Annotated in this window: 79 protein-coding genes and 1 pseudogene; 47 read left to right on the forward strand and 33 right to left on the reverse strand. The window is 75.7% G+C overall.

The genetic code is table 11. The features are described 5' to 3' along the window. Positions 1-157: 157 nt before the first annotated feature. On the reverse strand, positions 158-829 hold the full coding sequence (locus ACI796_RS14880) for a hypothetical protein (RefSeq protein WP_456942004.1): 672 nt from the start codon (positions 827-829) through the stop codon (positions 158-160). A 137-nt stretch (positions 830-966) separates the two neighbouring features. Here ACI796_RS14880 and ACI796_RS14885 point away from each other — a divergent pair, with 137 nt between their 5' ends. The 11 genes from ACI796_RS14885 (at position 967) to ACI796_RS14935 (ending at position 15,903) form a co-directional block, all read left to right on the forward strand. Then, a complete protein-coding gene (locus ACI796_RS14885) occupies positions 967-2,451 on the forward strand; it encodes a S8 family serine peptidase (protein WP_456942005.1) in 1,485 nt (494 codons plus the stop codon). Positions 2,452-2,615: 164 nt separating this feature from the next. Beyond that, positions 2,616-4,397 carry an N-acetylglutaminylglutamine amidotransferase gene (locus tag ACI796_RS14890; protein WP_456942006.1) on the forward strand — a complete coding sequence of 594 codons (1,782 nt, stop codon included), beginning with the start codon at positions 2,616-2,618 and terminating at the stop codon, positions 4,395-4,397. A gap of 11 nt (positions 4,398-4,408) precedes the next feature. Continuing rightward, entirely contained in the window at positions 4,409-6,166 is a 1,758-nt protein-coding gene (gene ngg, locus ACI796_RS14895) for an N-acetylglutaminylglutamine synthetase (protein ID WP_456942007.1), read from the forward strand. Then, positions 6,163-6,546, forward strand: a complete 384-nt coding sequence (gene crcB, locus ACI796_RS14900) for a fluoride efflux transporter CrcB (protein WP_456942008.1) — start codon at positions 6,163-6,165, stop codon at positions 6,544-6,546. Before ngg ends, crcB begins: the two co-directional genes overlap by 4 nt. Beyond that, complete coding sequence (locus ACI796_RS14905; protein ID WP_456942009.1) at positions 6,543-6,893, forward strand: fluoride efflux transporter FluC; 351 nt, start codon at positions 6,543-6,545, stop codon at positions 6,891-6,893. The genes crcB and ACI796_RS14905 overlap by 4 nt, the downstream gene beginning before the upstream one ends. A 74-nt stretch (positions 6,894-6,967) precedes the next feature. Then, complete coding sequence (locus ACI796_RS14910) at positions 6,968-8,359, forward strand: alpha,alpha-trehalose-phosphate synthase (UDP-forming) (protein ID WP_456942010.1); 1,392 nt, start codon at positions 6,968-6,970, stop codon at positions 8,357-8,359. Continuing rightward, the gene (gene otsB / locus ACI796_RS14915) at positions 8,356-9,096 is read left to right on the forward strand and encodes a trehalose-phosphatase (protein ID WP_456942011.1); all 741 of its coding nucleotides are present in this window, start codon (positions 8,356-8,358) and stop codon (positions 9,094-9,096) included. The genes ACI796_RS14910 and otsB overlap by 4 nt, the downstream gene beginning before the upstream one ends. 307 nt (positions 9,097-9,403) lie before the next feature. Continuing rightward, positions 9,404-10,996, forward strand: coding sequence for a methyl-accepting chemotaxis protein (locus ACI796_RS14920; protein WP_456942012.1), 1,593 nt, complete (start codon positions 9,404-9,406; stop codon positions 10,994-10,996). A gap of 401 nt (positions 10,997-11,397) precedes the next feature. Next, positions 11,398-12,999, forward strand: a complete 1,602-nt coding sequence (locus tag ACI796_RS14925) for a methyl-accepting chemotaxis protein (protein WP_456942013.1) — start codon at positions 11,398-11,400, stop codon at positions 12,997-12,999. A gap of 149 nt (positions 13,000-13,148) precedes the next feature. Next, complete coding sequence (locus ACI796_RS14930; RefSeq protein WP_456942014.1) at positions 13,149-15,449, forward strand: chemotaxis protein CheA; 2,301 nt, start codon at positions 13,149-13,151, stop codon at positions 15,447-15,449. A 1-nt stretch (position 15,450) separates the two neighbouring features. Then, positions 15,451-15,903, forward strand: coding sequence for a chemotaxis protein CheW (locus ACI796_RS14935; RefSeq protein WP_456942015.1), 453 nt, complete (start codon positions 15,451-15,453; stop codon positions 15,901-15,903). 15 nt (positions 15,904-15,918) lie between these two features. On the opposite strand, the gene ACI796_RS14940 is transcribed toward ACI796_RS14935, so the two are convergent. Continuing rightward, positions 15,919-18,246: a SpoIIE family protein phosphatase gene (locus ACI796_RS14940; protein WP_456942016.1), complete on the reverse strand. Its 2,328-nt coding sequence runs from the start codon at positions 18,244-18,246 to the stop codon at positions 15,919-15,921. Positions 18,247-18,503: 257 nt separating this feature from the next. On the opposite strand from ACI796_RS14940, the gene ACI796_RS14945 reads away from it, so the two are divergent. The 7 genes from ACI796_RS14945 to ACI796_RS14975 all read left to right on the forward strand — a co-directional run bounded on the left by ACI796_RS14945 (position 18,504) and on the right by ACI796_RS14975 (position 23,596). Continuing rightward, complete coding sequence (locus ACI796_RS14945) at positions 18,504-19,397, forward strand: hypothetical protein (RefSeq protein ID WP_456942017.1); 894 nt, start codon at positions 18,504-18,506, stop codon at positions 19,395-19,397. 427 nt (positions 19,398-19,824) lie between these two features. After that, positions 19,825-20,946 carry a protein-glutamate methylesterase/protein-glutamine glutaminase gene (locus ACI796_RS14950; RefSeq protein WP_456942018.1) on the forward strand — a complete coding sequence of 374 codons (1,122 nt, stop codon included), beginning with the start codon at positions 19,825-19,827 and terminating at the stop codon, positions 20,944-20,946. Beyond that, on the forward strand, positions 20,943-21,767 hold the full coding sequence (locus ACI796_RS14955; protein WP_456942019.1) for a CheR family methyltransferase: 825 nt from the start codon (positions 20,943-20,945) through the stop codon (positions 21,765-21,767). Before ACI796_RS14950 ends, ACI796_RS14955 begins: the two co-directional genes overlap by 4 nt. A gap of 2 nt (positions 21,768-21,769) precedes the next feature. Further along, positions 21,770-22,153 (forward strand): response regulator, encoded by a 384-nt coding sequence (locus tag ACI796_RS14960; RefSeq protein ID WP_456942020.1) that lies wholly within the window; start codon positions 21,770-21,772, stop codon positions 22,151-22,153. Positions 22,154-22,227: 74 nt separating this feature from the next. Further along, positions 22,228-22,746, forward strand: coding sequence for a chemotaxis protein CheX (locus ACI796_RS14965; RefSeq protein WP_456942021.1), 519 nt, complete (start codon positions 22,228-22,230; stop codon positions 22,744-22,746). Further along, on the forward strand, positions 22,743-23,105 hold the full coding sequence (locus tag ACI796_RS14970; RefSeq protein ID WP_456942022.1) for a response regulator: 363 nt from the start codon (positions 22,743-22,745) through the stop codon (positions 23,103-23,105). The genes ACI796_RS14965 and ACI796_RS14970 overlap by 4 nt, the downstream gene beginning before the upstream one ends. Further along, on the forward strand, positions 23,102-23,596 hold the full coding sequence (locus tag ACI796_RS14975; protein ID WP_456942023.1) for a hypothetical protein: 495 nt from the start codon (positions 23,102-23,104) through the stop codon (positions 23,594-23,596). Before ACI796_RS14970 ends, ACI796_RS14975 begins: the two co-directional genes overlap by 4 nt. A gap of 103 nt (positions 23,597-23,699) precedes the next feature. Here the strand turns inward: ACI796_RS14975 and ACI796_RS14980 are convergent, their stop codons facing one another. Beyond that, on the reverse strand, positions 23,700-24,158 hold the full coding sequence (locus tag ACI796_RS14980) for an ATP-binding protein (RefSeq protein ID WP_456942024.1): 459 nt from the start codon (positions 24,156-24,158) through the stop codon (positions 23,700-23,702). 113 nt (positions 24,159-24,271) lie between these two features. Further along, the gene (locus ACI796_RS14985; protein ID WP_456942025.1) at positions 24,272-25,966 is read right to left on the reverse strand and encodes a SpoIIE family protein phosphatase; all 1,695 of its coding nucleotides are present in this window, start codon (positions 25,964-25,966) and stop codon (positions 24,272-24,274) included. Between the two features lie 172 nt (positions 25,967-26,138). On the opposite strand from ACI796_RS14985, the gene ACI796_RS14990 reads away from it, so the two are divergent. After that, on the forward strand, positions 26,139-27,911 hold the full coding sequence (locus ACI796_RS14990; RefSeq protein WP_456942026.1) for a SpoIIE family protein phosphatase: 1,773 nt from the start codon (positions 26,139-26,141) through the stop codon (positions 27,909-27,911). On the opposite strand, the gene ACI796_RS14995 is transcribed toward ACI796_RS14990, so the two are convergent. Next, positions 27,908-28,831: an alpha/beta fold hydrolase gene (locus ACI796_RS14995; protein ID WP_456942027.1), complete on the reverse strand. Its 924-nt coding sequence runs from the start codon at positions 28,829-28,831 to the stop codon at positions 27,908-27,910. The genes ACI796_RS14990 and ACI796_RS14995 overlap by 4 nt on opposite strands. Before the next feature lie 17 nt (positions 28,832-28,848). Continuing rightward, positions 28,849-29,616: a ZIP family metal transporter gene (locus tag ACI796_RS15000; protein ID WP_456942028.1), complete on the reverse strand. Its 768-nt coding sequence runs from the start codon at positions 29,614-29,616 to the stop codon at positions 28,849-28,851. Positions 29,617-29,756: 140 nt separating this feature from the next. On the opposite strand from ACI796_RS15000, the gene ACI796_RS15005 reads away from it, so the two are divergent. Continuing rightward, positions 29,757-30,569, forward strand: coding sequence for an alpha/beta fold hydrolase (locus ACI796_RS15005; RefSeq protein ID WP_456942029.1), 813 nt, complete (start codon positions 29,757-29,759; stop codon positions 30,567-30,569). A gap of 67 nt (positions 30,570-30,636) precedes the next feature. On the opposite strand, the gene ACI796_RS15010 is transcribed toward ACI796_RS15005, so the two are convergent. Beyond that, a complete protein-coding gene (locus ACI796_RS15010; protein WP_456942030.1) occupies positions 30,637-31,824 on the reverse strand; it encodes an AAA family ATPase in 1,188 nt (395 codons plus the stop codon). 110 nt (positions 31,825-31,934) lie between these two features. Here ACI796_RS15010 and ACI796_RS15015 point away from each other — a divergent pair, with 110 nt between their 5' ends. Next, positions 31,935-32,330, forward strand: coding sequence for a nuclear transport factor 2 family protein (locus ACI796_RS15015; RefSeq protein WP_456942031.1), 396 nt, complete (start codon positions 31,935-31,937; stop codon positions 32,328-32,330). Positions 32,331-32,337: 7 nt separating this feature from the next. On the opposite strand, the gene ACI796_RS15020 is transcribed toward ACI796_RS15015, so the two are convergent. Continuing rightward, positions 32,338-33,291, reverse strand: a complete 954-nt coding sequence (locus ACI796_RS15020) for a chemotaxis protein CheB (RefSeq protein WP_456942032.1) — start codon at positions 33,289-33,291, stop codon at positions 32,338-32,340. A 148-nt stretch (positions 33,292-33,439) separates the two neighbouring features. On the opposite strand from ACI796_RS15020, the gene ACI796_RS15025 reads away from it, so the two are divergent. The 4 genes from ACI796_RS15025 to ppk2 all read left to right on the forward strand — a co-directional run bounded on the left by ACI796_RS15025 (position 33,440) and on the right by ppk2 (position 40,796). After that, a complete protein-coding gene (locus ACI796_RS15025; protein ID WP_456942033.1) occupies positions 33,440-33,805 on the forward strand; it encodes a phage holin family protein in 366 nt (121 codons plus the stop codon). A 135-nt stretch (positions 33,806-33,940) separates the two neighbouring features. Next, entirely contained in the window at positions 33,941-38,830 is a 4,890-nt protein-coding gene (locus ACI796_RS15030) for an NAD-glutamate dehydrogenase (protein WP_456942034.1), read from the forward strand. 163 nt (positions 38,831-38,993) lie between these two features. Further along, the gene (locus ACI796_RS15035; protein ID WP_456942035.1) at positions 38,994-39,692 is read left to right on the forward strand and encodes a hypothetical protein; all 699 of its coding nucleotides are present in this window, start codon (positions 38,994-38,996) and stop codon (positions 39,690-39,692) included. Positions 39,693-39,713: 21 nt separating this feature from the next. Next, positions 39,714-40,796: a polyphosphate kinase 2 gene (ppk2, locus tag ACI796_RS15040; RefSeq protein ID WP_456942036.1), complete on the forward strand. Its 1,083-nt coding sequence runs from the start codon at positions 39,714-39,716 to the stop codon at positions 40,794-40,796. Between the two features lie 60 nt (positions 40,797-40,856). Here the strand turns inward: ppk2 and ACI796_RS15045 are convergent, their stop codons facing one another. Continuing rightward, a complete protein-coding gene (locus ACI796_RS15045) occupies positions 40,857-42,284 on the reverse strand; it encodes an amidase (protein ID WP_456942037.1) in 1,428 nt (475 codons plus the stop codon). A 64-nt stretch (positions 42,285-42,348) separates the two neighbouring features. On the opposite strand from ACI796_RS15045, the gene ACI796_RS15050 reads away from it, so the two are divergent. Then, positions 42,349-44,058 (forward strand): DEAD/DEAH box helicase, encoded by a 1,710-nt coding sequence (locus ACI796_RS15050; RefSeq protein WP_456942038.1) that lies wholly within the window; start codon positions 42,349-42,351, stop codon positions 44,056-44,058. Between the two features lie 6 nt (positions 44,059-44,064). Here the strand turns inward: ACI796_RS15050 and ACI796_RS15055 are convergent, their stop codons facing one another. From ACI796_RS15055 to yaaA, 3 genes are all read right to left on the reverse strand, one after another. After that, entirely contained in the window at positions 44,065-44,514 is a 450-nt protein-coding gene (locus ACI796_RS15055; protein ID WP_456942039.1) for an iron chaperone, read from the reverse strand. A 101-nt stretch (positions 44,515-44,615) separates the two neighbouring features. Next, positions 44,616-47,228: a SpoIIE family protein phosphatase gene (locus tag ACI796_RS15060; protein ID WP_456942040.1), complete on the reverse strand. Its 2,613-nt coding sequence runs from the start codon at positions 47,226-47,228 to the stop codon at positions 44,616-44,618. 155 nt (positions 47,229-47,383) lie between these two features. Further along, entirely contained in the window at positions 47,384-48,133 is a 750-nt protein-coding gene (gene yaaA / locus ACI796_RS15065) for a peroxide stress protein YaaA (RefSeq protein WP_456942041.1), read from the reverse strand. A gap of 219 nt (positions 48,134-48,352) precedes the next feature. On the opposite strand from yaaA, the gene fdhA reads away from it, so the two are divergent. Then, positions 48,353-49,570, forward strand: a complete 1,218-nt coding sequence (fdhA, locus tag ACI796_RS15070) for a formaldehyde dehydrogenase, glutathione-independent (protein WP_456942042.1) — start codon at positions 48,353-48,355, stop codon at positions 49,568-49,570. 88 nt (positions 49,571-49,658) lie between these two features. Here the strand turns inward: fdhA and ACI796_RS15075 are convergent, their stop codons facing one another. From ACI796_RS15075 to ACI796_RS15085, 3 genes are all read right to left on the reverse strand, one after another. After that, complete coding sequence (locus tag ACI796_RS15075; protein WP_456942043.1) at positions 49,659-50,756, reverse strand: spore photoproduct lyase family protein; 1,098 nt, start codon at positions 50,754-50,756, stop codon at positions 49,659-49,661. Positions 50,757-50,843: 87 nt separating this feature from the next. Further along, positions 50,844-51,224: a nuclear transport factor 2 family protein gene (locus ACI796_RS15080; RefSeq protein WP_456942044.1), complete on the reverse strand. Its 381-nt coding sequence runs from the start codon at positions 51,222-51,224 to the stop codon at positions 50,844-50,846. Positions 51,225-51,278: 54 nt separating this feature from the next. Beyond that, positions 51,279-51,632, reverse strand: a complete 354-nt coding sequence (locus ACI796_RS15085) for an ArsR/SmtB family transcription factor (RefSeq protein ID WP_456937117.1) — start codon at positions 51,630-51,632, stop codon at positions 51,279-51,281. Positions 51,633-51,734: 102 nt separating this feature from the next. Here ACI796_RS15085 and arsM point away from each other — a divergent pair, with 102 nt between their 5' ends. Genes arsM through ACI796_RS15100 form a run of 3 tightly spaced genes read left to right on the forward strand, consistent with a single transcriptional unit; the run spans position 51,735 to position 54,012 of the window. After that, entirely contained in the window at positions 51,735-52,478 is a 744-nt protein-coding gene (arsM, locus tag ACI796_RS15090) for an arsenite methyltransferase (protein WP_456942045.1), read from the forward strand. Further along, the gene (arsB, locus tag ACI796_RS15095) at positions 52,475-53,608 is read left to right on the forward strand and encodes an ACR3 family arsenite efflux transporter (protein WP_456942046.1); all 1,134 of its coding nucleotides are present in this window, start codon (positions 52,475-52,477) and stop codon (positions 53,606-53,608) included. The genes arsM and arsB overlap by 4 nt, the downstream gene beginning before the upstream one ends. Next, on the forward strand, positions 53,605-54,012 hold the full coding sequence (locus tag ACI796_RS15100; RefSeq protein ID WP_456942047.1) for an arsenate reductase ArsC: 408 nt from the start codon (positions 53,605-53,607) through the stop codon (positions 54,010-54,012). The genes arsB and ACI796_RS15100 overlap by 4 nt, the downstream gene beginning before the upstream one ends. A gap of 25 nt (positions 54,013-54,037) precedes the next feature. Here ACI796_RS15100 and ACI796_RS15105 read toward each other — a convergent pair whose 3' ends face one another. Next, positions 54,038-55,510: an aldehyde dehydrogenase family protein gene (locus ACI796_RS15105; protein WP_456942048.1), complete on the reverse strand. Its 1,473-nt coding sequence runs from the start codon at positions 55,508-55,510 to the stop codon at positions 54,038-54,040. A gap of 193 nt (positions 55,511-55,703) precedes the next feature. Between ACI796_RS15105 and ACI796_RS15110 the strand changes: the two genes are divergently transcribed. The 4 genes from ACI796_RS15110 (at position 55,704) to ACI796_RS15125 (ending at position 59,835) form a co-directional block, all read left to right on the forward strand. Next, positions 55,704-56,597, forward strand: a complete 894-nt coding sequence (locus tag ACI796_RS15110; protein ID WP_456942049.1) for a TauD/TfdA dioxygenase family protein — start codon at positions 55,704-55,706, stop codon at positions 56,595-56,597. A gap of 127 nt (positions 56,598-56,724) precedes the next feature. Beyond that, complete coding sequence (locus tag ACI796_RS15115; protein ID WP_456942050.1) at positions 56,725-57,693, forward strand: glycine betaine ABC transporter substrate-binding protein; 969 nt, start codon at positions 56,725-56,727, stop codon at positions 57,691-57,693. A gap of 1 nt (position 57,694) precedes the next feature. Next, a complete protein-coding gene (locus tag ACI796_RS15120; protein ID WP_456942051.1) occupies positions 57,695-58,903 on the forward strand; it encodes a quaternary amine ABC transporter ATP-binding protein in 1,209 nt (402 codons plus the stop codon). After that, complete coding sequence (locus ACI796_RS15125) at positions 58,900-59,835, forward strand: ABC transporter permease (protein ID WP_456942052.1); 936 nt, start codon at positions 58,900-58,902, stop codon at positions 59,833-59,835. The genes ACI796_RS15120 and ACI796_RS15125 overlap by 4 nt, the downstream gene beginning before the upstream one ends. A 21-nt stretch (positions 59,836-59,856) precedes the next feature. On the opposite strand, the gene ACI796_RS15130 is transcribed toward ACI796_RS15125, so the two are convergent. Then, complete coding sequence (locus ACI796_RS15130) at positions 59,857-60,660, reverse strand: exodeoxyribonuclease III (RefSeq protein WP_456942053.1); 804 nt, start codon at positions 60,658-60,660, stop codon at positions 59,857-59,859. Positions 60,661-60,875: 215 nt separating this feature from the next. Between ACI796_RS15130 and ACI796_RS15135 the strand changes: the two genes are divergently transcribed. Continuing rightward, positions 60,876-62,462, forward strand: a complete 1,587-nt coding sequence (locus ACI796_RS15135) for an LCP family protein (RefSeq protein WP_456942054.1) — start codon at positions 60,876-60,878, stop codon at positions 62,460-62,462. Between the two features lie 68 nt (positions 62,463-62,530). Here ACI796_RS15135 and ACI796_RS15140 read toward each other — a convergent pair whose 3' ends face one another. Continuing rightward, positions 62,531-62,920, reverse strand: a complete 390-nt coding sequence (locus tag ACI796_RS15140) for a VOC family protein (protein ID WP_456942055.1) — start codon at positions 62,918-62,920, stop codon at positions 62,531-62,533. Continuing rightward, positions 62,905-63,201, reverse strand: coding sequence for an ArsR/SmtB family transcription factor (locus tag ACI796_RS15145; protein WP_456942056.1), 297 nt, complete (start codon positions 63,199-63,201; stop codon positions 62,905-62,907). Before ACI796_RS15145 ends, ACI796_RS15140 begins: the two co-directional genes overlap by 16 nt. 100 nt (positions 63,202-63,301) lie before the next feature. Between ACI796_RS15145 and ACI796_RS15150 the strand changes: the two genes are divergently transcribed. Together ACI796_RS15150 and ACI796_RS15155 are read left to right on the forward strand one after the other, a co-directional pair. Next, positions 63,302-63,523, forward strand: a complete 222-nt coding sequence (locus tag ACI796_RS15150; protein WP_456942057.1) for a hypothetical protein — start codon at positions 63,302-63,304, stop codon at positions 63,521-63,523. 69 nt (positions 63,524-63,592) lie between these two features. Then, positions 63,593-63,793, forward strand: a complete 201-nt coding sequence (locus ACI796_RS15155) for a hypothetical protein (protein WP_456942058.1) — start codon at positions 63,593-63,595, stop codon at positions 63,791-63,793. 69 nt (positions 63,794-63,862) lie between these two features. Here the strand turns inward: ACI796_RS15155 and ACI796_RS15160 are convergent, their stop codons facing one another. From ACI796_RS15160 to ACI796_RS15185, 6 genes are all read right to left on the reverse strand, one after another. After that, positions 63,863-65,074, reverse strand: coding sequence for an acyl-CoA dehydrogenase family protein (locus tag ACI796_RS15160; RefSeq protein WP_456942059.1), 1,212 nt, complete (start codon positions 65,072-65,074; stop codon positions 63,863-63,865). A gap of 124 nt (positions 65,075-65,198) precedes the next feature. Further along, positions 65,199-65,636, reverse strand: a complete 438-nt coding sequence (locus ACI796_RS15165) for a DUF4383 domain-containing protein (protein WP_456942060.1) — start codon at positions 65,634-65,636, stop codon at positions 65,199-65,201. Positions 65,637-65,790: 154 nt separating this feature from the next. Then, on the reverse strand, positions 65,791-67,437 hold the full coding sequence (locus ACI796_RS15170) for a carbamoyltransferase family protein (RefSeq protein ID WP_456942061.1): 1,647 nt from the start codon (positions 67,435-67,437) through the stop codon (positions 65,791-65,793). A gap of 120 nt (positions 67,438-67,557) precedes the next feature. Then, on the reverse strand, positions 67,558-68,949 hold the full coding sequence (locus ACI796_RS15175; protein WP_456930075.1) for an amidase: 1,392 nt from the start codon (positions 68,947-68,949) through the stop codon (positions 67,558-67,560). 4 nt (positions 68,950-68,953) lie between these two features. After that, positions 68,954-69,154 (reverse strand): hypothetical protein, encoded by a 201-nt coding sequence (locus ACI796_RS15180; protein WP_456942062.1) that lies wholly within the window; start codon positions 69,152-69,154, stop codon positions 68,954-68,956. A gap of 58 nt (positions 69,155-69,212) precedes the next feature. Next, entirely contained in the window at positions 69,213-70,925 is a 1,713-nt protein-coding gene (locus tag ACI796_RS15185) for a RecQ family ATP-dependent DNA helicase (RefSeq protein ID WP_456942063.1), read from the reverse strand. A 145-nt stretch (positions 70,926-71,070) separates the two neighbouring features. Between ACI796_RS15185 and ACI796_RS15190 the strand changes: the two genes are divergently transcribed. The 5 genes and pseudogenes from ACI796_RS15190 to ACI796_RS15210 all read left to right on the forward strand — a co-directional run bounded on the left by ACI796_RS15190 (position 71,071) and on the right by ACI796_RS15210 (position 74,141). After that, a complete protein-coding gene (locus ACI796_RS15190) occupies positions 71,071-71,466 on the forward strand; it encodes a TOBE domain-containing protein (protein WP_073422664.1) in 396 nt (131 codons plus the stop codon). Positions 71,467-71,509: 43 nt separating this feature from the next. Then, positions 71,510-72,298, forward strand: a complete 789-nt coding sequence (gene modA / locus ACI796_RS15195; protein WP_456942064.1) for a molybdate ABC transporter substrate-binding protein — start codon at positions 71,510-71,512, stop codon at positions 72,296-72,298. Continuing rightward, positions 72,295-73,092 carry an ABC transporter permease gene (locus ACI796_RS15200; RefSeq protein WP_456942065.1) on the forward strand — a complete coding sequence of 266 codons (798 nt, stop codon included), beginning with the start codon at positions 72,295-72,297 and terminating at the stop codon, positions 73,090-73,092. Before modA ends, ACI796_RS15200 begins: the two co-directional genes overlap by 4 nt. A 29-nt stretch (positions 73,093-73,121) precedes the next feature. After that, a pseudogene (locus ACI796_RS15205) lies at positions 73,122-73,565 on the forward strand (ATP-binding cassette domain-containing protein); the annotation flags it as partial. A 120-nt stretch (positions 73,566-73,685) separates the two neighbouring features. Further along, positions 73,686-74,141: a TOBE domain-containing protein gene (locus ACI796_RS15210; protein ID WP_456942079.1), complete on the forward strand. Its 456-nt coding sequence runs from the start codon at positions 73,686-73,688 to the stop codon at positions 74,139-74,141. 29 nt (positions 74,142-74,170) lie between these two features. On the opposite strand, the gene ACI796_RS15215 is transcribed toward ACI796_RS15210, so the two are convergent. Further along, entirely contained in the window at positions 74,171-74,788 is a 618-nt protein-coding gene (locus ACI796_RS15215; protein ID WP_456942066.1) for a maleylpyruvate isomerase family mycothiol-dependent enzyme, read from the reverse strand. A 104-nt stretch (positions 74,789-74,892) separates the two neighbouring features. Here ACI796_RS15215 and ACI796_RS15220 point away from each other — a divergent pair, with 104 nt between their 5' ends. From ACI796_RS15220 to ACI796_RS15230, 3 genes are all read left to right on the forward strand, one after another. After that, positions 74,893-75,474, forward strand: coding sequence for a nucleotidyltransferase family protein (locus ACI796_RS15220; RefSeq protein WP_456942067.1), 582 nt, complete (start codon positions 74,893-74,895; stop codon positions 75,472-75,474). Continuing rightward, positions 75,471-75,896, forward strand: a complete 426-nt coding sequence (locus ACI796_RS15225) for a molybdenum cofactor biosynthesis protein MoaE (RefSeq protein WP_456942068.1) — start codon at positions 75,471-75,473, stop codon at positions 75,894-75,896. The genes ACI796_RS15220 and ACI796_RS15225 overlap by 4 nt, the downstream gene beginning before the upstream one ends. Positions 75,897-76,039: 143 nt before the next feature. After that, positions 76,040-77,629: a SpoIIE family protein phosphatase gene (locus ACI796_RS15230; protein WP_456942069.1), complete on the forward strand. Its 1,590-nt coding sequence runs from the start codon at positions 76,040-76,042 to the stop codon at positions 77,627-77,629. Here the strand turns inward: ACI796_RS15230 and ACI796_RS15235 are convergent. The 7 genes from ACI796_RS15235 to ACI796_RS15265 form a co-directional block, all read right to left on the reverse strand. Continuing rightward, positions 77,626-77,847, reverse strand: coding sequence for a hypothetical protein (locus ACI796_RS15235; protein WP_456942070.1), 222 nt, complete (start codon positions 77,845-77,847; stop codon positions 77,626-77,628). The two genes, ACI796_RS15230 and ACI796_RS15235, sit on opposite strands and share 4 nt — an antisense overlap. Continuing rightward, a complete protein-coding gene (locus tag ACI796_RS15240; protein WP_456942071.1) occupies positions 77,844-78,908 on the reverse strand; it encodes a hemolysin family protein in 1,065 nt (354 codons plus the stop codon). Before ACI796_RS15240 ends, ACI796_RS15235 begins: the two co-directional genes overlap by 4 nt. After that, positions 78,901-80,289 (reverse strand): hemolysin family protein, encoded by a 1,389-nt coding sequence (locus tag ACI796_RS15245; RefSeq protein WP_456942072.1) that lies wholly within the window; start codon positions 80,287-80,289, stop codon positions 78,901-78,903. Before ACI796_RS15245 ends, ACI796_RS15240 begins: the two co-directional genes overlap by 8 nt. Before the next feature lie 69 nt (positions 80,290-80,358). Beyond that, entirely contained in the window at positions 80,359-80,607 is a 249-nt protein-coding gene (locus ACI796_RS15250; protein ID WP_456942073.1) for a MoaD/ThiS family protein, read from the reverse strand. A 5-nt stretch (positions 80,608-80,612) separates the two neighbouring features. Beyond that, positions 80,613-81,677: a GTP 3',8-cyclase MoaA gene (gene moaA / locus ACI796_RS15255; protein ID WP_456942074.1), complete on the reverse strand. Its 1,065-nt coding sequence runs from the start codon at positions 81,675-81,677 to the stop codon at positions 80,613-80,615. Positions 81,678-81,824: 147 nt separating this feature from the next. Then, complete coding sequence (locus ACI796_RS15260; protein WP_456942075.1) at positions 81,825-82,184, reverse strand: hypothetical protein; 360 nt, start codon at positions 82,182-82,184, stop codon at positions 81,825-81,827. Between the two features lie 15 nt (positions 82,185-82,199). After that, positions 82,200-82,685: a hypothetical protein gene (locus ACI796_RS15265; protein WP_456942076.1), complete on the reverse strand. Its 486-nt coding sequence runs from the start codon at positions 82,683-82,685 to the stop codon at positions 82,200-82,202. 193 nt (positions 82,686-82,878) lie between these two features. On the opposite strand from ACI796_RS15265, the gene ACI796_RS15270 reads away from it, so the two are divergent. Both ACI796_RS15270 and ACI796_RS15275 read left to right on the forward strand, forming a co-directional pair. Continuing rightward, complete coding sequence (locus ACI796_RS15270; protein WP_456942077.1) at positions 82,879-84,141, forward strand: MFS transporter; 1,263 nt, start codon at positions 82,879-82,881, stop codon at positions 84,139-84,141. 73 nt (positions 84,142-84,214) lie between these two features. After that, complete coding sequence (locus tag ACI796_RS15275; protein ID WP_456942078.1) at positions 84,215-85,054, forward strand: aldo/keto reductase; 840 nt, start codon at positions 84,215-84,217, stop codon at positions 85,052-85,054. The last annotated feature ends 101 nt before the right edge of the window (positions 85,055-85,155 follow it).

Raw genomic sequence — 85,155 nt, forward strand, 5'->3', positions numbered from 1 at the left:
CCCCCCCCCCCCCCCCCCCCCCCCCCCCCCCCCCCCCCCCCCCCCCCCCCCCCCCCCCCCCCCCCCCCCCACCCCACCCCCCCCCCCCCCCCCCCCCCCCCCCCCCCCCCCCCCCCCCCCCCCCCCCCCCCCCCCCCCCCCCCCCCCCCCCCCCCGGCTACGCCCAGCGGGCGAGGGCGGTGCTGGTCCCCGGGTCGACCACGGTGAACCCCGCGTCGACCACCTCGACGTCGGCGTGCGGGCGCAGCGCCCGCCACCGCGCGACGCCGGGGTGCTCGACCACCACGGCGAAGCCGGCGGCCGCCCAGGCGGCGAACCGCCCGTCGGGCATGCGCACCGCCGACAACTGCGCCGCGTGACCGCAGGCCGCCGCCGCCTTGCCCAGCGGCAGGAACGGCTCCGGGCAGACCGAGACGACGAGCGGGCCGCCCGGCACCGGGTCGACCACCGGCCGGGCGCCGGGGTCGTCGAGCTCGCTGCCGGTCAGCTGCAGCTTCGCGACCTCCGGGGGGATGGCGTCGGTCGGACCCGGCACCAGCGCGCGGACCTCGGCCCCGGCCACCGCGGCGGTCACCCCCGGGAGCCCCGCGACCCGCTCCCACGCGACCCCCCGCGCCCGCCGGCAGTGCTTGCGGATCGCCCCGTCGGTCCACCGGCGGACCAGCGGCTCCCACTCCCCACCGGGCAGCGCCCGGTCGTCGGCGAGCAGCCGCACGACCGCCACCGCCGCGGCCTCGCAGACCGCCGTCCGGCCCGGCGGCCCGACCCGCTCCACGCGCGCCACCAGCTGCATCGCCCAGGGGGCCTCGCCCGGCGGGTCGTCGTACACGCCCCCACCCTGACGGACGGGCGCGGCTCCCCCGGTACCCGGAACCCGGCGACACGCCCGGCCGCCGCCGCGGCGTGACCGGCGTCGCAGCGGCTCGTTCGGGCAGGGCACACGTCAGCCCTCAACGAGGAGAGCCCATGACCCGGTCCACCCGTCGCGTGCTCGGAGGAGGGAGCCTGGCCGCGCTGCTCGCGGGCGCCCTGCTGGCCTCCCCCGCCCAGGCGGCTCCCGAGCCGCTCGCGCCCGTCCAGGACTTCCTGGCCGACCAGCTGGCCGACCAGCTGGCCGGCCTGGCCGCCGCCGTCCCGACCACCGTCCTGGTGCACGGGGAGGACGCGCAGGCCGCCCGGGACGCCGTCGCCGCCACCGGGATGCGGACCGTCACCGAGTTCGAGCGGATCGGCGTCGTCGTCGCCCGCGGCACCGCCGCCCAGGTGCAGGCCGCGCGCGGCGAGCCCGGCGTCACCTACCTCGAGGGCAACACCCCGATCGAGTTCGCGCAGGAGACCTCCAACACCGCGACCGGCGGCGCGCGGGCCGTGCAGACGCTCACCGGACCCGACGGCTCCCCGCTCGACGGCAGCAGCGTCTCGGTCGCCGTCATCGACTCCGGCGTCGACCCGACCCACCCCTACCTGCGCGACCCCGACGGCGGCAGCGCCGTGGTGGCCAACCTCAAGAGCCTGTGCCTGCTGGAGACCACGACGACGCCGGACTGCGTCGTCCGGGTGCCGACCGTGGTCGACACCGACACGCTGGCGGTCGGCGGCCACGGCACGCACGTCAGCGGGATCGTGGCCGGCCGGCCGACGACGCTCTCCGACGGCGGCCGGCTGCAGGGCGCGGCCCCCGGCGCGAGCCTGGTCTCCGTCTCCACCGGCGCGGTGCTGCTGATCGTCGGCGCCGACGCGGCGCTGAACTGGGTCCTGGAGAACCACGAGCAGCCGTGCGGGGCCGGCGTCCCCGCCGACGTCTGCCCGCCGATCAAGGTCACCAACAACTCCTACGGCCCCTCCGGCGGCGGCGAGTTCGACCCGGAGAGCGCCACCGTGAAGCTGCAGCGCGCCCTGGCGGAGGAGGGGGTGGTCACCGTGTGGGCGGCCGGCAACGACGGCGGCGACGGCTCGACGTCGCTCACCAACCCGCCCGGCCAGGACCCGACCGGCGGGATCATCAGCGTCGCGTCCTACTCCGACCAGGACACCGGCACCCGCGACGGCACGGTCAGCGAGTTCTCCTCGCGCGGCGCCGCGGCCGACCCCTCCACCTGGCCGGACGTCTCCGCGCCGGGCGAGGCCATCACGTCGTCGTGCCGGCTGTACCTGCCGATCTGCGCCACCGGCCTCGACCCGCGCAACGGCCCCGGCCTGCTCGACCTCGGCACCTTCAACACGATCAGCGGGACCTCGATGGCCGCACCGCACGTCGCGGGCATCGTCGCCCAGCTGTTCGAGGCCGACCCGACGGCGACCCCGGCCGAGGTCGAGGAGGCGATCACCGCGACGGCGTACCGCTACGCCGACGGCGCCGCCTACACCCCCGTCGGCGGCCGGACGACGTCGTTCGACAAGGGCACCGGCCTGGTCGACGTCCCCGCCGCGGTGGCCGCCCTGCTCGCCTGAGGAAGGACCCCCTCGCCCCCCACCCCTCGCACGCCCGGGGCGGGCCCCCGCGAGGGGGCCACCGGCACACGGCCCGGTTCCACGTGGAACCGGGCCGTGTGACGTGTCTGTGAACTCCGCCGACCACGTCGCGGTGATCGACGGGCTGGGGTTGGATCGAACCCATGTGCGGCCTCTCCGGCGAGATCAGGTTCGACGGCTCCCTGGCCGACACCACCGCGGTGGCGCGGATGGTCGAGGCGCTGGTCCCCCGCGGGCCGGACGGCCAGGGTCAGTGGAGCGCCGGCCGGGTGGCGTTCGGCCACCGCCGGCTGTCGGTCATCGACCTCTCCCCCAGCGGCTCCCAGCCGATGGTGGACAGCGAGCTGGGCCTCGAGGCGGTCTTCAACGGCTGCATCTACGACTACAAGGAGCTGCGCGCCGAGCTCGAGGGCCACGGCTACCGCTTCTTCTCCACCAGCGACACCGAGGTCCTGCTCAAGGGCTACCACCACTGGGGCCTGGACTTCGTCGACCACCTGCACGGCATGTTCGTCGTGGTCATCCACGAGCGGGACACCGGCCGCGTCGTCATGGCCCGCGACCGGCTGGGCATCAAGCCGCTGTACCTCGCCGAGACGCCGGGCCGGCTGCGGTTCGCCTCCTCCCTGCCGGCCCTGCTGCGCGCCGGCGACGTCGACACCTCCATCGACCCGGTCGCGCTGCACCACTACCTGACCTGGCACGCCGTCGTCCCGGCGCCGCGCACCCTGCTCAACGGGGTGCGCAAGCTGCCGCCGGCCACCGTCCGCGTCGTCGAGGCCGACGGCACCAGCCGCGAGCACCGCTACTGGGAGCCCACCTACGAGCGGCGCCCCGAGCACTCCGGCTGGTCGAACCGCGACTGGGAGGACGCGATCGAGGAGGCGCTGCGGGTCGCCGTCCGCCGCCGCCTGGTCTCCGACATCCCGGTCGGCGTGCTGCTGTCCGGCGGGCTGGACTCCAGCCTGATCGTCGGCCTGCTCGCGCAGGAGGGGCAGAGCGGCCTGGCCACCTACTCGATCGGCTTCGAGACCGTCGGCGGGCACGCGGGCGACGAGTTCCGCTACTCCGACGTCATCGCCGAGCGGTTCGGGACCAACCACCACCGCATCCGGGTGTCCTCCGACGAGCTCGCCGCCGCGCTCGGCCACGCCATCGGCGCGATGGCCGAGCCGATGGTCAGCCACGACGTCGTCGCCTTCGACCTGCTGTCCGAGCGGGTCAGCCAGTCGATCCGGGTGGTGCAGTCCGGGCAGGGCGCCGACGAGGTCTTCGCCGGCTACCACTGGTACCCGCCGCTGGCCGACGTCGGCCGCGAGGAGGCCGTCGAGCGCTACGCGAAGGCGTTCTTCGACCGCGGCGCGGAGGACGTGCGCGCGCTGGTCGGCGAGCGGTACGCCCTCGACGGCGACCCCAGCCTGGAGTTCGTCCGCGACCACATGTCCCGCGCCGGCGCGCAGACCGCCGTCGACGCCGCCCTGCGGCTGGACAGCGAGGTCATGCTCGTCGACGACCCGGTCAAGCGGGTGGACAACATGTCCATGGCGTGGGGCCTGGAGGCCCGGGTGCCCTTCCTCGACCACGACCTGGTGGAGCTCGCGGCCCAGTGCCCGCCCGAGCTCAAGCTCGCCGACGGCGGCAAGGGCGTGCTCAAGGCGATCGGCCGCCGGATCATCCCGCCGGAGGTCATCGACCGGCCCAAGGGCTACTTCCCGGTGCCGGCGATCACCCACCTCGAGGGCAAGGTGCTCGGCCTGGTGAAGGACGCGCTGTCCAGTGAGGCGGCGCGGGAGCGGGCGCTGTTCCGCCCGGAGTACGTGTCCCGGCTGCTCCAGGACCCCAACGGGGAGCTCACGCCGCTGCGCGGCAACAAGCTCTGGCAGCTGGGGCTGCTGGAGCTGTGGCTGCAGAACCACGGGGTCTGAGGAGGCGCACCGTGGCACCCCGGCTCGCCGGGCACCGCCGCCGCTCCGCGGTGGCCGGCCCCCCCGACCTCACCGGACGCAACTGGACGAGGCCCTCCGAGCACCAGCTCGAGGGCATGGCCACCGACGTCGTGCTGGACCTGGCGTGGGGGCGCCTGGTCTTCGGTCAGACCTTCACCGAGATGCGCGACATCCTCGCCGCGCTGCGCGCCGAGGAGAGCGGGCAGCGTGACATCTGCATCTACGCGCGCGACCCGCACGTCCTCGTCGGCCTCGCGCCCGACGAGCTGTTCATCGACCCCAGCTACACCTACCGGCTGGACCTCTACCGCTACCGGCCCCGGCCCGAGCTCATCCGCGGCGTCTTCGTCCGCACCGTGACCTCGCTGGAGGACATGGTGGCGATCAACGAGATCTACGCCCGCAACGGCATGGTCACCGGCGACCCGGAGACCATGTGGGCCAACCACCGGACCCGCGCCTTCACCTACCTCGTCGCCGAGGACACCCGGACCCACCGGGTCGTCGGCACGGTCACCGGCGTCGACCACGTGCTGGCCTTCGGCGACCCGGAGGGCGGCACCAGCCTGTGGTGCCTCGCCGTCGACGGGCAGAGCGCGCCGCCCGGCACCGGCGAGGCGCTGGTGCGGGTGCTGGCCGAGCGGTACGTCGGCCGCGGCCGCTCCTACGTCGACCTCTCGGTCATGCACGACAACAAGGGCGCGATCGCGCTCTACCGCAAGCTCGGCTTCGTCCGCGCGCCCGCGGTGTGCGTCAAGCGGAAGAACCCGATCAACACGCCGCTGTTCGCCGCCCGCCCACCGGGGCTGGTGGAGCTGAACCCCTACGCGCGGATCATCGCCGACGAGGCGCTGCGGCGCGGGATCCGCGTGCAGGTGACCGACGCCGAGTTCGGCGAGATGCAGCTGTCCCTCGGCGGCCGCCGGGTGCTGACCCGCGAGTCGCTGTCGGAGTTCACCACCGCCGTCGCGATGAGCCGCTGCGACGACAAGCGGGTCACCCGTCGCATCGTCGAGGCCGCCGGGGTGCGCGTGCCCCGCGGCGTGACCGTGCCCGGCGACGACCTCGGCCCCGCCCGCGAGCTGCTGGCCGACCGCGGGGAGCTGGTGGTCAAGCCCGCCCGCGGCGAGCAGGGCAAGGGCATCACCGTGGGCGTGACGAGCGAGGAGGAGCTCGGCCGGGCCGTCGACGCCGCGCGGCTGTTCTGCCCGGACGTGCTGGTCGAGGAGCTGGTCGACGGCGAGGACGTGCGCGTCGTCGTCATCGACCACGAGGTCGTCGCCGCGGCGGTGCGCAAGCCCGCGGAGGTCGTCGGCGACGGCCGCAGCACCGTGGCCCAGCTGGTGCGCGAGACCAGCCGGCGGCGGGAGCGGGCCACCGGCGGGGAGTCGCGGATCCCGCTCGACGACGTCACCACCGAGGTCGTCCGGGCGGCCGGGTACGCGATGGACGACGTCCTGGCCAACGGGCAGCGGCTACGCGTGCGGCGGACGGCGAACCTGCACACCGGCGGCACCATCGAGGACGTCACCGCCCGGCTGCACCCGGCGATCGCGCAGGCGGCGGTGCGGGCCAGCCGGGCGATCGGCATCCCGGTGACCGGCGTCGACTTCCTCGTGCCCGACGTCGAGGGCCCCGACGCGGTGTTCGTCGAGGCCAACGAACGCCCGGGACTGGCCAACCACGAGCCGCAGCCGACCGCGGCCCGCTTCGTCGACCTGCTGTTCCCCGAGACCCGCCGCCGGTGAGAGCGCCGGCGGCGTACTCCCTGGCGGCGGTCGGCGGGGCGCTGGGGGCGCTGGCGCGGTGGGGCGTCGCCGAGGCGCTCCCCTCCCCCGCCGCCGGGTGGCCCTGGGCGACGCTGCTGGTCAACCTCACCGGCTGCCTGCTGATGGGCGTCCTCCTCGGCCTGCTCACCACGGGGCCGGAGCCGCCGTGGGTGCGGCCCCTCCTCGCCGTCGGCGTGCTCGGCGGCTACACGACCTACTCCGCGTTCGCCGTCGAGGTCGCCCTGCTGACCGACGCCGGCCGGGTCCTGCTCGCCGCGGCCTACGTGCTCGCCTCGGTCCTCGGTGGGGTGCTCGCCACGGCCGCGGGCCTGGTCGCGGTGCGGCGGCGGACGCCGTGACGCCACTGCTGGTCGCGGCCGGCGCGCTGGCCGGCGCGCCGCTGCGGCTGCTGGCCGTGCGCCTCGCGGGGCGGGCGGGCCGGGACCCCGCGGTCGGCACGCTGGCGGTCAACGTCGCGGGCTCGGCCGTGCTCGGCGTGCTGCTGGGCCTCGGCGACGCGTCCGCGGCGGTGGTCGCGTTGGTCGGCACGGGCTTCTGCGGGACGCTGACCACCTTCTCCAGCTTCGGCGCCGACGTCGTCCGGCTGGTCGAGGAGCGCGCCGTCGGCCGGGCGGCCGGGTACCTCGCGGCCACGCTGGTGCTCGGCCTCGCGGCCGCGGCCGCCGGGTACCTGCTGGTGCGCTGACCGGCCCTGCGGGTGACGCGGCCGCGGCGTCTCAGTAGGGTCGACGGCGTATGGCCAGGACAGGCGCGGGAGACGTGGGGGCGGACAGTCCCGTCGTCGTGGTGGCCAACCGGCTGCCCGTCGACCAGGTGACCGACCCCGACGGGACGACGCGCTGGCAGCGCAGCCCCGGCGGCCTGGTGACCGCGCTCGAGCCCTTCGTCGCCGGCCGCGGCGGCGCGTGGGTGGGCTGGTCCGGCTCGGCCGGCGAGGCGCCCGAGCCCTTCGAGTCCGGCGGGATGTCGCTGATCCCCGTCGAGCTCTCGGAGGAGGAGGTCGACCGCTACTACGAGGGCATGTCCAACGCCTCGCTGTGGCCGCTGTACCACGACGTGGTCGAGAAGCCGGAGTACCACCGCACCTGGTGGGACACCTACGTGCAGGTCAACAAGCGCTTCGCCGAGCGGACCGCGGAGGTGGCCGCCGAGGACGCGATCGTCTGGGTGCACGACTACCAGCTGCAGCTGGTGCCCGCGATGCTGCGGCAGCGCCGGCCCGACCTCACGATCGGCTTCTTCCTGCACATCCCGTTCCCGCCCTACGAGCTGTTCACCCAGCTGCCGTGGCGGTCGGCGATCGTCGAGGGGCTGCTGGGCGCGGACCTGGTCGGCTTCCAGCGGCCGAGCGCCGCGGTCAACTTCGTCCAGCTGGCCCGCCGGCTGCACGAGCTGCCCACCCGCGGCGCGACGGTCGAGTACGACGGGCGCACGGTGACCGCACGGGCGTTCCCGATCTCCATCGACGTCGCCGCCTTCGACGAGCTGGCCTCCTCGCCGGAGGTGGTCAAGCGGGCCGCGGAGATCCGCGCGGAGCTCGGCGAGCCGGACAAGATCATCCTGGGTGTCGACCGGCTGGACTACACCAAGGGCATCAGCGTCCGGCTCAACGCCTTCCAGGAGCTGCTCGAGGACGGCGCGGTCGAGGCGCCCGGGACGGTCATGGTCCAGGTGGCGACGCCCAGCCGCGAGCGGGTCGAGCACTACGTGCACATGCGGGAGACCATCGAGCAGCAGGTCGGTCACATCAACGGCGTCTTCGGCTCCATCGGCGGCCCGGCGGTGCACTACTTCAACCAGTCGATGCCCCGCGAGGAGCTCGCCGCCCTCTACCGCGCCGCCGACGTCATGCTCGTGACGCCCTACCGCGACGGCATGAACCTGGTGGCCAAGGAGTACGTGGCCGCCCGCGGCGACCTCGGCGGCACGCTCGTCCTGTCCGAGTTCGCCGGCGCCGCCGCCGAGCTCAAGCAGGCGTTCCTGGTCAACCCGCACGACATCGCCGGGGTGAAGAACCAGCTGCTGCGCGCGCTGCGCATCGAGCCCGCCGAGGGCGCCCGCCGGATGCGCGCCATGCGCCGGTACCTGGCCAAGCACGACCTCGACCACTGGGCGTCGTCCTTCTTCGACGCCCTGCGCGCCCAGGCGTGAGCGTCCCGGACGGCACGGCGGCCGCGCTGGCGGCGGTCGCCGCCCGCCGTCCCCTGCTGGTCGCCTCCGACTACGACGGCGTGCTGGCCCCGCTGGTCGGCGACCCGAGCGCGGCGGTCCCCTCCCCCGGCACCGCCGAGGCCCTCGCCCGGATCGCCGCCGCCGACGGCGTGACCGTGGCGCTGGTCAGCGGCCGCGGGCTCGAGGACCTGCGCACGGTCAGCGGCCTCACCGGCCCCTACCGCTGGGTGGGCAGCCACGGCGCCGAGTACGACGGCCCGCTCACCGGCGAGCTGGCCGGCCGCCGGGACGCCCTCGCCGGGCAGCTCGCGCCGCTGGTGGCCGCCGTCCCCGGTGCGCGGCTGGAGGTCAAGCCCGCCAGCGTCGCCGTCCACGTCCGGCAGGTGACCGACCCGGCCGCGGCCACCGCGCTGCTCGCGTCCGCTGATGCGGTCGCGGATCCGTCACTGACGAAGAAGCCGGGCAAGGCGGTGCTCGAGCTCGTCCTCGTGGATGCCGACAAGGGCAGCGCCGTGCGCCGGCTGCGCACCGAGCTCGGCGCCGCCGCGGTCGTCTACCTCGGGGACGACCGCACCGACGAGGACGTCTTCCGCTCCCTCGGCCCGGACGACCTCGGGATCAAGGTCGGCAAGGGTGAGACGGCCGCGACCCGGCGCGTGGCCGACCCGGCCGCCGCCCTCGCCGTCCTCCGGCTGCTCGGCGACCTGCTCGCCTGACCCCCGCCGCGGCGCGTCGCGCCCCGGCCGGGGACGACCGCCGCCCGGCCGAGCGGTCACCGCCCGCGACGGGTCGACACGGCGCCCCTCCCCCGGCTCCGCCCTGCGCGGACGCCCGCGGGCGCGGCCGGTCACCGCCGGGCGCCGTCGACTCGGCGACGGCGCGGCGGGCGGTCACCGCCTCCTCCGCAACGATCCGTCCCGGGGTGTTTCCCGTTCCGGGGCGCGGGCAGCGGCCGCCGCCACCATTCCTGCTGCACGCCCGTCACACCCGTCGCAGCGTGCACAGGAAGCCCAGGAGGCTCTCGTGAACGCCGCACCCCGCCCGCGCGCCGGCTGGTTCGCCGACCGCCCGCTGTCCGTCAAGTTCGGCGCGCTGGTCGCCGTCGGCACGCTGTCGCTCGGAGGGCTGCTCGGCGCGACGGTGCTCGGCAACGCCGCCGTCCGCGACGCCGAGCACCGCTCGGCCGCGCTGCACGAGGCGCGGCAGCTGGTGCTCCAGCTCGACACCCGGGCCAGCGAGCTCAAGGTGGACGGGTTCAAGGCGATCGTCCGCGAGGACCCGGCCGAGCAGCTGGCCGAGCTCGCCGACGATGTCGCCACCCCGCGGGAGCTGCTCGCCGAGCTCGGCGGGATCGAGCTGACCGGCGACAGCGCCACCGCGGTCGCCGCGCTGGAGGACACCTACGGCGAGTACACCGACGCGATCACCGCCTTCGTGGACGGCGCCGTGGCCGACCAGGCCGGCGCGCGCGTGCGGTGGGAGGACATCCAGGCCGCCAACGACCTCACCGACGCCGCCGTCGGCACCGCGAAGGACACGCTGGAGACCGAGGCGGGAGCCGCCCAGGAGGAACTGCAGGACACCGTCACCCGCTTCGAGACGGTCTCGTTCGTCGTCGCCGGGCTGGGCTTCCTGCTGCTGGTCCTGCTCAGCTGGCTGACCGCCCGCTCGGTGATCCGGCCGGTGCGCACGGTGCAGGCCTCCCTCGAGGCGCTGGCGGAGGGCGACCTGACCCGCACCACCGGCATCCGGTCCCGCGACGAGGTCGGCCGGATGGCCGACGCGCTCGACCGCGCCCAGGAGAACCTGCGCGAGGTGCTCGACGCCGTCGCCGCCTCGGCGGACGCGGTCGCGGCTTCCAGCGAGCAGCTGTCGGCGTCCTCGGCGCAGATCTCCGCCTCGGCCGGCGAGACGTCCGCGCAGTCCGGCGTGGTCGCGGCGGCCGCGGAGGAGGTGTCGCGGTCGGTGCAGACGGTCGCCGCGGGCGCGGAGCAGATGGGGGCGTCGATCCGGGAGATCGCGACCAACGCCGCCGAGGCGTCGGCGGTGGCCGCGCGGGCGGTGACCGCGGCGGAGACCACCACGGCGACCGTGGCCAAGCTGGGCGAGTCCTCGGCCGAGATCGGCAACGTCGTCAAGGTGATCACCTCGATCGCGGAGCAGACCAACCTGCTGGCGCTCAACGCCACGATCGAGGCCGCCCGGGCCGGCGAGGCGGGCAAGGGCTTCGCGGTCGTCGCCAACGAGGTCAAGGAGCTGGCCCAGGAGACGGCCAAGGCGACCGAGGACATCGCCCGCCGGGTGCAGGCCATCCAGGGCGACACCACCGCCGCGGTGGCGGCCATCGGCGAGATCAGCCGGATCGTCGCGCAGATCTCCGACCGGCAGACCACCATCGCCTCCGCGGTGGAGGAGCAGACCGCCACCACCAACGAGATGTCGCGCTCGGTGTCCGAGGCCGCGCAGGGCTCCGGTCAGATCGCCGACAACATCTCCGGGGTGTCGACCGCGGCCGACTCCACCACCCAGGCGCTGACCCAGACCCGCACCGCCGTGGACGAGCTGTCCCGGATGGCCACCGAGCTCCGGACGAGCGTCGGCCGCTTCACGCACTGACCTGGGTGATCCGGCCGCCGGGAATGGTCGTCCGTCCCGGTGGCCGGTGATCACGGTCCTCCCCGGGAGCCATTTCCGCGACAATGGCTCCGGGCGCGCTCGTCCACCCCCGCCCCGAGCGGCAGAAATGGCCATTCCTGCCGCTCCGAGGGCCGGCCACCTCGGCGGATGCCCTTGTCGACATGGGCATGTGCGCCGGTCGGCGGGTACGCGCTGCTTGTCGACTTGGTGCCGGGAATGGTCCCGGCGTTGCCTCTGGCCACGCATTACGGCCGTGCTCGGATCGTTACCGACACGCCATTTCCGGACGACCCCAGTTCCTTTTCCGATCCGTCACTCTCCTACCCCGAGAGCGCCCGCTTCACCACCCCGGCCACCCCGAGAAACCAGGAGCAGTCCCCATGAGCACGCAACGCGCCGGCCGCACCGGCGGCTGGTTCGCCGACCGCCCCGTCGGCGTCAAGATCGGCGCCGCCGTCGCCGTCCTCGCGCTGGTCGCCGTCGCGATGACCGTCCTCGCCGTCAACCGGCTGTCGGCGGTCCAGGACGCGGCCGCCCGGATCAACGACAACGTCGTCCGGCTGTCCGACCTGGCGAACATCCAGCGCTCCTGGCAGGGCGACCGGTCGCGGTACAACACGTACCCCATCGCGGACGCGCAGCAGCGCGCCGCCCTGCGGGCCGACCTGACCGAGCGCCGCGAGACCATCGACGGCCAGCTCGACGCCTACGCCGAGGTGACGGTCAACAAGGAGGCCTTCGAGGAGTTCCGCGGCACCGTCGAGGACTACTACACGATCGCCGACACCCAGCTGCTGCCCGCGGCCGACGCCGGGAACCTCGCCGCGGCGGCCGCCGTCATCACCGGCCCGCTGCAGGACCGCTCCGACGTCCTCATGGACCAGTACAACGCCATGCAGGAGCGCCGGGTCGGCGCCGGCCAGGCCGACACCGACGACGCCGTGGGCATCGTCTCCTCGGCCACCACCACCCTCTGGGTCTCCCTGGCCCTGGGCACGCTGGTCGCCGGCGGGCTGACCGTGCTCGTCGTCCGGCGGCTCGTGGGCACCGTCCGCTCGGTGCAGCACTCGGTCGAGGCCCTGGCCGCCGGCGACCTCACCGTCACCCCCGAGGTGCGCGGTCGGGACGAGCTCGGCCGGATGGCCGCCGCCCTCGGCGAGGCCCAGGAGAGCCTGCGCTCGGTGATGGCCTCCGTGGCCGCCTCGGCCGACGCCGTGGCCGCCTCCAGCGAGGAGCTGTCGGCGTCCTCGGCGCAGATCTCGGCCTCGGCGGAGGAGACCTCGGCCCAGTCCGGCGTGGTCGCCGGCGCGGCCGAGGAGGTCAGCCGGAACGTGCAGACCGTCGCGGCCGGCGCGGAGCAGATGGGCGCCTCCATCCGGGAGATCGCCACCAACGCCGCCGAGGCCAGCGCCGTCGCAGCCCGGGCGGTGACGGCCGCGGAGACGACGACGGCGACGGTGGCGAAGCTGGGCGAGTCCTCGGCCGAGATCGGCAACGTGGTCAAGGTGATCACCTCGATCGCCGAGCAGACCAACCTGCTGGCGCTCAACGCCACCATCGAGGCCGCCCGGGCCGGCGAGGCGGGCAAGGGCTTCGCGGTCGTCGCCAACGAGGTCAAGGAGCTGGCCCAGGAGACGGCCAAGGCGACCGAGGACATCGCCCGCCGGGTGCAGGCCATCCAGGGCGACACCACCGCCGCGGTGGCGGCCATCGGCGAGATCAGCCAGATCGTCGCCCAGATCTCCGACCGGCAGACCACCATCGCCTCCGCGGTGGAGGAGCAGACCGCCACCACCAACGAGATGTCGCGCTCGGTGTCCGAGGCCGCGCAGGGCTCCGGTCAGATCGCCGACAACATCTCCGGGGTGTCGACCGCGGCCGACTCCACCACCCAGGCGCTGACCCAGACCCGCACCGCCGTCGACGAGCTGTCCCGGATGGCCACCGACCTGCGCACCAGCGTCGCCCGCTTCACCTACTGAACCGCACTCCCGCGGCCGGCCCCCGGGGCCGGCCGCGGGAGGCGCCCGAGCACCCCGCGGCCGCCCGGGGCTCACCTTGAGTCCGACGGCGGGCCGCCGAAGACCATCCGGGGACGGATCCGTTCCCGTACGCGAGAGAGAAGGCAACGGTGGACGGTCTGGACGACATCGTCGAGGAGTTCCTCGTCGAGAGCCACGAGAACCTCGACCAGCTCGACACGGACCTGGTCGCCCTCGAGCAGGAGCCCGACTCGCGCGAGCGGCTCTCGAGCATCTTCCGCACCATCCACACGATCAAGGGCACCAGCGGCTTCCTCGCCTTCAGCCGGCTCGAGGAGGTCACCCACGTCGGGGAGAACATGCTCTCCCGGCTGCGGGACGGCGTCCTCGCCCTGACTCCCGAGCGCACCAGCGTGCTGCTGCGGATGGTCGACACCGTGCGCTCGCTGCTCGCCTCCATCGAGGCCACCGGCGGCGAGGGCGGCGTGGACGTCTCCGCCGTCGTCGCCGAGATCAGCGCCGCCATGGAGGACCCCCCCGCGTCTGCCGAGGCGCCGGCCGAGGTCGCCGCCGAGGTCGTCGCGGCCGCCGAGGCCGTGGTCGAGGCCGCCGCCGGGACGGCGCCCGAGCCCGAGCCCGCTCCCCTGCTCGACGAGGTGCACGACGAGCACCCCGATGAGGCGCACGACGACCACGCCGACGGCGGCCTGCCGGCCGGCGCCGCCCGCCCCGAGGGTCAGGCCGCGCAGCAGCGCCGCGCCGTCGCCGACTCGACCATCCGCGTCGACGTCGACCTGCTCGACTCCCTGATGCTGCTGGTCGGCGAGCTGGTGCTGACCCGCAACCAGATCGTCCAGTACGTGGGCCGCTCCACCGACACCGACCTGGTGCGCGCCTCGCAGCGGCTCAACCTCATCGCCAGCGAGCTGCAGGAGGGCGTCATGAAGACGCGCATGCAGCCGATCGACCACATCTGGTCCAAGCTGCCGCGCGTCGTCCGCGACCTCGGCATCCAGTGCGGCAAGAACGTCCGCCTGGAGATGGAGGGCCGGGACACCGAGCTGGACAAGACGCTGCTCGAGGCGGTCAAGGACCCGCTGACCCACCTGGTCCGCAACTCCGTCGACCACGGCATCGAGGCCCCCGACCGCCGCCGTGCCGCGGGCAAGCCCGCCGAGGGCGTGCTCACCCTGCGCGCGAGGCACGAGAGCGGGCAGGTCGTCGTCGAGGTCGCCGACGACGGCGCCGGCATCGACCCGGGCAGGATCGGCGCCAAGGCGCTCGAGCGGGGGCTGGTCTCCGCCGACCAGCTCAACCGGATGGGCCCGCAGGACGTCCTGCAGCTGATCTTCCTGCCCGGGTTCTCCACGGCGGCCGCGGTCACCAACGTCTCCGGCCGCGGCGTCGGCATGGACGTCGTCAAGACCAACATCGAGGCCATCGGCGGCACGATCGAGGTCGAGTCCGAGCCCGGCCGCGGCACCGTCTGCCGGCTGCGCATCCCGCTGACCCTGGCGATCGTCCCCGCGCTCACCGTCGAGTGCGCCGGCGACCGCTACGCCATCCCGCAGATCAGCCTGCAGGAGCTGGTCAGCCTCGACGCCGAGAAGGCCGCCAACGCCGTCGAGGAGGTCGGCGGCGCGCCGGTCTACCGGCTGCGCGGCGAGCTGCTCCCCCTCGTGCGGCTCACCGACGTCCTCGGCCTGGCCTCCGACCGCCACGACGGCCACGTCGTCATCGCGGTGCTGCGGTCGGAGGGCCGGCGCTTCGGCCTCGTCGTCGACCGGGTGATCAACACCGAGGAGATCGTCGTCAAGGCCGTCGGCGGCCAGCTCAAGGCGATCGGCCTCTACTCCGGCGCGACCGTCCTCGGCGACGGCGCCGTGGCGCTCATCCTCGACGTCCAGGCCCTGGCCCGCCGCGCGCTGCGCACCGAGAGCGGCGAGCGGCAGGAGGCCCGCGAGGCCGCCGCGGCCGGCACCGGTGGCGGCGAGACCGAGCGCCAGCGGATGCTGCTGGCCGCGATCGGCGAGGGCCGCCGCGTGGCGATCCCGCTGGACACCGTCACCCGCCTGGAGCAGGTGCGGGCCGAGGCCGTCGAGCGGGTCGGCAACCGGGAGGTCGTGCAGTACCGCGGCGCGATCCTGCCGATCGTCCGGCTCGACCGGCACCTGGGCGCCTACGGCACCGCCGAGCGCGAGGTGCTCGAGGTCATCGTCTACAGCGACCACGGCCGCAGCGTCGCGATCGTCGTCGAGGAGATCCTCGACATCGTCGACGGCGGAGCGGCCGTCCGCAGCGACATCGACGACCTGGGCCTGCTCGGCTCCGCCGTCCTCGGCGACAAGGTGACCGAGCTGCTCGACGTCCGCGCCGCCATCCTCGCGGCCGACCCGGCCTTCTACACGACCCCCGACCACTCCCCTGCGTCCGCTCTGCTGGAGGTCTGACGTGACGACCGCGACCGAGACCACCACCCGCGCCACCAGCGGGCAGCTGGCCACCTTCCGGCTCGACGGCGACCTGTACGGCGTCGAGGTCGAGCACGTGCAGGAGGTGCTGCGCAGCCAGAAGCTGACCCGGGTGCCGCTGGCGCCGCCGGCCGTCGCCGGGCTGATCAACCTGCGCGGTCAGGTGGTCACCGCCATCGAGCTGCGCGAGCGGCTGGGCCGCCCGCCGCGGCCGGCCGGCACCGACGCCGTCGTCATCGTGGTGCGGCTGCACGGCGAGGCGGTGAGCCTGCTGGTCGACTCGATCGCCGACGTCGTCGACGTCGACGCCGCCGACTTCGAGGCCCCGCCGGACACCCTCGACGGGCAGGCCCGCGAGCTCATCCGCGGCGCCTACAAGCTCGACGGGAAGCTCCTGCTCGCCCTCGACGTGCAGAAGGCCGTCGGCGCCTGACCCCTTCGCGCCCCGTCACCGGGGGCGCAGGCGGGCGACGAGCAGGGCGGCGTCGTCGTCGGCCGGGCCGGCGCGGAACCGGTCGGTGGCGGCCAGGACGAGGTCGGCGAGGTCGTCGGCGGTGCGCGGAGGGACGGCGGCCGGCCGCGGGCCGGGCGGCCCGGCGAGGGCCGCGACGAGCCGTTCCTCGCCGAACAGGCCGTCGCGTCCCCGGGTCTCGGTGATGCCGTCGGTGTACATCACGAGGGCGTCGCCGGGCCCGAGGACGAGCTCCCGGGTCTCCGCGATCACCTCGGGGAGGACGCCGAGGAGCTGCCCCGCCGGGGCCAGCAGCGTGGCGCTCCCGTCGGCCCGCACCAGCACCGGGGGCTCGTGGCCGGCGCGGGCGAGCTGCACGGCTGCGGTGCCGTCGGGGTGCGGGGTGATCCGGGCGCAGGCGGCGGTGAGGAACCGGTCCGGGGCGGTCTCCGCGAGCAGGGCCTCGTTGAGCCGCACCAGCGCGGCCGCCGGGGGCAGGTCCCGCGCGATGGCCCGCAGGGTGTGCCGGGCCAGCCCGGTGGTGCTCGCGGCGTCGATCCCGCGCCCGCAGACGTCGCCGATCGCGAGCACGAACGCGCCGCCGTCGAGCGGGACGACGTCGTAGAAGTCGCCGCCGACCTCGACCGACTCCTCCGCCGTGGCGTAGCGGGTGGCCAGCTCCACGCCGGGGACCTCGGGCAGGCGGGCCGGCAGGAGGCCGTCCTGCAGGCGGCGGGCGATCCGGGTCTGCCGGCCGTAGAGGTGGGCGTTGTCCAGCGCGACCGCCACGCGTGAGGCGAGGTCGCCGACGAGCTCCTGCTGGTCGGTGAGCGGCCTGCCGCCGGCGGAGGCGCCGACCAGCGACAGCACGCCGGTGCTCCGGCCGCGGACCACCAACGGGGTGAGCAGGCCCGGGCCGGGGCCGAGGAGCCGGGCGAACCGGGCCACCTCGGGCGGGCCGCCGTCCTCGGTCAGGTAGGGCAGCGCGTCCTCCACCACGAGGGGCCGCTGGGTGCGGAAGACCCGCGCGGCCGCGCTGTGTCCGTCGACGCGCAGCGGCCGCGCCGCCAGCAGCTCCTGCGCGGCCGCGTGGACCCGGGGGTCGGCGTGCACCGAACAGCGGGGCACCAGCTGTCCCGGCCGGCCGGCGAGCAGCACGACCAGCCAGTCGGCGTGGTCGGGCACCAGCAGGGCGGCCAGCTCGTCGAGCACGGCCGACTCGTCGAGGGAGCGGCTGAGCGCGTAGCCGGCCCGGGCCAGCAGGTCCAGCCGCTGCTGCGCCGTCTCGGCGCGCCGCCGGGCGTCCTGCTCGGCCCGGTAGAGGCGGGCGCGGTCCATCGCGGTGGCGCACTGGTCGGCCAGCGCGGTGAGCAGCTCCACGTCCTCGTCGGCGAAGGTGCGGGGGTCGTCCCAGCCGAACGCCACGATCCCGGCCGGCCGGCCGTGACTGCACAGCGCCAGGTTGGCCCAGGCCTGCTGTCGCACCCCCGAGCCCGCCATGTCGGGGTACCGCCGGTCGCGCTCGGCGGTGCTGGCCACCAGCACCGGGCCGTCCCCCCGGAGGACGTCGCGCACCAGCGGCGGGAGGGGGGCCGGGATCACCTGGCCCGGTCGGGCCACCTCGGGCGGCAGGCCGCTCACGGCGAGGACGGACAGCCCGGTGCCCGGCTCGTACTCGTTGAGGGTGGCGGCGCTGGCCCCCAGGATCCCGGGCGCGAGGTCCACCATCGTGGCGGCCACGTCGCGCACCGTGGTCGCGCGCGCCAGGGCCGACGTCAGCCGGTGCAGCCGCTCCTGCCGTTGCAGCGCGTGCCGCACCCGGGCCGCCGCCGTCCGTTCGGCCTCCAGCAGCCGGCGGCGCTCCTCCTGCCCCTCGTGCCGGCCGGTCTCGTCGGTGACGACCAGGCCCAGACCCTCGGGCGGCCCCGCCCCCGGTGTCGCCCGCACCGGGTAGTAGCTGACCCGCCAGTGGCGGCGGCGACCGGGCTGGCCCGGGGTCGGTCCGCTGTCCAGTTCCAGGTCGGTGATCGGCTCCCCGGTGGCCAGCACCCGGCGCAGCAGGGGCTCGACCTCCGGGGCCACGTCGGGGAGCACCTCGGCCACCGACCGGCCCAGGTGCTCGGCCACCGGCACGCCGTTGACGGCGGCCAGCGTCTGGTTGATCCGCACGTAGCGCAGCTCGGTGTCGAGCACCGCGTAGCCGACCGGGGCACCGGCGAGCAGCATGCCCACGGCGGCCTCGACGAGGTCCGAGCCGCCGGCGTCCGCCGAGCCGGCCCGCCCGTCCGGTCGCCGTCCTCCTGGAGTGGGGGCATCGGCCTGCATGGCGGGGCCAGTATGGGCACGGTGCCCGTCCCCGGGTAGGGCTCGCGCCGTCCCGGGACCCCGGGCCTCCGGCGGGTGCGCGCAGGCGGCGGGCGGTCACCCGGCGTGATCGTCACGTCGCTCGACAGCCCCCGACACGCGGCCGTTCCCCCGTGCCCCTCCGGCGATCGGGTGACGGCCGCGTGGCGTCACGGGGTGATCACCGCGAGCATGGGGCGGACCGCCTGCTCCACGGCGGTGCCGTCGGAGGGGGAGACGTGCCGTACTCGCTGGTCAGTGCCGCGACGCTCGGGTTCGACCTGGTGCGGCTGCCCGCCGGCCGCGCCGTCGCCGGCGTGCTGCTCACCGGGCTCACCGCCGGCCCCGCCGAGCTCACCGCGCTGGCCGCCGGCGCCCGCTCCCGTGGCGCCGACCACGACCAGCGCACCGTCCTCGCCGTGCGCGCCCGCCGCGCCCGCGAGCTCGCCGCCGCGGTGCCCCAGCTGCGGACGGTGTCGCCGGAGCCGGGGGAGGACCGCGCCGCCGTCCTGGTCGCCCAGCTCGAGCGCGGCACCATCGGCAACGCCGCGGCGCTGGAGCGGCTGCTGCGCGAGGACGTCCTCGGCCCCGAGCACGGCGCCTTCGCCCAGGCCGACGACGACGTCCGCGAGCAGGCCGCCGAGGTCCTCGCCGACGCCGCGGTGGGGGAGTGGGCCGCCGACGTGCTGCCGCGCCTGGTGCGCCGCGAGCTGGTGGCGCCCTTCGACGCCGTCGTCCCGGACGCCGCCACCCGTGGCGCCGACGCCGACCTCGGCCCCGCCACGCCCGAGCTGCACTCGCTGCTGGCCACGTTCGCCGGCCTGGACGCCCGCGGCCGTGAGCGCTGGCGGGCCGCCGTCGACGAGGGCCGGGCCACCCAGCGCCCGTGGGCGGCCGCCATGCACGAGGCCGCGTGGGCTGCGCACGTCTCCGGCCGCACCCGGACCCTCGCCGCCGCCCAGCTGCTCGCCGTCCGCGCGTTCGCCGACGGCGGCCTCGACGCCCACGACGGCGCCACGGGCTCGTGGAACGCCCTCGCCGGCGTCGTCCAGGCGCTCACGATGGGCGACCTGCTCGACTCGAGCGCCCTGGGCGTGCTGCTCGCGCCCTGGCACCGCGCCGCCGGCCGCTGACCTCACGCGGGCGCCCGCCCGCGTCCGCCACGGGTGCCTCCCCGTCGATCATCGGGTCGTTGCCGCCGACACGCGCGGGCGCGCCGGGACGAGCGGCAACGAGACGCATCCCGGGCCTCCGACGTGCACGCATCCGGTGATCGGCCCGCGTCACCGCAGGTCAGTGCGGTGTACCTCCGGGGGGTCACCGCGCGAGCGGGTCGACATGTACCCGCGGTCCCCGTGGTCACCGCATCCCCCGTAACGGTTGCGCCGGACCGGTCAACACCACGGGTGGGGCGGCCGACAACTCCTGGGACAGGCGATGCGGGTGGTGCGCCCGAGGACGTTCCGGAACAGCACCGGGACTGACCTTGAGGCCCCCCGCCGCGCTGCCGAGACCCCGACGACGGCCCCGCCGGCCGTCGCCGCCGGAGCAGGAGGACGTGTGGACCCGATCCGCGTGCTGGTGGTCGACGACTCGGTCGTCGTCCGCAAGATCGTGACCGACGTGCTGTCCTCCGACCCGGCCATCGAGGTCGTCGGCACGGCGGTCAACGGCAAGCTCGCGCTGGCCAAGCTCGACACGCTCGAGCCCGACCTGGTCACGATGGACATCGAGATGCCGGAGATGAACGGCATCGAGGCGGTCCGCGCCGTCCGCGCGCGCCGCAACCGCGTCCCGATCGTCATGTTCAGCACGCTCACCGAGCGCGGCGCCTCGGCGACCCTGGACGCCCTGTCCGCCGGCGCCAACGACTACGTGACCAAGCCGGCCAACGTCGGCAGCGTCGCGCAGTCGATGGAGAGCGTCCGCGAGCAGCTCATCCCGAAGATCAAGGCCCTCACCGGGCGCCCGGTCGGCCTCGGCGCGCCCCGCGCCGCCGCCGCGCCGGTCGCCGCCCGCCCCCCGGCCCCGCGCAGCACGCCGCACAAGGCCCCCGCGGTGCTGGTCATCGGCTCCTCCACCGGCGGCCCCGAGGCGCTGGCCCGGGTCCTCCCCGCGCTGCCGGCCACCCTCCCGGTGCCGGTCCTGCTCGTGCAGCACATGCCGCCGGTCTTCACCCGCCAGTTCGCCCAGCGGCTGGACCGCCTCTCCGCGCTGCGCGTCGTCGAGGCCTCCGACGGCTCGCCGCTGCTGCCGGGCACCGTCCACCTGGCCCCCGGCGACCACCACCTCACCGTGCGCGGCACCGGCCGCGGCGCGACGACGGTGCTGTCGCAGGGCCCGCCGGAGAACTTCTGCCGCCCCGCCGTCGACCCGTTGTTCCGCTCGGCGGTGACCGCCTACGACGGCGCCGTCCTCGCCGTGGTGCTGACCGGCATGGGCTCCGACGGCCGCAGCGGGGCGAGCGCCGTCCGCGACGCCGGCGGCACCGTCGTCGTCCAGGACCAGGCCACCTCGGTCGTGTGGGGCATGCCCGGCGCCGTCGCCTCCGCCGGCCTCGCCGACGAGGTCCTCCCGCTCGACCGCGTCGCCGAGGCGATCACCCGCCACCTCGGCCGCGCCGCCCCCGGCATCCCGCCGCAGCCCGCCCCCCTGATCCACGCGACGGGAGCACCACGATGACCCTCACCGCGACCCGCTTCGACTGGGTGCGCCAGCTGGTGCACCGGGAGAGCGCGATCGTCCTCGCGCCGGGCAAGGAGTACCTCGTCGAGGCCCGGCTGCTGCCCCTGGCCCGCAAGATGGGCATGACCGACGTCGACGCGTTCGTCGACTCGGTCCGCAGCCGCCCGCGGCCGGACGACACCCGCTCGATCGTCGAGGCGCTGACCACCAACGAGACCTCGTGGTTCCGCGACGGCGACCCGTTCACCGCGCTCACCTCGACCGTGCTGCCCTCGTTGCTGTCCGCCCGCGGCCCCGCCGAGCGGCTGCAGATCTGGTCGGCGGCCTGCTCCAGCGGTCAGGAGCCCTACACGGTGGCGATGCTGCTCGAGGACGCGCTGCCCAACGCCTCGACGCGGGTCTCGATCACCGCCACGGACATCTCCCGCGAGATGGTCGAGCGCACCCGGGCGGGCCGGTTCAGCCAGCTCGAGGTCAACCGCGGCCTGCCCGCGCCGATGCTGGTCCGCCACTTCCAGCGGGCCGGCAGCGAGTGGGAGGTCGCCCCGGGCCTCCGCCGCATGGTCACCGCCCGCGAGTGCAACCTGGCCGCCCCGCTGCCGCGGATGGGCCCGTTCGACGTCGTCTACCTGCGCAACGTCCTCATCTACTTCGACCTGCCCACCAAGCAGGCGATCCTCCGCCGGGTGCGGGAGCTCATGCGCCCCGACGGCTGGCTGTTCCTCGGTGCCGCCGAGACCACCCTCGGCGTCGACGACTCCTGGAGCCGCGTCGTGCTCGGCCGCAGCTCCGCCTACCGCCCGCTGAAGGGGGCCTGACCGTGCGCGCTCTGGTGATCGACGACTCCCGCGCCATGCGGCGCATCGTGACCGGCATCCTCGAGGGGATCGGCTACGAGACCCGGCAGGCCGGCCACGGCCAGGAGGCACTCGACGTCCTCCACGAGGGCTGGGTGCCCGACCTGTGCACGATCGACTGGAACATGCCGGTGATGGACGGCCTGCAGTTCGTCAACGCCGTCCGCGCCAACCCGGCCTGGCGCGCGGTGACGCTGGTGATGGTCACCTCCGAGAGCGAGCACGGCCAGATCGTGCGCGCCCTGGCCGCCGGCGCCCACGAGTACGTCATCAAGCCGTTCACCGCCGACGCCATCCGCGACAAGCTCGCGCTGCTCGGCCTGCTCCCGCAGGAGGTCCCGCTGTGACCGAGCTCGCGAGGTCACCAAGGAACACAGCACCCCTGGGCGCGAGCCCGACGAGCGCCAGCGAGGAGAGGCTCGTGACCCGTCCGGACACCGGGCTGCGCCGCCGCGCGTCCGACCGACCGCCCGCCGTGGCCGACCTGGTCGACGAGGCCACGGTCCAGCAGATCACCGAGCAGGCGTGGCTCGCGCTCGTCGGCGAGGACGAGGTGCTCGTCCCGCTGCCGGCGCCGCTGCCCGCGGACACGCTGAGCGCCTGGGTCGAGGTCGTCGGGCCGTGGACCGGCGCCGTCGTGCTCACCTGCGGTCGCGGGACGGCGCTGGAGCTGACCCGGGCCCTGCTCCGCGAGCACGCCCCCGCGGTGCTCGAGGACGAGGACGTCGACGACGCGCTGGGCGAGCTCGCCAACGTCGTCGGCGGGAACGTCAAGGCCGTCCTCCCCGGCCCGTCGGTGCTCGGCCTGCCCGAGACCGGCACCACCCCGCCCGCCGGCCGCGAGGCCGACACCTGCCGCGTCGCCGTCCTGTGGCGCGGCGAGCCGCTGACCGTCTCCGTGCAGTCGCACGCCGAGGAAGAGAACGAGGTGCCCCTGTGAAGATCCTGGTCGCCGACGACAGCCGCGTCATGCGGCAGATCGTCATCCGCACCCTGCGGCAGGCCGGTTACGACGACCACGACATCGTCGAGGCCGAGGACGGCCGCGACGCCTACGACAAGGTGCGGAGCGAGAGCCCGGACCTGGTGCTGTCGGACTGGAACATGCCCAACATGACCGGCCTGGAGTGCCTGCAGGCGCTGCGCGGCTCGGGCTCCACCGTCCCGTTCGGCTTCGTCACCTCGGAGGGCTCGCCGGAGATGCGGGAGAAGGCCGCCGACGCCGGCGCGCTGTTCCTCATCGCCAAGCCGTTCACCGCGGACACCTTCACCGAGCACCTCGACGGGGTGCTCGCGTGACCGCGCCGCTGACCGTCGTCCTGCCCGACGCCAAGGCCGTCAAGGACATGCTGTCCGGCCTCGTCGGCAAGCCCGTCGCGGTGACGCCGGGCGCCCCGGTGACGCCGACCGAGAAGGACCCCGTCTCGGTGGCGGTCTACGTCAGCCCGACGATGGCCGTCAACGCGCTGTGCGTCATGGACCTGCCGCTGTCGGCCTGGACCGGCGGCGCGCTGGCGCTGCTGCCCCCCGGCGGCGTCCAGGACGTCGTCGAGGAGGACGGCGAGCTCACCGCGATGCTCACCGAGGCCCTGCACGAGGTCGTCAACGTCCTCTCGGCGCTGTTCAACGTGCCCGGTGCCCCGCACTCGAAGCTCTACCGGCTGTACGCGCCGGGCGACGACCTGCCGGGCGACGTCGCCGGCATGCTCGCCGCCTTCAACCGGCTCGACCTCGCCGTCGAGGTCCCCGGCTACGGCAAGGGCCGGCTGTCGCTGGTCGTCCCCTCCTGATCCACGGGCGCTCCCGGCCGCAACCCGGCCGGCGAGCCCCGCACCGACCGCCCCGGGGCGGCGCAGGGACCACCGTCCCCGCCGCCCCGGGCGCGCTCACGTCTCAGGACGCGGTGACCGCGCACTCCTCGAAGGTCGTCGGCAGGCAGGCCCACACGTGCTTGCAGCCGTCGTCGACGTACCAGCCGTGGGCCACCGACAGCCGCGCCACCAGGTACAGGCCCAGCCCGCCGTGCGCGGGGTCCCGGCCGACCGCGGGCGCCGGCATCGTGTCGGGGTCGCGGTCGCTCACGTCGAGCAGCCAGCCCCCGGACCCGGCCACCACCGTCGCGACGACCGGCGAGACGCCGTGCCGCAGCGCGTTGGAGGCCAGCTCGTCGAAGGCCAGGATCATCCGGTCGGCCGCGGGGTCGTCGGGGTCGCGCGGGAAGCCGATGGTGCTCAGGTGGTCGCGGAGCCCGGCGCGCGCCGCGGGCAGCTCGGCGAGGCCCCCGAGGTCCCGGCGCCACAGCTCGCCGCGCCCGTTGGGCAGCGGGCGCAGCGGCCAGGTCAGTCGGCCCATGACCTCTTCTCCGTCGTCGTCCTGGTTCTCGGACGGGGATTCCGTGCCCAGTCGGCCAGCGGCCCAATCCTGGCGGTGCCCACCCGCCTCCGCGGGGTGAGCCGGATCGCGGCTCAGCCCGCGACGGTCACCGCGAGCAGCGCGACGTCGTCCTCGGGCGGGCCCGGCACCAGGCGCGCGAGCAGCTCGTCGCACAGCCGGGGCAGGGGCCGGCCGGCGAGCCCGGCCAGCACGCGGTGCAGCCGGGCGGTGTCCGCGTCCAGCGTGCTGCCGCGCCGCTCGACCAGCCCGTCGGTGTGCAGCAGCACCGTCGTCCCCGGCGCGAGGCGGACCGCCGACTCGCGCCGCTCGGCCGTCGCGTCCACGCCCAGCGCCAGGTCGCCGATCGGGTCGCCGTGGTCGAGCGCGACCACCCGGCCGCCGGGCAGGAGCAGCACCGGGGGCGGGTGCCCGGCGTTGGCCCACCGCAGCCGCCGGCCGCCGTCCTCCAGCCGGGCGACGGCGGCCGTGGCCAGCGTGTCCGGGTGCACGTCCGCCATGGCCTCGTCCAGGCCGCGCAGCACCCCGGCGGGGCCGGCGCCACGGGCGTGCGCGATCCCCCGCAGCAGGCCGCGCAGCTGCCCCATCGTCGCCGCGGCCGCGGTGTCGTGGCCGACGACGTCGCCGATCACCAGGACCGGGTCGCCGGTGGGGGAGGAGAAGGCGTCGTACCAGTCCCCGCCCACCCGCGCCGCCTCGGCCGCCGGCACGTACCGCACCGCGACCTCCAGGCCGGGGAACGCGGGCGGGTCGGTGAGCAGGCTGCGCTGCAGCGCCTCGGCCAGCTGGATCTGCCGGCTCTGCCGCCCGACCCGGTCCACCGCGCGGCCGGCCTGCACCGCGACCGCCCGCGCGGTGGCGAGGTCGGCCTCGCCCAGCTCGCGGCCGGCGTCGAGGTAGAGGGTGAGCACCCCGACGGTCCGCGACTCGGCGGGCAGGGGGAGGACCACCACCGACTCCGCGCGCAGGCCGCGCAGCATCTCCCGCGTCGCCTCGTCGGTCATCTCCGCGAGGACGTCGGCGACGGAGGTGGTCAGCGGCGTGCCCGCGCGCAGCGCCCGGGCGACGGGGGAGGACGGCGGCATGCGCTCCAGCCGCACCCGGGTGTAGCGGGCCAGCAGCTCGCGGCGCTCGGGGTCGGCGTGCCAGGAGCCGACGTCGCGGGCGCGGCCCTCCCGGTCGACGACGGTGACCACGCAGCCGTCGGTGAGCACCGGCACCACCAGCCGCGCCAGCCGGCCCAGCGCCGAGACGCCGTCGAGCGCGCCCGAGAGCTCCCCGCTGACCCGCACCAGCAGCGTCGCGCGGGCCGCGGCGCGGTCGGCCCGCTCCTGCACCGCGCGCCGGGCGGAGACGTCGGTGACCGTCACCGCGAGCCCCTCCGGCCCGGGCAGGGCCCGCACCTCGTACCAGCCGTCCCCGCCGGCGGCGACGGTCACCGAGTCGCCGGTGGCGGCGGCCTCCGAGCAGGCCTGGGCCAGGACGTGGCCGGTGCTGCCCGGCGTGCCGTCGTCCAGCGGCCGGCCGGTCAGCGCGGCGGCGGTGCCGCCCAGCAGGCGTGCCGCGGCGGCGTTGAGCCAGGTCAGCCGCCCCGCCGGGTCGAGCGCGAGGACGGCGGCCGGCAGCCGGTCCACCAGGGCGGCGAGGGCCGTGGGATCGGGCACGCGGCGGGCGAGGGGGACGGTCGGCTGGGGACCCGGCAGGGGACCGGCCTCCCGCCGCCACCCCGCTCCCGGACCGGCGGGCGGGTCCGGCAGCGGATCGGCCATGCCCGCACCTCCTCCTCGCCGGCCGCCCGCACCGGCGCACGACGCCGGACGCCACGGGCCCGTCCTGATCGTTCCGCGACCCGGTCGCGCTGCCAACCGGCCCGCTCCGGACCCGTCCCCACGACGGGGGACCGCAGGCGGGCCGGCCCCCCGGATGCGGCAGCATGGGCGCATGACCCCGGACGGCGCCGCCCCGCCGCCCCGTGACCTGCTCGTCCAGGCCGTGGAGGGCATGGACCGGCCGCTGTTCGTCCTCGACGCCGGCTGGCGGTTCCGCTACGTCAACCCCGCCGGGGCCGGGGTGCTCGAGCGCACCGCAGCGGGGCTGCAGGGCCGGGGCATCTGGGAGGAGTTCCCGGAGGCGGTGGGGGGCCCGTTCGAGGAGCTGTACCGGCACGTCCGGGCGACCGGCGAGTCCGGCTCCACCGAGGCCTTCTTCGCCCCGCTGGGCCGGTGGTTCCGCGCCGACGCGTTCCTCACCGAGGCGGGCCTGGTGGTCACCTACGACGACGTGACGCAGCGCCGGCGCGCCGAGGAGGAGCGTGCCGCGGCCGTCGCGGCCCGCGAGACCGCCGCCGCGGAGGCGGCCGCGGCGGCGGCGCGGGCCGAGGTCTCGGCCCGGCACCTGGTGCTGCTCGGCGACATCAGCCAGGCGATGACGTCGACCACCGACGTCGACGAGGCCGTCGCCCGGTTCGCGGACCTGGTCGTGCCGCTGCTGGCCGACTGGTGCCTGGTCAGCGTCGTCGACCCCGACGGCACCCGCCGCGACGTCGGCCGCGCGCACAGCGACCCGGCGATGGTCCCGGCCATGCACCGCTACGCCGACCTGCGGGTGCGCAGCAACCGGCCCACCGCACCGGTGCCCACGGCGCTGGCCAGCGGCCGGCCGGTGGTCATCCCGCACCTCACCGACGACGACGTCCGCGTCATGGTCGCCGACGAGGCCAGCCGCGACGCCCTGGCGCCGCTGCGGGTGTCCGCCGTCGCCACCTTCCCGCTGCTCGCCCGCGGCGAGGTGTTCGGCGCGTTCACGCTGGTCAACGGGTTCGAGCGGGGGCCGCACACCGACGCCGAGCTGCGCACCGCCGAGATCGCCTCCCGGCGGGCCGCCCTGGCGCTGGACAACGCCCGGCTGGCCAGCGCCGCCCAGCAGGTGGCCGAGCGGATGCAGCACAGCCTGCTGTCCCCGCCGGTGCAGCCCGACCACCTCGAGCTCGCCGTCCGCTACCGGCCGGCCACCCGCGGGGTGTCCATCGGCGGCGACTGGTACGACGCCTTCCTGCAGCCCGACGGCGACACCGTGCTGGTGATCGGCGACGTCATGGGCCACGACATCGAGGCCGCCGCGGCCATGGGGCAGGTCAAGACGCTGGTCCGCGCGATCGCCTTCGACCGGCTGGAGGAGCCCGCCGGGGTGCTGCGGCGGGTCGACCACGCCCTGGTCGGCCTCGCCGTGCCCGCGATGGCCACCGCGCTGGTGTGCCGGGTCGAGCAGACCCCGGCCGAGGCGGCCGTGGGGCTGCGCCGGCTGCGCTGGGCCACCGCGGGCCACCCCGAGCCGATGCTGCTGCTGCCCGACGGGACCGTCCGCGACCTGTCCGCGCCGGTCGGCCCGCCGCTGGGGATCGGCTGGCGCGGCCCGCGCGCCGACGGGCACGAGGTCATCCCGCCGGACAGCACGCTGCTGCTGTTCACCGACGGGCTGTTCGAGCGGCGCGGCGTCCCGCTCGACGAGAGCCGCGAGGAGCTCCGCCGGCTGGTCGGGGCCGCGGCCGGCTCCTCGCTCGCCGGCCTGTGCGACGGGCTGCTGGCCAGCATGCTCGGCGAGGGCGCCGAGGACGACGTCGCGGTGCTCGCCGTCCGGGCGCACCCGGTGGGCGGGGAGCGCCCGGACGAGGCCGGGCCCGAGGTGCTGCCGCCGCTGCTCGGCCGCCCGGCCTAGACGCGGGCGGCGGCCGCCCGGACCTCGTCCGCGATCGCCGCGACGCCCTCGTCGGCCCACAGCAGCGAGTAGTGGTTGGTGCCGGGCACCTCGCGCGCGGTGATCCCGGCCGGCTCCAGCCCGAGCGAGGCCAGGCGCACCTCGTCGTAGAGGCCGGGGGTCTGGTCGAGCAGGCCGCGCGTGGCCCACAGCAGCGTGGCGGGCACCGGCAGGGAGGTGGTCGCCTCGAGCACGCGCTCGTTGAGCAGCACGTCCCCGCCGTCGACGCGGACCGCCTCGGGCACGCAGGCGCTGCGCAGCGGCGGCCCGCCGGGGGCGAGGTCGCGGGCGAGGTAGGCGGCCACCGACGGCACGTCCACCCACGGGCCGACGGCGGGGTGCCGCGCCCAGAACGCGCGCACGGCGGCGAGGTCGGGGAACGACGTCGACAGCCGGTCCAGCGACGGGCCGAGGACGGCGGAGAGCATCGCGTCGACGTCGGCGCCCGGGGGCTGGGCGAGGGCCGGCCCGCCGTCGACCAGGACCAGGCCGTGCACCTCGTCGCGGGCCGGGCCCGCCGCGGCCAGCGCGGCGACGAACGCGCCCATCGAGTGGCCGACGAGCACGGTGGCGTCGGCCCCGGCGTCGTCGTCGGCGCCGAACCGGTCGAGCAGGGTGGCGACGTCCCGGGCGTGCCGCTCAAGGCCGTAGGGGCCGGGCAGCCCGGCCGAGCCGGCCCGCCCGCGCAGGTCGGGGGCGACGACCTCGAACTCGCCGGCCAGCGCGGCCGCCACCCGGGCCCAGGCCATCGCGTTGGCGGTGATGCCGTGGACCAGCACGGCGATGGGGGAGCCCGGGGCGTCGGCGGCCCAGTGCAGGGCCGACAGCTCGCCGCCGTCGACGGGGACGCTGATCTGGACGGGGTCGCGTGCCTCTGCCACGGGCCCACCCTGCCCGCTCACGCGCCGAGCCGCTCGATCGCGAAGGCGACCAGGAACCCGGTGGTGGTGATCAGGCCGGTCCACGTGCGGGTCCGCTCGAAGGCCTCCGGGATCATCGTGTCGGCGATCATCGTGAGGATGGCGCCGGCCGCGACGGCGGTGATGACGGCGATCGCCTCGGGCGGGGCGCCGCCCAGGGCCGCGTAGCCGACCAGCGCGGCCAGGCCGCTGGCCACCGCGATGCCGCCCCAGACCCCGAAGACGTAGCCGGCCGGCCGCCCGCTGGCCTTCATGCCGGCGGCGCTGGACAGGCCCTCGGGGACGTTGGAGATGAAGACCGCGGCCAGCACCGGCGCGCTCACCGCGCCGCCGCCGAGCAGGCCGAGCCCGAGGACCACCGACTCCGGGACGCCGTCGAGCAGCGCGCCGACCGCGATCGCCGCTCCGCTGCCGCCCTGCTCGTCCTCCGACGGCTGCTGCTCGGTGCCCGCCCCGCCCGACCGCTTGCGGTGCCGGGCGCCGCGCCGGGCCAGTGCGGCGTTCGCGGCGAGGTAGGCCACCGCGCCGCCGAGGAAGCCGACCGCGGTGGGGCCCAGCCCGCCGGTGTCGGCGGCCTCCTCCATGAGGTCGAAGGCGACGGCGGAGATGAGCACGCCGGAGCCGAAGGCCATGACCGAGGCGATCACCGTCTGCGGCACGCGCACGAACCAGGCGACCAGCGCCCCGAGGACGAGGGCGGCGCCGCCCAGCAGACCCCACAGACCGGCTTCGACGACGTCGGGCACGGGCTGCTCCCTGCCCGCGGTTGCCGCCCGCAACCGTCCCGGTGCGGCGGACACGGCCATTTCCGCCGCACCGGACCGGCCCGCGGGGAGGGCCCCGCCCCTACCGTGGCGGTGCGGGGGGACGGCTCCGGGGAGGCCCCGTGTCCGGGACGACGCAGACCCTCCGCCCGCGCACCGTGACGCTCCCGGGCGGGCTGCGGCTGGAGACCGTGGAGCAGGGGGACCCCGGCGGGCCGGTCGTCGTCCTCGTCCACGGCTGGCCCGACTCCTGGGTCTCCTGGAGCCGCGTCCTCCCGCACCTGGACCCGCGGCTGCGCGTCGTCGCCTACAGCCAGCGCGGGTTCGGCGGGTCCGACCACCCGCGGGCCGGCTACACGATGGACCGGCTCGCCGAGGACCTGGTGGCGCTGTGCGGCGTGCTGGGGATCGGGCGCGCGCACCTGGTGGGCCACTCCCACGGCAGCTTCGTGGTGCGGCGGGTGGCCGAGGAGCACCCCGGGCTGGTCGACCGGATGGTGCTCGTAGACTCGGCCGACCGCGTGGGCGACCGGCTGGCGGCGGAGGTGCGGACGGCGATCGCCGACCTGCCCGACGACGTCCCCGAGGGCTTCGTGCGGGAGTTCGCCGCGAGCGCGGTGTACCGGCCGGTGGAGCCGGCGTTCTTCGACGCGCTGGTCGCGGAGAGCCGCCGGGCGCCGGGGTACGTCTACCGGGACGCCTGGGAGGAGATGGTCGCCGTCGACGACCGCGACCGGCTCGGGGCGGTCCTCGCGCCGACGCTGCTGGTGTGGGGCGACCGCGACGCGCTGTTCGACCGCGGGCAGCAGGACCGGCTCCTGGCCGCGCTCCCCGACGCCCGGCTGCTGGTCCACGAGGGCACCGGCCACTGCCCGAACTGGGAGTGCCCGCAGGCCCTCGCCGCCGACCTGGACGGCTTCCTGCGGCCCGCTTGACGCAGGCGGCCCCCTCGCAGGGTCCCGGGCCGGGCGGGGCGAGGCGTGCGGGGGAGGGGGTCCTCCCTCAGTCGGGCTGGCGCAGCAGGTAGCGGCCGAAGTGGGGGACGGTGAAGGCGATCTGCCCGCGCTCGGCGGAGTAGACCAGCCCCTTCTTGATCAGCGAGTCGCGCGCCGGGGACAGCGACGCCGGCTTGCGGCCCAGGGTCGCGGCCACCTCCGACGTCGCCACCGGGGTGCCGGCGGGACCGCCGAGCCCGGCCATCGCGTGCATGTACTCGCGCTCGGCCGGGGTGGCGCGGTCGTAGCGGGAGCCGAAGAACCCGACGGCCAGCTCGGCCTCGGCGACCGGTGCGGCCATCGCGACGTCGTCGGCGGTGATGGGGGAGGCGGCCGCGACGTCCCAGGTGACCTTGCCGTAGGCCTGCACGAAGTACGGGTAGCCGTCGGCGGCCGCGTAGAGGGCGTCGAGGGCGGCCGGCTCGAAGGTGACCTCCTCGCGCTCGGCGGGCGCCAGCAGCGCGCGGTCGGCGGCGGACCGGTCCAGCCGGTCGATGCGCAGGTAGCGGAACAGCCGCTCGGAGTAGCTCTTCGACGCCGACAGCACCGCCGGCAGGTGGGGGAGCCCGGCACCGACGACGATCAGCGGCGCGCCCTGCTGCGACAGCTCGTGGCAGGCGGCGCAGATGGCCGAGACGTCGGGGGCCTGCACGTCCTGCATCTCGTCGATGAACAGCGCCACGCCCTTGCCGACGTCGGCGGCGAGCCCCGCGGCGTCGCTGAGCAGCTCGACCAGGTCGATCTCCATGTCGCCGGAGTCGGCCCGGCCGGTGGTGGCGGGCACGTCGATGCCCGGCTGCCAGCGGTCGCGCAGCTTGGCGTCGGACGGGGCCAGCCGCTGGGCGAAGGCCTTGAGCGTCCCGAGGACGGCGTCCATCGACTCCTGGTCGGGGTGGCGCAGCTCGCGCAGCGCCATGTGCAGCGCCGAGGAGACCGGCCGGCGCAGCGACTGGTCCGGCCGCGCCTCGATCTTGCCGGTGCCCCAGCCGCGGCCGATCGCCGCCGAGCGGAGCTGGTTGAGCAGCACCGTCTTGCCCACGCCGCGCAGCCCGGTGAGCACCAGCGACCGCTCGGGCCGGCCGCGGGCGATCCGTTCCAGGACGACGTCGAAGGCCGACAGCTCGTCGTCGCGGCCGGCCAGCTCGGGCGGGCGCTGCCCGGCGCCGGGGGCGTAGGGGTTCCGGACGGGGTCCACGTCGAGCACCGTATGGCCTCGTCTAGCCCTCGCCGTAGAGATCGGTAGAACGGTGTAGCGCGTGTCGCGGAGGGTCGACGGCGGACGGCGGCGACGCCAGGGTGGCGCGCATGGACGACCGACTGGACGACCGCGTGCACGACGAGGTGCAGACCGAGCTCCTCACCCTCGAGCGGCGGGGCTGGGACGCCCTGTGCGACGCGACCGGCGGGGACTTCTACGGCGAGGTGATGGCCGACGACGGCCTGATGGTGCTCGCGGACGGGACGGTGATGGACCGCGCCGCCGTCGTCGCCGCCCTGGGTGCCTCCCCGCCGTGGCTGCGCTACGAGCTCGACGACGTCCGGCTGGTGCACGCCGGGGCGGGCGCGGCGGCGCTGGTCTACACCGGCCGGGCCTGGCGGCACGATCAGGAGCCGCCGTTCACGGGGACGATGAGCAGCCTGTACGTCCGCGACGGCGACCGCTGGCGGCTCGCGCTCTACACGCAGACGCCCGCGTCCTGACCGCCGGTCAGCCGCCGTCGGCCTCGCCGCGGACCTGGGCGGCCCGCGCCTCGGCCCGCTCGGCCGCGCGCAGGTGCTCGTCCCGGTCACCGGTCCCGTCGAGCTCGGCCAGCCGGCGGTGCACCGACGCGATCTCCAGCAGCTTCGACGCCGCGTTGTAGACCGCGCCCTCGACGGCCTGGCGCTGCGCCTCGAGCAGGCTCTGCGCCGACCACGCGTGGCCGACGTGGCAGGTCCAGTTCACCGACCCGTCGGCGGTGCTCTCGAACATGCCGCCCTGGCACTCGGGGCAGCCGAGGGCAGCGGGGACCCCCAGGGCGGTGACGGCTGTCGGTCCGCCGGCCATCTGCGGACTCCTCTCGTCGGACGGGGCGCCGGCGGCGGGCGCGAGGGGAAGGGGGGTGCCGACCAGCTCGGCGACCAGCGGCCCCAGCTCGGCGGCGGGGGCCGCGCGGGCGCGGCGCACGACGGCCAGCGTCGCCCGGGGCATGGCGGACACGCGGGCCTCAGCGGGGTCCTGCACCAGCACCCGGCCGTCCTGCGCGGCGACCGCGGCCGCACCGAGTGCGCCGTCGTCGAGCGCGCCGGACAGGACGACGGCGACCACGCCCGCGCCGCGGGAGACGGCGGCGCTGCGGAAGAGCACGTCGACCGCCGGCCGCTGCCGGTTGACCCGCGGTCCCCGCGTGAGGTGCACCCGGCCGTCGCGCACGACCAGGTGCCGGTCGGGGGGTGCGACGACGACCTGCCCCGGCACCAGGGCCCCGCCCTCGGTGGGGTGCCGCGCAGGCAGCGGACCGGCCCGGGACAGCAGCTCCGGCAGCCGGCTGTCCCCGGTGGGGGACAGGTGCAGGACGACGGCCACGGCGGCCGGCAGGCCGGCAGGCAGCGCCGCCAGCAGCCGCCGCAGGGGCTCCATGCCTCCCGCGGACGCGCCCACGACCACCAGCCGGTCCACCACGGCACACCACCTCACCGACATGGGTGCCCGCGCGGGCGCGTCCGCACGCACGTCGAGGCCGGTCTACGACTCTCTAGCGTCGACGCCAGAGACCGGTAGAAGGGTGCAGAGCCAGGGGACTGCCAGGTCCGGCCACTAGCGTGGGTGCGTGATCAGGTTCGCGCTCAAGGTCGTCGTCATGGCCCTGGCCTTCTACGGCCTCACGCGGCTGCTGCCGGGCATCCAGATCGACGGCAACGAGAACGGTGCGCTCGGCGTCAGTGGCACCTTCCTCTGGGTGGCGCTGCTGTTCGCCGTCGTCAACGCGGTGGTCGGGCCGCTCCTGCGGCTGCTGTCCCTCCCGGCGATCCTGCTGACCCTCGGGCTGTTCCTGCTGGTCGTGAACGCCGCGCTGCTCGGCCTCACCGCCGCGCTGTCGGACCGGCTGTCGATCGACGGGTTCGGCACCGCGATCCTCGGCGGGCTGGTCCTCGCCGTCGTCAGCTGGGCCGCCGACCAGCTGCTCGACCGCTGACGGAGGACCCCGCTGCCCCCCACCGCTCGCGACCTCGCGGCGGGCCCCTGCAGCGGGGCCGTTCCAGCACGTCGCCCCGCACGGCGGCCGCGTCGCGCTGACGAGGGGGCCCTGAGCGGGTTAGCGTCGCCGGACATGAGCACCACCGGCGTGGACACCGTCGTCCCCGACCGCCCGGAGGACGAGGTCCCGGCGGGACTGGTCGCCCTCGAGGCCGCCAACGAGGAGAAGCGGGCGCTGCTCGCCGAGGCCGCGCGCGCCGCCGCCGACGCCGACGACGGGCCCGGCCTGCCCGCCGGGTGCGGCCCCGGCGACCTCCCGGCCCTGCTGCAGCGCTACTACTGGAGCGAGCCGGCCGCCGAGGTCCTCGGGCACGAACCGGCGGACCTCGCCGGGCTGGCGCTGCGCCACCTCCGGCTGGCCGGTGTCCGGGCGCAGGGCGCGGCCACCGTCGTCGTCGAGCGGCTGGCCGACGGGCGCGGGCTGCTGCTCGTCGTCACCGACGACATGCCGTTCCTCGTCGACTCGGTGACCGCCGAGGTGGTCCGGCAGGGCGTGGGGCTGCAGCACGTCGTGCACCCCGTGGTCGTCGTCCGGCGTGACGTCTCCGGCGTGCTGAAGGCCTTCTGCGACAGCCCGGGCACGGCCGTGGCCCGCTGCGGCCCCGACGCGCTGGCCGAGTCGTGGATGGCCGCCGTCCTGGACGGCCCGCTCGACGACGAGGCCGCCGGTGACCTGGTCGCCGGGCTGCGCACCGTGCTCGCCGACGTCCGCGCCGTCGACGAGGACGCCCCGCGCACCGCCGCCCGCGCGCTGGAGCTGGCCACCCGGCTGGAGGAGCGCGGCGGCGCCGACACCGCCGACCCGGCCGACGACCCCGCCGAGGCCGCGGCCCTGCTGCGCTGGCTGGCCGACGGCAACTTCGTCTTCCTCGGCGCCCGCGAGGTCGAGGTCGGGTCCGCCGTGCGCGCCCTGCCCGGCACCGGCCTGGGCGTCCTGCGCAGCGACACCGCGACGGCGCTGCCGGAGGCGGCCGGCCCGCTGGGTCCCGCGCTGCTCACCGTCACCAAGGCCGACATCCGCTCGACGGTGCACCGGCGCGCCTGGCTGGACCTGGTCGCGGTGACCGAGCCCGCCGACGGCCACCGCCCCGCCCGCCAGCACCGGCTGGTCGGGCTGTTCCCCTCCGCGGCCGCCGCGGCGAACGTGCGCGACGTGCCGCTGGTCCGCCGCCGCGTCGCCGAGGTGGTCGAGGGCTCCGGCGTGCCGGCCGACAGCCACACCGGCAAGACGCTGGTCGACGTCCTGGACACCCTCCCGCGCGACGAGCTGTTCCAGGCACCGGCCGCCGAGCTGCTGCCGGTGGCGCTGGCCGTGCTCTACCTCCAGGAGCGCCGGCAGACCCGGCTGTTCCTGCGCCGCGACCCCTACGGCCGGTTCTGGTCGGCGCTGGTCTACCTGCCGCGCGACCGCTACACGACCGAGGTGCGGCTGGCGATGCAGCAGCTGCTGCTGTCCCGCCTGGGCGGCCGGGACATCGAGTTCACCGCCCGGTCCACCGAGTCGGTGCTGGCCCGGCTGCACTTCGTCGTCCGGCTGCCGGTGGGCCGGGGCGGGACGCCGGCGCTGCCCGACGTCGACGCCGAGGCGCTGCAGCAGGAGCTCGCGGCGGTCGCCCGCAGCTGGACCGACGACCTGTCCGGCGCGCTCGCCGAGCGGTACGGCGCCGACGCCGAGCAGGTGCTGGCCCGCGTGGCCGACGCCTTCCCGGCCGCCTACCAGGAGGACTTCCCGGCGACGGCGGCCGTCGAGGACCTCGCCCGGCTGGACGCGCTGCCGCCCGGCGAGCTCGGCCTGCGGCTGCGCCGCCCCCGCGGGGCCGACGCCACCGAGCCGCGGCTGACCGTCTACCGGGTGGGGGAGCGGCTGCTGCTGTCCGACGTGCTGCCGGTGCTGCAGCACATGGGCGTCGACGTCGTCGACGAGCGGCCCTACGAGATCGACCGGATCGGCGCCCCGCCGGCCTGGATCTACGACTTCGGGCTCACCGCCCCCGGCGGGGAGCTGCCCTTCCCCGGCTCGCTGCCCGAGCGGTTCACCGAGGCGGTCGCCGCGGTGTGGCGCGGCGACGCCGAGGACGACGGCCTCGGCGCGCTGGTGCTGCTGGCCGGGCTCAACTGGCGGCAGGTGACGGTCGTGCGTGCCTACGTGCAGTGGCTGCGCCAGGCCGGGCTGTCCTTCGGCCAGCGCTACGTGGAGACGACGCTGGCCGCCCACCCGGACGTCGTCGCGCGGCTGGTGGCGCTGTTCGAGACGCGGTTCTCGCCCGGTCGCGAGGCCGGCCGGGCCACCCGGCAGGAGGCGCTGGCCGCGTCGCTGCGCGAGGCGATCGGCCGGGTCGACACCCTCGACGCCGACCGCGTGCTCACCAGCCTGCTGGCCGCCGTCCTCGCCACCCAGCGCACCACCTACTACGCGAGCGGGCCGCTGGCGATCAAGCTCGACTGCCGCACGGTCCCCGACCTGCCCGAGCCGCGCCCGGCCCGCGAGGTGTTCGTCAGCTCCCCGCGGGTGATGGGCGTGCACCTGCGCTTCGGCGCGGTGGCCCGCGGCGGGCTGCGCTGGTCCGACCGCCGCGAGGACCTGCGCACCGAGGTCCTCGGCCTGGTCAAGGCCCAGATGGTGAAGAACACCGTCATCGTGCCCACCGGCGCCAAGGGCGGCTTCGTCGTCCGCAACCCGCCGCCGGAGGGCGCCTCCCGCGAGGAGGTCCTGGCCGAGGGCCAGGCCTGCTACCGGCTGTTCATCGGCGCGCTGCTGTCGCTCACCGACGACCTGGTGGGCGGGAAGGTCGTGCCGCCGGAGCGGGTGGTCCGCCACGACGGCGACGACGCCTACCTCGTCGTCGCCGCGGACAAGGGGACGGCGACCTTCTCCGACATCGCCAACGCCGTCGCGCTCGAGCGCGGGTTCTGGCTCGGCGACGCCTTCGCCTCCGGCGGCTCGGTCGGCTACGACCACAAGGCCATGGGCATCACCGCCCGCGGCGCCTGGGAGTCGGTGACCCGCCACTTCCGCGAGCTCGGCGTGGACGTGCAGAGCCAGGAGTTCACCGTCGTCGGCGTCGGCGACATGAGCGGCGACGTCTTCGGCAACGGGATGCTGCTGTCCGAGCACATCCGGCTGGTGGCCGCCTTCGACCACCGGCACGTGTTCGTCGACCCCACCCCCGACGCCGCGACGTCGTACGCCGAACGCCGGCGGCTGTTCGACCTGCCGCGCTCGTCGTGGGCCGACTACGACCCCGCGCTGATCAGCGCGGGCGGCGGCGTGTGGCCGCGGACGGCGAAGGCGGTCCCGGTCAGCGAGCCGATGCGGGCCGCGCTCGGCCTCGACGCCGACGTCGACACGCTCTCGCCGGTCGAGCTGATCCGCGCGGTGCTGCTCGCGCCGGTCGACCTGCTGTTCAACGGCGGCATCGGCACCTACGTCAAGGCCGCGACCGAGAGCCACCTCGACGTCGGCGACAAGGCCAACGACGCCGTCCGCGTCGACGGCCACCAGCTGCGCGTGCGCGTGGTGGGGGAGGGCGGCAACCTCGGCCTCACCCAGCGCGGGCGGGTGGAGTACGCGCTGGCCGGCGGCCGGGTGAACACCGACGCCATCGACAACTCCGCGGGCGTGGACACCTCCGACCACGAGGTGAACATCAAGATCGCGCTCAACGAGGTGGTGGAGGCCGGCGTGCTCGACGCCGACGGCCGCGCCGCGCTGCTGGCCGACATGACCGAGGAGGTCGCCGCGGCCGTCCTCACCGACAACCACGCGCAGAACGCCGCGCTCGCCGTCGAGGTGAACTCCGCGCGCAGCCTGCTCGACGCGCACGAGCGGTTCATCCGGGCGCTGGAGCGCTCGGGACGGCTGGTGCGCGCGGTCGAGGCGCTGCCCGACGACCGGGCGCTCGCCCAGCGGCGCCGCGACGGGCACGCGCTGACGAGCCCCGAGCTGTCGGTGCTGCTGGCCTACGCCAAGCTCGAGGCGGGCGACGCCGTCCTCGCCTCCGACCTGCCCGACGACCCCGCGCTGGCCCGCCTGCTGCGCGGCTACTTCCCGGCCCCGCTGCGGGAGCGGTTCCCCGACGCGGTCGAGGCCCACCCGCTGAGCCGGGAGATCGTCGCCACCGCGCTGACCAACCGGGCGGTCAACACGGCCGGGGTGACCGGGCTGTTCCGGCTGGCCGAGGAGAGCGGGCTCGACCTCGCCGCCGTCGTCCGGGCGCACGCGGTGGCCCGCGCGGTGTTCGACGTCGACCGGCTGTGGGACGCGGTCCGGCCGCTGGACAACCGGGTGCCCGCGCCGGTGCAGGTGGAGCTGCGCACCGAGGCGACCCGGCTGGCCGAGCGGGCGGCACGCTGGCTGCTGCGGCTGCCCGAGATCGGCGCCTCCCCCGCGGCGGGGATCGCCGCCGTCACCGAGCGGTTCGCCGCCCCCGTGGCGGCGGTGCGGGCCGGCCTCCCGGGGTGGCTGCTGGGCCACGAGGCGGCCGCGTACGCCGAGCGGGCGCGGCGGCTGCAGGCCGCGGGCGTCCCGGCCGAGCTCGCCGGGGAGCTGGCGGCCGCGCCGCTGCTGCCGGCGGCGCTCGACGTGGCCGTCGTCGCCGAGCGCACCGGCGCGCCGATCGAGCTGGCCGGCCGGGTCACGGAGGAGCTGGCCGAGCGGCTGTCCCTGGTGCCGCTGCGGGAGCTCGTGACGGCGCTGCCCCGGGACCGGCGGTGGCCCTCGATGGCCCGCGCCGCGCTGCGCGACGACCTGGCCGCCGAGCAGGCCGAGCTCGCCGTCGAGGTCCTGGCCGGGCGGGGGAGCGGCGACGACGCCACCGCCCTGGTCGCGGGCTGGGTGGAGGGCTGGGACCCCGCCCAGCGGCGGGCCGCGGCGCAGCTGGCCGACATCGCCGCCGGCGACCGGCACGAGCTGCCGGAGCTGCTGGTCGCCGTCCGGACCCTGCGGGGCCTGCGCCGCCGCTGAGCGCACCACCCCCGGGGCCCGGGGCCGGCGGCTGCCGGTCCCGGGCCCCGCTGCGGAGGGGTTCCCCGGACCGTCGCGGGACCTCCGCACCGGCGTCACCCGGCGGACACCCGGTGCCCGGACCCTGGCGCGCGGACACCCGTCCCGCGACCTGGAGGACCCCGTGGACCACGGCACCCCGTCCCCCGCCCGCACCGCGATGACCCCGGTGCTCGCCCGCACCGCCGTCCGCGCCGCCACCGCGACCTGGGGCGGCCGGCGCCGGCAGCAGCGGCTGCGGGTGTGCACCGCCGCCGACCTGCTCATGGCGCAGGGCCTCCGCGTGCGGGTGGTCAACCCGGCCGTTGCGTGGCCGCGCGGCCCCCGCCTCGTCGTCGCCAACGCCGCCGGCTGGACCGACGTCCTCGCCCTGGCCACCGTCGTCCCCGGCACCCCGGTGGTCGACGCCGCGCTGGCCGGCACCCCGCTGCTGCGCGGGCTCGCCCGCCGCGGCGGGCTCCTGGTCGACGACGGCAGCGGCGCCGTCCGCGCCGAGGTCACGGCCCTGCTGCGCGCCGGGGGCACGGTCAACGCGCACCCCGGCGGCCCGGCGGAGGGGGAGGACCCCGGCCGGTTCCGCGCCCGCGCGCTCGCGCCCGCCGTCGACGCGCAGGCCGCCGTCTGCCCGGTCGCCGTCCGCGAGGTGGACGGCGGCGTCGTCGAGGTCCACCTGCTGCCCGCGCTCGCGCCCGGCCGCGACGCGCGGGCGCTGGCCGCGCTCGCCGAGTACGCCGTCGCGCACGTGCTCGAGTCCGGGGCGCCCGCCCCGTCGCGCCCCGGGCGTGCCCGGTCCAGGGTGGGGTACGGCCGGTCACGGACGTGACCGACCCGGGAGGGGGACCCCGTGCAGCCCGACACCGCCGTCGACCGCGAGCCCGTGCAGGACCAGGCCGTGCAGGACCAGGCCGTGCAGGACCAGGCCGTGCAGGACCAGGCCGTGCAGGACCGGGGAGGTGACCCTCCCGGCACCACCGAGGCGCCGAAGGAGGCCGAGGTCCTCGACCTGAGCCGCTGGCGGCTCAACGCCCTGCCCGACGAGGACAGCGACGAGGACTGGGACGACGACCGCGAGCTGTTCGGCCCCGACGGGCTGCGGGTCGAGACCTGGCGCGAGGGCTATCCCTACACCGAACGCATGGAGCGCCGGGAGTACGAGATCGAGAAGCGCCGCCTGCAGATCGAGCTGCTGCACATGCAGAGCTGGGTCAAGGAGACCGGGCAGAAGCTGGTCATCGTCTTCGAGGGGCGGGACGCCGCGGGCAAGGGCGGCACGATCAAGCGGTTCACCGAGCACCTCAACCCCCGCGGGGCGCGGGTGGTGGCGCTGGACAAGCCGTCCGAGCGCGAGCAGACGCAGTGGTACTTCCAGCGCTACGTGCAGCACCTGCCCGCGGCCGGCGAGATCGTGATGTTCGACCGGTCCTGGTACAACCGCTCCGGCGTCGAGCGGGTGATGGGCTACTGCACCGACGAGCAGTACCGGCAGTTCCTGCAGGACGCGCCGGAGTTCGAGCGGATGCTCGTCGACAGCGGCGTCCTGCTGTTCAAGCTCTGGTTCTCGGTGTCCCGCGGGGAACAGCGCAGCCGCTTCGTCGTGCGGCAGATCGACCCGGTGCGGCAGTGGAAGCTCTCGCCCACCGACCTCGCGAGCCTCGGCAAGTGGGACGCCTACACCGAGGCCAAGGAGGCGATGTTCCTCCACACCGACACGCAGCACGCGCCGTGGACGGTCATCAAGAGCAACGACAAGAAGCGCGCCCGGCTCGAGGCGATGCGGCACGTGCTGTGCCGGCTGGACTACGACGACAAGGACTGCGACGTCGTCGGCGACCCGGACCCGCTCATCGTCGGCTCGGCCGCCGACGTGCTGGAGGAGTCCTCCGACACCCCGGTCGCCCCGCCGCCGCCCCGCGCCGGCCGGCGCTGAGGCCGTCGCTGCCCTCGTCTGCGGCTCTCTAACACCGGAGCTAGAGAGCTGCAGACGGCGTCAGAGCGCGGGCAGGCGGGGCGTCCCGAGCACCTGCTCGAGCGCGGCGGCCACCTCCAGCAGGCGCAGGTCGGCCCGCGGCGCGGCGACCACCTGCAAGCCCACCGGCAGGCCGTCGCCGGTGTGCCCGCCGGGCAGCGACAGCGCCGGGCACCCGGTGGCCGACACCAGCGTGCAGGAGCGCATCCAGCCCAGGTAGTCCGGCTGCGGCACGCCCGCGACCTCGGTCGGGTACTCCTGCTCCACCGGGAACGGCAGCACCTGGGTGGTCGGCGCCAGCAGCACGTCGAAGCGGTCGAAGAAGCCGACCACCTCCTCGTGCAGCCGGGTGTGCGCGAGCTCGGCCCGGGCGACGTCGGCGCCGCTGAGCGCCGCCCCGCGCGCGGCGTTGCGCCGGATGGCCTCCTTCACCTGCTCCGGCGAGCGGCGCACCACCTCGCCGAAGGTGGCCTCGAACAGCCAGGCCCGCAGGGTGCCGAACACCTCGTCGGCCTCGCGCAGGTCGGGGCAGGCCTCCTCGACGACGGCGCCCTGCGCCTCGAGCAGCCGCGGCACCCCCGCCAGCGCGGCCGTGACCTCCGGCTCGACCGGCACCAGCCCGCCGAGGTCCGCCGTCCAGGCCACCCGCAGGCCGCGCAGCTCCGCCGGGCGCGGCGCGGCGAAGGAGGCGCCGTCCCCGGACAGCGCGATCGGTACCCGTGGGTCCGGCCCGGCGATCGCCGACAGGGTCAGCGCGACGTCGCCGACGGTGCGGCCCATCGGCCCCTGCACCGACAGCGTCGCCCAACCCAGCCCGGCGGGCCAGGTCGGCACCCGCCCGGGCGTGGGCCGCAGCCCGACGACGCCGCAGAACGCCGCCGGGTTGCGCAGCGAGCCGCCCATGTCGCTGCCCTCGGCCACCGGCACCAGCCCCGCGGCGAGCGCGGCCGCCGCGCCGCCGCTGGAGCCGCCGGCCGACAGCCCGTGCCGCCACGGGTTGTGCGTGGCGCCGAAGAGCGGGTTGAACGTGTGCGAGCCGGCCGCGAACTCCGGCACGTTGGTCTTGCCCACCCGGACCGCACCCGCCCGGCGCAGCCGCTCGACGACGAGCTCGTCGCGCGCCGGGACGGTGTCCGCGTGCAGCGGCGAGCCCCAGGTGGTCCGCATGCCGCCGGTGGCGTGGGTGTCCTTGTGCGCCACCGGCAGGCCGTGCAGCGGGCCGACCTCCTCCCCGGCGGCCAGCGCGGCGTCGGCGGCGTCGGCCGCGGCCCGGGCGCCCTCGGCGTCCAGGGTGACGATCGCGTTGACCTGCGGGTCGACCCGCTCGATGCGCGCCAGGTGCGCCTCCAGCAGCTCGCGCGCCGAGACCTCGCGCGCGCGCACGAGCGCGGCCAGCTCGGTCGCCGGGCGCAGGCAGAGGTCGTCGTCGGCGGCGGGTGCGGGGGTCACCGGGGGAGGGTGCCATGCCGGGGTGCCGTGCCGGGGCCGGGTCGCCGTGCCGGACACTGGGCGGGTGGACGGCGAGGACACCCAGCAGCAGGCCGACGAGACGGTTGCCCCCGACGGCGGGACCTTCGCCGACCTCGGGCTGCGACCGGAGCTCCTGGCGGCGCTGTCGCGGCTCGGTTACGAGGAGCCCACCCCGATCCAGCGCGAGGCGGTGCCCCCGATGGTCGCCGGCCGCGACCTGCTCGGCCAGGCCGCCACCGGCACCGGCAAGACCGCCGCCTACGCGCTGCCGGTGCTGCAGCGGCTCCCCGACGACCGCCCCGGCGGCGATCCGCTGGCCCTGGTCCTCGTGCCCACCCGCGAGCTGGCCATCCAGGTGTCGGAGGCGCTGCACCGCTACGGCCGCGACCTCGGCGCCCGGGTGGTGCCGGTCTACGGCGGCCAGCCGATCCCGCGCCAGCTGCGGGCCCTGGAGGCCGGGGTGGACGTCGTCGTCGCCACCCCCGGGCGGGCGCTGGACCTGCTGCAGCGGGGCAGCCTGCACCTGGGCGGCGTCGCCACGGTGGTGCTCGACGAGGCCGACGAGATGCTCGACATGGGCTTCGCCGAGGACCTCGAGGCGCTGCTGGACGAGGTGCCCGAGGAGCGGCAGACGGTGCTGTTCAGCGCCACGATGCCGCGCCGGCTCGACAGCATGGCCCGCCGCCACCTGCGCGACCCGCTGCGCATCCAGGTCGCCCGGGAGGTGCCGGTGGAGGGCGAGGCGCCGCGGGTCCGCCAGACGGCGTTCGTCGTCGCCCGGGCGGCCAAGCCGGCGGCGCTGGGCCGGGTCCTCGACGTCGAGAGCCCGACGGCGGCCATCGTCTTCTGCCGCACCCGCGACGAGGTCGACGACCTCACCGAGACGCTCAACGGCCGCGGCTACCGTGCCGAGGCGCTGCACGGCGGCATGAGCCAGGAGCAGCGGGACCGGGTGATGGGCCGGCTGCGGTCGGGCACCGCGGAGCTGCTGGTCGCCACCGACGTCGCCGCCCGCGGCCTGGACGTCGAGCAGCTCACCCACGTCGTCAACTACGACGTCCCGGCCGCGGCGGAGACCTACGTGCACCGCATCGGCCGGGTCGGCCGGGCCGGGCGCGAGGGCGTGGCGATCACGCTGGTCGAGCCGCGGGCGCACCGGATGCTCAAGACGATCGAGCGGGTCACCGGCGCGCCGATCCACGTGGAACGCGTGCCCACCGTCGCCGACCTGCGGGCCCGCCGGCTGGAGCTGACCCGCGCCGCGCTGCGGGAGAGCCTGCTCGGCGACGACCTCGAGCGGTTCCGCGGCGTCGTCGAGACGCTCGCCGACGAGTTCGACGTCGTGGAGGTGGCCCTGGCGGCGGTCAAGCTCGCCCACGAGGCCACCACCGGTCCGGACGACGACGAGGAGATCCCCGAGGTCGCCCTGCGCCCGGAGCGCCCGCGGCGGGACGGCGACCGGGGCGACCGGGGCCAGGGCCGCCCGCCGCGCCCGCGCTCGGGCGGCGGGGACACCGAGCGGGTGTTCATCGGCGCCGGCCGCAGCGCCGGCGTCCGCCCGGGTGACCTGGTCGGCGCGATCGCGGGGGAGACCGGGCTGCGCGGCCGCGACGTCGGCGCGATCGAGATCGCCGAGCGGTTCAGCCTGGTCGAGGTGCCCGCCGGCGCCGCCGAGGAGGTCATCACCGCGCTGCGGGCCAGCACCGTCAAGGGCCGGAAGGTGACCGTCCGCCGGGACCGGCAGCGGGACTGACGCCGCTCAGGCGGTGGCGGTGCGCACCAGGGCGGTGACCCGCTCCTCCACCGCGGGGCTCCAGCCGGTCAGCGCGAACGACACCGGCCAGAGGTCGCCGTCGTCGAGCGTCGCGGGGTCGTTGAAGCCGAGCGTCGCGTAGCGGGAGCCGAACTTGCCGGCGTCCTGGAAGAAGACGACCACCTTGCCGTCCGCGTCGGCGTAGGCGGGCATGCCGTACCAGGTCTTCGGCGCCAGCTGTGGGGCGGTCGTGGTGACCACCACGTGCACCCGCTCGGCGAGCGCCCGGTCCCCGGGCGCCATGGCCGCGATCCGGTCCAGCACCGCCTGCAGGCCGTCGGCCCGCTTCGCGCCCTTCCTCCCCTCGGCGCGGAGCTCGGCGGCGCGCTCCTTCATCGCGGCGCGCTCCTCGGCGGTGAAGCCGGTGGACTCCTGCTCGACGTCCTTCGTGGGCATCTCCAGCTCCCTCGGTGCCCTGCGGGATCGGTGTGCCACGGACGCTAGGGAGGGGCGGGTCCCGGGGGCTTCTCGATTCCTGACCGGATCCGGCGGGGTGGTCAGCGGTAGGAGGGGCTCGCCGGGTCCTCGGGGACGACGTCGGGCACCCGGTTGGGGCCGGCGTCGGGCGGGCGCGGCCGGTCCTGCGGGTGCAGCCGGACCGCGACGAGCGCGACGTCGTCCTCCGGGCGGCCGTCCACCAGCCGGTACAGCACCTCGTCGAGCAGCCCGTCCAGCCGCTGGTCGGCGAGCTCGCGCAGCGCCTCGCGCAGGCGGGCCATGCCGGCGTCGAGGTCGGCGTCGCGGCGCTCGATGAGCCCGTCGGTGAACAGCAGCACGGTGGCGCCGCGGTCGAGGGTGACCACCGACTCCTCGCGGCGGGCGTCGGGGTCGACGCCGAGCAGCAGGTCGCCGCGCCAGGTGGCCAGCTCGGCCACGCTGCCGTCGGGGTTGATGACCAGCGGCGGCAGGTGCCCGGCGTTGGCCCAGCGCATCCGGGTGACGCCGCGCTCCCGCTCGTCGTCGGTCTGCTCGAACCGGGCGACGGTGGCGGTGGCGAGGACCCGGGTCTGCAGCACGGCCATCGAGGCGTCCAGGCCGCGCAGCACCTCGCCGGGGCCGGCGTCGCTGTAGGTGGCGATGCCGCGCAGCAGGGCCCGCAGCTGCCCCATCGCGGCCGCGGCCTCGGTGTCGTGGCCGACGACGTCGCCGATGACCAGCATGGTCGCCCCGCCCGGCTGCAGGAACGCGTCGTACCAGTCCCCGCCGACCCGTGCGGCCTCGGCGGCCGGCAGGTAGCGGACGGCGATCTGGGCGTGGTCGGGCTCGGGCGGCTCGGTGAGCAGGCTGCGCTGCAGCCCCTCCGCGAGGGCCCGCTGCTGGCCGTAGAGGCGGGCGTTGTCCAGCGCCAGGCCGGCCCGGTCGGCGACGTCCTGGGCGGTGGCCAGGTCCTCCTCGCGCGGCGTCCAGCCGGACCGCCAGAACAGCGTCATCACGCCGAGCGTGCGGTCGCGGCCGCGCAGCGGGATCGAGATCGCCGACTCCGGGGCGAGCGCCCTCAGCAGGTCGCGGGCCTCGCCCTCGGCCAGCAGGTCGAGCACCGCCTCGCCGCGCTCCATCACCGGCTCGCCGGTGAGCAGGGCGCGCATGAGCGGCGCGGTGGCCGGCATCGCGTCGAGCCGGACCGCGGCGTAGCGCTCCACCAGGGCGCGGGCCGAGGGGACGGCGTGCCAGTGCCCGACGTCCCGCGGGCGGCCGTCGGGGTCGACGACGGTGACGATGCACCAGTCGGCGAGCGCCGGCACCACCAGCCGCGGCAGGTGCCCGGTCGCCGTCTGGGGGTCCAGGGCGCCGGCGAGCTCGGCGCTGACCTGGGCGAGCAGGGCCAGCCGCTGGGCGGCGCGCTCGGCGCGGTCCTGCACGCGGCGGCGCTCGGTGACCTCGAGGAAGTAGACCGACAGGCCCTCCGGGCTGGGCCAGGCGCGCAGCTCGTACCAGCCGTTGAGCGGCGCGGGGTAGTGCGCGTCGAACTGGACCGGCGTCCCGGTGCGGACGGCGGCGCGGTAGTTCTCCTCGAACGCGCTGGCGACCGCGGCCGGGAACGCCGTCCACAGCTCCTGGCCGAGCAGCTCGTCGCGGCTGCGGCCCAGCAGCCGCTCGGCCTCGGCGTTGACGTGCGTGAACCGCCACTCGCGGTCGAGGGAGTAGAAGCCGGCCGGCATGGCCTCGAGCACCCGGGTGACGCGCACGCCGGCGGCCCGCTCGGCGGTGGTGTCGTAGGCGGCGCCGAGCACCCGGGTCGCCGCGCCGCGCTCGTCGGTCAGCGTGCGGCCGCGCGCCTGCACCCAGCGGGTCTCCCCGCCCGGCCACACCACGCGGTACTCGGCCTCGTAGTCGCCGCGGCTGTCGATGCTGGCCTGCAGCGCGTCGGTGACACGCGGCAGGTCGTCGGGGTGGACCCGCGCGTTGAAGTCCTCGATGGTGCCGCCGAAGTCCTCGGGCGTGTACCCGAACATCTCGATCAGCTGCGTGTCCCAGGTCAGCTCGCCGGTGTGCAGGTCCCAGTCGAACGTGCCGATCCCGGCGGCGTCGATGGCCAGGCCCCAGCGCAGCCGGTCGCTCTCGTACTCGGTGCGCAGTGCGGCGAGCTCGAGCTCGGTGACGGCGGCCGCGGCGAGCTGGCGCAGGGTGGAGACGTCGCTGTCCGACCACGGCCGCGGGGCCGGGGCCACGACGCACAGGACGCCGACCGTGTGGCCGGCGGAGTCGATCAGCGGGACGCCGAGGTAGGCGCCCACGGCGCCGGAGGCCACCTGCGGCAGCTCGGCCGCGCGGGGCTCGGCGTGGGCGTCGGGGACGACGAGGGGCGCCCGCTCGGCGGCGGCGACGGCGCAGGCGGTCGTCTCGAGCGGGTTCTCGCTGCCGACCGTGCCCGGTGGCAGCCCGGCGCCGCTGACGACCACCTGGACGTCGTCGATGAGGGACAGCTGGGCGACCGGGGCGCCGAGCAACCGGGCGGCGAGCTCCGCGAGGCGGTCGAGGACGACGCTGGCGTCACGCAGCCGCAGCCGGTGGGCGGCCTCGGCGCGGGGACGGTCGGCCTTGAGCAGTTCGGCGGCGTCGCGCAGACCCGGGACCCGGGGCTCGGGCAGGAGCCCAGACGTGTCGTACACCGAACCCCTTCACGCGGCCCACGGCCGACTTCCTCTACACGGCGGCCCGGCCGGTGTTGGGTCCGGACGCCGCGTACATCGTAAGCGACGTCCATTGCGGTCAACAGGGATCACGGAGAAAAACGCCAAGGTCACACGAGGTGACGGCGCGCCCCTCAGGCGGCCGCTGGGAGGACCAGGGTGAGCGCGTCGGCCCCGTCGTGTTCCACGTGCAACCCGGCCCGCCGCAGCAGCGTGCGCACCCGGGCGGCGTCGTCCGGCTCGGCCGTCGTCGTGGCCAGCAGGCGGGCCACCCGTCCCTTGTGCGCCTTGTTGGCGTGGCTGACCACGGTGCGGCTGCCGTCGCCCCGCTCGCTCAGGACGTCGACGGTGACCGCGCCCGGGACCGGGGCCAGCGCCTGGTACGCCCCGCTGCGCAGGTCGACGACGAGCTCCCCGGAGGCCGCGAGTGCCGGGCCGAGGACCGGGCGCCACAGCGTCCGCAGGGTGGGCAGCCCGGGGAGCGCGGAGCCGGCGGAGAGCCGGTAGGCCGGGATGGCGTCGGTCGCGCGGACCAGGCCGAACAGGGCCGAGCCGACGGCGAGCCGGCGGTCGGCCCGGGCCCGCTGGGCGCGCGTCAGGGTGCGGACGGCGAGGGCGTCGTAGAGGACGCCCGTGTAGCGCTCGACCGCCGGCGCGGTGGGGCTGGTGCACAGGGCGGCGTTGCGGGCGAGCTCGGCGTCCTGGCCGGCGGACAGACCCAGCGCCGCGCGGGCGGCGGGCGGGTCGGCGGCGAGCCGGACCAGCGCCTCGACCAGCCGGGCGCGCAGCGGGGTGAGCTCCGGCGTCGAGAGGGCGGCGAGGTCGAGCGGGGCGCCGTCACCGCCCGGGGACTTGGTCTCCGAGGGCGGGAGCAGTACGAGCACGACCGGCGACGGTACGTCGCAACGTGCCGTGCCGCGGCAAGGGGTCGGTGTCGTCGCCGAGACCTTTCCGTGACCCAGGCCACACTCGGACCCCGCCGGACCCCGAGACCAGGAGTCCCGTCCTGGCGCGGGGGCGGCACCAGGGCCGCGCCGACCGGCGCGGCGACCGAGACGGTGTCCGGCACAGCGCCGTGCCGGCTGCCGAGAGGAGGCACGTCCGTGGCGAACAAGGCGGTCATGTACATGGGTCCGGGCAAGGTCGAGGTCGCGGACCTGGACTACCCGGGGCTGGAACTGAAGGAGGGCCCGGGCGTCAACCCGGCCAACGTCGGCCGCAAGACGCCCCACGGCGTCATCCTGCGGACCGTCGCCACCAACATCTGCGGCAGTGACCAGCACATGGTCCGCGGCCGGACGACGGCGCCCGAGCGGCTGGTCCTCGGTCACGAGATCACCGGCGAGATCGTGGAGAAGGGGCCCGACGTCGAGTTCCTCGAGATCGGCGACATCGTCAGCGTGCCCTTCAACATCGCCTGCGGCCGCTGTCGCAACTGTAAGGAGGGCAAGACCGGGATCTGCCTGAACGTCAACCCCGACCGCCCCGGCTCGGCCTACGGCTACGTGGACATGGGCGGCTGGACCGGCGGGCAGGCCGAGTTCGTGATGGTCCCGTACGCGGACTGGAACTGCCTGAGGTTCCCGGACCGGGACCAGGCACTGGCGAAGATCCGCGACCTGACGATGCTGTCGGACATCTTCCCGACCGGCTACCACGGCTGCGTCACCGCCGGCGTGGGCACCGGCTCGACGGTCTACATCGCGGGCGCCGGCCCGGTGGGGCTCGCCGCGGCCGCGTCCGCGCAGCTGCTCGGCGCCGCGGTGGTCATCGTCGGCGACCTCAACGCCGACCGGCTGGCCCAGGCCCGCAGCTTCGGCTGCGAGACCGTCGACGTCTCCCAGGGCGACCCGAAGGACCAGATCGAGCAGATCCTCGGCACCCCCGAGGTCGACTGCGGCGTCGACGCCGTCGGCTTCGAGGCGCGCGGGCACGGTGCGGACGCCTCGCACGAGGCGCCGGCCACGGTCCTCAACTCGCTGATGGACATCACCCGGGCCGGCGGCGCGCTGGGCATCCCGGGCCTGTACGTGACCGGCGACCCGGGCGCGGTCGACGACGCGGCCAAGGAGGGGTCGCTGTCGATCCGGCTGGGCCTGGGCTGGGCGAAGTCGCACGCGTTCACCACCGGCCAGTGCCCGGTCATGCGCTACCACCGCCAGCTGATGATGGCGATCCTGCACGACAGGGTGCAGATCGCGAAGGCGGTCAACGCGACGGTCATCCCGCTCGAGGAGGCCCCGCGCGGCTACCAGGAGTTCGACCAGGGCGCGGCGAAGAAGTACGTGCTCGACCCGAACGGCCTCATCCCGGCCGCCTGACCCCGGTCGCCCGATCCCGACGATCATGGCGCCGTGACCGCCGCCGGCCCGTCCGGCACGGTCCCGGCGCCATGATCGCGGCCGGGCCTCAGGTCCAGTAGAGGAAGCGGGCCTGCGGCAGCCGGTCGGCGACGGCGGCCTCGAACCAGGGGCGCAGCTCGGCCATCGTCTCCCTCGGGTAGACGTGCTTGACCGAGCCGAACCTGCCCCGCTTGGTGGTGCGCCGGGACTCGTCCATCTCGAGCTTCGTCCGCGGGTACCAGTCGAGCAGCGTCTCCTTGCTGCCCGGCGTGAACCGGTGGGTGATGCACTCGACGGTGAGGTCGGCGTCCGCCGGCAGCGCCGCGGCGACGGCGTCGAGCAGGGCGCCGTACTCCTCGCGCCAGCCGTCCACCGGCATGATCGGCGCGATGGTCAGGCCCACCGGGTAGCCGGCGCCGGCGACGGCGGCCAGGGCGGCGACGCGCGCCTCGACCCGGGCCGTGGCGCCCTCGAACCGGCGGGCCACCGGGGCGGCGTTGAGACTGAACCGGAGCCGGGTGCGCCCGCCGTGCGGCAGGCCCAGCAGGCCGGCGACGTCGTCGAACTTGGTGGTCGCACGCAGCTGCACGGGGCCCGGCCACGCGTGGGTGCCGAAGTGCTCGACCATGCGGACCAGGCCGCCGGTGAGGTGCTCGATCGCCAGCGGGTCGGTGTAGCAGGACGCCTCGAACGTCGTCCCCTCGCCGCCGCGTTCGAGCGTGCCGGAGGTGACGCCGCCGCGGCCGACGTAGGCGTCGAGGCCCGCGAGCACCTCGTCGAGGTCGGCCCACACGCGGGTGATGGGCGGGCCGGACAGCGAGCCGGCGAGGTAGCAGTACTGGCAATGCGCCGGGCAGCCCTCGGCCAGGTCGAGCCGGAAGTCCGCCGACGGCGGGATCGGCTGCGGTCGGCGCTTGGACGGCGGCGGCACGACCAGCGCCATCGTGTCCTTGGCGGCCATGAACGCGGCGCGGTCGTCGTCGCCGCGCAGGGAGGGCAGCCGGTCGCCGGGCAGCAGGTCGATCGCGTCGACGCCGGCGCCCTCGAGGCGGCGCAGCACGCGCTGCCCGTGCGGGCGCTCGGCGGCCGAGCGCGTGACGAGGACGCGCTTCGGCGTCCACAGGCGGGTGGGGGAGGGGGCCTCGAGCGGGGCGGGCGCGGTCATCGACGGGTACAACACCGCGGTGCCCCCGCCGATGCCCCTGCGGGGGACGTCTTCGCAGGTCAGCCCGTGAGTCGGGACACTCCGGGGTCAGGGCGCCGCCCGCCAGCGCGCCCGCCACTCAGGCGCCTCCCAGGCCTCGCCGATGTAGATCGTCTCGCGGGCCACCCGGTCACCCCGGAACTCGTAGACGGCTGGTCCGTACATCCACGGACCGCCGTCGTAGCGGGCGCGCACCTCCACCACCCAGAAGTCATCCCGCCCCCGCACGCGGACGACCTCCAGGTCGACCCGTGCCGGGTAGTCCCGACGCCACTCCCGGAAGTTCGCCACGCCCTCGAACCGCTCGCCGGACTGCGGGAACTCGAGAACGGCGTCCTCGTGGTAGATCTCGCTGGCGCGGTCCTCGTCGCCTGCAGAGCTGTGACGGACGTAGTGCTCCAGCGCGGCCCGGACGGACTGCTCGTCCATGACCTGATGCTCCCCGCCGGATCCCCGGACGTCGATGAGTGCCGGGTCGCGGACTCAGGACGCGGTGGTCGTGAGGACCGCGGCGAGGGAGTCCAGGGCCCCGGGCACGAGGGCGTAGTAGGCCCACACGCCGCGCTTCTCGCGGGTGAGCAGGCCCGCGTCGACGAGGACCCGGAGGTGGTGCGACACCGTCGGCTGGGACAGGCCGAGGGGCTCGACGAGGTCGCACACGCAGGCCTCGCCGCCGTCGTGGGCGGCCACCAGCGACAGCAGCCGGAGCCGCGCCGGGTCGGCGATCGCCTTGAGCGTCCCGGCCAGCGTGGCGGCGTCGGCGGCGCTCAGGGGTGCGCGGACCAGCGGCGCGCAGCACGCGTCCGTCCCCGGGGCCAGCGGCAGCGACGTCGTCACGGCGCCAGTGTCGCACCGGACATCCACGGACGTCGATATCGACAACCGTCGATGCCTGTGGCACCGTCCTGTCATCGACGTCCATCGATGTGTGGAGGAGCCATGACCGGGACCGAGGCGGACCTGCGGGAGCAGGTCCGGGCGCGCTACGCCGCGGCCGCGCAGGAGGTCGGGGGCGGCTGCTGCGGCCCGGCGGCCGGGGACGACGGGCGCTTCGGCGCCGGCCTGTACGACGCCGCGGCCACCGAGGGGCTCCCCGACGAGGCCGTGCTGGCGTCGCTCGGCTGCGGCAACCCGGTGGCAGTCGCCGACCTGCACGAGGGGGAGCGGGTGCTCGACCTCGGCTCCGGCGGGGGCATCGACGTGCTGCTCTCGGCCCGCCGCGTCGGCCCCACGGGTTTCGCGTACGGCGTCGACATGACCGACGAGATGCTCGACCTCGCCCGCGCCAACGCGGCGGAGGCCGGCGCGACGAACGTGGAGTTCCGCAAGGGCACCATCGAGGACCTCCCGCTCGCGGACGCGAGCGTCGACGTCGTCATCTCCAACTGCGTCGTGAACCTGTCGACCGACAAGCCCGCGGTGCTCGCCGAGACCTTCCGCGTGCTCGCCCCCGGCGGGCGCATCGGCATCTCCGACGTCGTCGCCGAGGACTCCGTGACCCCGGCCGAGCGCGCCGAGCGCGGCTCCTACGTCGGCTGCATCGCCGGCGCGCTGTCCCGGTCCGAGTACCTCGAGGGCCTCGCCGCAGCCGGCTTCGCCGACGCCTCGGTCACCTTCACGCACGAGGTCGCGCCCGGCCTGCACGGCGCGATCGTGCGGGCCGTCAAGCCCGCGGCCGCGTGAGCGACGCCGTCGCCGAGCGCCCCCGCGCGGGCACCGGCCCGGAGGCGCCCGTCCTCGCCCGCCTGACGACCCTGGACCGCTTCCTGCCGGTGTGGATCGCCGCCGCGATGGCGCTCGGCCTCACGCTGGGCCGCTGGGTGCCGGGGCTCGGCGACGCCCTGTCGGCGGTCGAGGTGGGCGGCGTCAGCCTGCCCATCGCGGTCGGCCTGCTGCTGATGATGTACCCGGTCCTGGCCAAGGTCCGGTACTCCGAGCTGGACCGCGTCACCGGCGACCGCCGGCTGCTGGCCGCCAGTTTGGTGCTCAACTGGCTGGTCGGCCCGGCGCTGATGTTCGTCCTCGCCTGGGCGCTGCTGCCCGACCTGCCCGAGTACCGCACCGGCCTGGTGATCGTGGGCCTGGCCCGGTGCATCGCGATGGTGCTGGTCTGGAACGACCTGTCCTGCGGTGACCGCGAGGCCGCCGCCGTCCTGGTCGCGGTCAACTCGGTGTTCCAGGTCCTGGCCTTCGCCGCGCTGGGCTGGTTCTACCTGCAGGTGCTGCCGGGGTGGCTCGGCCTGCCGACGACGTCGGCGGAGTCCAGCGTCGGGGCGATCGCCGTGTCGGTGCTCGTGTTCCTCGGCGTCCCGCTCGCCGCCGGCTTCCTCACCCGCACGCTGGGGGAGCGGGCGCGTGGCCGGGACTGGTACGAGGAGCGGTTCCTGCCGCGGATCGGACCGGTCGCGCTGTACGGGCTGCTGGTCACGATCGTCGTGCTCTTCGCGCTGCAGGGCGACGCCGTCACCTCGCGGCCCTGGGACGTCGCCCGGATCGCGCTGCCGCTGCTCGCCTACTTCCTCCTCGTGTTCGGCGGGGGTTTCCTGCTCGGCATGCGGCTGCGCCTCGGCTACGCCAGGACGGCGACCCTGGCCTTCACCGCGGCCGGCAACAACTTCGAGCTGGCCATCGCCGTGGCGATCGGCACCTTCGGCGTCACCTCCGGCCAGGCGCTGGCCGGCGTGGTCGGCCCGCTCATCGAGGTCCCCGTCCTCGTGGCCCTGATGTACGTCGCCCTGTGGGCCGGCCGGCGGTTCTTCCCCGGTGACCCCGTCGCACCACCCCGTCCCCTCCTCCCAGGAGCAGTCCGATGACCTCCCGCCCCAGCGTCCTGTTCGTCTGCGTGCACAACGCCGGCCGCTCGCAGATGGCCGCCGGCTGGCTGCGCCACCTCGCCGGGGACGCCGTCGAGGTCCGCTCGGCCGGCTCCCTGCCCGGCGACCGGGTCAACCCCTCCGCCGTGGAGGCGATGACCGAGGTCGGGATCGACATCACCGACCAGCGGCCCAAGGTCCTCACGACCGAGGCGGTCGAGGCCTCCGACGTCGTCATCACCATGGGCTGCGGCGACGCCTGCCCGGTCTTCCCCGGCAAGCGCTACCTCGACTGGGAGCTCGAGGACCCGGCCGGCAAGGGCGTGGAGGCCGTGCGGCCCATCCGCGACGAGATCGAGCGGCGGGTCCGCGCGCTGGTCGCCGAGCTGGTGCCCGCCCGCTGACCCGCCCGGTGCGACGGGGCGGAGCTCAGTCGAGCCAGCCGCTGCGGCCCGGCGACCGCCGCCGCCACACGTGCTTGAGCTCCCGGTACTCGGCCAGCCCGGTGGGTCCGAGCTCCCGCCCGACGCCGGACTGCCCGCGCCCGCCCCACTCCGCCCCGGGGACGTAGGGGTGGTAGTCGTTGATCCACACCGTGCCGCAGCGCAGGGCGGCGGCGACCCGCTCGGCGCGCTCGTCGTCGCCGGTCCACACCGCCCCGGCCAGGCCGTAGGCGGTGTCGTTCGCCAGCGCGACCGCCTCCTGCTCGTCGGTGAAGGTCTCCACGGTGAGGACCGGCCCGAAGACCTCCTCGCGGACGACGGCCATGTCCCGCCGGCACCCGGTCAGCACCGTCGGCCGGTAGAAGAAGCCGTCCCGCAGCGCCGGGTCGTCGGGACGGCGTCCGCCGGCAGCCAGGACCGCGCCCTCGGCCAGGGCCCCGGCGACCATCTCCTCGGTCCGCGCCCGCTGCGCCGCTGAGACCAGCGGCCCGGACTGGGTGTGCTCGTCCCGCCCGTCGCCCAGCCGGACCGCCTCCGCGCCGGCGACCAGGCCGGCCACGACGGCCTCGTGCACGTCGGCGTGCACGATCAGCCGCGAGCCGGCCGAGCAGACCTGCCCCGCGTGCAGGAAGGCCGCGTACAGGGCGTTGTCGACCACCACGTCCACGTCGACGTCGGGGAAGACGACGTTCGGGTTCTTGCCGCCGAGCTCGCAGTGCACCCGCTTGACGGTGTCCGCGGCGGCGCGCAGGACGGCGCGGCCGGTGGCGGTGCCGCCGGTGAAGCTGACCAGGTCGACGTCGGGGTGCGCGACCAGCACCGCCCCGACCACCTCCCCGTCGCCCAGCACCAGGTTGGCCACCCCCGAGGGCAGGCCGGCCTCGGCCAGCAGCGACAGCAGGTGCGCGGTGGTCAGCGGGGTGAGCTCGCTGGGCTTGACCACCGCCGTGCAGCCGGCCGCCAGCGCCGGTGCGAGCTTCCAGCTGATCTCGAGCAGCGGGTAGTTCCAGGGCGTGACGAGCGCGCACACGCCGGCGGGCTCGGCGACGACCCGGCTGTCGACCCCGGGGCCGGCGTCCACGGGCCGCGTGACGTCGACGACCGCGAGGTCGGCGTAGTACCGCAGCACCGCGACCACGTCGTCGACGTCGGCCCGGCTCTCGCGCAGCGTCTTGCCGGTGTCGCGGGTCTCCAGCAGCGCGACGTGCTCGCGGTCGCGGACCAGCAGGTCCGCGGTGCGCTGCAGCAGCGCCGCGCGCTCGGCCGCGGGCAGGCCGGACCACTTCCCGGACTCGAACGCCGCCCGCGCCGCCGCGACCGCGCGGTCGACGTCACCCGGCGTCGCGGCGTCGTGCGCGAGCACGAGCGACCCGTCGAACGGGTCGAGGACCCGCAGGACGCGGCCGGAGCGGGCGTCCTGCCACGTCCCGTCGATGAACAGCGAGCCGGGCACGGACACGGCGGGACCCCTCGTCGTCAGGAGGCGGGAACACCCGCTACGGTAATCCCTATGCAGTCGGTCGGGATTGTGCGGATTGCGCTCGTCGAGCGCCGGCACGTCGACCTGCTGCGGTGCGCGAGCGCGCTCTGTCGGGCCTGAGACCCGTCCCCGGCCCCGTCCGCTCGTCCGCACCCACCCCTGGAGACCCCGCATGACCCTGCTCGCTGCTGCCCCGACCACGCCCGCCGCCGTCGACGGCGGCGTCCTCGACCTCGAGCGCCTGGAGCCGACCATCGGCGCCCGGGTCCACGGCGTCGACCTCGCCCGCGCCACCGACGAGCAGGTCCGGGCGATCCGGGCCGCGCTCGCCGAGTACAAGGTGCTGTTCTTCGCCGGCCAGCACGACCTGCACCCCGACGGCCAGATCGCCCTCGGCCGCCGCCTGGGCGAGGTCACCGAGTCGCACCCGGTCGTCCCGGGTGTCGACGAGGAGCACCCCGAGATCTACGCGCTCGACAGCGCCACCGGTGGCTTCGCCGACGTCTGGCACACCGACGTCACCTTCGTGCGCCGGCCGCCGCTGGGATCGGTCCTGCGGGCCGTCGTCCTCCCGCCGACCGGCGGTGACACCCAGTGGGCCGACCTGGAGCTGGCCTACCGCTCGCTCAGCGAGCCGCTGCAGCACCTGGCCGACCAGCTCGTCGCGGTGCACGACGGCACCCGCGAGTTCGGCTACTACATCGCCCAGCGCGAGGAGCGCACGACGTGGGAGGGCGAGGAGTACCGGGCGCTGGTCCCCGTCTCGCACCCGGTCGTGCGGGTGCACCCCGAGACCGGCCGCAAGGGGCTGTTCGTCAACCCCGGCTTCGTCTCGCACATCGAGGGCGTGTCCGACGCCGAGAGCCGGTACCTGCTCGACCTGTTCTACGCGCACATCACCAAGCCGGAGCACGTCGTGCGGCACCGCTGGTCGGTCGGTGACGTCGTCATGTGGGACAACCGGTCGACGGTGCACTACGCCAACCGCGACTACGGCGACCAGCGCCGTGTCATGCACCGCATCACCCTCCGGGGCGACGCCCCGGTCGGGCCCGCGGCCGTCTGACCCGGGCCGCCGCCCTCTCCCGACCGATCGCGGTACGAGGCGCAGGCTCCTCCAGGGGGCCTGCGCCTCGTACTGTGCCCACACCTGCTGCGGCCCGTCCGGGCCCCGTCCCCAGGAAGAGGACCCCATGCAGCGCACTCCCCTCCGCTCCCGCACCTCCGCCGTGGCGCTCGCCGCCCTCCTGACCGCAGCCCTCGCCGGGTGCACGAGCGAGGAGGCGGGCTCCGGCGGCGGCGGTGGCGGCGGCGGTGGCGACGGCGTCACCGTCCAGACCGCCCAGTTCAGCTGGACGGCCGCCGGCCTGACCAACGCCATCCTGGGCGAGATCGCCGCGGACAACCCCGACCTCGGCGTCGCCTCGCTGGCGACCACCCAGCTCGACCCCGCCGCCGCCTGGGCCGGCGCCGCGCGCGGTGACATCGACCTGCTCACCGAGGTGGCGCTGCCCAACCAGCAGGAGCTGGCCGACTCGGCCGCCGACCGGGTCGAGATCGTCTCGGAGACCTACGGCGACGCCGCGCAGGGCTGGTTCGTGCCGGCCTACGCCGTCGAGCCGGGCGGGCCACTGGAGGGGCTGACCAGCGTCACCCAGCTCAACGACTACGCCGAGCAGCTCGGCAACAAGTTCTACGACGCCGACCCCGGCTACATCACCACCGAGCAGAACGCCAAGCGGCTCGCGGGTTACGGCATCGAGCTGGAGCACGTCGTCTCCAGCGAGGCCGCCGAGCTCGCGCAGCTGGAGAACAGCTACAGCCGCGAGGAGCCGATCGTGCTGTACCTGTACCACCCGCACGCGGTGTTCGCGCAGTACGACATGGTGCAGCTCGAGGAGCCCACGCCCTACACCGAGGGCTGCCTCACCGAGGGCGACGGCGCCTGCGCGATGCCCTCCTACAGCGCCAACATCGCCGCCAGCAACGAGCTGCGGGACCAGGCCCCGGGCTTCGTCGAGCTGCTGACGAACTTCCGCATCTCCGTCGAGGAGATGGAGGAGATGCAGAAGCAGGTCGACGTCGACGGCGAGGACGTGGCCACGGTGGCGCGCGGGTGGGTCGACTCCCACGGCGACCAGATCGACGAGTGGATCGGCTGACGTGACCGCGCCGGTGCTGCGCGTCTCGGGCCTGACCAAGGTCTTCGGGGCGCGGGAGCAGGAGGCCCTGCGGCTGGCCGGGGAGGGGCTCGGGCGGGACGAGATCCAGCGGCGCACCGGGGCGACGCTCGCCGTCCACGACGTCAGCTTCGCCGTCGAGCGCGGTGAGCTGTTCGTCGTCATGGGGCTGTCGGGGTCGGGCAAGTCGACGCTGGTCCGCCTGCTCAACCGGCTCATCGAGCCCAGCGCCGGCACCGTCGAGGTCGAGGGGCGGGACCTGCGCGCGCTCGACGACGCGCAGCTGCGCGCGGTGCGCAACGACAAGATGAGCATGGTGTTCCAGCACTTCGCGCTCATGCCGCACCGCACGGTCCGCGAGAACGCCGCCTACGCGCTCAAGGTCCGCGGCGCGAGCGCGGCCGAGCAGCGCGAGCGGGCGGACTGGGCGCTGGGGACGGTGGGGCTGCTCGAGCGGGCCGACGCCCGGCCCGACGAGCTGTCCGGCGGCATGCGCCAGCGCGTGGGCCTGGCCCGCGCGCTGGCCGCCGACTCGGAGGTGCTGCTCATGGACGAGCCGTTCTCCGCGCTGGACCCGCTGATCCGCCGCGACATGCAGGACCTGCTCGAGCGTCTGCAGTCGGAGCTGGCGAAGACCATCGTCTTCATCACCCACGACCTCAACGAGGCCATGCGGCTGGGCGACCGGATCCTCATGCTCAAGGACGGGCGGACGGTCCAGCTCGGCACCGGCCCGGAGATCATCTCGGCGCCCGCCGACGACTACGTCGCCGACTTCACCTCCGACGTCGACCGGACCCGGGTGCTCACCGCCGGCGACCTGCTGCGCGAGCCGCGGCTGACCGCCCGGATCGGCGACGCACCCGGCGACGTGCTCCGGGCCCTGGGCGCGGCCGAGGCCAACGGCGTCTACGTCCTCGACGACGGCGGGCGGATCGCCGGCGTCGCCCGGGACGACCTGCTCGCCCGCGCGGTGCACGAGGGCCGGTCCGCCCTCGGCCCGCGCGAGCTGGTCGCCGACCACGCGACCATCGCGGCCGACCGCCCGGTCGTCGAGTTCGTGCACCTGGTCGGGCGGCACCCCGTGCCGCTCGGCGTCGTCGACGACGGCGGGCGGCTGCTCGGCGTCGTCCCGCGGGCCGCGGTGCTCGACGCGCTGTCGGCCGTCCCGGTCCGGGGGAGGCGCCCGTGATCCCGCACATCCCGCTCGGCCAGTGGGTCGCCGACCTCATCGACTGGCTGCTCGCGACCGTCCCCTGGCTGTTCGACGCCATCTCGAACGTCATGCAGGTCCTCGTGGACCGGCTCACCGACGTGCTGGTCTCCCCGCCGCCGGTGGTGTGGATCGTGGTGTTCACGGTGCTCGCCCTGCTGCTGCGCGGCCCGTGGCTGGCGCTCTACACCGTGCTGGCGTTCCTGCTGGTGGTGTCGCTGGAGCTGTGGGTCGAGACCATGCAGACCCTCGCGCTGGTGCTCGTGGCCGCGGTCATCGCCGCGGCGATCGGGATCCCCCTCGGGATCCTGGCGGCCCGCTCCCGGGCCGTCAGCATGACGGTCCGGCCGGTCCTGGACTTCATGCAGACGCTGCCGGTGTTCGTCTACCTCATCCCCGCCGTCTTCTTCTTCGGCGTGGGCGTCGTGCCGGGGGTCGTGGCGACCATCCTGTTCGCCATCCCGCCCGGCGTGCGGCTGACCGAGCTGGGCATCCGGCAGGTCGACCGCGAGGTGGTCGAGGCGGCGCAGGCCTTCGGCGCCCGCCCGGGGCAGGTGCTGCGCGAGGTCCAGCTGCCGCTGGCGCTGCCGTCGATCATGGCCGGCGTCAACCAGGTGATCATGCTGGCGCTGTCCATGGTGGTCACCGCCGGCCTGCTCGGTGCGGCCGGCCTCGGCGCGGTGGTGGTGCGGGCGGTCACCCAGCTCGACGTCGCCAGCGGCTTCGAGGGCGGCCTGGCCGTGGTCCTGCTGGCCATCTTCCTCGACCGGCTGACCGCGTCCTTCGGGCAGCAGACCGCCCTGTCCCGGATGCTGCGCCGACGCCGGCGGCCCGCCGAGCGGGCGGCGTCGGCCCGGGCCGCCGAGCCCGAGGTCGCGTCGTCGCCGGCCGGTGCGCGCGTCACCACCTGACGGCGGCCGCCCGCCGGGCCCTCAGTCCGCCAGCTCGACCACCACGGGGGCGTGGTCGCTGGCGCCCTTGCCCTTGCGCTCCTCGCGGTCGATGAGCGCCGCGCTCACCCGGCCGGCCAGCTGCGGCGACCCGAGCACGAAGTCGATCCGCATGCCCTCGCGGCGCGGGAAGCGCAGCTGCGTGTAGTCCCAGTACGTGTAGACGCCGGGGCCGGGGGCCAGCGGCCGGACGACGTCGGCGTACCCGGCGTCGACGACGGCGCGGAACGCCTCCCGCTCGGGCACCGAGACGTGCGTGGAGTGCGCGAAGACGCCCATGTCCCACACGTCGTCGTCCTGGGGGGCGATGTTCCAGTCGCCGACCAGCGCGACCTGCGCGGCCGGGTCGGCGGTCAGCCAGCCGCCGGCCGCGGTGCGCAGCGCGGCCAGCCACTCGAGCTTGTAGTCGTAGTGCGGGTCGCCGAGCTGCCGGCCGTTGGGCACGTACAGGCTCCACACCCGCACCCCGCCGCAGGTGGCGCCCAGCGCCCGGGCCTCGGCGGCGGGCTCGGCGCCCTCCTTGGCCGCCCACGTCGGCATGCCGGGGAAGCCCACCTCGACGTCGGCCAGCCCGACCCGGGAGACGACGGCGACGCCGTTCCACTGCGAGTGCCCGACGTGCGCCACCTGGTAGCCGAGCTCGGTGAACCGCTCCTCGGGGAACTGGTCGTCGCGGCACTTGGTCTCCTGCAGCGCCAGGACGTCGACGTCGCGGCGCTGCAGCCACGCCGTCACCCGGTCGACCCGGGTCCGGATGGAGTTGACGTTCCAGGTGGCGAGGCGCACGGTCCCCGAGCCTAGGTGGCACCGGTGGTCACCGCCGGAGCCCGTCCGGACACCCCCCGTGACCAGGGGAGACGCACCTCACGCCCGTTCGGGTGCCCGGGCGCGGTGCTGGGTACGGAGACGGCCGTGACCGCCAGCCGTGAGTGGGATCATGACCGGATGACCAGGACCCGTGGGAGCGAGACGAACCGGCCCGGGGCGTCCCGGGTGCGTCCGTGAACGAGGACGTCACCCGGCCGATCGGCGACGCACCGTCCCTCCCGCCGGTGCCGCCGGGGCAGAGAGCGGCCCGCCGCGGGCGCAGCCGCCGGCAGCGGCCCGAGTCGCGGTCCCTCGGGGCGGTGCTCGGCCTGACCGCCGCCAACGCCGTCGTCCCCGGGACCGCGTTCCTGGCCTCCGGGCGGCGCCGCCTCGGCGCGGTCGTCCTGGTCCTGTTCCTGCTGGTCGTCGGCGCCGGCGTCTGGCTGGCCACCGCCGGCCGGCGCACCGCGGTGCGGCTGGCCGTCGACTCCACGTCGCTGAACTGGGTCGTCGCCGCGCTGGCCGTGCTCGCGCTCGCCTGGGCCGTCGTCGTCGTCACCGGCTACCGGTCGCTGCTGCCGCGGCGCAGCTCCGCCCCGCGGCACGTCGTCGGCGCCGTCCTGGTGGCCCTCCTCGTCGCGGGGATCGCCTACCCGGCCTACCGCGTCGGCACGGTCGCCGTCGCGCAGCGGGGCCTGCTCGACGGCCTCTTCGCCGACGACCGCGAGTCGGCCACCGTCGAGGACACCCCGGACCCGTTCGGCAGCAAGGACCGGGTGAACGTCCTGCTCCTGGGCGGGGACGGTGGCGAGGGCCGCGAGGGCGTGCGCACCGACACCGTCATCGTGGCCAGTGTCGAGACCGAGACCGGTGAGACGACGCTGTTCAGCCTGCCCCGGAACCTGGAGGACCTGCCCTTCCCGGCCGACAGCCCGCTGGCGGAGGTCTACCCCGACGGCTTCGAGTCCGGCAGCGAGAGCGAGAGCCTGCTCAACTCCGTCTACCGCAACGGGCCGGCCGACCACCCGGACGTCCTCGGCCCCACCGACGACCCCGGCGCGGACTTCCTCAAGCTCGGCGTCGGCGAGGCGCTCGGCCTCGACATCGACTACTTCGTGCTGGTCAACCTCGACGGGTTCAGCCGGCTGGTCGACGCCCTGGGCGGCATCACGGTCAACGTCAACTACTACGTGCCGATCAACGGCATCACCGGTGAGGAACTGCCCGACGACTACATCGCGCCGGGAGCCAACCAGCACCTCGACGGCTATCTCGCCCTGCAGTTCGCCCGCGGCCGGTACGGGCTCACCGACTACGACCGCATGGACCGGCAGCGCTGCACCATCAAGGCGATCGTCGACGAGGCCGACCCGATCACCCTGCTGGAGCAGTACCAGGAGCTGGCCGCGACGACGCAGGACATCGTCAGCACCGACATCCCGCGGTCGGCGCTCGACGACTTCGTCGACCTGGCGTTCCTGGTCAAGGACGCCGAGATCCGCAGCGTCGTCTTCGACCCCAGCCTGATCGACCCCGCGTACCCGGACTACGACCGGATGCGCCAGATCGTGCGCGACTCGCTCGCCCCCGCCCCGGCGACGGCCCCGCCGCCGGCGCCGGGTGACTCGGCGGCCGGGTCCGACGGCGACACCGGCGGCGACCAGACCCCGGCGCCGCCCCCGGCCGCGCCGGCCACCGACGTCGGGGACGCCTGCGCCTACGACCCGGCCCAGGCCCAGGCCGCCCTCGACGCAGGCGAGCCGCCGTCCCGCAACGGCTGAGGAAGGACCCCGTCCCCCCACCCTTCGCACGCTCAGGGCGGGACCCGGGACGGGGCCGTTCCAGCACGTCACCCGGTGGGGCTGGCGATCTGGACGAGGTTGCCGCAGGTGTCGTCGAGGACGGCGGTGGTCACCGGGCCCATCTCCAGGGGCTCCTGGGTGAACCGCACGCCCAGGGCCTTGAGCCGCGCCGTCTCGGCGTGCACGTCGGCGACGGTGAAGGAGTTGTAGGGGATCCCGTCGGCCACCAGCGCCTCCTTCCACGGCCGCGCCGCCGGGTGGGCGTCGGGCTCGAGGACCAGCTCGACGCCGTCGGGCGCCTCGGGGGAGACCACGGTCAGCCAGCGGTGCTCGCCGAGCGGCACCTCGGTCTTCTTCACGAAGCCGAGCACCTCGGTGTAGAAGCGCAGCGCCTTCTCCTGGTCGTCGACCAGCACGCTGGTCAGGGTGATCCGCACGGGCCCTCCTCCGTGTCCAGCCGCCACCTCTCGACGATGGCGCGCAGCGGCGCGGTGTCCAGGTGGTGGAACTTGTAGCGACCCTCCCGCCGGGTCCGGATCAGCCCCGCCTGCTCGAGGACGTCGAGGTGCTGGGAGACGGCCTGGCGCGACGAGCCCACCCCGTGCCGCTGGATCAGCCGGGCGCACAGCTCGAACAGCGTCTGGCCGTCCCGGTCCTGCAGCTCGTCGAGCAGTGCACGCCGGGTCGGATCGGCGAGGGCCCTGAACACGTCGCCCACGGCCGGACGATACGCAAGCGCGCGCTTACCTGTCCAGCCCGCGGCGTCTGGTTGGCTCGGGCGGGGAGCCGGTCCGGGGACCGGCGGGAACGGAGGCGACATGGGCGGCGGACCGGCACGGCCCGGGGACGGCGGGACGACGGCGCGGCGCGAGCGGCTGGTGGCGCTGCTCGTCCTCGGCATCGGGGTGGTGCTGCTGGTGTCCTCGCCGACGTGGTTCGCCAGCGACCGGGGCGGCGTCGGCGTCGCCCAGCTGTTCGTGGGCGTCGTCCTGCTCGCCGTCGGCGGCTTCCTCCTGCGGCGGTCGCGCACGGTCCGCTGACGTTGCGGCGCCGGGGTGACCGGCACCACACTCCGGGGGACCCAGCGGGCCCCAGGACGGAGGACGCACGTGAAACTGGAGAAGCGGCACCTGCTCGAGATCCTGCGCACCGAGGGCGACCACCGCACCGCGGACGCGGTGGAGAGCCGGCTGCCCGACGAGATCGACACCGACCGGGACGCCGACGCGCTGTCCGGGGTCGGCCTGGACCGCACCCAGTTGCTCGCCAAGCTGGCCGCCGGGGGCTTCGGGACGACGCTGTCCCCGTGACCTGACCCCGGACGTGCGACGGGCCGGCACCCCGCAGGGTGCCGGCCCGTCGTCGAGCGGGAATCGGTGTCAGCCGACCCAGGGGCGCTCGCGGGCGAGCTCCTCCTTGGCCACCGACCGCAGGTGCACCGCGTCCGGGCCGTCGGCGATGCGCAGCGTGCGGGCCGAGGCGTAGAAGCGCGCGAGCACGGTGTCGTTGCTGACGCCGGCGCCGCCGTGCACCTGGATCGCCCGGTCGATCACGTCGCAGGCGACGTTCGGCGCGATCACCTTGATGGCGGCGATCTCGGTGCGGGCGCCCTTGGCGCCGTACTTGTCGATCAGGTCGGCGGTGCGCAGCACCAGCAGCCGGGCCTGGTCGATCTCCATGCGCGAGCGGGCGATCGTCTCGCGGACGGTGCCCTGCTCGGCCAGCGGCCGGCCGAAGGCGACCCGCTTCTGCGCGCGGTCGACCATGAGCGCCAGCGCCCGCTCGGCCATGCCCAGCGCGCGCATGCAGTGGTGGATGCGGCCGGGGCCGAGCCGCGCCTGGGCGATCATGAAGCCGTCGCCCTCGCCGGCGAGGATGTTGCTCACCGGGACCCGGACGTCGGTCAGCCGCATCTCCGAGTGGCCGTGCTGGTCCTGGTACCCGAACACCGGCAGGTGCCGGATGATCTCCAGGCCCGGGGTGTCGCGCGGCACCAGGACCATCGACTGCTGCCGGTGCGGGGCGCCGTCGGGGTCGGTCTTGCCCATGAGGATGAAGATCTGGCAGCGCTCGTCGGCGGCGCCGCTGGTCCACCACTTGCGGCCGTTGATCACGTACTCGTCGCCGTCGCGGACGATCGACGTCTGGATGTTGCGGGCGTCGGAGGAGGCGACGTCGGGCTCGGTCATCGCGAACGCCGAGCGGATCTCGCCCTCGAGCAGCGGCTCGAGCCAGCGCTGCTTCTGTTCGGGCGTCCCGAACATCATCAGCGTCTCCATGTTGCCGGTGTCCGGGGCGCCGCAGTTGGTGACCTCGGGGGCGATCGTGGGCGACCAGCCCATGATCTCGGCCACCGACGCGTACTCGAGGTTGGTCAGCCCCCCGAGCTCGTGGTGGAAGAGGTTCCAGAGACCGCGGGCGCGGGCCTCCTTCTTGAGGTCCTCGAGGACCGGCGGGTGCTCGTGGTTGTCGTGGCCACGCTCGGCGCGCCACGCCTCGTATACGGGCTCGGCGGGGAAGACCTGCTCACGCATGAAGTCCCACATCCGGCCGCAGACGTCCTCGGCTCGGGCGGAGAGGGCGAAGTCCATGCCCGGAAGGTAGACCGCCGCGTGACCGGCGTCGCACGGGGGTCGCGCGCCGTCCGGGTCCGGGGACGGCGGGAGCCCGGGCACCCGCGGCGTGGCGGGCACCCGGCCCCGGGTGACGCCTTCCTCAGGCGCGCGAGGCGCGGACGGCCGCGTTGACCGGACCGAGCGCGAGCACCAGGCCGACGATGGCGGTCGCGATGTGCAGCGCGTTGTCCGCGGCGTTGACGTTGAGGACGTCCCAGTCCTTGCCCGACGCGATCAGGCCGTAGACGAAGGCCGCGCCGTAGCCGACCGCGAGCAGCCAGCCGTAGGTGCGGGCGCCGGCCAGCGTCCGGGACAGCGCGATGCCGGCGATGCCGATGAGGACGTGCACCACGTTGTGCAGCGGGTTGATCATGAAGAACAGGAGCATCTCGTCCTGTCCGTGGCTGGCGAAGCCGTCGAAGCCGGTGACGAAGAAGCCGACGACGCCGACGAGCAGGTAGACCACGCCGAAGGCGAGGGCGAGCATCTGGGGCCAGGCCATCGCCGGCCGTGCGCCGGTGTTCCCCGTGGTGGCCATGGGTTTCCTCCGTGTCCGAGTGGGTCGCCGTCTGCCGGCGGTGCACCGGGTCTTCGGACGCCGTGGGCGTTCCGGTTCGCCGGTCACCCGGTGGAGGGAGCGGAGGAACGCGCAGGGCCCCGCGCCGTCGGCGCGGGGCCCTGCGGGGGAGAGGTCAGGGGCGGGGCGTGCGCCGCGGCCGGCGGACGACGAACGGGCCGATGGCCAGCAGGTCGACCGGGGCCGAGCCGAAGCACTCCAGGGCGTCGCGGGGATCGTCGACCATCGGCCGCCCGGCGGTGTTGAGGCTGGTGTTGACCACCACCGGCAGCCCGGTGCGCCGCTCGAACGCCGAGATCATCCGGTGCACCAACGGCTCGGTCTCCGGGTCGATCGTCTGGATGCGCGCGGTGCCGTCGACGTGGGTGACCGTGGGGATGCGGTCCTTCCACTCCGGGGCGACGTCGTGCACGAAGAGCATGTACGGCGAGGGGATCGGCCCGCGGCTGAAGATCTCCGGTGCCCGCTCCAGCAGGACCATCGGCGCCACGGGGCGGAACTGCTCGCGGCCCTTGACGTCGTTCATCCGCTCGAGGTTGGCCTCGAAGCCGGGGTGGGCGAGCAGGGAGCGGTGGCCCAGCGCCCGCGGGCCGTACTCGCTGCGGCCCTGGAACCAGGCGACGATGCCGTTGTCGGCGAGCACCTCGGCGACGGCCTCGGCGACGTCGTCGGGCCGCTCGTAGTCGACGGCGGCGGTCTGCAGCCGGCGCTCGATCTCGTCGTCGCTCCAGCCGCGGCCCAGCGCCGCGCCGGGCATCGGCTCGGTCCGCTCGCCGAGCTCGGCGGCGACGTGCAGGGCGGCGCCGAGCGCGGTGCCCGCGTCGCCGGCGGCCGGCTGCACCCACACCTGCTCGAACGGGCTCTCGGCGAGGATGCGGGTGTTGGCCACGCAGTTGAGCGCCGTGCCGCCGGCCATCGTGAGCGTCTTCTCGCCGGTCTGCTCGTGCACCCAGCGAGCGAGGTCGACCAGCACCTCCTCCAGCCGCGTCTGCACGCTGGCGGCGAGGTCGGCGTGGTCCTCGGTCCACTGCTCGTCCCTGCCCAGGCGCGGCGCGAACTCGGAGAAGTCGATCCGCTCGGTCACGAAGCCGCCGTCGCCGGTGGCGCGGACGAGCTCGGACAGCTCGCCGAGGAAGCGCGGCTTGCCGTAGGAGGCCATCGCCATGACCTTGAACTCGTCGGAGCTGCGCAGGAAGCCCAGGTGGTCGGTGAGCTCCTCGTACATCAGGCCCAGGGAGTGCGGCAGCGCCTGCCCGGCGAGGATCTCCAGCTGCCCGTCGACGTAGCGGCCGGCGAGGTGGCTGTGCGCCTCGCCGCGGCCGTCGAGCACCAGGACGGCGTTGTCGCGCTGCGGAGCGGCCTTGCCGGCGGAGGCCGCGTGCGCGACGTGGTGCTTGACGAAGCGGACCTTGGCGGGGTCCAGGCCGGGGAGGGCGTGCGCGAGGAAGTCCGGCGCCATCTCGGCGTACCTCTTGCGCATGGTGTCGCCGTCGTCGAACAGGCCCGAGTCCTCCGGCGTGCCCATCAGCGCCGGGTCGAAGGAGTAGGCGACGGCGTCGAGCTCCTCGGGGCGGATCCCCGCGTGCTCCAGGCACCACGCGGCGGACAGCTCGGGCAGCTCCCAGGCGCTCCACGGCAGGGGGCGCTTGCCGTGCTTGCGCCGGCTGAAGCGTTCCTCCTCGGCCGCGGCCACGACCTCCCCGTCGACGACGAGCGCGGCGGCGGGGTCGTGGTAGATGGCGTTGATGCCGAGGACCTTCACGTGCGCTCTCCTCCCGCACCGGGCGACGCACCCGCTGCACTGGCCTTGATCATCGACTCGTCCCTGCAGTCCCGCAGGGCGAGCCCCCGATGCGGTGACAGCCCCTGGGTTCCCGCCCGGCTAGAGGGGTGGGCGGCGGCTGCCCCAGTCCGTCGCCGACTCGTAGGTCTGGCCCACGCGCAGCACGCCCGCCTCGTCGAAGGGCCGGCCGATGACCTGCAGCCCGATCGGGAGCCCGGACGAGGTGAACCCGCACGGCACCGACAGTGCCGGCAGGCCGGTGATGTTGCCCGGGGCCGAGTGGCCGACCCAGGCGTCGATCACCGCCTTCTCCCTCCCGCCGGGGAAGGTGAACGTCTGCTGCCCCACCTCGGCCGCGGCGGCGGGCAGGGTCGGGCACACGAGCGCGTCGATGCCCTCGAAGGCGCGGCGGAACGCCTGCTGCACCAGCGTGCGGACGCGCAGCGCCTTGATGTACTGCGTGGCGAGCACCGTCTCGCCGGCCTCGAGGAAGACCCGGACGTCGTCGGTGTAGAGGCCCCCGGACTCCCGCAGCATCTCCTGGTGGTAGGCGCTCGCCTCGGGCACGAGGACCCCGAACTCGACGGCCATCATCTGGTCGGCGTAGGGGATCTCCACCTCCCGCAGCCGGGCACCCTGGGCCTCGAGGACGCCGATGGCCTCCCGGACGGCCGCCTCCACCTCCGGGTCGACGTCGTCGAAGAAGTAGTTGGCCGGGACGCCGAGCGTCAGGCCCCCGACCCCGGCGTCCAGGTCCGCCGTGTAGTCGGGGACCGGCTCCCGGGCGGAGCCCGGATCGCGGGCGTCGAAGCCGGCGATCGCCTGCAGCGTCAGGGCCGCGTCGCGCACCGTGCGGGTGAGCGGTCCGGCGTGATCGAGCGACCAGCACAGGGACGTGATGCCGTGGCGGGGCACCCGGCCGTAGGTCGGCTTGAGGCCGACGGTGCCGCACACCGACGCCGGGATCCGGATCGAGCCGCCGGTGTCGGTCCCCATCCCCACCAGGCACTCCCCGGCGGCCACGGCGGCGCCGGACCCGCCGCTGGAGCCACCCGGCACGCGACCGGTGTCCCAGGGGTTGCGGGTCGTCGGCGTCAGCACGCCGTAGGCGAACTCGTGGGTGTGCGTCTTCCCCACCACGACCGCGCCGGCATCGCGGAGCCGGGCCACGCAGGCCGAGTCCTCCGTCGCGACGTGCTCGGACCGGACCGCGGAACTGGAGGTGGTCGGCAGGCCTGCGACGTCGTAGAGGTCCTTGATCCCCACCGGGATGCCGTGCAAGGGCCCGCGGTGGTCGCCGCCGGCGATCTCCCGCTCTGCCTGCCGTGCCGCCTCCAGCGCCTGCTCGGCGGTGACGACGACGAACGCGTTCAGCCGGTCCTCGACCGCCTCGATGCGGTCGAGCACGGACTGCACGAGCTCGACCGGGGACAGCGTGCGCTGCTCGATCCGGCGGGCGGCCTCGGCGATGCTGAGCTCGGATGGCTGCACGTCCTCACGCCCAGCGCGCGTCGAAGGCGGCTGCCGGGGGCGTCTCACCCACGGGGATCCCGTCGAGGCTGTCGTAGAGCCCCAGCACCATGGTCACGGCCGGACCCGCCGCGGCCCGCCGCTCGGTGCTGAGGTCCAGGCGGGCGTGCGCGAGCAGCTGGTCGAACGCCTCGTCGCCGAGCGGCGACCGGTCTGTCGAGGCCACGGGCCACCTCTTCCGGGTCAGGTGTGACGAGGGGCACAGCATGCCCGAGGCCGGGCGCTCAGGCGCCGCGGACCTGCAGGAGGTCGTTCTCCTCGACGGCCTTCAGCGCCAGCGTCTTGTAGCCGACCTCCTCGAACAGGACGACGACGCGGTCGTCCTCCACCCGCATGACCACGCCGGGGCCCCACTCGGTGTGCGTCACGGGGGTCTCCGGGGCGAACGGGGTGTCGGCGTCGCCGCCGGCCGGCTGCTCGCGGGAGGTGCCGGCCGAGCAGGTGTCGCAGTTGCCGCAGGGCTCCTCGAGCTGCTCGCCGAAGTAGCCGAGCAGGTACTGGCGGCGGCACTCGGTGGTCTCGGCGTAGCCGCGCATCATCTCGACGCGGCTCTGGTCGACCCGCTCGTGGTGCTCGGCGAGCTCGCGCGCGGCGGCGGCCGCCTCGCCGGGGGGCGGCGCGCCCTCGGCCGGGTGCGCGGCGCCCTCCTCGTCGAGGAGGACGGCCGAGACCTGCTCGAGCAGGTTGAGGTCGCGGGCCAGCGGCGTGGCGCCGCGGCCGGTCTCCTCCCGCAGCTGCTTCACGTCGACGCCGTCCTCGACGCCGGCGGCGGGCGCGGCGGCGACCAGCCCGGCGACCTGCTGCAGCTCCTCCTCGGCCGGGGCCCCGGCGGCGAAGAAGCGGCGCAGACCGAGGTCCTCCTGCCGGTAGACCAGCACCGCGAGCGCGGGCTCGCCGTCGCGGCCGGCCCGGCCGATCTCCTGGTAGTAGCTGTCGATCGAGTCGGCGGGCTCGGCGTGGACGACGAAGCGGGTGCCGGGCTTGTCGATCCCCATCCCGAACGCGGTGGTGGCGACGACGACGTCGAGCTCGTCCTCCATCCACGCGCGCTGGGTGTCCTCGCGCTCGCTCTTCCTCAGGCCCGCGTGGTACGGCCGCGCCCGCAGCCCGCGCTCGGTGAGCGCGTCGGCGACCTCGAGGGTGCCCTTGCGGGTGGCGCTGTAGACGATGCCGGGGCCGCGGCCGGCCTCGACCTCGGCGACGGTGCGGTCGACGACGGCGGTGCGCTTGGCGGTGGCGTCGGCGTGGTGGTCGACCTCGAGCCGGATCTCCGGCCGGTCGAAGCCCGCGACGACCACCTCGGGGTCGCGCATCGCCAGCCGCTCGACGATCTCGGCGCGCACCGGCGGGGCCGCGGTGGCGGTCAGGGCGAGCACCGTCGGGTGCTCCAGTTGCTCGACCACCTGCCCCAGGCGCAGGTAGTCGGGGCGGAAGTCGTGGCCCCACGCGGAGACGCAGTGCGCCTCGTCGACGACGAACAGCGCGACGCCGGCCCGGTGGACCGCGTCCACCACCTCCGGCTTGGTCAGCTGCTCGGGGGCGAGGAAGAGGAAGCGGACCGTCCCGTCCTCCAGCCCCTCGAGCGCGGCGCGCTGCTCGCCGGCGGACAGGCTGGAGTTGAGCTGCGCGGCGCGGCCGACGTCGTCGCCGAGCTCCTCCAGCCGCTCCACCTGGTCGCGCTGCAGGGCGATCAGCGGCGAGACGATGACGACCGGGCCGTCGAGCAGCTGCCCGGCGACCTGGTAGACCGCGCTCTTGCCGGCGCCGGACGGGAGCACCGCCAGCGTGTCCCGGCCGGACAGCACGGCCTGCATGGCCCGCTCCTGGCCGGGACGGAACTCCTCGAAGCCGAGGACGTCGCGGGAGACCTCGCGCAGCCGGCGGGTGCGGACCGAGGCAGAGCCGCCGGCGGGGTTGTCGCTGGGGGTGCGTGACACCGGCTGCCGCTGCCCGGGCGCCGCGATCGGCAAACGGAGGCCGGGGTGTCGGCGTCCCCGCGTCGGCGCGGCGTGAGCACGGACCGCGGCGGCCGGGTCCGTGGGCGGCGGTGCGTGCACGCGCCGCGCACGTAGGGTCCCCGGGGTGAGCGCGAGCTACCGGATCGCCGAGGCCGCGGCGCTGCTCGGGGTCAGCGACGACACGGTGCGCCGGTGGATCGACAGCGGCCGGCTGCCCGCCTCCCGCGAGGGCGGCGGACCGGCGCACGTCGACGGCGCCGACCTCGCCCGCCTGGCCACCGAGCTGCACGAGGCACCCGAACCCGGCACCACCCGCGGCTCCTCGGCGCGCAACCGGCTGGCCGGCATCGTCACCCGCGTCCTGCGCGACACGGTCATGGCCCAGGTGGAGATCCAGGCCGGGCCGTTCCGGCTGGTGTCGCTCATGTCCCGGGAGGCGGCCGACGAGCTCGGCCTCGAGGTCGGCGTCCGCGCCGTCGCCACGGTCAAGGCGACGCAGGTGAGCGTCGACGTCCCGTAACCGGGTCCGCACCTGCGGCTGTAGGGCCGCTAGTGTCCCGCGCATGCGGGGACGACGGCTCGGTGCGGTGCTGGTCGCGGTGGCCCTGGGGGCGTCCGCGTGCGGGAGCGGGGACGACGGCGCGGCCGCCACGACGACCGGGGGCGGCGGCGGGCCCACCGGCACGCTCACCGTCTTCGCCGCCGCCTCGCTGACCGACGTCTTCACCGACCTCGGGCAGCGGCTGGAGGAGGAGAACGGCGGGCTGACCGTGCAGTTCAACTTCGCCGGCAGCTCGGCGCTGGCCACCCAGCTGACCCAGGGCGCCCCGGCCGACGTCTTCGCCTCGGCCAACGGCACCCAGATGTCCGTGGTCACCGACGCCGGCCTCGCCGACGGCGACCCCACCGTGTTCACCGCGAACGTCCTGCAGATCGCCGTCCCCGCGGGCAACCCGGCCGGCGTCACCGGGCTGGCCGACTTCGCGCGCGAGGACCTCACGATCGCCGTCTGCGCGCCGGAGGTGCCCTGCGGCGCGGCCGCGGAGGACGTCTTCGCCGCCGCGGGCGTGACGCCCCGCCCGGACACGCAGGAGGAGGACGTCCGCGCCGCGCTGACCAAGGTGGAGCTCGGCGAGGTCGACGCCGCGCTGGTCTACGCCACCGACGTCGTCGCCGCCGGGGACGCCGTCGACGGCCTGCCCTTCCCCGAGGCGGAGGACGCGGTCAACGACTACCCGCTGTGCACGCTGGCCGGTGCCCCGAACCCGGAGGCGGCGCGGGCCTTCGTCGACCTGGTCCTGTCCGAGGAGGGGCAGCGCGCGCTCGGGGACGCGGGCTTCCGGACCCCGTGAGGCGCGCCCGCACGCCGGCGCCCCTGCTCGTCCCCGCCGCCCTCGCCGTCGCCTTCCTCGTCCTGCCCCTGGTCGCCCTGGTCGTCCGCGCGCCGTGGCCGCAGGTGCCCGCGCTGCTCGCCGAGCCGGGCGTGGGGCAGGCCCTGCGGCTGTCCCTGGTGTCCGCGACGCTGGCCACGCTGGTCTCCGTCGTCCTCGGCGTGCCGCTGGCCTGGGTGCTGGCCCGCTCCCGAGCCCGCGGCCGCGCGGTGCTGCGCGCCCTGGTGACCGTGCCGCTGGTGCTCCCGCCGGTGGTCGGCGGCGTCGCGCTGTTCCTCGTGCTGGGCCGCCAGGGCCTGGTCGGGCGCTGGCTCGACGACGCGTTCGGGATCACCGTCCCGTTCACCACCACCGCGGTGGTCGTCGCCGAGACGTTCGTGGCGATGCCGTTCCTCGTGGTCAGCGTCGAGGGGGCGCTGCGGGCCGCCGACGCCCGGTTCGAGGACGCCGCCGCCACCCTCGGTGCCGACCGCTGGACCACCTTCCGCCGCGTCACCCTGCCGCTGGTGGCGCCGGGCGTCGCCGCCGGCGCGGTGCTGTGCTGGGCGCGGGCGCTGGGCGAGTTCGGCGCCACGATCACCTTCGCCGGCAACTTCCCGGGGACCACGCAGACGATGCCGCTCGCGGTCTACCTCGCCCTGCAGCGCGACCCGGACGCGGCCATCGTGCTGTCGCTGGTGCTGCTGGCCGTCTCGGTGGCCACCCTGCTGCTCCTGCGCGACCGCTGGCTGGGGCGCACGGGGGTGACCGCGTGACCCTGGAGGCGTCCGTCCGCGTCCGCCGCGGCCCGGTGACCGTCGACGTCGCCCTCGACGTGCCCGACGGCGAGGTGCTCGCCGTCCTCGGGCCCAACGGCGCGGGCAAGTCCACGCTCCTGCGGGTGCTGGCCGGCCTGCTGCCGCCCGACGGCGGGCGGGTCGCCGTCGACGGGACCGTGTGGGACGACGTCGACGCCGGCGTGCAGCTGCCCGCGCACCGGCGCCCGCTCGGGATGGTCTTCCAGGACCACCTGCTCTTCCCGCACCTGTCGGTGCTGGACAACGTGGCCTTCGGGCCGCGCACCCGCGGGGCGTCGAAGGCCGACGCGCGCCGCGCCGCGGCCGCGTGGACCGAGCGCGTGGGCCTGGGCGGCCTCGGCGACCGGCGGCCCGCGCAGCTGTCCGGCGGGCAGGCGCAGCGGGCGGCCCTGGCCCGCGCGCTGGTCGGCGACCCGGCGCTGCTGCTGCTCGACGAGCCGCTGTCGGCGCTGGACGCCCGCACCCGGCTCGCCGTCCGCGCGGAGCTGCGCCGGCACCTGGCCGACTACGGGGGCAGCACCGTGCTGGTCACGCACGACCCGGTGGACGCCATGGCGCTGGCCGACCGGGTCGTGGTGGTCGAGGACGGCCGGGTGGTGCAGGCCGGGACGCCGTCCGACGTCAGCCGGCACCCCCGCACCGACTACGTCGCGCGGCTGGTCGGGCTGTCGCTGCTGCCGGGCACGGGGGAGGGGACGGCGGTGCGCCTGGACGGCGGGGGCGTGGTGGCGGTGGCCGAGGAGACCGCGGGGCCGGTGTTCGTCGCCGTCCGCCCGGAGTCGGTGGCGCTGTACCCCACCCGGCCCGAGGGCAGCCCGCGCAACGTCTGGCCGGCGCGGGTGGCCGGGGCGACGCCGCACGGCGCCACGGTGCGCTGCGAGCTCGACGGCGAGGTGCCGCTGGTCGCCGACGTCACCGCGACCGCCTTCGCCGAGCTCGGCCTGGCGCCGGGGTCGCCGGTGTGGGCGGTGGTCAAGGCCTCCGAGGTCGCCGTCTACGCGCGCTGAGACCGGACCCGCCGAGCCCGACCGCCGGGTCAGCGGCGGCGCAGCGCGCGGCCGTCGGGGAGCCTGCGGCCGCTCAGCAGCGCGAGCAGCTGGCCGGTGTCCGCGCGGACGACCGCGCCGTCCCCCCGGCCCCAGGCGCCGTCGGTCGTCTCGAGGCGGACGCCGGTGAGGTCGATCCCGAAGGTCGCGCCGTCCGCCGCGGTGAGGGAGTCGAGGACGGCGACGACGGCGTCGGCCGGCGCGACCGGCGGCCGGTCGAGCGCGACGGTCACGTCCAGGGAGTGGATGACGGCGTGGCTGAGCGCGCCGGCCGCGCCGCCGCCCGGTGGCTGCCACCGGTGCAGCACCGGTGAGCGCAGGGCGTCCAGGAGCTCGGGGGCCGGGAGGGAGGCGTCGCGGGCCGCCACGGTGTCGGAGAGCCGGCCGAAGTCACCGCCCGCCGCCGCCATCTCGGCTCCGAACCGCTCGGCCGACAGCCGCGCCGGCATGGTCACGTGCGCCACCACGTGCCGGACCCGCCACCCCGCGCACAGCGACGGGGCGTCCCAGGTCCCGGGAGGGGCGGAGGCCAGCAGGTCGGCCAGGCCGTCGTGGGTCTGCGCCGTCCAGCCCTGCAGCTCCAGCGCGTCCCCGTCGTCCCCGCTCATCCCGGCTCCTCCCGCCACCCGGCCGCGACGCCGCGACCCCTCACCCGCGGGACGATGCCACGCCTCGGGGACGGAACCGGCCACCCGCGGGGGAGGCTGGGGCCATGACGACGGTCGCCGGCCTGGTCCTCGCCGCGGGCGGGGGACGGCGCTACGGCATGCCCAAGGCGCTGGTCGAGTACGGCGGCAGCCTCCTGGTCGAGCGGGCGGTGCGGACGGCGCGCGCGGTGTGCGACCCGGTGCTCGTCGTCCTCGGCGCCCGCGCGGTCGACGTGTGGCGGACCGCCGACCTGAGCGGCGCGACGGTGCTGGCCAACCGCGACTGGGAGACCGGCATGGCCTCGAGCCTGCGCACCGGCCTGGACGGGCTGCGCGGCTGGCCGGGACGGGTCGACGCCGCGCTGGTCACGCTGGTCGACATGCCCGGGATGACGCCGGAGGCGCTGGCGCAGGTCGCCGCCCACGCCGCCCCGGACGCGCTGGCCGTCGCCACCTACGACGGCGTCCGCGGGCACCCGGTGCTGCTCGGGCGCGACCACTGGGCCGGGGCCGCCGCGACGGCGACCGGCGACGAGGGCGCCCGCCGCTACCTGGCCGCACACCCGGTCACCGAGGTCGACTGCACGGGTCTCGCCGACCCGGTCGACCTCGACGTGCCGCCGGGCGGGGTAGCTTCGGCGCCGTGATCGCCAGGCACCGGATCGCCAGGGTCGTCGACGAGCCGCTGTCGGTCGCCGAGCACGAGCAGGCCGTGGCCGACGCGGGTGCCGGCGCCGTCGTCTCCTTCTCCGGCGTCGTCCGGGACACCGACGGCGGCCGGTCGGTGACCGAGCTGGAGTACGTCGGCCACCCCACCGCCGAGCAGGTGATCACCGAGCTCGCCGAGGAGTTCGCCGCCCGCCCGGGCATCCGCGCGGTCGCCGTCTCCCACCGGGTCGGCCTGCTGGGCATCGGCGACGTCGCGCTGGCCTGCGCGGTCAGCTCGGCGCACCGCGGGGAGGCCTTCACCGCCTGCGCCGAGCTCGTCGACGAGGTGAAGAAGCGGCTGCCCATCTGGAAGCGCCAGGTCTTCACCGACGGCGACGAGGAGTGGGTCGCCTGCCCCTAGGGCAGATCCCGTCTCGGTACCGGACCGGCCCGGCTCCTTGACCGGCCCGGGCGCGCGTGGCACAACGATGCACGACTCCAAGGGTGGGGTGGTGCCCCCACCGGTGTGCCCGCGCACAGCGGCCGGACGACAGCGAGGTTCCCGTGCCCGCGCCGGAGCGCGACCCCGTCCTCGAGGCGATGCCCCTGGGCTACATCGCCGTCGACGCCGACTGGCGGGTCACCTACGTCAACGTGCACGGCGAGGCCGTCGTCGGCCGCACGTGGGAGCAGCTCGTCGGCAGCTGCTACTGGGCGTCCTTCCCCGCCAACCGGGACGACGAGTTCGGCCGGGTCTACCGCGAGGTGATGGCCACCGGCACCCCGCAGAGCGTCGAGGCCTACCACCCCGAGCCGCTCAACTGCTGGTTCGAGGTGCGTGCCGTCCCGCTGCCGGCCGGCCTGGCCCTGTACTTCTCCGAGGTCACCGCCCGCCGGACCGCGCAGGACCGGCTCGCGCTGCTGGCCCGGGTCGGCTCCGAGCTGACCGGCACGCTCGAGCTCGCCGAGGCGGTCCGCCGCATCCCGCGGCTGGTCGTGCCCGAGCTGGGCGAGGCCTGCCTGCTCACCGTCCTGGACGACGAGGGCCGCCCCCGCGACCTCGGCTCCTGGCACGGCGACCCCGGTCGCCGCGAGCTGCTGGCCCGCTACGCCGCCGTCCGGCTGCCCGGGATGCCGGCCGCCGCGCCGGTGGTCCGCGCGCTGGCGGGGGAGACGGTGACCGCCGACGGCGCCGCGGTGCTCGCCGCGATCGGGGACGAGGAGGCCGCCGGCCTCTACCGGGAGCTGGGCGCACCCGCGGTGCTCGCCGTCCCGCTGCCCGGCCGGGACCGGGTGATCGGCGCGCTCACCTTCCTCGCCGCCGAGAGCCGCAGCGCCGCCCGGGTGGACCCGCTCACCGCCCGCGAGGTCGCCGGCCGGGTGGGCCTGGCGCTGGACAACGTCCGCCTGTTCGCCCGCCAGCACCAGCTCGCCGAGGCGCTGCAGCGCAGCCTGCTCACCGACCCGCGCGGCTCCGGGCTGGGGGCGGTCGAGGTCCGGTACACCCCGGCGGCGGAGGCGGCGCGGGTCGGCGGCGACTGGTACGACGCCTTCCCCCAGCCCGGCGGGGCGACGACCCTGGTCATCGGCGACGTCGTCGGGCACGACACCGCCGCCGCGGCGGCGATGGGCCAGCTGCGCTCGCTGCTGCGCGGCATCGCCGCCTACAGCGACGCCGGCCCGGCCGAGGTGCTGCGCGGCCTGGACGAGGCGATGGCGATCCTCGGCGTGGACACCTACGCCACCGCCGCCGTCGCCCGCTTCGAGCGCGTGCCGGGGGAGGGCGCGGCGGGGCGGACGCGGATGTGCTGGTCGAGCGCCGGCCACCTGCCGCCGCTGGTCCTCGACCCGTCGGGCCGACCGGTCGCGCTGCCCCCGCCCCCCGGCGACCTGCTGCTCGGCGTCGACCCGGCCAGCGTCCGCGTCGAGAGCACCGTGGTCCTCGAGCCCGGCTCCACGGTGCTGCTGTTCACCGACGGGCTGGTCGAGCGGCGCGGCCTCGACCTCGACGCCGGGCTGGCCGGGCTGGCCGACGCCGTCGCCGAGCTCGGCGGGCGCCCGCTCGACGAGCTGTGCGACGAGGTGATCGAGCGGCTCGTGCACGGCCGGCCCGAGGACGACGTCGCCCTCGTGGCCCTGCGGCTGGGGAGCTAGCGGACCGGCGCCTGCCCGTCCTCGTCGGTCGGGCGGGCGTGCCCGTGGCCGTGCGCGGCCTCCTCGGCGCGCTCCTCCTCCAGCTCGGCCTCGCCCTCCAGCCGGTGCGCCTCGCCGGCCGCCTGCGCGGCGGCGTCGCCGTGCGACTCGCCGTAGACCTCCTCGGCCCGGCCGAGCAGCTCCTCGGCCTTCGCCTTCGCCTTCTCGATGAAGCTCATCGCGCTCCCGTCCTCTCGGCGTTCCGGTGTGCGGAATCCCGGTGTGCAGCATCCCGGATCTCGCCCACCAGTTCCTCCAGGATGTCCTCGAGCGCCACGACGCCGACGACGCCGCCGCCCTCGGTGACCGCGGCGAACTGGGCGCGGCCGGCCTGCATGACGCCCAGCGTGCGGCGCAGGTCGTCCTCGGCGGCCACCCGGGGCAGCGGCCGGGTGATGTCCCGGACCCGCGGCTCCGGGGCGCCGTCGGCCCGCAGCACGTCCTTGACGTGCACGTAGCCGAGCAGCCGGTCGCCGTCGGCGACCGGGAAGCGGGAGAAGCCGGTGGTGGCCGCGGCGCGCTCCACGGCGGCGATGTCGTCGTCCGGCGCGACGACGGTGAGCGCGGCCCGCGGGATGAGCACCGAGCGGGTGTCGCGCTCCTCCAGCTGCAGCGCGCCGGTGAGCAGCTCGTGGCCGCGCTCGTCGAGCAGGCCGCCGGCGCGGGACTCGTCGATGAAGCCGGCCACCTCGTCGCGGGTGAACGCGCTGGTCACCTCGTCCCGGGGCTGCACGCGCAGCAGCCGCAGCACCCCGTTGGCCAGCGCGTTGAGGGCGACGATCACCGGCTTGAGCACCGTGACCACACCGGACAGCAGCGGGGCGAGGACCAGCGCGGCCCGGTCCGGGCCGGCCAGCGCCAGGTTCTTCGGCACCATCTCGCCGATCACCACGTGCAGCGCGACGACGACGGTCAGCGCGATGACGAACGAGATCGGGTGCACCAGCGCCTCGGGCACCGACACCGCCGCGAACACCGGCTCGAGCAGGTGCGCCACCGCGGGCTCGCCGATGGCGCCCAGGCCGAGCGAGCAGACGGTGATGCCCAGCTGCGCGCCGGCCATCATCAGCGACACGCGCTCCATCGCGGCCAGCGTGGTCCGGGCGCGGCGGGAGCCCGCCTCGGCCAGCGGCTCGATCGAGGAGCGGCGCGCGGAGATCAGCGCGAACTCCGCGCCCACGAAGAACGCGTTGGCGAGCAGCAGCGCGACGGCGACCAGCACGCCGAGCCAGTCACCCACGGTCGTCCTCCTCCTCGTCGCCGGTCGTGGCCGGCAGGCCGCCGACGACGGCCCGCTCGACGCGGGTGCCGTCGACCCGCTCGACCTGCACCCACACGCCGGCCGGCAGCCCCTCGGCCTCGGCGGCCAGCTCCGGCGGCAGGGCGGGCCGCGCCTCGATCCGGTCGCCCACCTCGGGGATCCGGCCGAGCACGTGCAGCACCAGGCCGCCGAGGGTCTCCCAGTGCCGGTCGGAGGGCACGGCCAGACCGGTGGCCGCGGCGACCTCGTCGGGCCGCAGCAGCCCGGACACCGACCAGGTGCCGTCGCCGCGGTCGACGACGTCGTCGCCGGTCTCGTCGTCGTACTCGTCGGTGAGGTCGCCGACGATCTCCTCCACGAGGTCCTCGATGGTCACCACGCCGTCGGTGCCGCCGTACTCGTCGACGACGACGGCCATCTGCAGCCCGCCGCGGCGCAGGTCGCCGAGCAGGTCGTCCAGCCGCCGGGAGGTGGGGACGAACAGCGGCGGCAGCATGACCGCCGAGACCGGGGTGTCGGCCCGCCGGTCGCGGGCGACGGCGAGCGCGTGTTTCACGTGGACCATCCCGACGACGTCGTCGGCACCGCCGTCGTCGACCACCGGGAAGCGGGAGTGCCCCGAGTCGCGGGCGGTGGTGAGCACCTCGGCCACGGGGGCGTCGGCGGGGACGGTGGTCATGCGGGTGCGCGGGGTGGCCGCGTCGCTGGCGCGCAGCTCGCCGAAGGCCAGCCCGCGCTCGAGCATCACCGCGGTCTCGGCGGGCAGGGTGCCCTGCCGGCCCGAGCGGCGGACCAGCGAGGTCAGCTCCTCCGGCGAGCGGGCCGAGGCCAGCTCCTCCTGCGGCTCCACGCCGAACAGCCGGCGCAGCATCGCGTTGGCCCAGCCGTTGAGGAACCGGATGACCAGCGACGTCGCCTTCGTGAAGCCGCGCTGGAAGCCGGCGACGGCGCGGGCGGTGCGCAGCGGCTCGCTGATCGCCACGTTCTTGGGCACCAGCTCGCCGAACACCATGGTCAGCACGGTGGCCAGGACCAGGGCGAGGGTGATCGACACCGACCGGGCCGCGGCACCGGACAGGCCGACGGACTCCAGCGGCCCCCGCAGCAGCGTGGCGATCGAGGGCTCGGCGACGAAGCCGATGGCCAGGTTGGTGACGGTGATGCCGAGCTGGGCGCCGGACAGCTGGGTCGACAGCGTCCGCAGCGCGGCGAGCACGCCGGCCGACCCGCGGACGCCGGCCTCGGTCTCCCGCTCGACGGTGGCCCGGTCGACGGTCACCAGCGCGAACTCGAAGGCCACGAAGGCGGCGCAGGCGAGGACCAGCAGGACGCCGACGAGGACCAGCAGCCACTCGATCACGGGAGGACCTCGGTGGCGGGAGGAGGCAGGGGACGGCTCGTATGGTGAGGCTTGCTCACGAGGGGGCGGTCATCCTCCGGCGAAGGGGGGCAGCACGTCCACGACCGCCCCGGGCGACAGCTCCAACGCGCGGTCGCGGGTCTGCGTTCCGTCGACGAGGAACGAGCAGGCGGTGAGCACCCGCTCGAGGCGCTCGCCGTGGGTCTCCACGATCCGGCCGACCAGCTCCTGCAGCGTGGCGGCCTGGCAGGTCTCGGTGTCGACGCCGGCGGCGGCGCGGGCGCCGGCGAAGTAGCGGACGGTGACGGTCCCGGGCACGGCGCTCAGCCGCCGATGGCCGACATCGGCCGGGACGGCTGCAGGAAGCTCGGGTCGTCGATGCCGTGGCCGGGGAGCTTGGCCAGGGTGGCGATCCGCCAGCGGTCGGCGAGCTCGGCGTCGGTGGCGCCCTCGCGCATCGCCGTCCGCAGGTCGGACTCCTCGCGGGCGAACAGGCAGTTGCGGACCTGGCCGTCGGCGGTGAGCCGGGTGCGGTCGCAGGTGCCGCAGAACGAGCGGGTGACCGAGGCGATGACGCCGACGGTGGCCGGGCCGCCGTCGACCAGCCACCGCTCGGCGGGCGCCGAGCCGCGCTCCTCGGTGTCGGGCGTGAGGTCGTGCGCGGCGGAGAGCCGCTCCAGGATGTCCTCCGCGGTGACCATCTCGCCGCGGGTCCAGGCGTGGTGCGCGTCGAGCGGCATCTGCTCGATGAACCGCAGCTGGTAGCCGCGCTCGAGGCAGAAGTCGAGCAGCGGGACGGCGTCGGCCTCGTTGATGCCGCGCAGGAGGACGGCGTTGACCTTGACCGGGGTGAGCCCGGCGTCCTGCGCGGCCTGCAGACCCGCCAGGACGTCGTCGAGCCGGTCGCGGTGGGTGAGGGTCTTGAACCGCTCGCGGTCGAGGGTGTCGAGGCTGACGTTGATCCGGTCCAGCCCGGCCGCGGCGAGCGCGGGGGCGACGCGGGCCAGCCCGATGGCGTTGGTGGTGAGGCTGACCTCCGGGCGCGGGCGCAGTGCCGTCGTCGCCTCGACGATGCCGGGCAGGCCCGGACGCAGCAGCGGCTCGCCGCCGGTGAAGCGGACCTCGCGGATGCCCAGCTGCTCGACGCCGATGCGGACCAGCCGGACGACCTCGTCGTCGGTGAGCTGCTCGACCTTGGGCAGCCACTGCAGGCCCTCGGGCGGCATGCAGTAGGAGCAGCGCAGGTTGCAGCGGTCGGTGAGCGAGACCCGCAGGTCGGTGGCGACCCGGCCGTGCCGGTCGACCAGCCCGCCACTCCCCGCAACGGCACTGCCCGGGACGCCGTCGGCCGGACGGGTCCAGGGGTCGGGGAGCGGGGTCGCACTCACGTTGGCGAATGTAGTGCGGAACGCCGACCAGGTCCCCCGTCCCGCGGGAGAGCTTCCGGATCGCGCCGCATCCGCGGACGCGACCCGGGGGTACGGGCCGCGCCCGCGGATGCGGGGGTTGCGCCGGCGCTGCAACGCCGACGGCGGTCAGCCGATCGGGGTGGGGTCGGTCGGGTCCGGCGGCACGGGGACCGAGCCCTGGATGCGGTTGCGGGCCTGGCAGTCGGAGGTGCAGCTGGTGGCGCCGGCCGACAGCTCGACCGCGTCCTCACCGAGCACGCCTCCCATCCGGCCGCCCGAGGCGACCGACCAGCGCGACGTCGTCGCGGTCTGCTCCAGCCGCGTGGCCACCTGCGGGCTGTCCTTGCCGAGCAGCATCTGGTGGGTCGCGTCGCCGGCGACGCCGTCGCCGAAGTTGACCTTCCCCGTGTACTCGTTGACGAAGTAGTAGAGGCCGGCGCCGAGGGTGTGCACGTACTCGACGGCGGTGCCGAACTCCTGCTCCATCTGGAAGATGCCGCCCTACGGGGCGTCCTTCGCCTGCACCTTGAGCTTGCCGGCCGCGGTGGCGAACTCGGCGACCAGGACGTCGTCGCGCAGCCGCAGCTCCGTGATCCGCACGCCCCGCAGCTGGGCGGCGGTGAGCACCGGGACCTTGGAGGCGAAGACGACGGTCGGCGCGGTGACCATGCGCTGCGGGTCGGGGGCGCCGGTGAGCGTGTAGTCGTACACACCGAGCGTCGCGGGGTCGATCGTGAAGGTGACGTGCCGGCCGCGGACGGCGACCGGGCCGGTCGGGGTCACGTCCCGCAGGCGGGTCTCGCGGCCCGCCGCCGGGTTCGACGTGCGGCCGTTGACGGTGACGGCGAAGTCGCCGGTGACCGCCCCCTCGACGGAGCCGCCGTCGTCGCCCCCGGAGGCCGCGGCGGTGCCGGGCACGAGCAGGGCGGCGAGCGCGAGGAACGGGACGAGCAGGAGGCGGAGACGCAGCGGTCGGGTCGTGGCCACGGGGATCCTCTGGTCGGTGTGACAGGCGCCGCACAGAGTGCATGAACGTTCATGTACCCCCGTCGGCGACACGCAGGACCGCGGGCGAAACGGGACGACGACGTCGGCGGCCGTTGTTACCGTCGCGACGCCACCCGAGAGTCCGGCGGGCAGTCCCGCACTCGCCTGTGGCCAGGAAGCGCGAGAAGAGCCCGTGTCACCCCGCACCCTGTTCGGTCCGTACGGCCGCCTGTTCGCCGTCCCCGGCGCCGTCTGGTTCTCCCTCGCCGGGTGGGTCGCCCGGCTCCCGCTGCCGATGCTCGGCCTCGGCGCGGTGCTGCTGGTCGAGGGCGAGTCCGGCAGCTACGGCCTGGCGGGCGCCGTGTCCGGCACCCTCGCCCTCGCGGCCGCGGCCGGCGGGCCGCAGTGGGCCCGCGCCATGGACCGCCGCGGCCAGGGGCGGGTCCTGCAGGTGGCGATGGCCGCCTACCTCGTCACCGGACTCGCGTTCGTCGGCGTCGTCGTCGCCGACGGGCCGCGCTGGGCGTGGTTCGCCCTCGCCGGCCTGACCGGGGCGAGCCTGCCCAACATCGGCGCGCTGGTCCGCGCCCGGTGGGCGGCCGCGCTGGAGGACGCCGAGCGGCGGCAGACCGCGTTCGCCTTCGAGTCCGTCGTCGACGAGGTCGTCTTCGTCGTCGGCCCGCCGCTGGTGACCGTGCTCGGCACGATGGTGGCCCCCGCCGCCGGCTTCACCACCGGCATCGTGCTCGGCACCGTCGGCGGGCTGTGGCTGGCCCGGCAGCGGGCCACCGAGCCCGTCGCGGTGCCCACCTCCGCCGGCGGCGGGCACCGCCGGCCGGCCGCACTCAACGCGGCGGTGCTGCTGGTCTGCGCGACCTACCTGGGCGTGGGCACCGTGTTCGGCGCGATGGACGTCGTCGTCGTGGGCTTCGCCGAGGAGCAGGGCGCGCCCGCGCTGGCGGGGCTCGCGCTCGCGCTCTACGCAGGCGGCAGCCTGGTCGCCGGGCTCGCCTACGGGGTGGCGCGGCTGCGCGGCACGCTGGCCACCCGGTTCCTCGCGACGGCGGTCTTCTTCGGGCTGGCCGCGCAGGGGCTGTGGGCGGTGACCTCGCTGCCGCTGCTCGTCGGCGCCGGGTTCCTCGCCGGGCTCGCCGTCGCGCCGGTGCTGGTGTCCGGGACGTCGCTGGCCGAGTCGCGGGTGCCGCGGTCGGCGCTCACCGAGGCGCTGGCCTGGACCAACACCGGGCTGACGCTGGGCGTCACCGCCGGGTCGGCGCTGGCGGGCGCGGCGGTGGACGCGTGGGGCGCCCGGGCGGCGTTCGCCGTCCCCGCGCTGGCCGCGGCCGGCGCGGCCGGGCTCGCGCTGCTCGGCGCGCCCCTGCTGCGCCGCCCGGCGGTCGTGGCGGACGCGACGGAGGGGCGGGCGTCACGGGTTGGGGACGCGGTCGGCGGGTAGGCGCGCTCCACGGGGGCCGGGTGCGCCGTGGAGTGGCGCGCCGCCCACCGTCCGCGACCGAGAGGGAGAGCCCGTGGCCACCGTGCCCACCATCCGCCTGAACAACGGCGTCGAGATCCCGCAGCTGGGCTTCGGCGTGTTCCAGATCCCGCCGGACCAGACCGTCGAGGCGACCCGCACCGCGCTCGAGGTCGGCTACCGGCACATCGACACCGCCGAGATGTACGGCAACGAGAAGGAGGTCGGTCAGGCGATCCGGGAGTCGGGGATCGACCCGTCCGAGGTCTTCGTCACCAGCAAGCTCGACAACGGCTACCACCGCCGCGACGACGCGCTGAGGGCCTTCGACCAGACGATGGCCGACCTGGGCCTGGAGCAGCTCGACCTGTTCCTGATCCACTGGCCGCTGCCGACGATCGACGTCGACTACGTCGAGACGTGGAAGGCGATGGAGGAGATCTACGCCGGCGGCCGGTGCCGCGCGATCGGCGTCTCCAACTTCAACCCGCACCACCTGCGCCGGCTGTTCGGCGAGACCGAGGTGCGCCCGGCGGTCAACCAGATCGAGGTGCACCCCTACCTCGCCAACGACGAGGTGCGCGCCTTCGACGCCGAGCACGAGATCGTCACCGAGGCCTGGTCGCCGATCGCGCAGGGCAAGGTCCTCGACGACCCGGCGATCGTCGCGATCGCGGAGAAGCTGGACCGGACGCCGGCCCAGGTCGTGCTCCGGTGGCACGTGCAGCGCGGCGACGTCGTCTTCCCGAAGTCGGTGACCCGCGCGCGGGTGGAGGAGAACTTCGCGCTGTTCGACTTCGAGCTCGACGAGGGCCAGATGGCCACCATCACCGGCCTCGACCGCGGCGAGCGCACCGGCCCGGACCCGGACACGTTCGACTACGTGCCCGGCTGACGCCCTCCGCCCGGGACGCGCCGAGATCACGTGATCTCGCGCGTCCCGGGCGGTCGCCCGGGGGGGGTGGGCGGGGCCTCGTCCGGGGGGGGGGGGGGGGG

The organism is Geodermatophilus sp. SYSU D00525 (genome assembly GCF_054050475.1).

What these genes read in the sequence shown, in the direction of transcription:
- ACI796_RS15220 (WP_456942067.1), top strand. Translation starts at nt 74,893, where the DNA reads ATGACGACGGTCGCCGGCCTGGTCCTCGCCGCGGGCGGGGGACGGCGC.
- ACI796_RS15235 (WP_456942070.1), bottom strand. Translation starts at nt 77,847, where the DNA reads ATGAGCTTCATCGAGAAGGCGAAGGCGAAGGCCGAGGAGCTGCTCGGC.
- ACI796_RS14990 (WP_456942026.1), top strand. Translation starts at nt 26,139, where the DNA reads ATGACCCCGGACGGCGCCGCCCCGCCGCCCCGTGACCTGCTCGTCCAG.
- ACI796_RS15210 (WP_456942079.1), top strand. Translation starts at nt 73,686, where the DNA reads ATGGCGCTGGCCGACCGGGTCGTGGTGGTCGAGGACGGCCGGGTGGTG.
- arsM (WP_456942045.1), top strand. Translation starts at nt 51,735, where the DNA reads ATGACCGGGACCGAGGCGGACCTGCGGGAGCAGGTCCGGGCGCGCTAC.
- ACI796_RS15115 (WP_456942050.1), top strand. Translation starts at nt 56,725, where the DNA reads ATGCAGCGCACTCCCCTCCGCTCCCGCACCTCCGCCGTGGCGCTCGCC.
- ACI796_RS15100 (WP_456942047.1), top strand. Translation starts at nt 53,605, where the DNA reads ATGACCTCCCGCCCCAGCGTCCTGTTCGTCTGCGTGCACAACGCCGGC.
- ACI796_RS14925 (WP_456942013.1), top strand. Translation starts at nt 11,398, where the DNA reads ATGAGCACGCAACGCGCCGGCCGCACCGGCGGCTGGTTCGCCGACCGC.
- ACI796_RS14955 (WP_456942019.1), top strand. Translation starts at nt 20,943, where the DNA reads ATGACCCTCACCGCGACCCGCTTCGACTGGGTGCGCCAGCTGGTGCAC.
- ACI796_RS15075 (WP_456942043.1), bottom strand. Translation starts at nt 50,756, where the DNA reads ATGACCGCGCCCGCCCCGCTCGAGGCCCCCTCCCCCACCCGCCTGTGG.
- ACI796_RS15080 (WP_456942044.1), bottom strand. Translation starts at nt 51,224, where the DNA reads ATGGACGAGCAGTCCGTCCGGGCCGCGCTGGAGCACTACGTCCGTCAC.
- ACI796_RS15015 (WP_456942031.1), top strand. Translation starts at nt 31,935, where the DNA reads ATGGACGACCGACTGGACGACCGCGTGCACGACGAGGTGCAGACCGAG.
- ACI796_RS15110 (WP_456942049.1), top strand. Translation starts at nt 55,704, where the DNA reads ATGACCCTGCTCGCTGCTGCCCCGACCACGCCCGCCGCCGTCGACGGC.
- ACI796_RS15160 (WP_456942059.1), bottom strand. Translation starts at nt 65,074, where the DNA reads ATGGACTTCGCCCTCTCCGCCCGAGCCGAGGACGTCTGCGGCCGGATG.
- ACI796_RS15030 (WP_456942034.1), top strand. Translation starts at nt 33,941, where the DNA reads ATGAGCACCACCGGCGTGGACACCGTCGTCCCCGACCGCCCGGAGGAC.
- ACI796_RS15215 (WP_456942066.1), bottom strand. Translation starts at nt 74,788, where the DNA reads ATGAGCGGGGACGACGGGGACGCGCTGGAGCTGCAGGGCTGGACGGCG.
- ACI796_RS14885 (WP_456942005.1), top strand. Translation starts at nt 967, where the DNA reads ATGACCCGGTCCACCCGTCGCGTGCTCGGAGGAGGGAGCCTGGCCGCG.
- ACI796_RS14890 (WP_456942006.1), top strand. Translation starts at nt 2,616, where the DNA reads ATGTGCGGCCTCTCCGGCGAGATCAGGTTCGACGGCTCCCTGGCCGAC.
- ACI796_RS14980 (WP_456942024.1), bottom strand. Translation starts at nt 24,158, where the DNA reads ATGGGCCGACTGACCTGGCCGCTGCGCCCGCTGCCCAACGGGCGCGGC.
- ACI796_RS14985 (WP_456942025.1), bottom strand. Translation starts at nt 25,966, where the DNA reads ATGGCCGATCCGCTGCCGGACCCGCCCGCCGGTCCGGGAGCGGGGTGG.
- ACI796_RS15165 (WP_456942060.1), bottom strand. Translation starts at nt 65,636, where the DNA reads ATGGCCACCACGGGGAACACCGGCGCACGGCCGGCGATGGCCTGGCCC.
- ACI796_RS15260 (WP_456942075.1), bottom strand. Translation starts at nt 82,184, where the DNA reads ATGGAGCAGGAGTTCGGCACCGCCGTCGAGTACGTGCACACCCTCGGC.
- modA (WP_456942064.1), top strand. Translation starts at nt 71,510, where the DNA reads ATGCGGGGACGACGGCTCGGTGCGGTGCTGGTCGCGGTGGCCCTGGGG.
- ACI796_RS15150 (WP_456942057.1), top strand. Translation starts at nt 63,302, where the DNA reads ATGGGCGGCGGACCGGCACGGCCCGGGGACGGCGGGACGACGGCGCGG.
- ACI796_RS14940 (WP_456942016.1), bottom strand. Translation starts at nt 18,246, where the DNA reads ATGCAGGCCGATGCCCCCACTCCAGGAGGACGGCGACCGGACGGGCGG.
- ACI796_RS15055 (WP_456942039.1), bottom strand. Translation starts at nt 44,514, where the DNA reads ATGCCCACGAAGGACGTCGAGCAGGAGTCCACCGGCTTCACCGCCGAG.